Raw genomic sequence first — 115343 nt, forward strand, 5'->3', positions numbered from 1 at the left:
CGAACTCTTCCGGGGTGGTCACTATCACATTCTTTGGCGCTGTTATGTTATGCAAGGCTCTTCTTATTTCCAATTGTTTGGTCCGTTTTGAGCCAACCACATTCATGACAACCATAATGTCCACATCGCTGTCCGGGCCAGCCTCACCTCTGGCATGAGAACCAAAAAGGATAATCTTGTCCGGGTGGAAGCGGGAAGCTATCCGCCTGGCCATCTTTTCTATGGTTTTAATGTAGCTCATATTAAAAATTTAGAAGCCACAATTAAGCGCCCTGTATCCAATAAGCATTCACGACATTCATCAGCGGCATGATCGCGGAGAGCCGCAAAGCTCGATATCATGACGACCATTGTCATCCCAATTGATCTTAATATCCACATTTTGTGGTTTCTCGTCCTTTTGGTAAAGACTAATGTGCAACACGGTGTCGCCACCCTCGTTTTTCAACAAGGAATATTCAGGGATGTCTCTGCCCACCGAAGCGCAAAGCCACAAAGTATTGTTGAGGCACGGGGAGGCGATATCCAAATACGCCGTATGATTGGTGAATATATTTCTGCCTGATATTCCAGGTCTTTCTTCAAATGGCGAATGTGTCCATTTTAAGGGGACTGGCATGAAATTTTGTCTTAACGAATTATTTTCGCAAATACTCTCCACAATGGCATAAACATCCAGCGCATATGCGCTCCCCTCGTTTTTTACTGGAAGGCGAAAGACCAGTTCACGCTGGAAGTTCATTTGCCTTCCGTGCGACTGACCATGTTTAACTATACTTTTTGGTATTAATTTAGGCTTATTTATTAATTTATTAACTTCCTCCTTTAATCCTACCCAAAGCGCAACAATGGTGGCGTCAAACGTGGCAATAGCGGAAAATTTGTTGGTGTCCTCTAGGAACATGTAAAAAAAACAATCCGTCAGAATAAGGGCCACACCAACCAATAAATTCCACATATTTTTCCCCAATATGCATCAATAGTCCATTTTAGGGTTTGCTGACGAAGGAGGCATCAAGAAGGGCTGGCGGTTTCCGCGCCTCACCTACTCCACGTCCCGGTACTTGTACCCGCCCACGATGGCGGCGATATGGCCGTCGCGCCAGATAATGGTTTTGGCCACCTGGATATACACGTGGAATATCACGCCGGAGACGGTTATCCACATCATGACATGATGCACCCAGCGCACGGCCTGGTCGCCACCAAGCACAAACGTTATCCAGTCGGTACTGAGATGTATCAGGGATGTCCACCAGTAATCGGCGGGAAGGGCGTGGACGTACAGCTGGAACCCGGTGAGAAGCTGTAACACCATGGTGAGGTGCAGGGCAAGGAACAGTAGCCCGTCAAACGGGTCCACATGCCGGTAGAACGGGGGTTTCGAAAAGGTCATATAGCTCTTCACTATTTTTATGGCCCCTTTCACGCGTGAGGGAAGCGGAAGAAGCTCGTACCAGTCCCGGTGGTAAAGGCTCATGAACGCCAGGTAGAACCGGACGATTATGGCCACGTCCAGCGCCATGGCGGCGAAGAAATGGTACAGCCGGATGTCGGCCATGACGGTGGCCTGGTACGCTTCTCCCTCACCCACCAGTCCCGTGGGATTGCCCATGTAATAACCGGTGGGAAGCAGTACCAGCACCGAGAAGAAGATAATCCAGTGCAATAGCCGGTTTGAAAAATTGCGCACGTAAACCAGCTTCTTCTTCTGCGGCGATATGTGCCTGGCGATCATGGCCCGATCCCTCTTTCCTTAAACCACCCTTGTTTCGTAAACCTCGTTGCTGACGGGGTCTATAACGTGCACGGAGCAGGCCAGGCACGGGTCGAACGAATGGACGGTGCGCAATATTTCCAGCGGCCTCTTGGGATCCGCCACGGGAGTGCCGATAAGCGACGCCTCGAACGAGGAGCGTTGCCCCGTATGGTCCCGGGGGGAGCCGTTCCACGTGGTGGGAACCACCAGCTGGTAATTCTTTATCTTGCCGTTGCCTATCTCTATCCAGTGGCCAAGGGCGCCGCGCGGAGCCTCCACCGTGCCGTACCCCTGGGCGGACATGGGCATGCTGTAATCGGCCACGGTTTCCAGATCCCCTTTCTTCACATTGGCGATAAGCTCGTTCACCCAGCTTTCCATCTGGTTCACCATTATCTGGGTCTCAATGGCCCGGGCGGCTGTCCTGCCCAACGTGGAGAATAAAATCTCCGGCCCCACATTGAGATGTTTCAGCGCGCCGTTCACAGCGTCCACCGTGGCCTGGTGGCCGGAGGCGTAGTTCACCAGCATACGGGACAACGGGCCCACTTCCATGGCAGTCCCGTCGTACCTGGGCGTTTTGAGCCATGAGTATTTGCCGTCGGCTTTATCTGTCTCCACGCCGGTGTACCAGGGGCTCGTCTGCCCCACGGAAGGATGCAATGGACTGCCCGTGTCGTACTTGTACCATGAGTGGGTCACGTCTTCGGTAATCTTGGCCACATCCACCGGCTGGGCCTTGGAAATGTCCCGCTCGCGCACCGTGCCGCGCGGGTACCACTGGTTTTCGGGCCCGCCGCCCACCTTGGTGGGGTAATCGCCATACGCCAGGTAATTTTTCAGCCCGCCGCCGATACCGGCCCATTCCAGATAAAACGGCGCTATGGCAAGAACGTCCGGCACATAAACGTTATCTATGAATTCCTTCATGTCCTTAAGCAGGTATAGGAACTCCGCTATCCTGCTGGGCGTAAAGTCCGCCACGCAGGTAACGCCCCCCACCACCAGGGTCTGGATATGAGGGTTCTTGGCGCCGAAAATGGCCATCATCTGCCGCGCCTTGTTCTGCAGTTTCAGCGCGTAAAGGTAATGGGACACCGCCAGCAGGTTCACCTCCGGCGGCAGTTTCATAGCCGGATGGCCCCAGTAACCGTTGGTGAACGGCCCCAACTGGCCGCCTTCCACAAATTTTTTCAGCTTGTCCTGCGTGGCCTTGAAATCCCCAGCGCCGCTGGCCGGGGAGTGGGGGTTTATGGCCGAAGCCAGGTCCGCCGTCTTCTTGGGATCCGCCCCCAGCGCCGAAACCACGTCCACCCAGTCCAGCGCATGCAGATGATAGAAATGAACAGGGTGGTCGTGGATCATCTGGGTGCCTAAAATAAGGTTCCTTATGATCCTGGCGTTGTCCGGGATGGTAACGCCTATGGCGTTCTCCACCGCCCGCACCGACGCCACGGCGTGCACGGCCGTGCAAACGCCGCACACCCGCTGGGTGATATACCACGCGTCCCTCGGGTCGCGGTCTTTTAAAAACACCTCGAACCCGCGCCACATGGTGCCGGAACTCCAGGCGTCTTTAACCCGGCCGCCTTCAATTTCCACCTCAATGCGGAGATGGCCCTCAATCCTGGTTATCGGGTCAATTACATGACGCTCACCCATGGCTTATTCGTGCCCCCCCTCTTCTTTCTTTTGTGTTTCGTCGAACTTGCCCCGGTTGGCGAAGGTGTACACCGCATGCGCCCCGGCGCCCGCCAGCGCCGCGCCCACGAGGGTAAGGCCCACCTTGTCCGCCGAAGCCTCCACGCCGGGCACTTTGATGTTCGGCAACCTTTCGTAGAAGGGTTGCATCGTGTCCCAGAAATCCGGCTCGGAGCATCCTACGCATCCATGACCGGCTTTCACCGGCCACGAAGTGCTGTCGTTATACTCCACAGTGGGGCAGTTGTTATATGTCTGCGGGCCTTTGCACCCCACCTTGTAAAGGCACCATCTCTGCTTGGCGCCGTCGTCCCCGAATTTCTCCACGAACTGGCCCGCGTCGAAATGGGCCCGGCGCAAACAATGGTCGTGCACCCTTTTGCCGTAAGCGAAAAGGGGGCGGCCGTAACGGTCGGTCTTGGGCAGGGACCCCAGCAAGAGATAATTGACTATCGTTCCCACGAGGTTGACGGGATTGTGCGGGCACCCGGGTATGTTGATGGTCGGGATGCCCAGAGCATCCCCCACGGATTTCGCGCCGGTGGGGTTGGGCCTTTGCGCCTGGACACCGCCGTAGGAGGCGCAGGTGCCAACGCACACCACCGCCGCGGAGTCTTTAATCACTTCCGTGGCCAGGTCCAGGGCCGTCTTGCCGCCTATGGCGCAATAAGCCCCCTTGGCCCCGCCGGGGCCCGGCGGCGTGCCGGTGGGGATGGCCCCTTCACACACCACAAGGTATTTGCCCTTGTTGTCGGCCATGGCTTTTTTAAGCGCCTCTTCGGCCTGGAAGCCGTTGGCGGCCATTATCGTCTCGTGATAGTCCACCGAAAGAATGTTCAGCACCAGCTCTTCCACCGATGGATAGCTCAGGGACAAAAACGCCTCGGAGTCCGCCGTGCATTCCTGGAAATGCAACCATATAACCGAAGGCTTCCTGGCGGCCCCTTCCACGGCCTCCGCCACCTGCGGGATGAACGAGGGCGCAAGCCCTATGGTGGCCGCTATCTTGGCGCAGAAGGACATGAACTCACGCCTGTCAATGCTCTCTATGGCGGAGTTCCGCTCCTCAGGCGTCAAGGGTTGCGGCGGTTGCGAAAATGCTCTGCACATATTACCCTCTCCAATCCCGTCGTTAAGATTCCTGTTTCTCAGCCGGAGTTTCACCGGATTGATGATGATGTTTGCCTCGCGGGGTTTCCAGCCCTTCCCACTGGCCTGGCCCTTCCTCCATGGGAACGGAAGCTTTCGCCATCTCTTCCACGGTGGGCGGTTGCTCCTCCCGCCGCAGGCCGTAAATGTCCGCGAAATGGCCGATGTCTTTCTGGTTGAACACCTTGTACCCGCCGATGATGGAGACTATGTCCCCCTCGGCGAACATGCTGGTTTTCCAGATTTGCATGTAAACGTGGATCATCACGAAAAAGATAAGGATGTACATGGCTACATGGTGGATCATCCGTATGTTCTGCGTTCCGCCCAGAAGGCTTTCAACCCAGCTCCGGGACAGCCAGCCCCAGGGCAACGCATCCGCCCCGTGGGAATAAAGCGTAAGGCCGGTAACTATCTGGATAACGAAGATGGTGGCCATGGAGAAAATGCCGATACCGCCCAGGGGGTTTACAAACCTGTAATGGGCGTGCTGGCCCCGGAGGGTAATAAAATAAATGGCAAGCTTCACCGCCGCCACGATGTTTTTGCGGGTGGGCATGAACTGCATGATGTCGCGGTTGCAAGACTCCGTAAAGGCCAGGTAGAACCTGCCCGCCACGGCGGCGATCATGAACATTGCCGCCAGGAAATGGTAATAGCGGGCGTCCGCCATGGAGAAGGCCTGATACGCCTCGCCCCTGCCGTAGAAAAATTGTGGGGCTCCAACATAAAGGCCGGAGAGGACAAGAGTAACCACGGAAAGGAATAGAACCCAATGGAGAATACAGGCGAGGATGGATCTGGTTCGAACTACCAGATATACGCCGCCAACGTCATTTGCGCCTGAGGAAACCGTGGACATCGCGCGCCCCCTGCTTTTCCAGCCGCCGCGGCATATTTCATACGCTACGGCGCCAAGATACGCTTTATACGGTCCTGGCCGCCCGGGCCACCTGAAGCCTATCTCTTTTCAGGGGTTTTTGGGCAACCTGCAAAATTATTACTCCCATTTAGAACATGTTGTCAACACAAAACGGGTTAATTCGCGTTCACCGCATAGCGGCAATCCCGTGTGGTTACTTTTAGAATGTTTCACGGGGCCGCCCGGCCCCGGATTTCCTTCCATAGCGGGACAACTGTGACAGCCCTGACGAAACGATAAAGCTCAACGCTTCAATTTGCGGTAGAAGTTTTCGTGCGCCCCTGCCATCAATAACAAGCGGGTGGCGGGGTTGTATTCGTAGGCAAGAAGGAACGGCTTTCCTACACAAGCGAATTTGTAAACGTGCCCCCCGCCAAATCGCCCTTTTTCGCATCTCCCAGAGCGGGATCCGCCACTATGGCGCCTACGGCGTCATCAACATCGGCCTTTTGAAGGATTTCGGCATCCGGTTCTTGGCCGCCATAAGGTGGCGGGATGAAACGATGGTGTCTAATCCCTTCATACCCGCTGGCTTGGCTACTTCACTATCCGCCACACGTCTTTAAAATAGGGCGATTCAGCGCTGGCCAGCAGATCGAACAGGGCCATTTCCACGCTGGTGATGGAGGCTCCCAGGTCTTTCATTTTTTCTATGCCCACCCGTTTGTTCTCCGGGTCGCGGCTGGAGACTGCGTCCACCATTATCTCCACGTTATACCCTTGGGCCAGCATGTCGCGGACGGTTTGATACACGCAAACGTGGGCCTCTATGCCGCTTATCAGGAAGTTGCGCCTGCCGGTGGCGTTAAGGGCGTTTACGAATTTATCGTCCCCCATGCACGAGAAACAATTCTTGGCCACGGGCGAAAGGCCGCCGAGCAGGCCGCTGATTTGAGGGATGGTATGCCCCAGCTTGTGGGGAACCTGTTCCGCCCAAAGGATGGGCATGTCCATTGCCTTGGCGCCGTTTATGGCCTTGGCTATGTTTTCGAAAAGCGCCTCTTTGGCGCTCATGGTATGGGCAAGGTTGCCCTGCACGTCCACCACCACCAGAGCTGTCTCGTCAATCTTCAAAGTGATCTCCTTGCAGGCTCTAAAGAGACCGCCCGGGGGGGTGGGCAAGGCCGGAAACGGGGGAAAGCCCGGGCGTTAGCCCAGCGAGAGGCCCCGGCGGCGCTTGGTCTCTTCGTTATAATGCTTGTGGTAAAGGATGTCCCACTCGTTGGAGCCTTCGCGGATGTCCCGGGAGTAGGTGGAGATGACTTTGCGCACGGCGTCGTCTATCTGCTCCTCTATCTCTATTTCCTCCCGCAGTATGTCCACTATGTCCAGACGCAGGTCGTTCTCCTCGCAGAAAAACTCCACCCTGTCGTCTTCGAGCAGGCCTTTTAATATCAGTTTGGAGAGATGGTTTATCTTTTCCCTTGAAAGTTTCACTTTGCCCTCTCCGCCTTTAAAGAATTATCCCCCGTTCCCGGGCCAGCTTCTGCTTGACCATCTGGAACATTTTGCGATAGTCCACCTGGGAGCGATCCAGCTCATCCCCCATTTTCTCCAGCATGGCCTTCACCTCGTCATTGAGGTCGTCCTCTTTGTGCAGGTCGGCGAAGATCACGCCGCTTATGCTTTCGCATACGCCCTCGGTGTCCTCACCCGGGTCTATATGCCCTTTTTCAATGAGAACGGTGACGATCCGCTGGGCCAGGTAGTCTATCATCTCCTTTTTCAGCCTCATCCCTGCTCCTCCCTATATATGCCTTGCGGCTGTGGCCGATAACGCCGCCCGCTCTTTTAATTTTTCCACCCGCCCATAAGACAGCCTCACCGAGCCCATGCTCCTGCCATGGCGGCCGTGGCCATGGCTGTCGGACCCTCCGGTGACCAGGAGGTTGAACTCTTCAGCCATCGCAAGATATTTTTCTACGGTCCTGTTGTCGTGCTGTGGGCTGTAAGCCTCTATCCCGTCCAGCCCTTCCGCCGCCAGATGGCCTATGTCGTCATCCATGCCGGTATGCCCCGGATGGGCCAGGGACGAAACACCCCCCGCGGATTTTATTATCGCAATCGCCTCTTCAGGGGTAAATTTCGGCACCGGTTCATAAACCGACCCCCCATCGCCCAGGAGTTTCTCGAACACTTCCTCGACGGTTTTAAAATACCCAAGTTTTACCAGATACCGGGCCAACTGGGCCCGGCCCACCGTGGCCTCGCCGGTAAAACCTAAAATATCGTCCAGCGTCACTTTATATCCAAGCGCAACCAGCTTTTCCACCATCCGGGCCATCCGGGAAACGCGGCCTTCCGCATTCAAGCTCACAAGCTTTTTAAAATCATCGCTTTCCATGTCCATAAAATACCCCAGGACATGAACGCTTTTTTCACCCGAGTGGGCGGACACTTCAATGCCCGGAATAATCTCCACCCCGTATTTTTCCCCGGCCTCGAACATCTCCGGGTATCCCGCGCAGGTGTCATGATCGGTAAGGGATAGGCACGACATGCCCATTTCCGCCGCGACCCGGACTATTTCGGCGGGGTTTTCCACCCCGTCGGAATGGCGGCTGTGCGTGTGCAAATCGGCCCATTTTCCGGACATTTTCGTTTCCATCAATCTATATAAAGCTATCTTGCTATAATAGCGCATGCTTTGCAGGACTGTAAACCGGTTTCGCCGATATTTCGCCATCTTTATGGCGATGAAGTCCTTCAACTTATTCAATGAATGAGGATTATTTGTAAAAATGCCGGCATCTACCCCATACCAGCCCGCTGAAAGCTCCCGTATCCGGGCGGAGTTCCCCATGCTGGAAAACTATATATATTTCAACAGCGCCGGGCTGGCCCCCATTCCCGTTAAAACCCGGGACGCCATAATGGGCATGGCCCGGGAAGTGTCTGTTACGGCATACCTGAACATGGATGAGTGGAAGGCCAAGGTCGCCGAAACCCGCCAACTGGCCGCCAGGATAACCGGCGGGACGGTGGAAGAAACGGCTTTTATAAGAAACACGTCGGACGGGGTGTCTTTAGTGGCCTCCGGTTACCCGTTCCGGGAGGGGGACGAGGTGATAATCAACGACCTGGAGTTCCCGTCCAACGTTTATCCCTGGCTGAACTTGCAACGTAAAGGCGTGAACGTAAAGATCGTAAAGAGCCGGGAGGGCAGGGTTACCGTGGACGACATAGCCCGGGAGGTAACGTCCAAAACCCGTTTTGTGGCCATATCAACGACGCAATATTCCACCGGGTTCCGGGCGGACCTGGCCGGGCTGGGCCAACTGGCCCGGGAGAAAGGGTTTTTGTTTTTTGTGGACGCTATCCAGTCGCTAGGGGTTCTCCCCATGGACGTGAAGGGATTCGGGATAGATTTTCTGGCTTGTGGCGGCCACAAATGGCTTTGCGCGCCGGAGGGTATCGGCATATTCCACTGCAACCGGGAGCGGCTGGACACTCTGGAATTGACCCGGACGGGCTGGCATACGGTGAAAGACTGTTATAACTTCGCCCATATAGACTTCACCCCACACCCTACCGCCGAACGGTTCGAGGAGGGCACCATGAACATAATGGGCATATACGGGCTGGCGGAATCATTGAAAACGGTGATGATGTTCGGCATACAGCGCAACGAGGCCCAGGCGCTCCACCTAACCGGGCTCATCGCCGAAGGCGCCCGTTCAAAGGGATATAATGTCCTTTCCCCCATGGAGGACAGGGAGCGCTCTTCCATACTGATAATTTCCCACGCGGATCCGTCGCAAAACGCCCGTATAGTAAAACGGCTGAACGCCAACCGGGTTTTGTTGATGGAACGTGGCGGCGGTATCCGAGTGGCGGCCCATTTCTTCAACACCGAAGAGGACGTGGAAAAGCTGGTGGAACTGTTGTAACCTGCCATCCTGAAACTTTTTTACGGAATATGAAATCCTGTTTGCGCCCACTATCTGTACTCGCCCCAGCCTGCGCTTTGTTGTTACAGCTATCCTGTGGGGGCGGCCAGCCAAAGGCTTTGGAGCCACCCGCGCCCGTGAGTTTCGCCATGGCCTTCGGCGGCGGGGAGGATGACATGGCCTACGCCGTCCGGCAAACCTCGGACGGGGGTTATATAGCGGGCGGCGGCCAATGGTCTTTCGGCGCGGGGGAAAAGGACTGGATGATCCTGAAGCTCAACGCCGATGGCTCATTACAGTGGCGAAAAATAATCGGCGGGCCGGACATTGACAATATCCAGTCCATCCTGCAAACCGAAGACGGCGGCTACATGGTGGCCGGGTACACCCTCTCTTTCGGGCAGGGGGAGTATGACATGCTGGTGGCTAAACTTTCCGCCGATGGAGCCGTGAAGTGGTCAAAAACCTACGGCGGGCCGAAAATTGAATACGCCAAGTCCATAAAATCCACACCTGATGGCGGATATGTCGTGGCAGGCACCACCGGCTCTTTCGGCTCCGGGGCGCACGACGTATGGATACTCAAGATTGCCGAAGACGGTTCCATTGACTGGCAAAAAACCTACGGCGGGGCGAACGTGGAGAATACCTATTCCATATCGGTAACGCAGGACGGGGGTTATTTTATCGCCGGTCAAACCAACACCCTGGACAACGCCGGGGTGAACATATGGGTCATGCGGCTGGATAGTGGAGGCAATGTTATTTGGGATGGCGTTTATGGCGGGTCAAAAAGCGATGGAACCCATTCCGCCGCGACAACCAGCGACGGCGGTTTCATTGTGGCGGGGGACACAAACTCGTACGGCGCGGGCGGGCACGATTTTTGGGTAATAAAACTTTCGGGCGCCGGAACGGTGGAATGGGCCAAGGCTTATGGCGGCTCCGGGGATGAGTACCCTTACGCCGTAATCCAGGCGGAAGATGGCGGGTTTGTGATATCCGGCGAGACCACTTCGTTTGGCGCCGGAGCCAAAGACGCATGGGTGATAAAACTTGGGGCCGATGGCGCCATCCTGTGGCAATGGGCTTTCGGCGGCGCCGGTGACGATCTGGCGCACGGATATTCCATTGAACAGACTTCTGATAACGGTTATGTGTTGGCCGCCCAAACCGCATCTTTTGGCGCCGGAGCGTCCGACATATGGATTTTAAAATTGTTTGAGGATGGCTCCATCCCCTCCATGGGAGCTCAAACCAGCGCATCAGCTGTGGATACCGACATCGCAGGCTCACCAGGCGGTATCACCGTGGTGGATACATTCGCGGAGCCTTACGATGTGTCACTGACAGGTACCGAAGGGGAGGTTGTCTCCACACGACAGGCCCCAGAGTAAAGAAGCTTCAAAAATTCTGGTCAACCAAGCCGCATGGATGTATCATTTCGTAATGTATTTAAAGCGTAATGATAGATTTTTGAGGCCACACGGCATGCTCCCGGGCGTTAGGGCCAGCCGTTTATTTGGCGTCATGGGCCTTTCATTACTCTTAACCGCCTCAATTTTCCTGTCCGGTTGCAAGCTTCAGTACGCCAGCGAAGATTTCAACATGGCCGTTACGCCCGAAGGGGCCGGTAAACTTACGGTGTACTACCAGTATATCGGCACTGAAGAAACCTTGAACTATCTGAAGGGCAAGGATCTGGACACCTTAAAGGACCTGGCTAACAACCCGGAGCATATCAAAGACGCCTCGGAGAAAAACGTTAAACTCATCAGCCGCAGGCTGGATTTTGTGGATTTCTCCGTTCACGCCAATGTGGAGGCGGAGGCCGGGGATTACAAGAAGCTTTTTGATGTCTTCACCAATTACAAGCTTGAGGTCGCCGACAAGATCTACATAACCCCATTAAACGGCACCGTCAGCAAAGCCACCTTGAGCGATGGTGGCAAAATCATTATCCGGAACAACAAGTACACCTTCGCATGGCCGCTGGAGACTGCGGACATATCTTTTAAAGCCTCATACCGGGTAACCGGTACCCGCTTCATTTTAGACTTTGGCGGCGCGCCAAAGAAGAACTGACAGCTGTAACAGTCAATCGAGGAGACACACATGCGATGTCCGGCTACGCTAAAAGGCCCACGAGGGTTTACCATAATCGAAGTGCTTATGGTGGTTGCCGTTATCGGGATTCTGGCCGCCATCGCCATTCCCCAGTTCAACTCGTACAAGGAAAAATCGTACTGCGCCGCGATAAAGTCCGACCTGGCCAACATAGCCCGCTACCAGGAAGACTATTTCGAACAGAACAAGACCTACGTGGCCGTCACCTTGAACGCCGACAGAAGCAGTAACCTTTCGAATTTCCATTGGTCACCCGGGGTGACCCTCGTTTCCTCCGCAGGAGACTTGTCTTCATGGTCCGCCGTGGCTGGCCACCCCAACTGTTCATCCGGTCCCTTCACCTGGGACAGCGCCGCCGGAGGAATGAGGTAAACACGCGGCCATTCGAACCTGGCCGGGCATGTCCAAACGTTCAGCGCAGTTTTCCCTTGAAATGCCGGTTTCATCATAGAAGACGCCCTCCCGCCCGGCCTTGACCCGGCTTTCACCAAGTGACTACACTAAAGAGTGTATAAGGATGCGGGAATATTCATCCTTTAAAAACCATAAGGCGGAGCGCCCAATGAAAGACGAAATTTCCCTTTCCCCGGAGCTTGTTGAGGGGGTTTACACCCGGCTGGAACAGACGCTGGCTGTGGTTCGGGCAAGGCTCTCAAGGCCTATGACGCTGGCTGAAAAAGTCCTGCTGGGAAGGCTGGATAAGCCGGAGACCCAGAGTTTGGCTCCGGGCAAAAGTTATCTGAAACTCAGGCCCGACAGGGTGATAATGCAGGACGCCACCGCGCAGATGGCCCTGCTTCAATTTATGAGCGCGGGCATACCCAAAACCGCCGCGCCGGCCACGGTGCATTGCGACCATCTTATCCGCGCCTACAAGGGGTGGGATAGCGACCTTGCGGCGGCCAACACCGAGAACGCCGAAGTGTACGAGTTTCTGCGTACCACCTGCGCCAGGTATGGCATAGGGTTCTGGAAGCCAGGCTCGGGCATCATCCACCAGGTGGCGCTGGAGCGTTACGCGTTCCCGGGCCAGATGATAATCGGGACAGACTCCCACACCCCAAACGCCGGGGGGCTGGGGGCCCTGGCCATAGGCGTTGGCGGGGCCGACGCGGTGGATGTGATGGTTGGGATGCCCTGGGAGGTGCTGTACCCGAAACTTATAGGCGTGAAACTCACCGGCAAGCTCCACGGCTGGACATCGCCCAAGGATGTCATTTTGAAGCTTGCCGGGATACTAACCACCCAGGGCGGCACCAACAGCATCATTGAATATTTCGGACCCGGTTGCGTTTCCATATCCTGTACGGGCAAAGCCACTATCACCAACATGGGGGCGGAGATAGGCGCCACCACTTCCATCTTCCCGTATGACAAGCGGATGAAAACCTATCTTCAAGCCACCGGCAGGGGATTTTGCGCCGAGGCGGCGGACCAGATAAGGAACCTGCTAAAGGCCGACCCGGATGTGGAGGCCAACCCCGAGAGGTTCTTCGACCGGGTGATTGAAATTGACCTCACGGAACTGGAGCCCCACGTGGTGGGCCCGCACACGCCGGACCTGGCGCGGCCCGTGTCGCGCATGGCCGAAGACGTGGTGGCGGGCGGCTACCCGGAAAATATCTCGGTGGCGCTCATTGGCTCCTGCACCAACTCCTCTTACGAAGACCTTACCCGCGCGGCGGACATCGCCGGTCAAGCGGCGGCCAAAGGGGTGAAGGTGGCCTCGCCATTGCTGGTGACGCCGGGGTCGAGCCTGATAAAATCCACGGTGGACAGGGATGGGCAGACGGCCGCCATAGCCAGCATTGGCGCGGTGACGCTGGCCAACGCCTGCGGCCCGTGCATCGGCCAGTGGAAACGGGAGGATGTGGGCAAGGAAGAGCCCAACTCCATAATCACCTCGTTCAACCGCAACTTCCCGAAGCGAAACGACGGTAGCGCCGCCACCAACGCGTTCATAGCCAGCCCGGAGGTGGTGGTGGCCTATGCGCTGGCCGGAACGCTGAAGTTTAATCCGGTGGACGACAATATAAACTCCCCCTCTGGCCCGTTTAAGCTGGAACCGCCCAAGGAGGCGCCGGAAATTCCGCCGGGAGGGTTTGTGATGGACAATGAAGGTTACGAGCCTCCGGCCGAAAAGCCCGAGGGGGTGACCGTGGCTGTGAAACCGGGAAGCGGCCGGTTGCAGTTGCTTAGCCCTTTCGAGCCGTGGGACGGTAACGATTTTGTAAAACTGCCGGTGCTTATGAAAGCCAAAGGCAAATGCACCACGGACCATATCTCCCCGGCGGGGCCATGGCTTAAATACCGGGGGCATCTGGACAATATTTCGGACAACCTTTTCAGCGGCGCGGTGAACGCTTTCACCGGCGAGGCGGGCAAGGGAATGAATCTCGGCACCGGAGCCAATGGGGAGCCTTATCCGGTCATCGCCAGAAGCTACAAGGCGGCGGGATTAAAATGGGTGGCCGTGGGTGACGAGAATTACGGCGAGGGCTCTTCGCGGGAGCACGCGGCCATGTCGCCCCGTTGGCTCAACTGCGCGGCGGTTATCGCCAGGTCTTTCGCGCGGATCCATGAAAGCAACCTGAAGAAGCAGGGCGTGTTGCCCCTCACTTTCGCGGATCCCGGGGATTATGAGAAAGTACGGGAGACCGACCGCATATCCATAGAGGGACTCAGGGGGATAACCCCGGGCCGCCCGCTGGTGGCGCGGTTGCATCATGAAGACGGGTCGGTGGAGACACTGGAGGCGCGCCATACTTTAAACGAGGAGCAGATCGGGTGGTTTTCGGCTGGTTCCGCGTTGAACCTGATAAGCGCCCGGTTGAAGAAACGCGGTGGTTAACCTTTACTGGATAACGGGCCACAGGGTGGAGACACAACCGAATCATCCAGACCCTGCCTTGCGCTCCCGGTTTTACCCGCTGGAGCCGGGCAAAATGCTGGAAGTGGCGGCGGAGGCTTGCCGGATGGGGCCCGGTTGGGCGGTGGTGTCCCAAAACGGTCTGGAGCTTGTGGCCACGCGCACCACGGGGCTTTTCAAATTCGTGGACGACATCGTTATAAAAGTGTCGGCCCACAAGGCCGGAGCCGTGGTGGATTTAACCAGCGGCTCCCGGGTGGGTATCAGCGACCTGGGACAGAACCGGCGGAACGTTTCCGAGTTTTTCTCGTATGTTGGGCTGGCGCTGGCGGGTGAGAAACCGCAGGACGGTTATTCCACGGCGCGGTTCTACCATTTCGCCGAGGCCCCGCTTGCCTCCATCGCCAGGCTTTTTTTCGACCCGCCGTTCCTTGAAGTAATATCACCGAAAGAATTCAGGCTTACCATAGATAAAGCGCCAGAGGCGCCCGGCGCCGGAACGCGCATGACCTTCAAGGTTGTGGGGGGTGTGAGATGGGAACTGGAATTTACCGAATGGAACCCGCCTTATTCGTTCAGCGACAAAATGATAAGCGGCCCTTTCGAGGAGTTTATCCACCGCCACACCTTCGAGGAAAAAGCGGGCGGATGCGTGATAGCGGACATTGTGCGGTTCAAGCACAAAGGGGGCTTTATAGGGGAGAAACTGGGTTCCATCCTGACCGGCGTCATGATGGACGCGGCGCTGGCGGAGCGGTCTGAAAATCTGGACCGGTACCTTAAGGAACATGCCCTGTGAGCTGGCTGGACCTGGCGGTTCTGGCTGTTTATTTCGCGGGCATCACGCTATTCGGCGCGTTTTTCTATGGCCGTTCCAAGACCGCCGAGGGGTTCACCGCCGCCGGTGGAAGACTTTCCGGGCTGGTGGTGGGCGTCTCCATATTCGGCACATACCTGTCGTCTATTACATTTCTTGCGCTACCGGGGAAGGCATACACAAAAGATTGGGGCGCGCTGGCGTTTTCGCTGTCGCTACCTGTGGCCGCATATATCGCCGTCAAATGGTTCGTGCCGCTATACCGCAAGCTGGACGACGTATCAGCATACGCGTATCTGGAGCGGCGGTTCGGCCTGTGGGCCAGGCTGTACGCCGCCACCTGTTACCTGCTAACCCAGCAGGCGAGGATGGGAACCATCCTTTTTCTCGTCGCGCTGGCGCTGGAAAGCCTTACCGGATGGGACATCATCCCGGTGATAATCCTCACCGGCGTATCGGTGATGGCGTATGCGGCGCTGGGCGGCATAGAAGCGGTGATATGGACAGACGTGGCCCAAAGCGTGATACTCACCCTTGGCGCCCTGGTGAGCGCCGGGGCGCTACTGTTAAAAATGCCGGAAGGGCCGGGCCAGCTTTTTTCCATCACGGCTGATAGCGGCAAATTCTCGATGGGATCATTTGAGCCTTCGTTTTACTCCGCCACGTTCTGGACGGTGCTGATCTACGGGCTTTTCATAAACCTGCAAAACTTCGGCATAGACCAGTCTTACATCCAGCGCTATAAGACGGCCAGTTCACTGGACGCGGCGCGCCGCTCCGTATGGATTGGGGCGCTAACATACATCCCCGTGAGCGCCCTGTTCCTGTTCATTGGCGCCGGGCTGTTCGCGTTTTATTCGGCATCGCCGGAGCTTCTGCCGCCGGAGTTGGCCGCCCAGGGCATGGGGGACAAGGTTTATCCCCACTTCATCGTTACCCAACTTCCTCCGGGCATGGTTGGCCTTGTGATAGCGGCGCTGATGGCGGCGGCCATGAGCACCATAGCCACCTCGCTGAATTCATCGGCCACGGTTTTGCTTACAGACATGCGGGAACGGCTTTCGGCGAAACCCATGACCGACCGGGAAAAGGTGGCGTTCCTGCGGGTGTCCACGTTATTGCTGGGCCTTCTGGGCACGGGAATCGCGTTGCTGATGATCTCCATAAAAACCGCGCTGGACGCGTGGTGGAACCTTGCCGGGATTTTTTCGGGCGGCATGCTGGGGCTGTTCCTGCTGGGCGCATTGTCCCGCAGGACAGGCTCCGTCCAGGCGCTTGCGGGCGTGGCCGTGGGTGTGGTTGTGATTGCCTGGGCCACCTTCGCACGGGAACCCGGCGCGTGGTTCTCCAATCCGCTGGATTCGCTGATGACCGTGGTTATAGGAACATTGGCGATTTTCATAACAGGGGGTATTCTGTCTCGCGGGCAAAAACGGATGGAAAAACTGGAGACTGTGTTCGACCTGAATGTTGACCGGTAATCAAACCCTGCCCATCTTTAACGTAACCGGCCAGCGGACAATTCTTGTTTCCTCCGCGCCCCAGGCTTTTTTCAACGCGGCGTTTATCAACGCCACAGGGTCGGCGCCTTTGGCTTCCTTGTACCGTTGCGTGGCGGACCAGGTGTGGAGCATGTCCATAAGTTTATGCTGGCTCCACCGCTTCTCCATCAGCAGGGCGCAGGTTTCAACGCGGTCGAAATCGAACGGGAGCGTGGCGTAGTTTTCCTCGATAAGTCGCCGTTCCGGCGGCCAATAGGGGCCAACGATGTTCTTGTAAAAACCGTCCACCACCGCGTCCACCTCCGGCGATATGGTCATAATGTTGTATATCCACGCCGCCAGCAGGCCGCCGGGTTTTAGTATGCGGCGAACCTCGGCGTAAAACTCCGGCAGATGGAACCAGTGCAGAGCCTGCGCCACGGTAATAACGTCCGCCAGATGATTCTTGACAGGGAGCGCTTCCACCCGCGCCACGCCATAATGAACGTTTTCGCACGGGATGGCGTTTTGGATTTGTTTGGCCGACGGGTCGAACGCTATCACCGTGTTGAATAGTTCCGACAACCCCATGGCCGCCTGGCCCGAGCCACACCCCACATCCACCGCCATGCTTTGGCCAGGGGCCTTTGAGGCGATGATTTCAAACAGCGATCCTGGATAATCGGGGCGGATCCTTGCGTATTCACCGGACTGGCTGGAGAAGTAGTCTTTGAAACCCATGGGCTATTCCGGAGGTGTGGGGGCAGGCAAATTCACTTGCCGCCCGTTTTCCTCTTCAGCTCCGCAATCTTGTTGAGCGCTTCGATGGGGGTGAGCTGGTTAACGTCAAGTTTCTTCAACTCCTCCTCCACCTCGCTAACCGATGGGGCGAAAAGGCTTAGCTGGTACAACGGCTGGCCCCCGGCCCCGGCGGCCTTTAGTTTTGGATGGCCCGTGGTGTCCAGCTCGTTGGCTTCCAGTTGCGTGAGAATCTCACCCGCCCGCGTGATCACCTCCCGGGGCAGGCCAGCCAGCCGCGCCACCTGTATTCCATAACTTTTGTCCGCTCCGCCGGCGATTATCTTGTGGAGGAATATTATCTCGTCGTTCCACTCCCGCACGGACACGCTCAAATTCCTCACCCCGGCCAGCGAATCCGAAAGCTCCGTAAGCTCGTGGTAATGGGTGGCGAACAGCGTGCGGGCTCCAATCCTGTGGATATGCTCCACCACCGCCCAGGCTATGGAAATTCCGTCGAAAGTGGATGTGCCACGCCCTATTTCATCGAGCACTATCAGGCTTTTGGCCGTGGCGTTGTTAAGTATCAGCGCTGTTTCGTTCATCTCCACCATGAAGGTGGAGCGCCCTTTTTGCAGATGGTCCTGCGCGCCCACCCTTGTGAAAATCCTGTCGCACACGCCGATGCTGGCCGAATCCGCCGGGACGTACGACCCCATCTGAGCCATGAGCGTGATTATCGCCACCTGCCGGATAAATGTGGATTTGCCCGCCATGTTGGGCCCGGTGATGATGGATATCATGTTCCCCTCCCGGTCCAGCGACGCGTCGTTCACCACGAACCGCTCGGCCAGCAAGACCCTTTCAAGGACCGGATGCCTGCCACCCGTTATTTCCATGATGTCCCCTCCGTCCACCACCGGCTGGCAATAACCGTTGCTTCTGGCCACATAGGCCAGCGCCGTGAATACGTCCAGCTCAGCTGATATGGAGGCCATGGTCTGCGCGCGGCCCACGCCCTGGGCGGCCCGGACTTTAACTTCGTCGTAAAGCGCAAGCTCCAGGGTCAGCGCCCGGTCCTCGGCGTTCAATATGGATTCTTCCAGTTCCTTCAGTTTCGGCGAAACGAACCGCTCCGCGTTCACCAGCGACTGTTTCCGCATCCACTCCGCCGGGACCGACTCCGCCTGTTTGCGCGACACTTCGAAGAAATAGCCGAACACCTTGTTGTACTTTACCTTCAGGTTGGATATGCCGGACTTGCGCCTTTCCTCCTCCTCCAGATGGATGATGTGCCTGCGCGAGTCTGTCTGTACGCTCTTCAAGCGGTCCAGCTCCTCGTTGTATCCCTGACGGATGGAGCCGCCGTCCCTGGCGTGGGATGGGGCTTCGGGCGATATGGCGTTCTCCAGAAGCTCCCTCAAATCCGCCACGTCGTCCCATAACGATTTCCAGGCCATGGATATGGAGGTATCGACGGATTCTATCGAGGCCCTGAGGGCGGGCAGGCGCTCCAACCCGTTTTTTAGCGCCAGCAGGTCGCGGGGGGAACAATTAACTTGCGATACACGGCCCGCTATCCGCTCAATATCGCCCATGCCGTCCAGCAGACCCCTGACGCTCTCCATGGCGGCCCTGCTTTCGTAAAAAGCGCGGACGGTATCCAGCCTCTCCTGGATTTTCTCCACGGACAGAAGCGGTTGCAGGATAAACTCTTTCATCAACCTGGCGCCCATGGGCGTGTGCGTCTCGTCCAACAGGCCCAGCAGGGAGCCTTTCTTGTCGCCGTCGATGAGGTTTTTTACAAGCTCCAGGTTCCTTCGCGTGGCGGAGTCCAGCGCCATATAGTCGCCGCCCCGCAGAATGACCACGCGGGTGAGATGCTGGACGGCGCCTTTCTGGGTGTCTCTGAGGTAATGAACCGCCGCTCCGGCGGCTGATGTGGCAAGGGCAAGCTCCTCCAGCCCGAAGCCCTCCAGGTTTGCCACGTTAAACTGCTCCAGCAATGTCCTGCGGGCGGTTTCGCGGTCGAAAACCCAATCCTCCACCTTGTCCAGAGTCACGTTCAATCCCGCAAGCGACTTATAAACTCCGGGGTGATACTCCTCCAGCGACGCGGGGATGATTATCTGTCTCGGATCCAGCCTGTCCAGCTCGTTTACCATATCCTCCAGCGCCGTGTCGCCCGCAAACTCCCGGGCGCGCAGGAGTCCGGTGGAAAGGTCCGCCGCCGAAAGCCCTATCCCCATCCTTCCGGCCATCACCGCGGCTAGATAATTGTTGGACTTCTCGTCCAGCAACGTAGGCTCCATCACCGCCCCGGGCGTTATCACGCGGGTCACGTCCCTTTTTACTATCCCCCTGGCCAGGCGCGGGTCTTCCATCTGCTCGCAGATGGCCACCTTGTGACCCTGCCGGATCATCCGCGCAAGATAGTTTTGAACGGCGTGATGGGGAACGCCGCACATGGGGGTCTGGTTCTCCGATCCCTTGTCGCGGCTGGTGAGGGCGATGTTAAGCGCCTTGGAGGCCACTATGGCGTCCTCCCCGAACATCTCATAGAAATCACCCATGCGGAAGAAGAGGATGGCGTCCGGGTGGGTCCGCTTCATCTCCATATATTGCCGCATCATCGGCGTGATGTTTTGGGACATGGTGAGGCTCGTCAGGAGGTCATCTAAAAAACCGAGCGTATGGTTTCATACGCTTCGTCCAGGCTTTGGGGCATCACTTTAACGCCAGCCACGGCCGGCATGAAATTGATGTCCCCGTTCCAGCGGGGCACAATATGGAAATGCAAATGCTCATGGATACCCGCCCCGGCAACCTGCCCCTGGTTTAAGCCGATGTTGAACCCGCCAGGCCGCATGGATTTTTTAACCGCCTGCACTGCGCGTTTTGTTATCTGCGCCATTTCGGCCAGCTCTTCGGTTGTCAGGTCGTCATATTCAGACGTGTGGCGGTATGGCGCTACCAGCATGTGCCCGTTGGTGTAAGGGTACAGGTTAAGCAGGAGGTAACAGGTCACCCCCCTGTGAATGATGTGGTGTTTTTCATCATCATTGTCACCGGGCATACTGCACAACACGCACTCTTTGGGTTTTTCGGACAGCACATAACCCAGCCGCCAGGGAGCCCAGAGGTTTTTATTATTGTCCATCACTTAGAGAGTTATTTGATGCTACCCATACAGAGGCCCGGCGTTTATTTTACCGGGCCTTTTTCCAATTATACATGGCGCTTGCCGGTCATGCCCGCCAAACAAAAAAAGGGGTGGTGTCTCAGTTTGAATCTCAAATAACAGACAGATCCTTCACTTCGCTTGCGCTTCGCTCAGGATGACAATGTTATCAACGGCTTTTATATTGTCATCCTGAGCGTAAGTGAAGAATCTCCCCTGTACTTTCAAACTGGGAACTACCAAAAAAGGCGGCCGTCAAATGACAGCCGCCCCAAGTAACATCAGTCTAGCGGTGGTGCTCGTGGCCCTCAACGGCTGTGGATGTCAGCTTGCCCTGGTCGGGATGCTCGCCGAGCCAGTCCACTGTCCCTTTCTCAAGATCGTACACCGCGCCCACCACTTTCAACTTGCCGCTCCTCACCAGTTCCCTGGTCTCCCCGCTCCTTTTGAACAGGTCCTCAATAGACTGGAAGACGTTCATCTTGATGGCCTCATGGATGAGAACGTCGCCCACAATTTTTTTGGCCCTGGCCCTGGCGACGGCGGGGACAATGTTGTCCACCAGTTCAGGAATGGAGCCATGGACCTTTTCCTCTTTAACCACGGCGGTAACCGCGCCGCATTTGGTGTGGCCCAGCACCACCAGCAGGGGCGCGTTAAGATGCCCCGCTCCATACTCTATTGAGCCTATCTCGTCGGTGTCGGACACGTTACCTGCCACACGCACCACAAAAAGGTCGCCTATGCCCTGGTCGAATATCAACTCCACGGCCTCCCGGGAATCCGAGCAGGCAAGTACTACAGCAAATGGATGCTGGCCACCCTCCACCGTCTCTTTTCTCCTTTTGGAGTCGGCCCGGGGATGTTCGCTTTTCCCCGCCACAAACCTGGCGTTGCCGTCTTTAAGCGTCTTGAGCGCCGAATCCGGCGACATGGTGGACGCCGCCTCTCCCGATGCCATGGCCTGGCCCGTCAAACTAACAGACGCGGTGAAAATAAACGCAATAGCCATACGCAGGGTAAACGAAACTTTCCCCTTTCCGTTTTTCCTCATAACACCCAATCCCCCAACAATGTTTATTTATGAAAGCGCCTGCCCGATGGTTTTATGATATACCCGGAATGGCGGGAAAATGACAAGTAATAAGAGTGAGGGGGGTATGGGTCAATAACCCAAACTCTTTAAAACTTCCCTCTCTTTTTTATGCATGGCGCGCGCGTCTTTTGGCCCCCGCTCATGGTCGAATCCCAACAGGTGTAAAAAACCGTGGACCAGCAGGATGTCCATCTCCTTCTCCAGCGAGTGGCCTTTTTCAACCGCCTGCCGTCCGGCGGTATCCACGGAAATCACCACATCCCCCAGCATGCCGGGTTTTGAGTAATCTATCTCCCCCTCCGCTTGAGGAAATGAAAGCACGTCGGTGGGCTTGTCCTTGCAACGGTATTGGCGGTTGAGCTGATGCATTTCCCTGTCGCCGGTGACGAGCAGGCTTATCTCCCCCTCGCCGAGCCCCAGGATGTCCGCAATACGCTTCGCCTTCTGGCGAAGCTTACTGGTTGCGGGCCCCTTGCCTGTCCTGCGCCTTAATACCTGAACCTGAACCATGCCGTCTTTCTTTATCACCGCCCTGGTCCGGATACTGGATGCGGTGATGATGGATAGCCGTTAGAACGTGGGTGAAACTATGGGCGATATGGGCCAGGTCTTTGAGCGTCAAATGGCTGTTGTCCAGCTGGCCTTGCACGAACTTGTCGTTTATCACGTCGGTGACGATGGTTTTCAATTTGCCCGGCGTGGGCTCAGAGCAGGCGCGTGCCGACGCCTCTATGCTGTCGGCCAGGGCCACGCAGGCCGATTCCTTGGATGATGGTATGGGCCCGGGATACTGGAAGTCCACCTCCATCACCTGGGCGCGGGCGGCCTCCTCGGCCTCTTTGGCCTTGGCGTAGAAATACCGGGCCAGCTGGGTGCCGTGATGCTCCGGGATCATCGCCGTGATCTGCGGCAGGAGCTTGCTTTGCCTCGCCATCTCCACCCCCTCCTTGATGTGGTTTATCAGGATTCGCGCGCTCATGTGGGGGGTAAGCTTGTCGTGCGGATTCGCCATGGAAGCCTGGTTCTCCACGAAATACTCGGGCATCTTCATCTTGCCGATGTCGTGGAAAAGCGCGCCGGCCCTGGCCAGCAGGGCGTTGGCCCCAATGGACTTGCATGCCTCTTCGGCCAGGTTGCCAACCATCATGGAATGGTGATAAGTGCCCGGAGCCTCTAATATCATCCGCCGAAGAAGCGGATGGTTTAAATTTGACAGCTCCAGCAGTTTGATGTCGGACACCACAGGGAAAAGGCTTTCCAGCACCGGTAGGGCGCCAGAAACCAGCAACGCCGCCACACAGCCGCCCGCCAGGGCGGATATGACGTTAAAAAACTGGTCTTCGGAAAAGAAATTGGGCCCGGTCATGCCGAAGGCCAGCGTGATGATGAGGTTCACCATCGAAACGCTGAGGCCCACTTTTATCACCGACGACCGGCGGTTGTACGCTCGCACATGGTGGGCGCATACCAGCCCCGCGGTAATGGTAAGAAGCGGTAGGGCGGGCAGGTCCCCGGCCATCAGCACCGTGAGCGCCGCCGCCACCACGGAGAAAAGCACCGTAAGCTCCGCCGTGAAGAATATGGAAACTATCATCGGGCCGAAAGCCATCGGGGCCGCCAGCATGTAAGTTGGCAGGTCTATCCTCGGCGTTTGCGTCAGGAATACCGTGAACACCTGCATGGAAGCCCACACCAGCCCCATGTGGGTTACTATGAGCGCCGCCAGCATGCCCTGGAGCTTAGGGTACTCCACGATCTCGTCATGGAACTTGCGGAGAAAGAACGCCGCCATGCTCATAAGAAGAAGGTTTATGAGGAACAGCCCCATAAACACCGTGAACCGGCCGCGGCTCTCCAGGCTCCCGGCTATCTGTGAAAGCCTCTCGGCCTGGGCCTGGGTGACAAGCTCCCCCTCCCGCACTATCATCTCGCCCCGCTGGACGCGGAAGAACACCGGTTTGGCGTCGCTTGAGGCCAGCTCCCTTCTCAGCTCGGTCTCCTTGCGGTTGAACGTTACGTTGGCCTGCAGGAGTTTTTGGGAAAGGGACGCCACCAGTTTCCTCAGGGCCGGACGGCGCTCCGGCATCCTTGAGGCCGCCTCGTCGCGGATCTTCTTGCGGGCTTCGGGCATGTCGTAAAGTTCGGCCAGATCCTTCGACGCCCGCTCTGCGCCGCTGGCGATGTTTCTTAAAATCATCCCCCGGTTGGCGGAAGCGGCGGTCTCGCCTTTGCGTTCGGCCACACCCTTGGCGTACACCGGGGCCAGCGAGGCGCCCACCATGTCCCAGATCCTGGGCCAGTAATGATACTGGCGGAGCACCTCCCGCTCCCTGGCGTCCAGCGTTATGTTGAGCCGGGTTTCAAACTCTTGCGCAAGCCGCTGGAACCCTTCGCTCCGCTCAACTTTGGTAAGCGCCCTGCGGGACTCGGCCAGCCTCTTTTCCGGAACCACCCCATCCTTGGGGATGGCGGCGGAGGGTATCCTGTGGCCGGATTCGTCTTTATATTCCAGCGCGGCGATAACATCCAGGTACGCAGGCCTCGACTGGGTGAGATATTCGTTAACCAGCGGCTCCTGGGCGTCCTTAATCCTGGCCAGAAGGTTTGTTTCCGCCTTGGAGTCAAAATCGTATATGTCCGGCGCCGACTCGGCGGCGAGCCGCCGGTTCTTTGCGGTGGACTCCCTGTCCTCCACCAGCATCTCTTCCGGCGCCTTTATGTTGTACTCGGCCACGGAGCCAACCGGCGGAACGGTGACGGACGCCTTGCGCGACGGGGTCATTATCATCGCCAGAGCCAAGGCCGCGGCCACCACCAGCGCGCCAACGTATAGCAGTTCCCTGTCGAGCCTATCGAACAAGTTCGCCGGTTGTTGCTGACGGCCCGGGGGCTTAATGCCGCTTTCTTTCTTTTTAAAAGCGTCCAGGTTGATTATCTTGGCCGCTTTCATCCGCAAACCCGCTCCGCCATGTTTCCCCTTTTAGCCATTACAGCGACTGCCCCCTTACACGAGGGTCGTTTTCCTCATAGGCTTTAAGTATCCGTTTAACCAGTTCGTGGCGCACCACGTCTTTCTCAGTGAAATGGATGAACCGGATGCCCGGCACGTCTTTTAAAACCATTTTGGCGTGAATAAGGCCCGACTCCACCGAGGGTGGCAAGTCCACCTGGGTGATGTCCCCGGTAATCACCGCCTTGGAGTTTAGCCCAAGCCGGGTAAGGAACATTTTCATCTGGTCCGGCGTGGAGTTTTGCGCCTCGTCCAAAATTATGAACGCGTCGTTCAAGGTTCTGCCCCTCATGTAGGCCAGGGGAGCTATCTCAATCATCCCCTGCTCTATCATCCTGCCCACCCGCTCCGGCTCTATCATGTCGTACAGGGCGTCGTGCAACGGCCTCAGGTAGGGGTTTATCTTCTCGTAAAGGTCGCCTGGCAGGAAGCCCAGCCGCTCGCCAGCCTCCACCGCCGGCCGGGTGAGGACTATCCGGCTCACCCTTTTCCTTAAAAGTTCAGACACCGCCGCGGCCATGGCAAGATACGTCTTGCCGGTGCCAGCGGGGCCTATGCTTATCACTATGTCGAACCTGCCCATGGCGAACAGGTATTCCTTCTGGATCACGGAACGGGGGGTTATTTCTTTCCTTCCGGTCTGAAGCCGGGTTTTTTCGGAGAAAACGTCTTTTATCCGGATGGAGGGGTCGTCATGAAAGGCGGGGATTATGAATTTTAGCGCCCCTTCGCTTATCTCCTGGCCGGTGTCGTAAATTTCCATCAGCTGGGTGATCAGGCTCTCCACCAGACCGGCGGCGGCCTTCTCCCCCTTTATACGCACCTTGTCGCCCCTGGCGGAAACCTGCACGTTGAACCGTTTCTCTATCCTGCGCAGGTTTACGTCGTTTGCCCCTGCCAGCTCATGGAACCGGGGCGAACAGTCCAGCGTCAGTTCATCCATCAGGCAATATGGCGGCCAGACCGCGGCAACTTGTGGGGTTCCACGGAATAATGGCGCACTTCGCCCCTCGCGCTTTTATGGGAACCGTTACGCAAAAACCACCAACCGTACTGATGTGGAAAATTTCCAGCATATTTATTGAATTGTCGGGCACAAACGGCCCTTCTGTCAAGGGCGCCCATCGGCTTGTTATATACTTGCCCCATGGACCTTTTTGAAAACAGCTCCGCCGGGAAGCAGGGCGGCCCGCCAAAACCGCTGGCGGAACGGATGCGGCCCAAGGCTCTTGAGGAGTTTGTGGGTCAGGAAGCCCTGCTGGGCCCGGGCAAACCGCTACGCGCCCTCATAGAGGGCGGAGCCCTGCCATCCATCATTTTCTGGGGTCCGCCAGGCTCCGGGAAGACCACCTTGGCCAGAATAATAGCCCAGGCTATTGAGCGGCATTTCATTGAAATTTCAGCCGTGGCCGCCGGAGTGGCGGAGCTTAGGGACGCTGTTAACTCGGCGCGGCGGGAATGGGACCGCCGCAAACGGCGCACAATCCTGTTCATAGATGAAGTCCACAGGTTCAACAAAACCCAGCAGGACGCCATCCTTCCCCATGTGGAGGCGGGCGAAATAACCATAATCGGCTCTACCACCGAAAATCCCGCTTTCGAGGTTATCCCGGCCCTCCGGTCGCGGCTGAGGATATTCCGGCTGGAACGTCTGACCTTTGATGAAGTTGCGGGAATCGTGCGCCGGGCGCTGGATGAGCAGGAATTGGACATAAAGGGCCGTGGAACCATTTTGGCCGATGGAGCGGCAGAAAGGATTGCCGAGCTTTCCGGGGGAGATGCCCGTGCGGCGCTAAACCTGCTTGAATCAGCTGTTTACGCCTCCACCACCGTGGATGTGGCCTTGATAGACGAGCTTTCCAAAGACACTTCCATCATGTACGACAAGCAGGGGCAGGAGCATTTCGACCACGCATCGGCCTTTCAGAAATCCTTGCGCGGCTCCGACCCGGATGCGGCCATATACTGGCTGGCAAAAATGATCGCCGGGGGGGAGGATCCTCGTTTCATCGCCCGCAGGTTGATGGTGACGGCATCGGAGGATGTGGGGCTGGCCGACCCCACGGCCCTTATCCTGGCCGTGGCCGCCGCCGAGGCCGTTGAGAGGCTGGGCATGCCCGAGGGGAGGATCCCCCTTGCCCACGCGGTTTTGCATGTGGCCACGGCGCCAAAAAGCAATTCCGCTATCACAGCCATAGACTCGGCCCTGGCAGACATCCGCAAGGAAGGCAAAAGCCTGCCCACCCCCGATCATCTCAAAGACACCCATTACAGCGCCGCGAAAGGTTATGGGTTTGGCAAAGGTTACCAGTATCCCCACAATTTCCCCGGCCATTACGTGAAACAGGACTATATGCCCGGGGAGTTGAAAGGCCGGGTTTATTACGAGCCAACCGGCGAAGGGCGGGAGGCGGCCATAGCCGAAAGGATGCGCCGGTTAAAACATGGCGGGCAAGAGTGGAATGACAAATCCGGCGGGCCAAAGTAGAATATGTCAGGTATGTTATTACCTATTTTGTGACAATTTTTAAACGGCGCTGGCTGTAAAGATGGGACGCAAAGTGGTTGGCGGCATAATGGAGATGGCGGGCATGGGGCCAGGCGTTGGCAAAGCTTGGAGGCGTAATAGCTGATGGCTACCCTTGCCCGCACGAAAATGCTGATCATCGAAGGCTCGTCCCCACTTAGGGCGCGGTTAAAAAGCCTTTTTTCGGAGCGGGGTTTTAAGGTCACGGCGCTGGCCTCCCCGGAGAAGGGCATCCATGAGCTAACCGTCCATCATTTCGACATAGCTCTAACCCGGTGCGTGGCCACCGGCACCAAGGGGCTGAAAATATTGCTGGATGGCAAACTTCTACGGCCCGACTCCATTTTCATCCTCATGGCCAGCCATGTGACCAGCGAGGGGGCCATAATGGCCCTGCGCGCCGGCGCGGCGGACCTATTAAGAGAGCCTTTCACCGACACCAATGTTTTAGAGGCCGTAGAAACGGCGCTCATTCCTAAACGGGACGCCATCAACGCCCGCCGGATGTTCTGTTGCCTGAAACGGGAGGAGCGTGAGTTCATGTTCCCCTCCGACGAGGCGGCCATAGGCCCGGCGGTGGACCTTCTGGTGGAGAACCTCTATCGCGCCGGGGTATGCACCCAGATGGAGACAAGGCTTGTGGCCATGGCTCTCACCGAGGCTATAGCCAACGCCGTGTACCACGGGAACCTGACCATAAGCCCACACCTGAAAATCCACCTTTCCAATGAAGAGTTCTCGAAGGAAATAAGCCGCAGGATGGCCTGCGAAAAAACCAAGAGCAGGAAAATCCACATTAAATACGCCATCACCCCAAACGAGGCGCGTTATGTGATAAGCGACGACGGCAAGGGGTTCGATTACAAGGGGGCTTTGGCGGTGGCGGCGCCTTCAGACAGGGACAGGAGCGGCGGCCGGGGCCTTTTCCTGCTCAAGAAGATTATGGACGAGGTGACCTACAACGAAAAAGGCAACGAAGTAACACTTATAAAACGCGCCCGGCGAAAACAGGCCGGGGCCTAAGCGCCACCCTCTACCCCTCCCCCATGGGGCTTGTTATGGCGTGGATGAGCGCGCCGGACAGGGCCGTCTTGGCCGATTCCTCTTCAATCTTCCCCCCCTCCGCCGATGTGACATAAAACACGTTGATCGCCGTGGGGCCTTCGGTGCTTATCTTGGCCGAGGTGATGTCGTAATTGAGCCGGGCGAAGGTGCGCGTTATGTCGTACAGCAGGCCTATGCGGTCTGGCGCCCATATCTCCACCACGGAGTTCGTCTCCGACAGGTGGTTTAGCACTATTATCTGCGGCTCCTGCAGGGCGGGGCCCGCCACCGGCTCCTGCTTCAAATACTTCGTGCGCCGGGCCACCATCTCGGTGAGGTCTTTTTTCCCCTCCAGAAGGTCGGCAAGCTCCACCTCGAACCGGGCCAGCGAATTGGGTTCGGCAATGAGGCTAAGGTTGCCGGACACCGTAAGGGTGTCCAGAGCGGTGTGACCTGCAAGGGTGTGTATCTGCGCCTCCACTATGCTTATGTTCTTGGCGGCGAAGGCCCCGGATATGACCGAGAAAAACCCTATGCGCTCTTGGGCGGCCAGGGTCACTTTGCCGGTCTGGTCTCCCGGATTCGGAGCGAACCTTAACGCCACCCTGGCGCTCCTGAGCCGTTCCACCTGGCGGATGTCCAGGGCCACGGTTTCAGGCTCGGTTTGCCTTATGTACCTCTCTGGCGCCCGGGCCAGGAAAGCGGCCGCATCGGGCTCGAAGGTTTTGGAGCCCATGGCCAGGGCGGACTGGATGGTGAGCGCTTTCAACTGCTCAGCGCTGGACAGGAACATGGTTTCGCCTTCGATGAAATACTGGAGGGCGCTTTCGTACAGCTCGCAGAGAAGCCTGTCTTTCCAGTCGTTCCACACGTCGGGGCCCACGGCGGCTATGTCCGCGTAAGTCAGAAGGTAGAGTTTCCGCAGGTTCACCCTGTCCTTCACGGTTTCCACAAAATGGCGGAGCGTGCCCGGCACCGAAAAGTCGCGCCGCTGGGCGGTGGTGCTCATGAGCAGATGGTTCTGCACAAGAAAACCCACGGCCTCCACCTCGGCCTGTAAACCCAACCGCTCCAGAATGGGCCGGGAGCGGGTGTCTTCCTCCACGGCGTGGCGGTCTTCCGCCCTTTTGCCCAAATCGTGAAGCAGAAGAGCCAGTTTTATTATTTCGGGATCCTTCTTGGCCCTGTAAATATCTTTCATCTGGGGGCATACCGGGGCCGAGTGCGGGATATCCTCCAGCTTGCGCAGGGCGGTAAGCGTATGCTCATCGGTGGAATACCGGTGGAACATGTCGAACTGGGAAAGGCCGGTAATATCGGAAAACTCCGGTATTAGCCGCTGTAAAATCCCCGCGTCGTGGAACAGCGAAACCGCCCGGAAGCTGTGGCGCAATTTTAAAATCCCCATCAGCAGGACGCCGCCGTTCTCCCCCGCAAACCACGAGTCAGGCCCGCCGGAGGCGATCTTTTTAAGACCCCGGAACAGATGGGGTGAGGGCTCCAGCCCCTCCTCCGCCAACCGGGCGCCTATTTTCAACAATATGTCCGGCTCCGGGCCATACTGCGCCGGAGGGAACCCGTTGGCGTAAAGCTTCCCCTCGCTGGCGAACAACCCGTCGGCGTCTATTTTTATCCTTGGCGCCCAGAACCTTCTGCGCTTATAGTCCGTGGCCATCTGGATCATTTCCGTCGCGAACCTGTCCACGGTAAGCGCGGAGTTATAATACTTGCGCATGAGCATGGCCGCGGCCTCGTTGTCGGAGCCTTGGGTGAAACCTTCGGCCCGGGCCACGTCCGGTTGGATGGCGTGAACCAGCCTGTCCGCGGCCTTCCCGGCGCGGAAATGGACGCCGTTTCTTATCCTCAACAGGGTGGAATGGGCGTTCTCCACCGGCTCCACCTCATCTAGCGCCATAAGGCCCCGGGCGGCCATTTCCTGCAGGCTTGGCACGTCCAGCTTGGATTTGATGACCCAAAGGGCCGTGTGGAAATCCCGCAAGCCACCCCGGCTTTCCTTCAAGTCCGGCTCGGTGAGCCGCACGGCGGAGCCGAAAGCCAGGTGACGTTTTTCCATTTCGGCCATTTTGGCGCGGATGAAGTTGTCGGGCTTGTAATGGATCACTTTCCTGGCGTACTGTTTCCGGAACTCGTCGTAAAGCTCCGCGTTGCCGGCCAGGAAACGGCACTCTATCATGGCGGTGCGGGCGGTAATGTCCCCCAGCCCCATGGTGACGGTGTCGGACACCGACCGGGCGCTGTGCCCCACTTTCATCCCCAAATCCCATAACCTGGCCAGCATCTCCGGCGGGGGCATGGATTTCTTGTGATTGTCCCGGAGCAGGAAAAGCAGGTCCACGTCTGAATATGGATTGAGCAGGCCGCGCCCATAGCCACCCAGGGCCACCACCGCGCCCTCAAACTTGCCGGACACGGCGCGGAACAGGCCGGTGATCACATGGTCCACCACATCACAAAGGGCCCGGCACACTTCTATGCCGCCAGCGCCCCGGTCGTGCATGGCCCTTATGGCGGCCCGTCGCTGGTCCATGTACTGCTTAACGGCGGCGGTATCGCTGAATTCCATGGTTTCCGCCGGGCCTGTTTCACTTAACGCCAAGGGGTCACATTCCTCCCACAACCACTGAAAAGGTTACAGGAACTCCGTCCCTGATTATCCCTATTTCCACGTCGCTTCCCGGCGAGGTGGAAAGCACGAAACTTCTCAACCTCCCCGGCCCGTCCACCCGCCGCCCGTCGAAGGATACCACAATATCCCCGGCCTTCAACCCGGCCCTTTCCGCTGGAGAGCGGCGCTCTATCCCGGTCACCAGCGCCCCGGTTTCCCGGTTAAACCGTAACGACCTGGCCAAGTCCTCCGTGAGCGGCTGTAGCTTCACCCCGATCCTGCCCCGGCTAATGGAGCCTTTGGATAAAAGCTCCCTGGCCACGGCCACCGCCACAGGGGCCGGTATGGCGAAACCAATGCCGGAGCCAGGCCCGTAGATGGCAGTGTTTATGCCTACCACGCGTCCGGACATGTCGCAAAGGGGGCCGCCGCTGTCGCCGGGATTAATACTCGCGTCGGTCTGTATAAAATCCTCTATCCCCGCAAGGCCCAGTCCGGAACGGCCCAAGGCGCTTACCACGCCAAGGGATACGCTCCCCTCAAACTCGAATGGGTTGCCCACCAACGCCACAAACTGGCCCGGCAAAACCGCCGCCGGACCGGCGAAAACCGCGGGCGGGGCCTTGGTTGCCCCCTTGGCCCGTAGCACCGCGATGTCGCTTAAGGGGTCTTTACCCAGCAGGGTGGCGTCCTCCTCGATGGGTGAGCCGTAAATTTTCACCGTTATTTTTTTCGCGTTGGCCACCAGGTGATGATTGGTGATGATCCTTCCCTCCCGGTCCATAACCACCCCGGAGCCCACCGACTCCACCTGGTATTTGGTCTCCGCGAAGAGGGTTTGGAGCCTTTCGGCGAAGCTTCCGGGCGATTCATCCCCGGAGCCGGGCTCCTGCTCGACATAAGCGGTGACCCTGGCCACCGAGGGGCGCACTTTTTGCGCCATCAATACCCAATCGCTTTTAGCGCTCGAGTGTTGCCCGTCAACCCGGGCCGGGGCCACGGGGATGATCGAAGGCTGGGGTTTGAAAACGTTGAGGGCTATTGCAAGGCCCAGCGAAGCGCCCGCCAGAAGAGAGACGAACCTTCCAAAAGTCACACCCGGACTCCAGAGTGTATTCCGCATATACCCAACGTAAGCGGCGTGAACCGCACATCAGTGAATCCGGCTTTTTCTATCCGGCTGGAAAATTCCGCGGGGGCCGGAAACTTGTAAACCGAGTCCGGAAGATATTCGTAGGCCGATTTCATGCCTGAGAAAATGCCGCCTACCAGGGGAAGGATCCTCGTGAAGTAAAGCCGGTAGACTTCCGCGAATAAAGGATTGGACGGCGTGGTGAACTCCAGGATAACCAGCCTGCCGCCGGGCTTTACCACCCGCGCCATTTCATTCAGGCCCCGGTCCAGGTCGGCGAAATTCCGCGCGCCGAAAGCGCAGGTGGCCCCGTCGAACTGGGCGTCGGAATATGGAAGGTTGAGGGCGTCGGCGAACTCCACGGTTATTTTCCCGTCCAGCCCGTTCTTTTTCACTTTTTCGCGGCCGATGGTAATCATGTTGTCCGAAAAATCGCCACCGGTCACTTTCCCGGCGCCGGCCATCGCTATTTCGATGGACAGGTCCCCGGTGCCGCAGGCAACGTCCAGAAAACTGCGCCCGTCCAGGGAGCCAAGCTGGGCCACCGCCTGTTTGCGCCAGACGATGTCCACCCCCATGGAGAGCAGATGATTCAAAAAGTCGTACCGGTGGGCGATGGATGAGAACATCCTTCTAACCGCCTCGGATTTTTCCGTAACGCTGTTTTCCATCGTTTAATTATCTCACAAGGCGCAGGGTGGCATAAATCTGGTTTGGCGCTGGCTGGTAAATTATAATGGATGGGGATAATTCGAAAAAAGTCGCCCAATTTTTTTAACAACTCAATTCGTATCAAGGTTTATGAGCGGTAAACAGACCTGTGAAGGATGCCCGGTTTTATGTTGCAGTTGGGTGGGAAGCCGCATCCCCGCGCCCAAAACCAAACGGGAGGAAGAAGCCATGGTCTGGCAACTGGGTTTCCACAACGTGAAGTTTGTCTGGGATGGGGAAATCTGGCACCGCTTTTTTATCACCCGGTGCAAACACTTAAACGACAATAACCTCTGCTCCATTTATCCAAAACGGAGCCATTTTTGCCGGGATCATAACCCGCCCCATTGCGAATATTACACCAAGTGGGAAAGCAAGATTTTCGACTCGCAGGAGGAGTTGAAGCTTTATTTCCAGAAGAACGGGGCAGGCAAGAAGGAACCTCCCCCGCCTGAGGGTAAGGAAGCGGGTTAAGTCCTGACAGCGCCCTTAAACCCGGGAATTTGGTTTGCGAGCCTTCCTGGAATATAATTGCTCCCTGTCTGGCGGAATCCGGCCTGCCGATGGTCCGCCGTTAATTCAATTTAAAGGATGCTATGAGCGAGAAAGCGACTTGCGAAGGGTGCACGGCTATGTGTTGCAAGGGGCTGGAGAGCCATATCCCGCCGCCCAGGACAAAACACGACAAGGAATCGCTGGTGTGGCAACTCCATTTCCACAACACCCGGTTTTTTATTCGAAGCAAACGGTGGTACAGGCTTTCCATGGGGGATTGCAGGTACCTGGACGAAAACAACCGGTGCACAATATACGCCAGAAGGCCCGATATCTGCCGGGAGCATAACCCGCCAAGCTGTGAGTACCATGGCGAGATATTTGACATAATGTTCGAAACGCCGGAAAAACTTAACCGTTATTTCCAGCGGCAGGAGCGGAAAAAGGCACAGGCCAAACCCGGTAAAAACCCGGCCAAGGGTAACGCTTAAACGGCCGGGCTTGAACTGTCCAAAGGCCATCATTCATTGAAAGGGAGTTATTAAATAATGGTTCGAAACTATGCCTCGGCCATGCTGGCCGCCATCATATCGGTCACAATGTTGATGGGCCCGGCGCTGGCTAAAGACAGCCCCACAACCGAAACCAAAAAAACAGAAGCCAAGAGTCAGAAAAAATCAGGAAAGGACGTGAAAATGCAGGAAGTGGGCGTTATTGAAACCAAACACGGGAAGATTGTCATAAAATTCCTGGACGATGTGGCCCCGAAACATGTGGAGAATTTCAAAAAGCTGGCCAAGGCCCACTTTTATGATGGAACCACGTTCCACCGGGTCATCCCAGGCTTCATGATCCAGGGCGGTTGCCCCAACACCAAGGACGCCAAGGCCCGTCACACCCATGGCATGGGCGGCCCGGGTTACACCATCAACGCCGAGTTCAACGCCACTGCCCACAAGCGCGGCATCGTATCCATGGCCAGGGCGCAGGATCCAGACAGCGCTGGCTCACAATTTTTCGTATGCGTGGCCGACGCCAGGTTTTTGGACCGGCAATATTCCGCCTTCGGCGAAGTTATCGAGGGAATGGACGTGGCCGACAAGATAGTCGGTGAACCGCGTGACATGCGGGACAACCCCACGGCGCGCATCGAGATGAAAGTGACGGTCGAGGAGCGGCCGGCCAACTGACCGCTGTGCCAGTTTTGAACGGGGGGCGCGTGATGAACGCGCCCCTTTTTATTTGCCGATCAGCCTGGCCAGGAAACCTTTAGACTCGGCGCAGGATGGTTTCTTAAGGTCCTCTATCTCGCCGGGGCCCGGGGCCACCACCGAAAATACCCACCATGGTGATGGGGAGCTTGTGGAGCATCCGGAGCCGCAATCCGCCGGGTTATATAGCTTTATCATTTTAGGGGAGCCTAAGGTGTGGACATAAGTGAACGGGAACCTGACGCTTAATGCCTTCCGGCCGCAAACGTCCTGCTTAAGCATGTTCATAGTGTCCCCCACCTGGTTTCCCATCATCCGGGCGACATGGTTTTCCTTCCAGTCCACGGCGTAAAAACAGCCCTCCAGCGAGCAGGCCAGAGTGTCGTAATCCTCTTCCAGCAATATTCCGCTCAGCGTGCCTGTAAACAGCCCGCCAAAAGTATATTCATGGCCGCTCACTTCTTTTTCCCTTTCGGAAATTTTCTGGCCGTTCTTTCCGCCGTGGCGGGCCTTTTGGGGCTGTTTTTCCGTTCGTACCCCACCAGTTTATTCCCTCCGTATCCTATCAAATCCTCCCGTCCGGCCATCTTGAGGGCGGCGCGCACGTCATCGGCGTTCTCCGGTTTGAAGTATTGCAGTAGCGCCCGCTGGAACCTCCGCTCCCTGTCCCCCCGGGCGGCATAAACCTTTTTCCCCGTGAGAGGGTCCACCCCTGAATAATAAATGTCCCCCGCCAGTGTCAAAGGCGCCGGAATAAAATCCTGCACCTGCCGGGGCCGGATACTTTTTTCTTTCAGGTATATGGCCAAACCTACCTGCTCTTCTATCCCGCAACCCGGATGGGCCGATATGAAATAGGGGACTATGTACTGCTCCAGCCCGGCTTTTTTTGAGGCGTCCAGGAACAGTTTGGAGAATCTTTCGAACTCCTCTATCCCAGGCTTTCGCATCACCGCCAGGGTCTCGGGGTTTGAATGTTCCGGCGCCACTTTCAGCTGGCCGGAAACATGGTGGGCCGCCAGTTCCTTTATGTATTCCGGGCTCAGGTTCGCCAGGTCGTACCTTACGCCCGACGCCACGAATACTTTTTTAACACCCTTGACGCTACGGGCCTTCTTTAGCATCTCAAGCTGGGGCTTGTGGCTTGTCACCAGATTCTTGCAAACATTCGGATGGACGCACGACTCCCGCCGGCAAACCGCTTCGGCCTTCTGGTCGCCGCATTTCATGCCGTACATGTTGGCGGTTGGTCCGCCTATGTCGGATATATACCCGGCGAAATCCTTCATCTTTTTGACGGAGTCCACCTCGCGCAGGATGGATTCCTCCGACCGGCTCTGGATGGTCTTCCCCTGGTGAACGGTCAAGGCGCAGAAAGCGCATCCGCCAAAACAGCCCCGGATGGCGGTAATGGAGTGCCTTATCATCTCGTAGGCCGGTATTTTCTCCTTGTGCGACGGATGGGGAACGCGGGTGAAAGGCAAATCGTACACCGCGTCCAGCTCTTTCGTGGAAAAAGGCCCGGCGGGCGGGTTCACCTTAAGAAACCTTTCGCCATGTTTCTGGACGAGGGTTTTGGCGCTCCATGGGTTTTGGTTCATATGTATAACCCTCGACGCCCTGGAATATTCAAGCTTGTCGGCATGGGCGGACTCAAACGAAGGTAGCTCTATCACGTCCCGGCCAGAAATGCCTTCGGCCCCGGCCCCGGCCATCACCGCCGTGCCCCGGATGCTTGTCATCTCTTTTAGGGTCTTGCCGGACATCAGTCCTTCAACTATCTCTCCTAACGGCCGCTCGGCCATGCCGTACACGAGCATGTCCGCCTTGGAGTCCGGCAGGATGGACCTTCGCACCTTGTCGCTCCAGTAGTCGTAATGGGCGAAGCGGCGCAGGGAGGCTTCCAGCCCGCCGATGATTATTTTGGCGCCGGGGAAAAGCTCCCGCACCCTGTTGCAATAGGCGATAGTGGCCCGGGGCGGGCGTTTGCCGGATAAGCCGCCTTCGGCGTAAGCGTCGTCGGACCGGGGTTTTTTCTGCGCCGTGTGACGCATGATCATCGAATCCAGGTTGCCTGAAGTGACACCGAAAAACATGGACGGCGCGCCCAGCTTTAAAAAATCGGCGGGATTGCCCAGGTCCGGCGCGGCTATTACGCCTACGCGAAGCCCTAGCGATTCCAGGAATCTGGCCACCACCGCCACGCCGAACGAGGGGTGGTCCACATAAGCGTCGCCGGTGACCAGGATTACATCCAGCGCCTCCCACCCACGGCGTTTGGCTTCTTCCAGTGTGGTGGGGATGAGATTTACATGCATACTAATCAATATTGTACGCCAATAACCGCTTTTTACAAGCGGAGCGTTCTGTAGGTGGTGTCTCAGTTTGAATCTCAAATAGTAGACAGATCCTTCACTTCGCTGGCGCTTCGTTCAGGATGGCAATGTTATCAACGGCTTTTATATTGTCATCCTGGGCGTAAGTGAAGAATCTCCCCTGTACTTTCAAACTGAGACACTGCCGTTATGTAATGAAGCTTGACGCTCCTCTGGAAATAAAGCTACCATTTTAAAGGTTTTTGCCTTTGGTGGAAAATTGCAACCTACAAGAGAATCGGAAAAGGTCGGCAAACTTGTCGACCTGATCGTGGAACGCTATCACGAGATTGAGTCCACCCTGCCGCTATTGAGCAGGGAGTTGACCCATTCCGAGCGCAAAGCGCTCAAAGTGGTGGCGGCAAAAAAACGGGTTACCATAGGCGGTATCGGCTCGGCGCTGGGCGCGCCGCCATCCACAACCACATGGCTTGTTGGGGGACTGGTTGACCGGATGATATTCAAACGGGAGCAGGACGGCAAAGACCGGCGCAAGGTTTGGATAGAGCTGGCCGAGAAAGGCGAGAGCCTGGCCAGGCTGATGGAGCGCATCCCGGACAGGATAGCCGCCGACATACTGTACAAGCTGGAGCCGGGGCAGAGGGAGGCTTTCACTGCGCTCGTGGATACGGCTCTTTCAAGAATTACGGGGCAGGGGGATGTAAAATGAACAACAGGGCAGTTTCCAATTAGAGAGGACCAGGGGGCTGATGAAATCCGAGTACATTAATCCGTTTTTACAGGCTACGCTTAACGTGCTTTCCACCATGGCCAACATACAGGCCGACCCGGGGAAGCCGTACCTTAAGACCGACAAGAAATCCGTGGGCGACATATCGGGGGTCATAGGCCTTACCGGAGCGTCCCGCGGGGCCATAGTTATATCTTTCACCACCGACGCGGTGTGCAAGGTGGTGGGTAGCATGCTTGGAGAGACCTATACAGACCTTTCGCCCGACGTGCGCGACGCCGTCGGTGAGCTTACCAACATGATATCCGGCGACGCGCGCAGGCGGCTTGCTGAACTTGGCATAGTTTTCGAGGCGGGCATACCCACCATAGTGGCCGGGAAAGGGCACGAGATAGAAAGCATCACCAAGGGGCCTGTGGTGGCCATACCCTTCACGGTGGACGGCCACATGTTCGTTGTGGAAGCCTCTTTCGAAGGTTAGGCGCAAAGGCTCCACAACGCCATGCCCTCTGTTGTATCATCGTTCTGATGACGCGAAATCTTGTGGCTGTGCCGGTCTATAACGAGATAGACACGGTTAGAAGCGTGATGGAGAGGATAAGGGCCTTTCACGCGGGGGACGTGCTGGCGGTGGATGATGGCTCCACTGACGGCTCGGCGGAAGCCCTCAAAAACCTCGGCTGGCTCAAAATACTCTCCCACACCCGCAACCTGGGGTATGGGCAAAGCCTTATCGACGGCTTAAAGTACGCCATGGACGAAGGGTACGACTTGGTGGTAACCATGGATTGCGACGAACAGCACGAACCGGCCCTGATACCCCAGATGTTCTCATCCATCGGCGGCTATGACGTGTTGTCCGGCTCGCGTTACCTGACCGAGAGGCTGGAGAACGACCCCGCCCCCGGCGACAGGCTTTCCATAAACCGCAGGATCACCGACATCATAAACCGAGTCACCGGGTTCAACCTGACGGACTCTTTTTGCGGATTCAAATGTTACCGGGTTTCAGCCCTTCGCGCCCTTGCGCTTGACGAACCCGGATACGCCCAGCCCCTGCAATTCTGGATACAGGCTTTCAAGTTTGGCCTGTCGGTAAAAGAGGCTCCAATCCCGAGAATATATAAAAATTTAAACCGCTCCTTCGGAGCCGTTTTGGACGACCCTGAAAAACGGTTCGAATATTACAGGCAGGTAATCGAAAAGGAGATTCAGCGATGGTCCATATCCTCGCCGTTGGGGCGCACCCGGACGACATCGAGCTAGGTTTCGGCGGCTCCATAGCCCGGTTTGTGGAAGAGGGGTTTTCTGTGGCCCTGCTGGACCTTACAAATGGCGAACCCACCCCGAAAGGGGACCCAGTGACCCGTGCGAAGGAATGCGCCCAAGCCACAGAGATCCTGGGGGTGAAAACCCGCATAACCCTGGACCTGCCCAACCGGACGCTCACCGACACGGTGGAGGCCCGTGTGAAAGTGGCGGAGGTTTACAGGGAACTGCGGCCGGAAATGATTTTCCTCCACGGCGAGACCGACGCCCACCCGGACCACATGGCCGCGTGGCAAATAGCCCACAAGGCCCGGTTCCACGCCAAGCTCACAAAGACCGATATGAAAGGTGAGCCGTGGTACCCCAAAAAAGAGTTTCTGTTCCTGGCGTCGCATCTGAACCTCCAGGTTGATCCGGCGTTCATTCTGGACGTTTCTTCCACGTTCGAAAAAAAGCTGGAAGCCGCCCGCGCCTACAAATCCCAGTTCGCCGCCAACGGCAGGGAAGAGTTCCTGATAGAGAAACTCACCGCCCACGCCTCCCATTATGGAAGCCTCATCGGCGTTAAATACGGCGAGCCTGTCATGCTCAAAGAGCCGCTGGGCCTTGCCTCCGTGCGGGACATAATTCTTTGAGCCATTTTTCATTCGCCGTCCCCACGGAAAACGGAGCCCTGTTCGCCCTGCCTCCGCAAAAAGAATACGGCAGACTGCTTCAGGAAAACGTGTCGGCGCCCATGGACGCTCCGGTGGAGGGCGAAAAACTATCAAAGCTGGCTGAAGAAGCCCGGCGGGAAACGCTAAAATTGGCCGTGGATTATACCCGCAGACTTGGCGTGGAGACGCCTGGACCGGGCGGAAGCGTAAAAATAATTGCGTCAGGACATCAGCCCGGCTTTTATCATCCCGGCGTGGCGGTGAAAGGTTTTGCGCTGTCAAGGATGGCAAGAGAGACCGGCTCCGCCGCCCTTTTCGTTTCGGTGGATTCCGACGAGTTCGATAACGGCGAGGCGCTTTTCCCCTTGGTGGACAACGGGCTGGTGGCAAAAAAAACCGTGGCGCTATACCCGGCCGGAGGAGCCAACCTTTTCGAAACCGTTCCCCATCAGCCATGGCTCCGGTTCATGGAAAAACTTTTAGAGTCCGGGAAATCACTAGACCACCCGCTTCTTGGAAGCCACAAGGAAGCTATGGGGAGTTTTTTGAGCCGCGTCAGCGGCGGGACTCCATGCGACGGGTTTGATTACACCTCCAGGGCCATATTGCTACGGCGCGCGTGGCAGAGGCCCGCCGGTTGCGATTGTCTGGAGATACCCGTTTCATTAATGGTACAAACCCGGGCTTTCCGGGTGTTCGCCAGCGACATGCTCCGCAGAGCCGCGGAGCTGGCCGCTATTTATAACGATGAATTGGCCCGGTACCGTAAAGAACGAAAACTCCGATACCCCGCAAATCCGTTTCCGGACTTGACGGCCCGGGGGGATAGTGTGGAAACCCCATTCTGGCTTGTGAACGGGAAAAAACGGGAAAGGCTTTTCGTTTCATCGCGCCCGGGGGGGATATTTATTTCCGGTGAAACCCCGGGTGAAATCCCGTTGGAGCGCCTGTTTGAAGGAACACTGGCCATCAGGCCCAAAGCCATGATCCTTTCAATGTACATGCGCCTTTTCGTGTGCGGTTTTTTCATCCACGGCGTGGGGGGCGCAAAATACGATTTGATAACCGACGCCATAATCAGGAGGTTTTATCCCGGCGTAATACCACCGGCTTATGGCTGTCTTTCAGCCACCATGGCGTTGGATGCGCAAGTGGAAGACCCAGCCCCGCGAATCGCGCAGATAACCTTTACCATGAGGGACATGGAACAGCATCCCGAAAAATATGGGGCCGGGCAAGCGGCGAAAGCAATGGCGAAAGAGAAGGCCCGCCTTGTGGGGGCCATCCTGAAAACCGGCGCTGACAAAAAAACCTTGGGGCTGAAAATAAAAGAGCTGAATGCCAGCATGACGGCGGCTTTGGCGCAGGAGAGGGGAAGCCTGACCAATCAACTGGCCGCCCTGGCGTCGTTGGTGGATCAAATAGAGGCGGTGGCTGAACGCCGGTACCCTTATTTCCTTTTCCAGCCCCAGCGCGTAGCTACGCTTGTTAAATAAGGGTGGCGGGGTTTATGTACTCCCCGCAGTCCGGGCAATAGATATTTCCGGGCCGCTTCTGGCTTTCCACGCAGTCCATATGGATCTCCCCTGTATCGGAGATGTGCATCCCGGAAAACATGAACACCTCCCCGGCGATGGTGAAGGGGGATGATTTCTCGGAGGTTATCACGAACGGCGTTAATTCCTTGGTGAACTGTTCGAACGACTCGAAGGCGTAAACCTCCACACCGTCCTTTTCTTCCGGATGGCTGGAGCCCATCTCCGGTTGCAGTTCAATTATTTTCGCGATGTGCGTTTTTATGGGATCCTCCAACGGATCAAACTCTATCCCTATCGTTTTCCCGCCGGAGCCCGGCAGAACGTGGGCTATTTGGCCTGAAACGGTAAAATTGTCCATCACATAACTGATTACCTGCATTTGGGCCGCCAGACCGTTCAGGTTTAGCCCCCGCTCCATGACTATGGCGAACCGCTCCGACGAATCTGCGCTCAATGAGATCCCAGCGCCGGACATGGAAAGGTTTCGCACCTCGCCAGAAAATGGAAACACCCTGCCGCCATCCAGGAAAACGAACCCCCTGGCCTGGATTATCATGTTGGCCCTGGCGTGGCGCCTGCGTTCCATCGGGTTAAAATTCCGCCTGTTTTGTCAAATACATCGCTAATAAGTTAACATGGTGTTAAAATACAGTAAAATTTGGCGTAAATGTCTTAAAACGGCGTGATGAGCAAAATCCTCGTAGTCGATGACGACCCGAACATAGCGCTTCTTGTGCAGATGACCCTGTCCAAAAGGCCGGACTTCCATGTGAGGGTGGCCAACAACGGCCGGGAGGCGCTGGAAATAGTAACCGACTACTCGCCGGACCTTATTCTGCTGGATATCATGATGCCCGACATAGACGGGTTCGAGGTTTGCCGGAGGATAAAGGAAAACGACGCCACCAAGTTCATCCCCATCATAATGATCTCCGCCAAGAGCGAGATCGGCGACAAGCTCCACGGGATGGACATAGGGGCCAACGATTACATCACCAAACCGTTCAATCCCGAAGAGCTACTGGCGCGGGTGGCGGCTCATTTGCGGATAAAATCGCTGGAAGACGAGCTTGCGGCCAAGAAGGAACTGGAGGCGGCGCTGAAAATGTCCATCACCCTCCAGCATGAAATAAACAACCCTCTCACCGGCATCATAGGAAACGTGGAGCTATTGCGCGACTGGCGCAAGCTGAAACCCAACGAGCTGGACGAGGCGCTGGACGATGTGCTGAGCCTTTCCATGCGGGTGAAAGAAATTGTCCACCAGCTCTCGCGGCTGTCGAAAGTGGTGCCCACCACCTACGTGCGCGGGAGCGAAATGATAGACATAGAGAAATCGGCATAGAAGGGCTGATAAACAAGCCGGAGACTTTATCGTGCCCTATCTTGATCCGCCGCACAGCCTTACCACAAGCCCCGCCTCAAAGTGGCGTGCGTCCGGCGCCATGACGCTTGTCGTTGTTGCCATATGCGTGCTAGTGGGAATCGGCCTGCTGGGCCGGATTTTGACCCGCCCTGCGTTGCATGTACGCGGCGACATGGATTATATCGCCCTTGCCATAGGGGGCATATGCCTGATCACCGGCTTGTTACAAGGATCTGTCTGGCTCTATCACTGGGCCGTTGCCCGGTCCATCCGTCATGCTCCAGCCGCATGGATGAGGGATTATCATTGGCCCCGCGCCGGAATAAACGATGGGGCGGCCCTGGCATTGCTCAAGAATTGCGCTGGGATGCTGGTTAACGGTATCTGGCTTGCGCCGTTTCATTGGTTGGCTTACAACACTCCCGAGGCGAGGCTCGCTTTTTTGCCCTTGGGGATTCTTGATATTATCTGGCTGGTACTGCTCTTTTTTGTCTTGCGCCAAGCCTCGCGGTTTTTCCGGTTTGGCGCAGGCAGGCTGATATATGGAGCGGTTCCTTACTTGTTGGGTGAACGTTTGGAAGCGGTCTTTGTCGGGAGCCAGGTTCTGGCGGGGACCAAGGCGGAGGCCGAATTGCGGCAGGTCAGGGAAAAATGGGAGACACGGCGATCCTTTAACAGGAACGAAACCATGCTCTATACCACCAAGCATTACTCGGATACCCGGCCGCTCACCATTTCACCCTCCGGCCGGGCCACGTTGGCGTTTGATCTTCCGCCGGAAGGACCCTCCACATACCTTGGCGGAGCCCCCCAGGATATCCTTTACTGGGAGGTCGTTGTCCGCGTGAACCGCCCCGGGCTGGATTATGAAGGGATATTCCTGGTTCCCGTATATGGCGCGGCGGATGGGCCGCTAGCGGCGTAAGACAGCGCAGTTATAACTGTCCGTAAGCGATTGAAATAATCCCGGGCGAAAGCGCCTTTTATAAACCCGTTTCCGCGAGCTTTTCCGCCAGTTTCTTTTGTTCCTCGGTGGGATGGGCGGGGGCGTAAACTTTCAGCTTCACGTACAGGTCGCCATGCCCCCCTTTCATTTTGGACGCGCCCTGCCCTTTTATCCGGATAAGCTTTTCAGGATCGGCCCCCGCGGTAATTTTTAAATGCCGCTCGCCGGACAATGTGGGCGCGGCCACCGTACCCCCTAACACCAGCGTGGAGTAGCGCACCGGGGCGTCCACATACAGGTCAGCGCCCTCCCGTTTGAAAACCGGGTCTTCGGCCACGTTAACCACAATGTAAACGTCTCCCGGCTGGCCGCCGCGCGTAGCCTTGCCCCCTTTGCCCCTGGCGCGGAGCTTGGCCCCGGTCTCTACCCCGGCGGGGATTTTTATCGCCACCGAAAGGACCCCTTCCGGCGTTTGGAGGGTAATTTTACGTTCACACCCGGAAATTGCCTCATGCAAGGTGATGGTTATGGACGTTTCGTAATCCTGCCCGCGCGAGGATCCGCCGCCAAACTGGTCGAACCCGAATCCGCCCCCCCTGCCGCCGCCGGAAGTGTAAGTTTCGAACCGGGTCCCTCCGCCGCCGGGTCCTCCGAAAATAAAGCTGAACATATCACCGCCCATTCCCATTTCCCGCAGGATGTCCTGGATGGAGCCGCCGCTGAAAATGTCTTCCCGGCTGAAGGTCTGGCGGAACCTGTCATGCCCGAACCGGTCATACTGGGCGCGTTTATCCTTGTCGGAAAGCACGGCATAGGCTTCGCTGATTTCCTTGAATTTAGCCTCGGCCTGATCCTTATTATCCAGGTTCTTGTCTGGATGCCATCGTTTTGCCAGCTTCCGGTAGGCTTTCTTGAGTTCCTCATCCGACACCCCCCTGGGAACGCCTAGTATCTCGTAATAGTCCTTTGCCATACCTTCATTTCGTTAAAGGGTCACCTGGCGAAAACCGCCTTTCAAACGTTGTCATCAAACCCCTAAGGCCCAAGTCAAGGCATGCCCCGCCCCATCGGCACTACGGAATATACACGGCCACCTTGGTGTCGCCAACCATAATGTTGTCGTTGTTCTTGAGCAGGGCTGGATCGTGGGGGTTCAAAGGTTTGCCATTTAATGACGAGCCGTTGGTGCTACCCATGTCCACGTAGAACCAGCTTTCGGTCACGTTGTCGTAAACTATTTTCGCGTGACGGCGGGACACCTGGGTGTCGTAAAGGCAAATGTCGTTTTCCGGGTTCCGCACGTTGCCAATGTTCAGGTCCCGGTTCTTTTTCAGCGGATACCTTTCCCACGAGTCCCCCTTTTGCACTCTTAAGGCCGGCTCAAGCAACCGTTGCGGATCGGAACCCACCATTTCCTCGGGGATGGACATGGTTTTGTCGCCGTCAAAATCTTTCGCCCCGTTTTGAGGGGGCGTGGAAGGCACGGGAGTAGGCGGCGTTTTTAACGCGGGCTCAGATGCCCTTTCAGGCGCCTTCTTAGCCTCGGGCTGGCCGAACTTCACTTCATCATGGCCGAATTCCTTTTCCACAAGGGCCTCCGCGGACAGTTTCTGGGTTCTTACTATCTTTTCCTTGCCGGACTTTTCCCCGGCCACCCTCAGCTCGTCCCCTCCCTGCCTGTTGACTACCCTGCGCAGGAACGCCAGCCCGTCCTGTATCCAGCTTTCATTGGCCGACTCGGAGGAAAGCGCCCGGCACATCTCGTCCCGCTGGGCCACGTAACTGGCGTTGTCGTACTCGCCGGACTGGCTCCGCATCCGGTTAATCATTATTTCCTTTTTCAGCGACCGCACATTCTCGGAAACCTCCCGGAGGCTGGACTTAAGGTCTTCTATAAGCTCCTCAGCCTCCTTGGCCGACGGGCTTATGCTCCGCTCCATTTCGTCCACTGTCCTCGCCACTTCGTCCATTTGCGCCCTGTACCGGGCTTCCAGTTCCGCATACAGGTTCTTTTTCCTCTCCACGGCCAGTGTAAGGGAATAAAGCTTCTTCTGTTTTTCTTTCAGGGAGCGATAGTCCTGGTTGTTGAACAGCTCGTCGAATTTTGAAATTCCCATTTTCGTTTCCGATCAAAAATAGAAAATAACCGCCATAACGATGGCCAGCGCCGCCAAAACCGCCATAATCGCAAACTTCCCCTTTTTCCTGGCCACCTGTTGACGGATGGATGAGGAACTTATGCCCATATCCATCATTGTCATATCCGCATCCTTGAACGAGGCGGGGGCAGGTGGTTTAACCGTCTGGCTTTTCCTCCCGGCGGCGGCGGAAACCGGCGTGGCGTTCTGTTTGAGTTTGGATATAAGCGCCACGCGCCAAAGCTCGTTGCGGTCCATAACCCTGTCCAGCGCCTCGTCCAGCGCCTGGTTCAAGGCGGCCCCTCCTAACCCGAGCCCGGCCACGCGGCCCAGCACGTCCTCCTCCCTCACTTTGCGCAGGTCGCCCCGCTCAAGGAAAAGTTTTAAGGCCGGAAGGTCTGTAACTTCCGGGAGAGTCAACGGGCTCGTGATGGAGGATGTGTATTTCACGTCGAACCTCAGCACGCCCATCTTAACCACATCACCTTCACGCAATGTGACGGGGGTTGTGATGCGGGAGTCGTTCACATACACCCCATTGCTGGAGCGTTTGCCGTCCACCCCGTCCTCAATGAGCGTCCGCCCGTTATCCACCAGCACACGGGCGTGTTTTTTCGATATGGATGTGTCTGGAAGGCAGATTTCGCAAGCGGGGTCTCGCCCTATCAACAAACCGTTCTTGTTGAGGGGATACACCTTCTCCTCCCCCTTTTGGCCGCTCACGTAAAGGCATAGCGACGCGTCATGTTCGCTCATCCAACCACCTGCCAGTTTGACCAAAACATAGGGTGGATTTTAGCACACGCGGGGCATTGGCGGCTCACCGGAAGCGTTTAACCCCCAGCCTGGGGCATTCACCGGCAAGTGGGCATTTTGAGCACCAGGGGGATACTGGCGCACAAAGGTTCTGCCCAAAAGTCACCAGCAGGTCGTTGAACTCTATCCAGTAGCGTTTGGGAAGTTTCTCCCGCAAGGCGAACTCGGTTTCCTCCGGGGTTTTTGTTTTAACGTAGCCCCAAATGTTGCTGATGCGGTGCACATGGGTATCCACGCAAATTCCCGGTTTGCCATAACCCAATGTGACCACCAGGTTGGCGGTTTTGCGCCCCACCCCTTTCAGCTTTAACAGCTCGTCAATTTCGTCCGGTGTTTTCCCGCCGTATTGCTCCACGATAACCCTGCTGGCCTCAATCACCGCGACAGCTTTGTTCCGGTAAAACCCCACGGGATATATGAGTTTTTCAACCCGCGCAGGGGCGAGTTCCATAAGTTTTTCCGGCGTGTCCGCCACGGCGAAAAGCCGCGCCGACGCCTGGGCGGTCTGTGTGTCTTTTGTGCGGAGCGACAGGATACAGCTTATCAGCACATGGAACGCCGGGCGCGCGCTTCCCCGCGAATAGGTGGTGACCACCGGGGTTTTCCATTGTTTTACGATGCGGCGAAGGGTTTTTACCGCCGCGCCGATGTCAATTTCCGCGCCGGGCGGCATCTTGCCTTTTTATCAGTTTGCGCCGGACCTTGAAAATGAGAGATATGTTTTTCTTCTCCCATTCCCTTGCCACGGGATGGTTTTCGTCCAGCCGCTCCATTCTTCGGAACTCCGCCCCATGGGGCCGCCGTCTGCCCTCTTCGTCCCGCGCCACACCAAGCTTTTTATGAAGCAGTTCGTGATAAATGACGTGCTCCACGAAAAACCTGGGCGCGTCCGTATTGTCCAGCGCGGGATGTATCCTTATGAGGTCCAAATCCTTGTCGTAAGACCCCAACATGATGGAACCACCACGCCTGCGGGTCTTCCGGGATGGTATGTCCCCCCAGGCGATTTTGCATGAAAGTTCGCCGTTAAAAAGTCTCCGGTTTACGCTCTCGGCCAGGTCTTTTAGATCGTAAACCTCACCGGCGGTCCTTAATCCCTTTAGCGCCTTTTTCCGCGCCTCCTGCGGAAGCGATTGGGTGTCTATGAATTTTCTAACGGTCAGCGGCAGTTTTTTCGTCTCACCACGCAAAAACTGGGCCAGGCTGTGGATGGTAGTCTGGTCGGCCATGGAAAAAAGGCGGGAAATCCGCGCGTGAACGCCGGATTTCCCCCGGACAATAGATAGGAATGTGCGCCGGTTGTCAGTGAGCGTCACCTGTGCGGATGGGCCCAAGGCTTCTTTCAGCGTGTTGACCAGCGCGTGCTCGAAAAGATTGTTCACTTCCAAAACAATGGAGATGTGGCGTTATTCACTTGATCCGCGCCGGTAAAACGCCAGCGCCAGCCGATGATACACCAACCGGGCTATGGGCGCCATATTATGACCCGTTAAAACCTTTATCCTGCCTCTTCCCCGTGGTTGCTCACCACGGTACTCTTTTTGCTTTTTGAAAAAGCGGGGCCGGGCGACCCGGTGAAGCAGGAAAATATCACCATGAGCGAAGCCGAAGGGCGCCAACAACATGTGCGTCATGGTTTGGCCGGGCCCACCATGGCATCGTTTTTGCCCATTATTTAGACCGTTTTTTTCCGGCGGCCCATCTCTTCCCGCAGGAACCTGCCCGTATGGGAGCCGGGGGTTTTGGCCACCTGTTCAGGCGTTCCGCAGGCCACTATCTGGCCGCCGCCATCGCCCCCTTCGGGGCCCAGGTCTATTATGTGATCAGCGGTCTTTATCACATCCAGGTTGTGTTCAATAACTATCAGGGTGTTGCCGGTTTCGGTGAGGCGGTTTAGAACTTCCAGCAGTTTCTTGATGTCCTCGAAATGGAGCCCGGTGGTGGGTTCGTCCAGAATGTAAAGGGTGCTCTCGCCTGGGCGCTTGGACAGTTCCTTGGAAAGTTTCACCCGCTGGGCTTCGCCGCCGGACAATGTGGTGGCCGACTGGCCCAGCCTGATATACTCCAACCCCACGTCGTTGAGGGTCTCCAGAATGTTCTCTACGGACGGGTGGTTTTTGAAAAACTCGTAAGCCTCCTCGATGGTCATGTCCAGCACGTCGGCGATGGATTTGCTTTTGTACTCTATCTCCAGCGTTTCCCGGTTGAACCGCCGCCCGCCGCACACCTCGCAGGTGACGTAAACGTCCGGCAGGAAGTGCATCTCGATTTTTATTACGCCGTCCCCCTGGCACGCCTCGCACCGGCCGCCTTTCACGTTGAACGAGAACCGCCCCGGCTCGTAACCACGTTTGCGCGCCTCGGGAAGCTTGCTGTAAAGGTCTCGAATGAAATTGAACACCCCGGTGTAAGTGGCCGGGTTGGACCGGGGCGTGCGCCCGATGGGGCTCTGGTCTATGTCTATCACCTTGTCGATAAACTCCAGCCCCCGGATGGCCTTGTGGACTCCGGGCCTCTCGTGGCTTCCCCAGAACTGGCGGGCCAGCGCCTTATAGAGGATATCGAAAAGAAGCGTACTCTTGCCCGAACCGGAAACGCCGGTGATGCAAGTGAACACTCCCAGCGGGATGGTCACATCGAACCCTTGCAGGTTGTGTTCGGCGGCCCCTTCTATTACAAGCTGTTTGCCATTGCCTTTCCGGCGGACTTTTGGCGCCTCTATGCTTCTGGAGCCGGAAAGGTAAGCGCCAGTGAGGGACTTTGGATTATTGATTATCCCCTGCGGTGTCCCCTCGGCCACCACCTCGCCCCCGTGCACTCCGGCGCCCGGCCCCAGGTCCACTATGTAATCGGCGGTCATGATAGTGTCGCGGTCGTGCTCCACCACCACCACGGTGTTGCCCAGGTCGCGGAGTCTTATGAGGGTGTCTATCAGCCTGCGGTTGTCCCGCTGATGGAGCCCGATGGATGGTTCATCCAGAATGTACAGCACCCCCACCAGCGAAGAGCCTATCTGTGTGGCCAGCCGGATGCGCTGGCCCTCGCCGCCGGAAAGGCTGGCGGCTGGCCTGTCCAGCGTGAGGTATTCCAGCCCCACGTCCTTTAAAAATCCCAGCCGCTCCCGCACTTCTTTTAATATCCGCTGGCCGATAAAAAGGCTCTGCTTGTCCAGGCTTAGCCCGTCGAAAAACGCCACCGCCTCCTTCACCGACATGCCCGACACGTCCATTATGGATTTTTCGCCCACGGTAATTGACAGAGCCTCCGGCCGCAACCTTTTCCCATTGCACCGGGCGCACTCCTCCAGCCGCATGTACTGTTCAATCTCTTCCCGGATGGCCTCGGAGTCGGTCTCCTTGTAACGGCGCTCCAGGTTGCCCATCACCCCTTCAAAAGCGCCCATGTAATAGTGACGGCGGTTGTCTTTCTCGAAGAAGAACTTAATCTCCTCCTCCCCTGTGCCGCGCAAAATGGCCTGCCGGTTCTTTTTGGAAAGCTTGTTGAACGGGGTGGACATGGAGAAATTGAAATGGGTGGCCACCGCCTCCAGCATCTGGGTGTAATAAAGGGCGGTCTTCCGGCTCCAGGGTTTTACGGCGCCTTGCCGCAGGGAAAGGCTTTCGTCGGGCGCCACCAGGTCTTCGCTTATGTAGCGTTTCTGGCCCAGGCCGGAACATTCCTGGCACGCGCCGTGGGGATTGTTGAACGAAAACATCCGGGGGTTTATTTCCGGATAGCTTATGTTGCAATGGACGCAGGCGAATTTTTCGCTGAACAGCAACTCCCGCTCGGAGTTGACGTCCACAAGCGTTATCCCTTCCCCCATTTTCAGGGCCACCTCCAGCGAGTCGGCCAGCCTGCGTTCCAGGCCGGTTTTTATCACCAGCCGGTCCACTATAAGCTCTATGGTGTGTTTCTTTTTCTTGTCGAGGGTTATGTCTTCCCCCAAGTCCACCATTTTCCCGTCCACCCGGGCGCGGATGAACCCCTTGGCGCGAAACGCTTCCAGCTCTTTTTTGTATTCCCCCTTGCGGTCTTTCACCACCGGCGAAAGAATCTGTACCTTGGAGCCTTCGGGAAGCTCCATTATCCGGTCCACCATCTGCTGGACTGTCTGGCTGGCTATCTCCCGGCCACAGTTGTGGCAGTGGGCTTTCCCCACCCGGGCGAAGAGAAGACGCAGGTAATCGTATATTTCCGTTACCGTGCCCACCGTGGAACGGGGATTTTTGCTGGTGGTTTTTTGCTCGATGGAGATGGCCGGGGAAAGACCCTCGATATAATCCACGTCCGGCTTTTGCATCTGTTCGAGGAACTGCCGCGCGTAGGCGGACAGGGATTCCACATACCGCCGCTGGCCCTCGGCGTATATGGTGTCAAACGCCAGCGAGGACTTGCCGGAGCCGGAAAGTCCTGTAATCACAATAAGTTTGTCCCGGGGAAGGGCCAGGTCTATATTCTTCAGGTTATGTTCCCTGGCGCCTTTTATCAGAATCTGGTCTTTCACCTATCTGCTCCCGTTTATCGCGAAAACCTAAATTATACCACCTGGAACGGGTACAAAGACCTTCCAGTTGTGACTTCGGTTTGGATTCTGTTATCCTGTGGGAGTAGTTCAAAAGAGAAAATCCAGATAATAAAATGTCCGGTCAAATGGAAACTCCGGGTGGTTCCTCATCCGGCGGCGCGCGTCACGACATTCACGAGGCTGTGGAAAAACTCCCCAGGATAGGTTGGGGGGAAAGCTTCCGGTTCCGGTGCCATAGCGGCCTTTCGTGCTGGACGTCGTGCTGTAAAAACCCGAACCTGTTCCTTACCCCCTACGATGTGCTGAGGTTAAAAAACCGGCTGGGCGTAAAATCTTTCGAGTTCCTGGCTTCCCACACAGTAACCGGGCTGGACGAATATATCGGCCTGCCGGTGGTTCTAATGAAAATGGGAGCCGACGGCTCATGCCCATACGTATCGGCCGGGGGTTGTAGCGTTTATTCCGACCGCCCCACCGCTTGCAGGATTTACCCGCTGGGCCAAGGGGCCTCGTCCGGAGCCAACGGGAAACCGGGAGAGCGGATGTTCTTTAAAGTTGAGGAGGAGCATTGCCTCGGCTGGAAGGAAGACAAACAGTGGCGGCTGGAGGAATGGGTTTTGGACCAGGGCGCCAACGAATATAACGCCCACAACGAGATTATGGCCAGGCTGGCGTTCCACCCCAGCTTGGGCGAACCCGGCGCGCTGGATGAACGCAAGGCCGGAATGATCCATCTGGCCTTTTATGATCTGGACCGGTTCAGGCAATTCGTTTTTGACACTTCGTTTCTGCAGAAGTTCGCAATCGAGCCTGAAACGGTGGAGAACATCCGGAACAATGACGGGGATTTGCTGAAATTCGCCGTGAGGTGGGTGGAATTCTCGGTGTTGGGGATTCCGGTGATAGAGCCGGTCTCCTGAAAACCCATAGTAGTATTCAGTCTCGGAAAGGTTGATTTATAGATGCAAGGCGGAACCAGCGGATACGACATAGTGAGCGCGGTGGCGGTTAAACATGTGCCGGTCACGGTAGGGATAATCGCCATGTTTCTTGTTATGCTGGCGCCCTACGCCTATGAGCTTTATAAAAGATATTACGGCGCGCCCAAAAGGAATACGGAGCCAAACATTGAGGACCGCCCGGCGTTCGCCCGAAAAGGCTGGGAGACCGAAGAGGAAGCCCGGATAAGGACGGCGGACGATGCCCGGCTGGGCGAACTGGAAGCCATATTGGCTTCCGCCAACTCCAACGGCGATGTTTTAAGAATCGCCGGGGAGATGGAAGCGCCGTTAGCCAAGGCGCGGGCGTACAGGCTGGCCGGGGAGCGGTTCGCCGCCGGTGGAGAGCGCCAAAAGGCCGAGGAATGTTTCACAAAATCCATCGCCCACGCCAAAAGCCCTGTGGCCGATGGGGCCGAGAGCGCCTTGGGCCTTTCAAGATTATATGAATCGGAGGGAGACGGCGCCAGGGCACTCCAGTTCGCCAGGCAGGCCCTTTTGCTTTTCGATCAGGCCGGGCTGGCGGATGGCGCCGCGGCGGTAACGGCCCGGATAAAAGCGCTTAAATCTGGCAAATAACCAGAACCTCCCGCAAACCGGGAGGAGGATTTCCACATTTCTCCATTAACCTGTTCAGGGGATTGTCAATATGGAAACTGTAAGCATCGTACTAGGGGTGGTGGGGTTCATCGTGGCCGCGGCTTTCCTGCTTAAAAAGGCCATAGGCAAATAACCTGCCCCGGGCGCCGGTCAGCCAACGAATTTCATCAGCACGGCTTTCTGCACGTGTAGCCTGTTCTCGGCTTCATCCCAAACGGCGGAATTGGGGCCGTCCATCACCTCGGCGGACACCTCCTCGCCCCGATGGGCTGGCAGGCAGTGCATGAATATCGCGCCTGGCCCGGCGGCGGCCATCAAGGCCGAATCCACCATGTAACCGTCAAAAGCCTTCCGGCGGATTTCCGCCTCATCGTCCTGCCCCATGCTTATCCACGTGTCTGTATAAACCACGTCTGCGCCTTTAACGGCCTCCCTGGGGTCATGGGTAAGCCCTATCACCGCGCCGGAGCTGGCGGCCAGTTTCCTGGCCTCGGCCACCACGTCTTCGGCGGGTTCGTAACCTTTTGGCGTGGCGACGGAAAGCTTTATCCCCATGACGGCGGAACCCAACAGCCACGAATGGGAAACGTTGTTGCCGTCCCCCACATAAGCTACTTTTACCCCGTCCAGACTCCCTCGTCTTTCGATGATGGTGAACATGTCCGCCAATATCTGGCACGGGTGGTATTTGTCGGTCAAAGCGTTTATCACCGGCATGGTGGAGGCGCGGGCGATAACCTCGGCCTCCTCGTGGGCGAAGGTGCGGATGACAAGCGCGTCCAGATAGCGGGAAAACACCCGGGCCGTGTCCTCCGGCGTTTCACCCCGGCCCATCTGTATCCTGTCGCCGGACAGCACCACCGCCTGCCCCCCGAGCTGGTATATCCCCACCTCGAAGGATATGCGCGTGCGGGTGGAGGACTTGTTGAACAGCATCCCCACGGATTTGCCAGCCAGCGCCGGATGGGCCACGCCCCGTTTGCGCTCGCTTTTAAGCCTGGCGGTAATATCAAAAATCTCCAGCATCTCCGCCCGGGTAAGGTCCGACAGCTTCAACAGATCCCGTTTCATGCGTTATTTCCCAAAACTTTCTCCAGTATGGAGAGCGCCCTGTCCACCTCGGCCTTTTTCACCGTAAGCGGCGGCAAGAGCCTTATAACGTTTCCGTTGGCGCAGTTTACAAGTAGCCCCTTTTCCGCGCAGGCTTTGACATGCCGCTCACAAGGGTGGTCCAGCACAATCCCTATCATAAGCCCCATGCCGCGGACTTCCTTGATGAAGGGGAACTTCTTCTTTATAGCGGCAAGGCGCTTTTTGGCGTACTCCCCCAGCGACCGGACATTCTCCAGAAACCCCGGCCTGGTCAGCTCCGCCAGCGCCGCCACAGCCCCGGCGCAGGCTAGGGGATTGCCGCCGAAGGTTGCCGCGTGGGTGCCGGGAACCAGGCTTTTAGCCACGTCTTCCCTGGCGAACATGGCGCCCATGGGGAACCCGTTGGCTATGCCCTTGGCCAGGGTGATTATGTCCGGTTTCACGCCGTAGTTCTGCCACGCGAAGAGTTTGCCCGTCCTCCCGAAACCAGTCTGCACCTCGTCGAAAATGAGCAGGAGGTTTTTGGACTGGCAGAAAGCCGCTAGTTCTTTCATGAACTTTTTACCGTGGACGCGGACGCCTATTTCCCCCTGCACAGGCTCGATAATCACGGCGCAGGTCTTGTCCGTGGCGGCGTTTTTCACCCCCGCAAGGTCGCCAAAGGGAACGTGGCTTACGCCCGGCAACATCTGGCCGAACCCGGCGTGATACTTGGGCTGACCCGTGAGCGAAAGCGCCCCCATGGTGCGCCCGTGGAACGAGCCTTCGAAGGAGATAACGTGGGTCCTGTCCGGGCCGTAATTGTCGGTGGAATGGCGCCGGGCCAGTTTCAACGCCGCCTCGTTGGCCTCCGTGCCGCTGTTGCACAGGAACACCCGGCCCTTGTACAGCCGTTTTACCAGGTCCCGTGCGAATATGGCCTGGGGCTCCGTCCAGTATATGTTGGAGATGTGCCACAGGCGGTCTATCTGCTTTTTTACGGCCCTGCCCACCGCCGGATGGCAATGGCCCAGGTTTACGGTGGCAAGCCCCGTCATGAAATCCAGGTATTTTTTCCCGTCGGCGTCCCACACATGGCAGTTCTTCCCCCGCACTATGGCCAGAGGCTGTCTGCCGTAATTGAGGGTCAAATTCGCCGAACCCATTTTTATTATCTCTTCGTTGCCCATCTTACTCCCTGAACTAAAGGCTGTATTTTAACGAATGCCGGGTTCTATTTGAATAACAAACCTGCCCATCGTGGTTTATTGGAGTGTTTGGAGGTGGTAGAATTTGATTTTAAACGCGGGCTGGCAAAATTAAAACTGCGGTAAAAAAAAATGCTCGATCCCAATCAGGCCTCGAAATTGGCCGAGGACATAAACAAGACCATCTCGCTGGAGGGTGGGCCGGAAGTCATTCCGGAGCCCGCAGGCTCCGCTGGTGACAGCGTCGTGATGACCACCCTTAAAGGGCGTTACACCATTTCCGCAAAGCTGGGCGAGGGGGGCATGGGCGCCGTTTACGCCGGGTTCGACAATCAGCTCCAGCAAAAAGTGGCCATCAAGCTTCTCAAAAAGGCCATGAGCAGGAACGAGAGGGCCATTGAACAGCTAAAGAGCGAGGCGCAGGTGGCCATGCGGCTTACGCATCCGCTCATAATGCGCCTTATAAACTTCGAGCGGGATGGCGAGATGGCCTTCCTGCTTATGGAAATGGTAAACGGGCGTACGCTGGAGAGCATTGTTAAAGCCCAGAAAGACGGGCGGCTGGCCTCCAAACCCGCGGCGCAAGTGGCCTACAAGGTTTGCGAGGCGCTGGAATACGCCCATCAGAACGGCGTCATCCACCGGGACATAAAACCGGCGAACATCATGATAGAAACCGGCAAGAACACGGTGAAACTCATGGATTTTGGTATCGCCCGGGTCATCTGCGGCCCCTCGGGCCAGCGGCCCGTCATTGCCGGAACCCTTCCCTATATCGCCCCGGAGATTTTCGAGGGTAGCCCGCCGGAACCCAGGGCGGACTTATACGCCCTGGGGTTGACGCTTTATGAAATCCTGGCGGGGGCTAACCCAATGCGTGGCAAATCCACCGAAGAGGTTATCCAGAACCACGCCACGCTGACACCGCCCGCCATTGACGGGGTGGACCGGGGGTTGATGAACATCGTTCTCCAATGCGTGGAGAAAAAGCCTAACGCGCGGTTTCAGTCGGCTTCCGAGATGAAAGCGGCGCTGGCCAAATACCTGGATTTGGGCGAAGCCCGGGTGTCCCGCGAAAAGAAGGTGGTGGAGAGCGAGAAGAAACGCATTGAGGGGGAGTTCGCCCGGTTAAAAAGGGAGCAGGAAAAACTGCGCGCCATGGAGGAAAACCGGGATCAGGACACAATTTCATCCAGGCCGGTTTATGTGCATACATCCACCAAGTCTCCGGCCTTCATAACGCCGCGGGAAATAAAGACCATAGCGGCCGTGGTGGGCGCCGGCGCATTGGGCGCCCTGCTGGATTCTTCCATGAAAACCGGGGAGATGGGGCTTTTCGCCACCGCCTCGGCCTACGAAACATCTTCGGCCATCTTCGTGCCGATGCTTGTGGTGTCGCTCCCGGCATATTTTCTTCTGGGCGGCCGGGCGGCCGTAACGGGGATTGTGGCGGGGCTGGTGTTCGGCCTGGCATCTTTCAGGATGGGCACGTATTACATCGACACATCGCTGGAGAATGAAGGATGGGCCCCTTTCAAGCTGGTGGCCTACCTGACGCTGTCGGCCCCGGTGGCGCTGGGCATCGCTTTGTCCGTCATGACCCATTCCAGCTGGCGCGGCTCATTGGCCGCGGGGGGGCTGATAGCGCTGACCGCCGTTGGCGGGCTGGCGCTGGTGGAAGGCGGATTCGCCGAGGGGCTGTTCGGATTGACCGAGGAGAACCTGGGAATGTTCGAGATTCCATTCCTTTCGGTGGCCGGATGGGGCGCCGCGGCTTTTTCGATTAATAAATGGCAATGATCTCCCAACATTTCCCACTCTCACATTTCTGAAGTGATCCGGCATCCATAATGAACCCTGCCGACAAACAATCATTGCGATCAACGCTCAATCCATGGCCCCGAGCCCAGGCTATGGCTTTTTTCCTGCTGGTGACGCTCACGGTAACTGGCGTAATTCTTTTTCTCTACTATTCGGTGGACATAAAAGAGGCCTACTCTTCTTTATCCACGGATGACAGGTTCTCGATTAAATCCGTTCTCCGGGGCGTCCACAGGCATGGCGGGGACCTGCTGGTAATTCTGGTGGCGGCGCACATGGCCAGGGCCGTTATTAGCGGCAGGGCCATGAGGGGTGGCGGAGCGCCCTGGGCATTTGGGATGGGGCTTATGGCGTTTACCCTGTGGCAGGGTGTTACGGGGTATGCGCTACCCATGGATGATAGGAGCGTGGGGGTAATTTCCCATGCCCTGCCGTGTCTTGAGACGCTTATCGGCCATCAGGGACCGTCGGCTTTCATGGTGACGGAGGAGATAACGTCCCGTACCATGATTTTGCTGTTGGCGGCCCATCTGGCCCCTCCCATTATCGCGGTGGTTTTGCTGGCAGGTCATTTCAAAAGGCTAGCGACGCCCAGACTTTGGCCGGGCAGGGGCATGATGGCCGCATGTGTGGCTGGCCTTGCGCTGGCCGCGCTTATAGCGCCCGCCACAAGTTTTTCAAAAGGGGATTTCCAGCGTTTGCCCGGAGCCATGGAATTCGATTGGCTCCTGATGGCTCCGTTGGCGTGGATTCCACAAACCCCATCGGCGCTGTTCATGTGGTTGACGGCGCTGGGCGCGATAGCCATATGCTCAGCCCCGGCGGTTATGGTCTGGCGCGTCAAACGAAAACCCGTGCTGGTAATTGGAAACCGGTGTGTAGGTTGCGGCCTTTGCGCCAAAGATTGCCCGTATGAGGCCATACTCATGGAGCCGCGCCCGGCGGACGATAAATGGCCGTGGCTGGCCACCGTTACAGAATCAAAATGTGAAGCCTGCGGGGTATGCGTGGGTTCTTGCGGTTTCTGGGCGATGGACCTGCCTTCCAACCCCACCGAAACTATCCGTTCCGCCACCGAGGGTTTCAAGAATACAGACGCCGGAGCCTTGGCTTATGTGTGCAATAAACTTTACGGCGGTCAGGAATGGTTAGAAGTGGATGGGCTAAAAGTGAAGCTGATCCCGGTGGCATGCGCGGGGCAGGTATATCCGGGCCTTGTTGAGCTGGCGCTGAAAGAAAACGCCCGGTTCGCCATGGTGGCCCGGTGCGCCTCATTTACGTGCGACGGCAGGCTGGGGAGCGATTATGCCCACGACCGTTTGTTCCATGCGAGAAAACCGTTTTTGAAAAAACGTGTGGACAGGGGCCGGGTGGCGCTGATTGCATTGGAGCCGGGGGAGAAAGATAAACTGCCAGCCGCAATCGCGGACACCGCGCGGGAGATGATGACAGGAGTCAAACCCTATGGGGCCGGAGTGAAGCGCCAGATAGTGGTTACTTTAACGGCTATCATGCTTGCGGCGGCGCTGGTGGGACTGGACAGGTTGTGGGCCGCTCTTCCCATGGAGCTTGAGACCGGTTCCACAACCAGGCTTATTCTCCATTACGAGACAATGGACGGCGGCACTATACGGGTTTTCCAGGGCGCTAAACCCCTAGCCCTTCTGGAAATACCTCCAGCCGCAGGATTTGAGCCTTCCGGCATTTACAAGGTTTTCGATTTGCCGTCCGGAGACAAGTCCGCACGGGTAACAGTCACGTCCGGCGGAAAGACCAGCGAAGTTGTCACTAAAAGCGGGCTAGTCCGGGGTGAGTCGGCGATTATCAGGCGGAACCCAGTCACCGGCAAACTGGAAGCCGTACTCCCCTTACGTTAGAATGAATTTATATAGAGTTATTTAACGGAAGCTCTCAATACTGGCTGGGCCTGTTGTTTACAACCGCAATGGATTTCTTAATCGAAGTTTTGCTAGCCACCTGGGATATATTGCGGGAATCGGCCATGTATGTGCTGGCCGGGTTCTTCATAGCCGGAATATTAAAAGCCTTCATGCCTTTCGAGGCGGTTAAAGCGCGCATGGGCGGCCCCGGCCTTATGCCGGTGTTCCGGGCGGCGGTGTATGGAGTGCCTCTCCCTCTTTGTTCCTGCGGCGTACTCCCTGCGGCGTTCGCCTTGAAAAAAATGGGGGCCAGCAAAGGCGCCACCACCGCATTCCTCATATCCACCCCCGAGACTGGGGTGGACTCCATAGCCATCTCCCTGGCCCTGCTGGACCCGGTGATCGCCATTTTCCGGCCCATCGCGGCTTTCATAACGGCATTCTCCGCTGGCGCGCTGGAAAACTATTTCGGCGATGGAGAGCCGGAACATTCCCATGCCCATGAAAACGGGGCTTCCTGTTGCTCGTCCGCGTCTTGCGAATTGAGCGCAACCCGCGCCAAAGGGGCTGGCATCATCCATGGGTTGAGAGATGGCGTAAGGTTCGCCTTCGTGGAGCTGATGGACGACCTGGCGTTGTGGCTTACCGCCGGGCTTGTACTGGCTGGCATTGTGAACGTTATTACGCCGCCGGACTTTTTCGAGAGGGCCTTCGGCGGAGGCGTTACGCCCATGCTGGTAATGCTGGTGGCCGGGATACCCATGTATATATGCGCCTCGGCCTCCACCCCGCTGGCGGCGGCCATGATATTAAAAGGCCTTTCACCGGGCGCGGCGCTGGTTTTCATGCTCTCCGGCCCGGCCACAAACATCGTCTCCATCGCCACGGTCCGGCGGGTATTAGGCCTGAAATCCACCGTCATCTACCTTGCCGCCATAGCCGTATGCGCCGTGGCCATGGGGATAACGCTGGATATGATATATGCGGCTATCAACATAGACCCGCTGGCGGCCATGGGCCAGGCCGCGCACTGGACGCCCGCATGGCTGGAAACCATCGCCGCCATAACGTTCCTTGCGCTGACAATGCGGAGTGTGGCCGTAAAAGCCATGGCCAGGTTAAAGAACAACTCTTTGTGACAACCAGGCGGGTGTAAACTTCCAACCGGGTTTTTTGGTTTGACTTGCCTTTTCCCGCCCGATAACCTTGAACAATGCAAATTGATACGGAAGTTATGGGAAATAATTTTTGGCGCACGGTGGACGCTTACGTGTTCCGCCTGTTCGGGGTGGTTGTGGGTTTCTTCGGCTGTTACTCGCTAGTCCAAAACAACGACGCCTCAGAACTTTTTGTAAACTCTTACGGCGTTTCTTTTTTAATCATATTCGCCCTGCTGGGGTTTTATTCCACCTTCTCGATAGTTAAAGATATCATCCGGCCCGGCCGCCAATAAAAAACCCGTGGAAGAGAGGGGGTTCTTCCACGGGTATTAATTACAAGGCCCCAAGATGTTAGGGGGGCGGGTCTCAAGGCCCTGTTTCAAACTTTCACCATATCGTGCCGTTAAGCATCGATAGACAACCTAATTAGTAGCAGTATTGGCGCCAAAACATATCCTCTTGATTTAACAGCCATTTCTAATTTGGAAAACTGGCCAAGAGCGACAATACTGTCGCATCTTGTGATTATTCTGTCGCGAAGATCGTAGTGGCGGATTTGGGTGTATCAGGCTGAAAAAACGGGATTCTGGTTTGGAGCGAAAACCATTTCCAGGAAAATGGAGGCCAGGACTATCGCCACCCCGGTGATGATAACCTTAGCCGGGCCGTCCCATACCACGGGGCGGCTTTCCAGTTTCATGTAAAAAACCGTGGACAATCCCATGCCCGCCATAAGATGCCCGGCCCCTCTGGCGAGGGCCAACAGCCGCGCCGGGGATAAAAGAACGGACATATCTTTGCCCTCGTTAAGGAAGGAACCTGCCGTTTGGGCCGCATGTGAGACCACCATAGCCGTCCGGAAAAGAAATAAAACGCCACCGGAAACCACTGAAAGCATGCAGGAATATATTAACGCGGCGATACTTCGCGCGGGATCAAACGCCTCGAAACCGGAACGGATGAAATAAACCCAATCCTGCTCCATGGGCGGGCCGGATGGCGCTGTAGCGATGGCGCTTGCCCCCATCACCAGCGTGAAGTGGATGAAAATCCAAAACACGCTGAGGCTGAAAAGTTTGCCGTATGCTTCCCGCCGCGTGTAATAGAAAAAAACCGGGAAAAAAAAGAAGGCGGATAGCGCGGGCGCAAACGGTGGGGGCAGAATAAAACCGGCCATAAGAGCCACCGGCGTGGCCGCCATCACATAAAGGGGGGCCCTGCCGCTGTCGAACTCCCTTTTTAGCGCGCGTTTTATCATCGCTGGCTCCTTTCCCATATCTTCGCGTATTTGCTGAATACGTGATAAGCCGAAAGGAGACTTATGATCAATCCGGGTATGCCGTCCAAAAACCCCAGCTTGAGAAAATACATTTTCACGAACATGCCAGGCGGCCTGAGCAACATGGACCAGAATCCCGCCGTCAATCCTTTATCGATCCGCTCTTTTGCGGCGATATCCGTAAAGCTCTGGATGGTGGTCAGATGCTCGGAAATATTGTCGAAAGAGAGGTGATAGATGTGGCCTTTCAGGTTTGCCACCCGGCCTTCCATGAACACCCTGTCGTGAGGGTTCTCCCCGCCCCAGCGGCCCGCGCCCCGTTTGAACAGGCGTACCTTCCGCGCGGGATACCAGCCGCAATGGCAGATCCATCTGTTGATGTAATAAACCAGCCGGGGGATGGCGTATCCTTCGGCCCGGAGGGGGTCAAGGGTTTTTATTATCTCGTCCCGGAGTTGAGCCGAAACGCGCTCGTCGGCGTCCAGGCTCAATATCCAATCCCCGGTGGTCTGGTCTATGGCGAAGTTCTTTTGCTGGATGTGGCCGGGCCAGTCGTTATGAATAACCTTCGCGCCCATGCTCCGGGCGATTTCCACGGTCCGGTCGGTGGAGCCGGAATCCACCACCACTATCTCGTCGGCGAAATAAAGGCTTTGGAGGCAGTCGGCTATCTTGTCCTCCTCGTTCTTGGTGATTACCGCCGCCGATAGTTTAGGCCGCCTCATCCGGCAACTTGTCCAGCTTCCTGGCCTCGTCGATGAGCATTATGGGTATGTCGTCTTTTATCTCGTACTTGAGCATGCATTGCCTGCATATAAGCCCATCCCCTTTTTTTGTGAGGACAAGGTCGCCTTTGCATTTGGGGCAGGCCAGTATCTCCAGAAGCTCCTTGCTGATAGCCATAACGGGACCTCTCCTTCATGGGCGGATATTTCATCTATAAATGCTGATTATATGCGGCGGGGGCGGGGTTAGCAATGGGGTGCGTAGGTCGCCCTTCAATTTATGAAATGTCTCCAGCGCGGGGTTATAGCCAGCCTGGTTGTTCTTCTACCCCAAAGACCATGCGACAGCGAAGACGAAGTATTCAATATGACCTACCCCCCCCCAGACGAAGTCAAGATGATTATCGCCATTCGTTGCATTTTTTCAGTTCAAATCTCTTATGTCTCTGGGGTTGAAAACATCTCCGACAGCAATATGCGGCAAGGGCCGTCATGGCAACGGGGTTCCGGCAGGAAGGGTTCAAATAATATTCCACTGTTGGGGTATAATGCCGAAAACATTGGCGCAATCCCATGGACATAGAAAAACACATCCAGTACTGGTCAAATAGCGCGGATGAGGATTTCCAGGTTGGGAAGGAAAATCTCGGGAATGGCAGAATCCGCCATGGGCTGTTTTTTATCCATCTTGCGGTGGAGAAAATTCTAAAAGCCCATTTTTGCCGCAACAATCGTGACATGGCGCCCAAAAGCCATAATTTGACGAGACTCGCCGAACTGGGGAAAATTGAAATCAACGACGAAACTTTGAACGTTCTGGCGGATATAAATGCGTTTAACCTTGAGGGGCGGTACCCGGATAGTTATGCGGCTCCGCCAACATTAGAGGACGCCATGATTATCCTCGATAAAGTGGAAAAGGTTTTTTTATGGTTGAAGAATCAATTATAAAATCCGTCAAAGGGTATCTGCGGGACCTTACAATCCACGGCGTTGAAGTGGAATTCGGGGTGGTGTTCGGGTCATGGGCGGCCGGGACCGCTACCGGCATGAGCGATATAGACGTTATCGTGGTATCCCCCCGTTTCGACAAGGCCAGAGCCCGCCAAGACATCAACCTGCTGTGGCGGGTAGCGGCGCGAAGCGACAATAGAATTGAACCCATACCTTGTGGGAAAAAGCAGTGGTTCGAAGACGACGCCAGTGTGATTATCGAGATCGCCAGACGTGGAGGGGAATTGGTGTATATACATTAGGTGGCGCATTTAATATTCCCCGCTTTCACGGCTAATCCAGTTTAGCGCTCCTTGCCGCCTCGTACACTTCCGCAAAGGGCGCGCCGCTCCGCTCAGCTACTTCTTTCACCGATTCGTATTCCGGCGCAATTTTCCTGCCCCCATCGGGCAAATAGGCTATTTTCACTTTTACAGGGCCATAGGGTGTATCCGCCTCCACAATATTGCGTTCAAGGCTCACCCGCTCCACAGGCCGTTTCCTCAACCCCAGCGTAGTGGTGTGGACGAAAAACACCTTTTCCACATCACCCGCCAAAGCTGTGGGGCACAGTGCGGTAAACACCACTCCCGGCCTTCCTTTTTTCATGAACACGGGGGTATAAGTCACATCCAGCGCCCCGGCCTCGAACAGCTTTTCCATCACCACGGGGTATTGCTGGGGATTCATGTCGTCTATTGTGGTCTCGATCTCCACCAGGGTTTCGTGAATATAGCCGGAGCTCTCCGACTCGCCAAATAGCATTCGCAACACGTTGGGCCTGTCCGCAAAATCGTGTCCCCCGGCTCCGTTTGCCACTTTGCCCACCGTCATCAATGGCCGGTTCCCGAAATTGGCCGAAAGCGCCTTGGCGATGGCCGCGCCTGTGGGGGTGGTAAGCTCTTTCTCCGGCCCCTCGGCGTAGGTGGGAACGCCGCGCAAAATAAGCGCCGTGGCGGGCGCGGGAACTGGCAACAGGCCGTGTTCCGTCATCACCATGCCGGAGCCGGTATTGATAGCCGAACATACAACGCCGGTGACACCCAGTTCATGGAACCCGACAGCCGCGCCCACGATATCCACAATGGAGTCCACCGCTCCGACCTCGTGGAAGTGCACTTTCTCCTTGTCCACCCCGTGAACTTCACCTTCCGCCACCGCAACGATGTCAAATATCCTTAGCGCCGTTTCTTTCACTTCCAACGCAAGTTGGGCAGACTCGATGAGTTTCACGATATCCTTGTAATGGCGATGCCCCTTTTGTCTGGACATGTCCACGTCCACGCCGAACTTTATGGCGGACACGCCGCATCTTTTGACCCTGGCGGAGGATATTTCGTATCCTTCAACCGGCAGGGATGCGAGACGTTCTTTTAAAAGTTCCAGTGGCAATCCCGCGTCCAGCAGGGCGCCCACCACCATGTCGCCGCTGATTCCAGAAAAGCAGTCCAGATAAACTTTGGTCATCGTCCCCCTGCGACATTTTCAGGCAAAGTGTTTATCCTGTGTGCCAGCGCCCCGGCGCCAAATCCGTTGTCTATATTCATCACTCCCACTCCGGCGGAACATGAATTGAGCATGGCAAGCAAAGCGGAAACGCCACCAAAAGAGGCCCCATACCCCACCGAAGTGGGCGCCGCCACCACGGGCCGGGAGGTAAGCCCCCCAACCACCGAGGCAAGCGCGCCGTCCATTCCCGCCGCCACCACTATCACCCGGGCTTTATGCAACTCGTCCATATGGTTGAACAACCGGTGTATTCCAGCCACCCCCACGTCGTAAATGGTTGTGACTTTCGAACCCATGATTCCAGCCGTCACCGCCGCCTCTTCCGCCACGGGGATGTCCGACGTGCCAGCGGAAAGAACCAGCACGTTACCGGTTTTTTCCCCACCTTTCGGCTCGATGGTGATACAGCGGGACCGCTCGTGATACACGGCGGCTTTGGCGAATTTTTTCGTCTTGAGATATATCCCCCGCGAGGCCCGGGTGGCCAGGGTGGGATGCCCTTTGGCGGTGAGCCTTTTTATTATTTCCACCGCCTCTTTTTCACTCTTCCCCTCGCAATACACAACTTCGGGGAAACCCTGGCGCGCCGCCCGGTGATGGTCTATTTGCGCGAACTTCAAACGTTCCACCGGGGAATGGCTTTTTAGGAGCCGCATCGCCTCTGCGGCGGTTATGCGCTTGCTTTGAAGCCTGTCCAATATTTCTTTAATGGTTTTCTCGTCCATCCGCTAAAACTCCGATTTCAACCCACGCGCCATAAGGTCCAGCACCGCCTGTCGCGGATCCTTCCCTTCGTACAGGGCGGAATATACCTCCCCGGCTATGGGCATCTCCACGTTGTGCCGCTGGGCAAGCCCTTTAACCGATATTGCGGTGGCCACCCCCTCCGCTACAGACCGGGTGGACTCCAGAATGTTCTTGAGCGTCTCCCCCTGTCCAAGCCTCAATCCAACCGTGCGGTTGCGGGAAAGGTCTCCAGTGCATGTAAGCACAAGGTCTCCCAACCCGGAGAGGCCCATGAATGTACGCGGGTCGCCCCCCATGGCCACACCTAACCGCGACATTTCCATAAGCCCCCGGGTGATAAGCGCCGCCCTGGTGTTATGGCCGAACCCCAGGCCATCGGCTATCCCGGCGGCGATGGCCATCACGTTTTTGACGGCTCCGCCCAGTTCCACGCCGATGATGTCGTTATGGACATATAGACGAAAAAAAGAGGAGGACAACGCCGATTGCGCCACTTTGGCCGATTCCAGGTCTGTGGAGGCGATAGTGGCCGCCGTGGGGCTTTTTCGGCAAAGCTCCTTTGCGAAAGTGGGACCTGAAAGAAAGCATGACCGGTCCGCCACCGGCCCCGGCAGGGTTTGCCTTATCATTTCCGATGGGAGCGACAGCGATTCGTTCTCCACCCCTTTGGCGGCCGAAACCACTATAGCGTCTTCCCGCGCATGTTTCCCAAAGGTTTTAAGCGCGGCGCGCATGAACTGGGAGGGCACGGCGAAGAACACCAGCCTGGCCCCATCCACAGCCTCGTCCATGTCCGCCGTTGCCAGGAGATTGTCCGGCAAAATAGCCCCGGGCAGATAAACGCTGTTTTCGCGGCTGGTGTTAATGCCGTTGGCGATTTCCGCCCGGCGGGCGTACAACCGCACTATGTGGCCGTTCATGGCCAGCGCCCAGGCAATGGCCGTACCCCACGCCCCGGCGCCTATCACCGCCACCGCCTCGCCAGTAAACAAGCAATTTTCCTGTTTCATGATCTCCCGGATATTCAGCCAATTACCCATTATAAAACCTGCGCCGGGCCTGGCGTGATAAAATCACCGTTATATTGGTGACATAAGCCATCAAAGGCGAGGAGCGGATATTATGGACGGGGCCCCGAACTTAAAGAAGCTTTTCGAATATAACGCCGCCGCTAACCGGCGGACGCTGGGCTCTCTCCCCATCAACGGCTCTGAACATGAGCGGGCATATAAAGTTATCGGCCATGCTGTCAACGTGGAGCGGCTATGGCTGAACCGGCTGGAGCATGGCGAAAAAGCCAAAGCTCCGGAGATGTTCCCCATACTCACAAAAAACGAGTTGGAGGAAACTATCGACGAAAACTCCATGGATTTCTCTAGAATCCTCGCTGGAATGGGGTCGGACGGCCTTTCCAGGATTGTGGACTATGTAACCACCGAAGGGGATCAAAAACAGTCCGCCGCCGGGGACATCCTTTTCCACGTGATAAACCATTCCACATACCACCGGGGCCAGGTTGCCCTGCTATTAGGAAGCGGTGGAGGCCATGCCGCGGTGACCGATTATATAGCTTTCGCCCGTGGAGATTTTTAGTGTGGCCCGTTAAGGGAAAAGCTTGCCTGCCTGTTTCCGGCGGGATTATTTGTGGTTTAACAGCTCCACGAACCGCATCCGCAGGTCGTAAAGCGTGTGGGAAAGAAGCCTTTGCTCATCCGGCGCAAGGTTGCCCCGCGTTTTTTCTTCCATCATGGCCAATATGTCTATGCTCTGCTTGGCCAAATCCAGGTTGATGGATGTTTTCCCGGAATACGGGTCCTGAAACCCGCCCATGTGATACACCGCGCTAGATGACAACGACAGTATGAAGGTGGAGAAATCTATGGGTGGAGGGGCCGCGCCCTCGGCGTCCTCCTGCGGGGCTTGGGACTCCACCGGTTCTTTGGGGGCGGGCGACGGCTCGGGCTTTACGGTCTCATCTTCGGAGCCGCGCTTGCGCTTGTCCACAAAGGTGAAGTGCTTTTCCCCTTCGCCGGTTTTATCGCCCATGACCGCCCTTTCAGTACGGCTGTTAACCGAACAGTTCGTCGCCCGAGGTTTTCTCCGGCTTGCGGGGCTCTATAAGCCCTTCGGAAATCTCTTTCAATGCGATGTCTATCGGCTCCATGTCCAGCGGATCCACCAGGGAGGGCTCCCCCTTGGTCAACTGCCGCATCCTCATGGAAACCAGGTTGGCCAGCAGGTATTTATGCTCCACCTTATTCAGCGCCTTGGTGAAAAGGTCGGCGTTGAACATTTTCATCCGTTCAATCAAGGGTCACCTCATCTTAATGAAAGGGTTCTAGCCAAAAGAATTAACTGGCCACTTTCTTTTCCATCTTCTCCTGACACTGCACACAGTGTATCGAGAAGGGCTGAACCTCCAGCCGCTTTTTAGGGATTTCCGCCCCGCATTCCGCGCAAACGCCATATTCGCCGTTCTCTATGCGGTCCAATGCGTCGTCTATCTGCCGCAGTTCGTCCTGCCCGCGGGTCTTAAGATAAAAAGACATCTCCTGCTCATAGCTGGACTCGGCCATATCCGCGTCGTCCCCATGGCGGGTGTCGGTCTCTTTCTTTAAATCCTGTTCCAGGCTTTTGTCCGCTTCAAGAAGCATGGCTCGCTTGCGTTTCAGAAGCTTCTTAAAATCGCTGTATTCATTGGTCTTCATGGCCAATCCTTTTCAGGTATCCTAGGCTTTAACTAGTAAATCCGCGCAATAAAAATTCCATATCCTAGCACAAATAACCACTTTCATACCAACTATTTTAACTAATTAATCCGTTTTTTCCATGGAAACCGCCATTTAAAAGGCGTTACATCATCAAAGGCTCTATTTGTAATTTCTTTATTAATAATGAGATGTACATATCTTAGAATGGGTTTAATATTTCTACCCAAGTCCAGGTTTCACATCCTGCTAATGTCTATTTGAGCGAATCCACAAATCTCCACCAATACGCTTAAAAAATAGGCTCACGCCAAATCCCTTGCCATCAAACTAGGCGACCAGATTTTATCCATATTGGTAATCCATTGAATATCTTCACGATATTTATGGGTATGGCTTTTGCTCTGAGAGTCAATGAACCAAAGCGCTCCTGCCTGGCTGATACGGGCAGGCTTTGAAATTTTGTGGGATTAACCCCGTTGGTCTTAAAGCGGGCACTGGAATTGGTAGATGCGAAACAAGACAAATCCAGCGGGGGTTGAAAGGTTTTCTTCATGCTATTTGGAGGAGAGAAGATGAAAAGGATCGTTTATCTGGTTTTCGCATTGATGATTGCGGCGTGGTTACCCGCGTACGCGCAGGAGTCCGCGTCTCCTCCTGCCCAACAGGAATCCACTGGCGCTGAATCGCCTGAGGCAGTCGCGGCCCCCGCGGCTGAAGCCGCGCCTGCTCCGGCGGCGGAAGAGGCCCCGGCCGCCCCTGCTTTGCCGGCGATAAACTCCGGCTCGGTGGCGTGGCTCCTTACGTCCACCGCTATGGTGATGCTCATGACCCTGCCGGGTCTTGCGCTGTTTTACGGCGGGTTGAGCCGGGCCAAGAACGTGCTTTCCACGATAATGTATTCCTTCGCCAGCCTGGCGGTGGTTAGCGTGATATGGGTGCTGTGGGGTTACACCATGGCTTTCGGGCCCGACGTGGGCGGAATAGTCGGCGGGTTTGACAATTTCGGCCTGGCTGGTATCCCATTACCTGGCGACGCGTCCACTCCCGCCAACGCCAACATGAAGCTGGAGATACCCGACCTTCTTTTCGTGATATTCCAGGGGGTGTTCGCCATAATAACCGTAGGTCTTATCTCCGGCGCTTACGCGGAGCGCACCCGGTTCTCGGCGTTCCTCCTGTTCTCCACGCTGTGGGTTACTTTCATATACGCTCCCCTGGCCCATTGGGTATGGGGCGGCGGCTGGCTGTTCCAGCTTGGCGCTCTGGATTTCGCCGGGGGCACGGTGGTGCACATCGCCTCGGGCATCTCTGGCTTGGCGGCGGCCATTTTCATAGGCAAACGCAAAGGCTACGGCACTGAGAAGATAATGCCCCACAACGTGCCCATGGTGGTGCTAGGGGCAGGCCTGCTGTGGTTCGGCTGGTTCGGGTTCAACGCCGGGTCCGCCGTCGCGGCCAACCATGTGGCCGTAAGCGCCTTCCTGGTCACCAACACCGCCGCCGCCGCCGCGGCCCTGGGCTGGCTGTTCGCTGAATGGGGCCATGGTGGAAGCCCCACCACGGTGGGCTTATCCTCTGGCGCGGTGGCCGGCCTTGTGGCCATCACGCCCGCCGCCGGATTTGTGACCCCCATGGGTAGCATCGTAATCGGCGCTTTGGCTGGTGTAATCTGCTACTTTGCGGTGGTGTACAAGCACAAGCTTGGTTACGACGACGCGCTGGACGCTTTCGGCATCCATTGCGTGGGCGGCACCTGGGGCGCCCTGGCCACCGGCATCTTCGCCTCCAAGGCCATCACCGGCGCTTCCGGCGCCTCGGGCCTGCTGGAAGGTAACGCCGGCCAGCTGGTGACCCAGGCCATCGCCGTAGGGGCCAGCCTGGTGTTCTGCTTCGTGGGCACGTTTATCATCCTGTTCATCGTGAACGCGGTGGTGAAATTCCGCCCGGAGCAGGATCAGGAGATAATGGGCCTCAACCATTCAGAGCATGGCGAGAGCGCTTACAACTAACTGGCGCGCTCACCGGCTTTCCATTTAATTTACGCCGCGGCGGTCCGGACATACCCGGCCGCCGCGGCTTTTTTGCCCCGCCAGCGCCACACGTAGCCATGCTAGAATCCCCCATCGTTAAAATACTCTCCACTTTTTAGAACAATGGAAGAATATATTTTCACTGCGCCCGGTTCGGGGCAAAGCATTATCGTAAAAACCCTGGAGGGGTTGTTTCGCCCTTTCACCGGCTCCGTGGCGGAGGCTTTCTACCAAAAAAGCGGGCTGGTGTTTGAGACTATGCAGTCCCTGGCCACAACCGATTCCAGGGATTCCGCGGAACTGAACCCTGAAACCATGTTAAAAGAGCTGGAAATACTTATTGGGCTTTTGGAGGGGGACGAGTCCATGACTCCGCCCCATTACGGGTTCCTGCCACCTTCCGGTGACGGGGCGGGATGGCTGGATTACGCTCGCGTCACACTGAAGGGTAAACCAGCGGAACTTCGCGGCGGGTTTGATAAAGCCCTTCTCACCGTTACCGTATGGCCCAACGCGCACAGGAACTATGACCTGCGGGAACTTTTAAACATAGTCTTCGACGATGGCGTATACGCCGTTATGCGTAAACCTTCCTTAACCGTTTGGCGGGATGAATTAGGCGCGCTGACAGGATTTTTGGCCGGAGCGGTGGAGCGTAATGAGACGGTTACGTTCTCTATATCCAAAACGGGATAAGGCCGGGGTCAGAGCTTTTTCCTGGCGTAGGCTGGTTGTTCGCCGCCCAGGATGTCCCCGATACCCAGAAGAGTTATGGTAAACATTATCCTCCTTTCGTCCTCGGTGTAGGAAGAGCCGTCGGCGGCGGTCTTGGTAAGCTGGCGCTGGTCCAGGTTGATGGCCAGCCCCCAGCAATCTTCCCGGAACCGGGCGCGCACAAGGCTGTTGGTGGTCTTGGCGTTGGCCTCGTCGTACACCCAGGAGAAATCCAGCGACAGATTCCATGGAAGTTTTACCTCCAGATAAGCGGTGTCCCAGGTGGAGTCCTGCCCATCCTTGCCGCCCCATTTGTAAATCCTGTCAAGAGCGATATTGGCCACGTCCCAAAGCTTCAATCCAGCTTCAAGCGTGGAAGTTTCCCAGAACTTGTCATAATGGTTGTAGGTTGTGCTGTAATTGAAAAGAAGCCAATCCGCCGGGCGTGAGCGGAACTCCAGCTGTAATGGGGCCAGCGGCCTTTTTTCGGTTTCCGGGCTTTCCGTCCTGTTGCTTTCGATAATGTCGAACGGCTGGGTGGCCACGAACCGGGCCAGGCTTACAGTTCTGCTGGATTCAGGCGATAAAACATCTTTTGCCAAAAGGTCGTTGGCTATTTGCAGGGCTACCGCGTTTGTGGGCGGGGCGCTGTCCACAGTGTCTATCACATACACATTCTGCCGGTTTTCGCCGTCCATCTCATAACCGGGGATATAGTTCCACACCAGCTTCGGTGTGATGACGTGCTTTAATGCCGGGCGTTCGGGGGTTCCCGTTTCGAATATCCTGAAAAACTTCGGGCCGGTGACGGTGAAGGACGTCTGGTAATACTGGCGGGTGAAGCTTTCGTCCACCGGGTTTCCGGATGTGTCCTGCCCCCGGGAATACCATGTGGCCCGATACCATGCCGCCGCCTCCAGTGACAAAAACGGCGATATGGAAATCGGCATGCTTATGGACGGGTAGAAATCGGCCCTCTCCACGTCAAAGGTGGTCCTGTATTCATCCAGCCCGTTCTCCGTGCGAAACCCGGTGTAGCTGGATTCCAGCGACCAGTATAACGGCGTCCCCTTTATGCTTTCTTTCTGGTTTATCAACCGCAACTCCGGGGTTTTTCTCAAGGTCTGGGCGTTGGAAGGGTCTAACGCTATCTGCTCCCTGGCCATGAGCGTCACCGTGCGGGTGGGCCATGACCTGGAGAATGTCACGTAACTGTCGTTATAGTTTCTGGAGCGGTCGGTGAGACTTTCGGAATACTGCCTGCTTATGCTCTCCTCGCTCTCCTTGTTTATATGGAACACGTTCCTGATATTCCAGGGAAGGTTGTGGCGGTGGTCAAAAAGGACTCTCCACAGGTTCCTGTCGGTGGGCTGGTCCGGATCCGTCTCCTGAATGTATTCCCCGTTGAACTGCCCGGAAAAATCCCTGAAGATGTACCTGTATTCCGCCCCGTACTTGTTCCCCGCCTCACCCAGGTAATGATGGGTCAAAGTGGCGTCCATGTTGTCGGCGATGGCCCAGAAGAATTTGTTCTCCACCTGGAAACCCAGATTGTCCGAATAAGCCGGAGCGGGCATTAAAAATCCCGTCGCGCGCTTGTTTTTCACCGGAACCGGCAAGTAGGGCAAATAAAATACAGGGACACCGGCGGCATGGAACACCGGGTTGGTCAAATGGGCGTATCCGTCCACGGTGACATCCGCGTAGCTGGACTCTATCTCCCACTGTGGATCCTCACATTTGCAGGTTGTAAGCCCCGCTTCCCTGGCCACGTACCTGTCTTCCTCCACGCGCTGTATCTTCGCCCCGCGCAGGTTGTAGAGGTTGTCGAACTTTCCGCTGGCGCGATAGAGCGTGCCAAGCCCTGTTATGGTGTTAAAATCCGCCCGCTCCGCCTCCAGCCGGCTTTTCGGGTCCTGATACACCGCGGAGCCTTCCACCCTGCCGTCGCCGGTGTCCGGATTGTAAAAAATCACGTCACCGCTCAAGGTCTTGTCGCCATAAGACACCTGGGCGTTATCGTAGGCGGCCGTCTCGCCGGATTGGCTGTCTTTGTAAATCTGACCCGCGGTTATGGAGACAGGCGGCGCCGAAGGCGCGGACGCGGCTGGCGCCCCGGCGGGCGGCGCCGGTTGGGCGTATGCAATTCCGGCTACGGATATGGCCAGCATGGCCGCTATTTGGCCGAAGCGGATTAATTTGAGAATAGTACTGTTCACGCCCAAAGAATATAAAAAGCCGGGCGGCTTGGGGCGGCCCGAGAAAACCAATGAGAACCCTTACACGCTGGGGCCGATTCTATAGGCCCGGCGCCATTAAGTCAACGGCGCGGGAATCCTCATCCCGCGCGGGATCCACCACCTGAAACTTTGCGGCCTTGCCCGCATGACGGCCCTGTGATAAGAATTTTGGTAAACAACCACGGTTTTTTCAAATGGCCACCTCCGGTAATAGCGGCGACAAAAAACCATTCGAAGTCCCGCCACCCAGTATAACCTTCGCGGGAATTATCGAATCCGCCCCGGATTTCGTTATCGCCTACATCCTGCTGGTGTTCTGGATTACCCCCATGGCGGTGTCGCCTCATCTGTCGCCTGTCCGGGTGGAGGCCATAATCACGCTGGAGTTTTTCGCCATCCTCTCCGGCTGGTTCATGAGTTTCGCATTCATGCTTTTCAATTCTCCGGTTCTTCGATATATCGTCACCGGAATGCTGGCTTACGTTTTTGTTATCGGATTCGGCTCGGATTTCGCGCGGTTGAGCGGCGAGGCGTGGCCCATCCTTTCATTGCTTGGGCTGATGATAAACAGGGCCACCGCCGCCCTGGCCACAAGGGAGGAGGCCCGGGGAGCGTTCCTGTTCGCCTGGTCGATCCTTCATTTTTTAATGATGATGGGCGCGTTCATGATACAGGCGCCGTTTCCAATCCCCGATTTGGGGCTGACACCGGAGGCGGTGAAGGAAATGGCGCTGGTAAATCCGCCGCTGACGGCCCATGCGGCCGAGAGCATGGCCCATCCGGATAAATACATGGCATGGACGTTCTTATATTTCGCCATATCCGGCGCCGTAACCCTGTTTTACCTTGGCGGATTGAAGGAGCGAGTAGAGACTCACATGGGCGATCCCGCCAGGAACGTCTCCACGGACGGGGAAAAGCTGTGGACTTTCGGCCAGCAACTGGCGGCGGTGGTGATATTGACGATAGCCTTGATCTGGATGTTCGATCCGTTAAGCCAGCCTCGAAAAGCATCCAGGTCCGAAGAGGCTCCATGGCGCGCAGAGGAAGCCTTAAAGCTTCATCAAGACAACCTGGAAAGGATCGGGAAGGAATCCGCCACACGTGAACGACGCGCCTTGGAAAAAGCCCAACGCAATAGACAGAGACTTGGTTATTAAAAACCGGCAGTGTCCCGGTTTGATAACATGGGATAGATTCTTCGCTTGCGCTCAGAGTGACAACATAAAAAACCTTTGATACATTCTTATCCTGAACATAGCGTAAGCGAAGTGGATGTCTGTCCATTAATCGGGATTAAAACCGGGACACTACCCTAAAATCGTTCTGTTGACAAAACCAGGTGTCATGATAAAGTAGTTAATTCGCTGGTGCGGGGTGGAGCAGTCCGGTAGCTCGTCGGGCTCATAACCCGAAGGTCAGAGGTTCAAATCCTCTCCCCGCTACCAAAAATCCAACCTCATCTTTTGAAACTCCCTAAAAGCTTTTCTAGGCCTCCCTTCCTCCATTTATCATCTCTTGTCTTGAACAACTCGCGAAGCTAAATATACTTGGCGCATTTTTCATTTCGCCGCCCTGTTTATGGAGGCAGTCTAAATCCGCGCCAATAAATTTTTTATCTGCCATCCGTTGTGGTTTGAACAATTACATGCACAGTCCGCATGGCGCAGAATACGCTGTATTTCTTTGTTTATTTAGACATTACCTTCCGTTGCTGATAGGAGCGCAAATCCATTTCCACACTGGAGGGTTGTCGCGTTTTTACTGCATCTAAACAGGCAGTAAATATACATCTTATTGACCAAAGTCATAGTTTGGATTCTCGTGACGGTGTTAATCTCGGGCCCTCGCGGCTGGTTTTAGTTGTACAAAAGCGTGAATCCCCAATCGGCATTTAAAAAGGCATTAGCGCTCACGCCGAAGTTTAAGGGGACGGCCGCGGTGATTCGGGCTGTTTTTCGCCGTGTTTGTCAATTCAAGAACAGGAGCATTTTCGATGAGAAATTTTCGCTTTGCGGCGGTATTGATCGCTCTTCTCACGGTAGCCTTGGTTCCCGGCGCAAGCCGCGCCGAGAAACGCGCCTTTGACATGACCATAGAGGATACGAAAATAACCCTGGTGGAACAGCAGGGGTTCCACACCTTTGCGTTCAATGGACAGGTGCCCGGCCCGCTTTTCCATCTGAAGGAGGGGGACGATGTGTCCGTGAACGTGCACAACCTCACAGCCCTTCCGCACACCATCCATTGGCACGGCTTGATCATGAAGAACAACTGGAAGAACGACGGCGTGCCGGGAGTGTCCCAGAACGCCATCGAGCCGGGTAAATCCTTCACGTACAAGTTCGTGGCGGAGCCGTCCGGCACCATGTGGTATCACTGCCACGTCAACGTTAACGAGCATGTGGTGATGCGCGGCATGTGGGGCCCCTTCATCATAGATCCCAAGAAGCCCACCGAGTTGGAGAAGAAAGTCACCAAGGATTACATCCTGATGCTTTCCGACTGGGATTCCAAATACGCCTTCAAGCCCGGCTATGGCGGCGTGCCGGGGGATGTATACGATTACTTCACCATCAACGGCCGGTCATTCCCCGACACTCAGCCCATCCGCGTTAAAAAAGGGGATGTCGTAAGGATACGCCTAGTGGGCGCCGGGGAATTCATACACGCAATCCATCCTCATGGACATACATTCAAGGTGGCTTTCAAGGATGGCAGGCCGTTGCCCGCGCCATATGAGGCCGACACCCTGATTGTAGGCCCCGGGGAGCGCTACGACATCATAATGGAAGCGAACAATCCCGGCCTCTTCCCTGTGCACGATCACGTGGATTCCCACACCCTCAACGGCGCAAAACCGATGGGCGGGCTCATGACAGTCATCGAGTATGAGGGAGTATCGGCCAGCGCCGACCCGGTCTATGCCTGGAAAGACAAGATCTTCACGCCGGACTTCTATTATGAGGAGTCGCTGAAAAAAGGGCATGGCATGTTCGGCAATTCCTCGATGAAAGGCCAGGCCATCCAGTGAAAACAGGGGGAATGATGGGATTCGCCAAAGTGGCGGCGATCGCCGCTACCACTGTCCTGCTAGGCGGTGTCGCCCATGCGGAAAGCGGCGAAGATATCCTCAAGAAGGACTGCTCGGGCTGTCACGCCCTTTCAAAGCCCGCCAGCTTCACAGTGGAGAGGGTCGTCAACCGAAAAGGGCCGGACCTTTATTACGCAGGGGACAAGTTCAACAAGCCGTGGCTTGTTAAATGGCTCCAGAATCCCGGGCGGATTCGCCCGGCCGGAGAATTCTATTTCAATCATGTGAAGGCCACGTCCGAAGTGGACACCGTGGATGAAAAGTCCATTCCGTCTCATCCCGGCATGGGGAATGCGGAGGCCGTGGCCGTGGCGGACGCGCTTTCCGCTCTTTCGGAGCCCGGGCTTGTTGAAAAGGGGGGCTTCCTCAACGAAGAAGTCAACATGACCCTGGCCGGAATGTTTTTCGGAAAGCTTAGGGGCTGTTCGGCCTGCCACATGGGCAAGCCCGGCGCCGGAGGCAAATCGGGCCCCGAGTTATACACCGCCGCCGACCGGCTTAAGCCGGATTACATATTGGCTTACATAAAGGACCCGCAGAAAATTGACCGCTATGTATGGATGCCAAAGCAGGAAATGAGCCCGGCGGACACGCAGAAGCTGGCGGGCTACATTCTCAGGCTTTCCGCCGGGGAGGCGAAATGACGCAGGGCAGAAAAGGGGTTTGGGGGATGTCCTGCGTAGCGGCTGTGTTCACCGCGGCCCTTGTGGCTCTGGCCTGGCCGGCTTCCGCGGCGACCAAGAGCGAAACGCTGTACAACGTCTATTGCGTCCAATGCCACGGGGTGACGCGCAACGGCAAAGGGATAAACAGCCCCGCCATGGCTATCCAGCCGAGGGATCACACCGACGCCAAGGGAATGAGCGATATCCCTGACAGTCAACTGTTCAAGGCTATCAAGGAAGGAGGGATGGCGGTGAATAAATCGTCACTCATGCCCGCATGGGGAGACGTGATGACAGACGAGGAAGTGAATGGGCTTGTCGCGTATCTGCGGCAGGTATGCAAATGTGGACCAACTAAATAAGGGGAGTATTTTAATGTCTTCGACCAAGTATCTAGGGGTTTTTCTGGGAGGGTTGATTGCGGCCTCCGTGGCGCTTTTCGCGCCGCAGGCTCAGGCCAAGGTGGTGAAAGTTACCTTCCACGCCACAGAAGTGGACTTGCCTATTGACAACAAGGGCACGCTGTACAAAACATGGACCTTCGACGGAAAGGTTCCAGGCCCGGTCGTCCGCGTGACCGAGGGGGACACTGTGGAGTTCACCCTGGTCAACGACAAGGCTAACAAGGTGTCCCACTCCATGGATTTCCACGCCGCCCGCACTAACGTGGTGACTGATTTCGCCTCCATAAAGCCCGGCGAATCCAAAAGCTACACTTTCACCGCTGATTACCCCGGCGTATTCTTCTATCATTGCGGATCCGACCCGATGATCCAGCATGTGGCCCGCGGCATGTTCGGCGTGATCATCGTCGATCCCAAGGACGCCAAGGCGTTGCCCAAGGCCGACAGGGAGTATGTGCTGGTACAGTCGGAACTGTACAACAACCCCGAGGACGTGAACACCATGATGCAGGGAAAGTGGAACAACGTGGTGTTCAACGGCGGCATATTTAAGTACGACCCCGTGCATGACCCCAACGCCACCAGGTTCCTGGCCGCCAAGCCCGGCGAAAGGGTTCGCATATATTTTGTTAACGCCGGTCCCAACGAGTTCTCCGCGTTCCACCCCATCGCCGGAATATGGGACAAGGTGTACGCCGGCGGCAACCCCAAAAACGTATCCACCGGCATGCAGACTTTCGTTGTCGGGCCGGGGGACGGCGCGATCTTCGACCTGATATCTCCGGTTGAGGGCGGCAACGCCATAGTCACCCACTCGCTTAAATCGGCTCTTACCGGCTCAATAGCGGTGGTGCTGTTTTCTAAGGACGCCGACCCGAAGGCCGGCAAGGGTGAGCAGATTTTGGTCCGCTAGCAATTCCCCGTTGTGGCGCGGCTCCGGCTTTAACAGGAGCCGCGCCGCTCATTTATTCGATATCTCTTTAGTGAGATAAACTTGGCGTTATGTACGGAATCAAAATGTCGGAGGATTTGAGTATGGCAAGCCAAACCGTAATGCGTGTTGTAATGATCGCTATGGCCGCCACCATGGTTGTTACCCACTTCGGGTCTCGCGCCCAGGCCGATGATGGTCACAAACACGCCGGAGCCACGGCCGTGGCAAAGAAAAAATATTATTGCACGATGGATCCGCAGGTCGTCTCGGACAAGCCGGGTAACTGCCCTGTTTGCGGCATGTATCTTGTGGAGATGAAAGAACCGGGGGCGCAAGAGGATAAAAAAAAAGTCCGGCCGCAGTAAGCTCCGTGGCCAGGAGCCTATGGGTATGCCCCATGCATCCGAACGTGAAGCAGGAGGGCAAGGGTAGTTGCCCCATTTGCGGGATGAACCTTGTTGAGAAGAAACCGGCGTCCGCTGGCAAGACGCCCGGCGCCACTGTGGACGCGGGCGCCCTTCAGCGCCTGGGGGTGAGGCTGGCCACGGCGCAGATGACCCGTCTTGAAAGAAAGATCAAGACCTACGGAATAGCCACCATGGACGAAACATCCATCGTCACGGTAAATCCTAAAGTGGACGGCTGGATAAAAAGGCTCAACGCCAACACCGTGGGCAAGAAAATAAGGTCAGGGGATGTACTTTACGAGATATATTCGCCGGACCTTGTCCAGCGCCAGCGTGAATATATCGAGTTGATGCTCCGGCGCGACCAGCTCTCCGAAAGCATGAAGGATAACATCACGGGTCAAAACGCCGAGGTGCTGGCAAGCCTGGCGCGGGAACGCTGGCGCGCCAGGGAAAAACTGCTCCTTGCGGATATGGATGAGGAGACGTTAAAGCGGATCGAAGAGAAAAAGCGCCCCGTGGAGTTCACTCCCGTCCGCGCCCGCCGGGGCGGGGTGGTTACCGCCGTCACGGCGCGGGAGGGCGCCTACGTCACCCCCATGAGCCCGATAGTCACAATCGTGGATCTGTCCAGCGTATGGGTGGAGGTGCTTCTTTATCGCGACCAGCTCGAATGGGCGCGGGACGGGGCCGAGGCCACGGCCAGCCTGCCCGGCTCTGGAAAGCCGGTGGCCCAGGGCAAGCTTAGGTTCGTAAATCCCCTGATGGATCCCGCAAGCCAAACCCTGCGCGCAAGGCTGGAAGTTAACGGCGCCGCAACCGGCTTTACGCCAGGGATGAATGTGGATGTGCGCATAACGGCCGAATCGCGAGTGGCGCTTTGCGTTCCCAGGCCGGCGGTGATCCGGGACGGGCGCGGAGCGCGGGTTATGGTATCGAGAGGTAATGGGCTGTTCGCGCCGGTGCAAGTCAGAACGGGGGCCACCGACGGGGAAAACATGGAGATACTGGAGGGCTTGGCCGACGGGGATAGAGTGGCCGTCAACGGCCAGTTTCTGCTGGACTCCGCCGCCTCAATGAACGAGGCCGCCGAGAGGATGGGGCATCCGCACAACTGAAGTATGCGGAAAAAGCGTCCTGTAGTTTTCCGCCGTTTTAACCTCCACCGGTAAAATACGATGATCGAAAAAGTAATAGCCTGGTCGCTGAGGAACAGGCCGCTGGTCCTTCTGGGATCGCTTCTGCTGGCGGCGTGGGGCTGGCATTCTTCCCGCCACATGGCGTTGGACGCCATACCTGACCTTTCCGACACACAGGTGATCGTCAAAACCAGCTTCCCCGGCCAAGCCCCCCAGATAGTGGAGGATCAGGTCACCTATCCCCTGGCCACCGCCCTGCTTTCGGCGCCAAGGTCGGTGGCGGTCCGGGGTTTTTCCATGTTCGGCGAGTCGAACATCTACATAATCTTCGAGGATGGCGTCGACCCCTATTGGGCCAGGGCAAGGGTGAGCGAATATCTTGGCCAGCTTGCCGGCAGGCTACCGGCCGGGGTGACGCCCTCCTTGGGGCCGGACGCCTCAGGCGTGGGATGGATACTGGAATACGCCATCGTGGACAGGAACGGCTCCCACAACCCCGATGAGCTTCGGGCCATCCAGGATTTTTATCTGAAGTTCGAGTTGCAAAGTCTTCCGGGGGTGGCGGAGGTGGCCACTGTTGGAGGCATGGCGCGGCAGTTCCAGGTTGAAATGGACCCGGACAGGATGACCGCCGCAGGGGTGACGTTGGAAAGCGTGGAAATGGCCATACGGAACGCCAACGTTTCAGGCGGCGGCTCTGTCACCGAAATGAGCGGGGCCGAATACATGATCCGCTCCCACGGCCACCTTAAAACATTGGATGATTTCGGGCTTATATCACTGGGCATAAGCGACTCCGGCTCCCCTATCCTTTTAAAGGACATAGCCAATATACAGACCGGCCCTGAAACGAGGCGTGGCGTGGCGGACCTTGACGGCGAGGGAGAGGCTACCGGAGGTATAGTGATAATGCGGCCTGGCCAGAACGCCCTGGATATCATCAGCCGTGTCAAGGCTCGGCTTGAGGAGTTGAAATCCGGCCTGCCGCCGGGGGTGGAGATCGTGATCACCTACGACCGCTCCGGCCTGATCAACAGGGCCATTGACAACCTCACCGGCAAACTGCTGGAAGAGTCACTGGCGGTGGCGGCCGTGTGCCTGCTGTTTCTTTTCCATCTGCGCTCGTCTCTCGTGGCGGTGGTTACCCTTCCCCTGGGAATTCTTGCCGCCATCGGCGTGATGCGCCAGCAAGGGGCCCCGGCGGACATCATGTCCCTCGGCGGGATAGCCATCGCCATCGGCGCCATGGTGGACGCCGCAGTGGTGATGATAGAGAACATGCACAAGAGCATGGAGAAGGCCGCGCCCGGAGAGGACCGATGGGAGATAGTTTACAGAAGCTCGGTTGAAGTGGGGCCAGCGCTTTTTTTCTCCCTGCTCGTGATAACGGTTTCCTTCCTGCCCGTGTTCACGCTTACGGGCCAGGAGGGAAAGCTGTTCACTCCGCTGGCTTTCACCAAGACTTACGCCATGGCCGCCAGCGCCGCGCTGGCGATAACGCTCACGCCGGTCCTTATGGGCTATTTTGTCCGGGGCAGGATAGCGCCTGAGTCCGCCAATCCTCTAAACCGCTTTTTCCAGGCGCTGTACAGGCCAGCTTTGCTTACGTCCCTGAGGCATAAGGGGCGCACCATGGCGCTGGCAATGGCGCTCACCATATCGGCCTTGTGGCCGGCGGCCAGACTCGGTAGCGAGTTTATGCCTTCGTTGTACGAAGGGGATCTGCTCTACATGCCCACAACCCTTCCGGGCGTGTCGGTGGACGAGGCGGCCAGGATCACACAAATCACCGACAGGATCATCAAGACCATGCCGGAGGTGGAGCGGGTGTTCGGCAAGGCGGGCAGGGCGGAAACCGCCACGGATCCCGCGCCTCTTTCCATGCTGGAAACCACCATACTCTTAAAGCCCCAGAGCCAATGGCCCGCGGGCGAAAGCATAGACGACCTTGTGCGCAAGCTGGACGCGGCCGTTTCCCTCCCCGGCCTTATAAACTCCTGGGGATATCCCATTCGCACGAGGATTGACATGCTCTCCACGGGGATTAAGACTCCCCTGGGGGTGAAAATAACCGGGCCGGACTCCCAAGGAGTGGCGGATTTGGCCAGCGAGATCGAAATGGTCATCAAGAATGTGAGGGGAACGCGGAACGTGTTCGCCGACCGCGCCGCCAGCGGCAGGTACATAGACGTGGTTATGGACCGGGCCGAGTCGGCCAGATACGGTGTCAGCGCCGCGGACATTAAGAGGCTTATGGAAAACGCCATAGGCGGGGAGACCATAGGCTATGTGATAGACGGGCGGCAACGGTTCTCCATCGCCATGAGGGTTCCGCGCTCGTTCCGCGAATCCCCGGAGGCAATAGGCGCCACGCGCATCTCTACGCCGATGGGAGCGCAGATCCCTCTGAGCCACGTGGCCAGGGTTGAAATCTCCAACGGCCCGTCAGAGATCAAAAGCGAGAACGGCAGGCTGGCGGGCTATGTGTACATAGACATGGCGGGAAGGGATTTGGGCGGTTACGCCGGGGAGGCCAGGCTGGCCGTGACCTCGAAGATAAAACTCAAGCCCGGTTACGCTATCACGTGGTCAGGCCAATACGAGAGCATGGAGCGGGCGCGGGAGCGGCTCTATCTGGCGGTCCCTCTGACGCTGGCGCTGGTGTTCATCCTCCTTTACATGTATTTCCGAAGCGCCGGGAAGGTGGCGCTTGTGCTGTTAAGTCTTCCCTTCGCGCTGTCCGGCGGGCTGTGGCTGGTGTACCTGCTGGGATACAACCTTTCCGTGGCAGTGGCAGTGGGCTTTATCGCGCTGGCGGGGGTTGCGGCGGAGTTCGGCGTGGTGATGATTCTTTATATAGACAACGCGTTCAGGGAAGGAAGCGGTGGCGATGTAACTTCGGCGGTGATCCAGGGTGCGCTGGCCAGGATACGGCCCAAGATGATGACCGTTACGGTGATAGTGGCAGGCCTTCTTCCCGTAATGTTCTCGAGCGGGGCAGGGTCCGACGTGATGAAGCGGGTGGCGGCTCCGCTGGTGGGGGGCATGCTCACCGCGCCGCTACTGTCGTTGTTCGTCATTCCTGCGCTCTACGCCATATTCATCCGGGGAAAGGGCGATAAGTAGCGTGAAGGGGCCGGCTTGAGAGCCCCAAACTCGCCACTGGCGGCTTCCCGTGGAGCGGTGACACAGGAATACTGTTCATACTTTCAACTCTTGCCCTTATCACCTTCTCTTCCGGTGGGGTGATAAATCCCTCCGCAGGCTATGGCGGAGTTTGGCTTGCGCGGAATGATCTCTTGTTTCCCGGCCATTGGAGATTCTTAGGAGGGTGAGAACCACAGACGGCCCGGGAAAATTCCTTACAAAGAACAACATGGAAACCAGTACCGGAACCCAAGCCATGAACCAGCGCCTTCCCCGCGACGATGAGCATGGTTAGAGTATCTTTGCCCGGATGCTAAATGCCGTCTGACCATTTTGCGGGCGGTAAATGTCACGCATGCCCCTCCTGGCCGTTTCCAATCTTGTACGGCAACCCGTTTTTGACGCCATTCTTCACGCCGTTTTTCTGTCCGTTCACCGTTTGGGCGCCAGATGAGCCGTTTATGGGCAACGTTACGGTAAATGCGCTTCCCTTCCCCTGTTCGCTTGATGACAATGTAACATCGCCTCCGTGGACGTTGGCTATCATCTTGGCCAGCGCCAGGCCGTGCCCCATGCCGCTGTATTTTCTCGCCAGGTTCTCCTCTATCTGCCGGAACCTGTCGAATATCCATTCCTTAACATGGTCTGGGATGCCGATCCCCTCGTCAATCACGTCCACAATCACAAACCCGGCCGGGTTATCAACCCTGGCCCTTACGATGATTCTCGATCCTGGTGGGGAGAACTTCATGGCGTTAGCCACCAGATGGAAGAAGAGAACTTCCAGTTTCTGATGATCCCCTACTATCTTCGGCTCCGGTTCCGGCAGAACCACATCCCACTTCCGGTTGTGTTCCGGAAACTCCATCTGCGCCTTCTTAACAGCCTCGCTGATGAGGTCGTTAAGCCAAACGTAGTGGCTATACAATTTTGCGTTACCGGTGGCCAGTTTGGACATAAGCAGTATCTCCTCCACCATCCTCAATAGTGAGGAGCCGGCTTTCTGAATGAGTCCAGCCAGTTCCGGGGCTTTTTCCGCCGGAGCGGTGCCGTTGGCGATAAGCCTGGAAAAACCCAGAACCACCGTCAGCGGCGTGCGAAGCTCGTGGCTTATGTTGCTGAGGAACTGCTCTTTTAACCTGGCCGAGGCTTCCGACCGCGCCTTTTCCTCCTTTAACTGGTCAATCGCGCTCTCCAGTTCCCGCATCTGTTCCTGAATCTTGCTGGCGGTCAGGTCCTGGTAAAGTTCCGCGAAATGGTTTTTCGCGTAATTGACAGCTTCGAAAACAAGGTTGAGCATCTTCGGTTGGTCGGAATGGGGGGCCAGGCTGAATATCCTTTGCGCCGCAACGCCCCGGAAAACCTCCAGCCCGTATTGCACCGCGCTAAGCGGAAAACCGTGAGCCAGCCGTTTGGCGGCTATGAATCCGATGAAATCGTCCAGATGGGCGCGGTCGCCGTCTCTGATGAAACGCAGGTAGCCGTTGAAGGCGGAGGATACGGTGCCTAGAAGCTCGTCGTGGCTCCTGTCGGCGTACACCTGGTGCTTCCTGACATGCGCTATCCACTCGCCGATTATGCTTTCTTTCCCGCTGGAAAGGATGTGGCCTATATTTTCCCTGGCTTTTTGCATCCCATATTGGCGTTACTTCATGCCCCCCTGCTTTCCACTATCCAGCGCGCTTTAGTAGAATCCAATATGGAGCGCTGGCATACCCTCACAACCTCCTCAAGGTCGTCTGTGATGGTAAGCGCGTCCATGTCCTCCTGCTTTATGTAACGGCGGTCCATGGGGCTGTTCCTGAGCCAGTCCAGCAGACCTTGCCAGAAATCCCGCCCCACCAGGATAACCGGAAAAGGAAGCGTCCGCTTGGTGCGGATGAGGGTTAGCGCCTCGAACAGCTCGTCCAATGTGCCGAACCCGCCGGGAAAAATGACGAAGGCCTGGGAATATTTCACCAGCATCACCTTCCGCACAAAGAAATGGCGCACCTTTATTTTGGGGTCGGTATAAGGGTTGCCCTCCTGCTCCAAAGGCAGGTCTATCTCCACACCGATGGACTTGCCGCCACTCTCCATGGCGCCCTTGTTGGCTCCTTCCATGATGCCCGGCCCGCCGCCGGTTATCACGGCTATGCCAGCCTCGGAAAGCTTCTTTCCCAACTGGTCGGCCATCGTGTAATAAACGTCGTCCTCCGCGGCTTTGGCCGAGCCGAACACCGACACCATGGGCTCCTGGCGGGAGAGCAGGTCGAACCCCTCCACAAACTCGGACATGATGCGGAAGAGACGCCACGAGTCCCCAACCTTCATCTCGTCGAGGACGTACTGGTAATTCCGGACGAAATCGTCTCTATCTTTCATCATATCCAGAACCGGTAATAAAGTGTCTTGCGCGATTTTAAATTTAAGCCGCCACGCCGGCCCAAAATGCAATTTTGCCCCTCGCGGGCGCGGTTTGCAAATGGAATCGCATGCGCGCCGGGCGGAACTCAGCCTTGGGCGTGATCCTTCCCGTCGTGGGTAAGCGACACCCCGTAAAACCGGGACATCCACGAGTCCAGCAGGGAATAAAGCGCGGGCACCACCACCAACGTAAGTATAGTGGCGAAACCCATCCCGAACACTATGGCGTCGGCCATGGGACCCCAGAACTCCGTGGAGTCCGACCCCATGGCGAACTTCATCTTGTTAAAATCGAAGCTTATCCCCAGTGACATGGGAACCACGCCAAGGATGGTGGTTATTGCGGTAAGCAGGACGGGCCGGAGCCTGGTGAGCCCGGCGGTGACGATGGCGTCGAACTTGGGCATCCCACGCTCACGGAGCTTTATGGTGTAGTCCAGCAACACTATGGCGTTGCACACCACCACCCCCGCCAGGCTCACTATGCCTATGCCGGTCATGATGATGCCGAAGGGGCTCATGGTTACCAGAAGCCCGATGAGCACGCCGATTATGGACAGCACGACCGAGGTGAGGATTATAGAAGGGGTGACTATGGAGTTAAACTCCAGTATCAGCACCAGGGCGATGAGGAACACTGCGGTGAAAAAGGCGTTGGTCAGGAAGGTTTCCGCCTCCTTTTGCTCCTTCTCCTCGCCTGTATAGGATATCTGCACGCCCTCGGGCAGTTTCACCTTTTCGGCTACGGTTTTTTTCACCGTCTCCAACGTGGCGGCGCTGTTATACCCGGCCGCCACCTGTGCCCCCACGGAAATAACCCGCTTCTGGTCCAAGTGCATGATGTCCGAATATCCCGATGACGTGTCTATCTTCGTAACGGCGCTCAAGGGTATTTCCTTGCCCTCGTGGCGGATGAAATAACTTTTCAGCTTTTCAAACCCGTCGCGCCTGTCCTCGGTGTAACGGACGCGGATGTCGTACTCGTCTTTCCCTTCCCTGTATATGGATGCCTTGGAGCCGTAGATTGCGGCGCGCACTCCCCCGGCCACATCGGTGGTGTTCAACCCATAGCTTGCGGCCTTCTCCCGGTCTATCTCTATCCTCAGCTCCGGCATGCCCGCCGAGTAATTGTTCTCCGCGTCCACCACGCCAGGAACCTTGGAGATGACATCCTCCAGCGTATGGCTCACGTCGGCAAGAACGGTGTAATCGTCCCCAAACACCTCTATGTTGATGGGGGCCCCCACCGGCGGGCCCATCTGCTCGGCGCTCACCCGCACCCTGGCCCCTACAATCTCCCCGGTGGCGGCGGCGCGGATCTCGTCTTGTATGAGTTTGGTGGAATGTTCCCGTTCTTCCCGGGGTATGAAATCCACTATCACCCGGGCCTTGTTCCCCGGCCCGGATTCGCCCATCCCGGAAAAATCGAACACCCCGGCGGATACGCCCACGTTGGCCACGTATGTCTGCGTCTCTTTATACTTTTTTACTATCGCTTCTATTTTCCGTGTAAGCGCGTCCGTGGCGTCCACCGTAAAGCCTGTGGGGGCCTCCAGCTCCACAAACGTTTTTCTTGGGTCCGCCGATGGGAAAAACTCCACCCCGTGTCCAGCCACGGAATAAACGGCGATGATCATCACCAACGCCCCAAACGACGCCGCCAGGGTCTTGCCACGGTGGTTTAACGCCCATATAAGCGCACGCCGGTATTGGCGCATCAGCGGCCCCATTTCCTCCTCGGAGCGCTGGGCGTAACTTTTGCTCCTGCTTTTAACGCTAAGCATCGTGGCGCACATGGTGGGATTTATCACCAGCGCCACGAAAAGCGACGCCAGCAGGGCGATGATAACTGTGTACGGGATGTACACCATGAACTCGCCCATTATCCCCGGCCAGAAAATGATGGGCAGGAACCCGCATATGGTTGTCATGGTGGAGGTGATGACGGGCACTATCACCTCCCTGGTCCCTTCCAGCGCGGCGGTCTTCGCGTCCGCCCCCTCTTCGGCGTGGCGGAATATGTTCTCCACCACCACTATGGCGTCGTCCACCAGCCTGCCCAGCGCGAGGATTATGGAGAAGAGCACCACCATGTTCAGCGTTATGCCGGCCGCTGACAACACTCCGAACATGATCAATAGGGAAAACGGGATCGCCAGCGACACGAATACCGCCGCCCGCAGGCCAAGCGAGAAGAAAAGGGTGATAACCACCAGCGTCACGCCGGTCACCACGTGGTTGCCCAAGTCGCTTAAGAACGTCTTTGTGTCCTGGCTTTGGTCGGCGGTGTAAACCACCTTGGTAGAGCGGGGAAACGAGCGCTCCTCCTGAGCCACCAGGGCCTTCACCGCATCGGCCACTTCTATTATGTTCTCGCCGCTCCTCTTCACAACGGATATGCTGATGCACTCCTGCCCGTTAAGCCGGGCCATTGTGCTTGTTTCCTTGAACCCGAACTTCACCTCCGCCAGGTCCCGCACATATACCGGCTTGTTGTCCACGGACCGGATAACGATATCCCGTATGATCCGGAAATCCTCAAACTCCCCCGGCAGGCGCACCAGGTACTTGTAGTCACCCAGGGTTATGGATCCGCCGGGGATGGTCACGTTCTCCCTGGCGATGGCGTCTTCCACGTCTTGCATGGCCAGCCCGTAATAGCGTAGCCGCGCCGGATCCACGTTAACCTGCACCTCGCGCTCCAGCCCCCCGGCCACCCGCGCCTCCAGCACACCGGGTATCTGCTCTATCTTGTCCTTTAGGTCATCCGCCACTTTCTTGAGCCGGGGCAGGCCATACCCTCCGGACATGTTCACGTACAGTATCGGGATGTTGGAGAAACTTATCTCCGTCACCACCGGCTCCTCGGCTTCGGAAGGGATCTCCGAACGGGCCGAGCTCGTCTTATCGCGCACTTTTTGCAAGGCGGTGTCTATATCCACCGACGGCTCAAACTCCACCGTTATCGCAGAGATGCTCTCCTTGGATGAGGAGCGCATCTCTTTTATGTTCTCTATGCTCTTCAGCTCTTTTTCGATTTTCCGGGTCACCAGCGATTCCATGTCCGCCGGGGAAACGCCCGGATACACCGTGGTGACGATAACGAAGGGTATGGTGATGTCCGGCGAAGATTCCCTGGGCAGGGTGAAAAACGAATTTGTTCCAATGACGGCGATAATAAGAACCATGGCGTAAACCGCCATGTAGTTCTTGATGGAAAACTCTGTGATTCTGGTCACGGTTTATTTCCCGGAAATCTCCACGCGGTCGCCGTCCACCAAACTCCGCTGGCCAGATATAACCAGCTCATCCCCGGCCGCAAGACCGGAGCGCACCAGCGCCAACTCGCCGGAGACATCCTCAATCACAACCCGCCTCTGCCGGGCCGTAACCCCCTTCTCCACCACATACACCGCATGGCCGTCGGCCAGTTCCACCACGGCGTTCTGCGGGATGATTATGGAATCCGGCCCCAGGCTACGCCCGAAAGTTACCTTGGCGCTCATGTCCGGCAATATCTTCATATCACCGTTATCCACGGTGACCTCGCAATCGAACACCCGCGTAACAGGGTTCACCGCCGGGGCGATGAAACTTATTTTCCCTTCAAACTCCTTGTCCGGGAAAGCGTCGAAAGTGACCTTCGCCTTTTTCCCTTCGGAAAAATCCACCATGGATTTTTCCGGCAACCCTACGGAGATTTTTATCGGGTTCACCGCCACAAGCCTGGCCAAGGGCTGGCCCGGGGCCACTATGGCGCCCACCTCCACCTCGCGGTTGACCATGGCCCCGGACAGGGGAGCCTTGATGACATGTTTGGCGAGGTACGCGCTGGCCCCGGCAAGCCGGGCCTCCGCCGCGTCCTGGTTCAGCCTGGCCTGCTCCATCTGAAACTCGGAGACGCCCGCTTTGCGCTCTTCGAGCGCCTTAAGCTTCCTGTGCTCCAGCGCCGCAAGGTCCCTCGCCGCCTGGGCGGCGGCCACGTCCGCGGCGGCGGTGGAACCGTCCAGCCATAAAAGCGGCTGGCCCGCTTTCACTCTGGCGCCTTTCTCAAAACCCAGGCGCGCCACCCTTCCCCCGGCCTCGAACGCCAACACCACTTCTTTCCACGCCTTGGCCACCCCATTGAGGGTGAGGTCCTGCCTGAACTCGCCCGGCTCGATCTTCGACACTTTGACTTTCACCGTTTTCTTCTCGGCGGCGTTCTGCTGTGGCGGCGCGGCGGAGCCGGAGCAGGAAACGGCCATGGCCGCCACAGTGAACAGGACAAGGCTAGTTTTGTTTTTTCGCATCAATCTTCTCCCCGGCGGCGGAAAGGCCCATGGCGCGGATCAGCCGCGCCCTGGCCACGGCGTGTCCATATAACGTCCGGCCATGGCTTACCTGCGCCATTGTCAAAGCCCCGTGCGCGTCCAACAGCTCCAGATGCGTCGCCATGCCCACGCGGCGCCTCTCGCTGACTATCCTGTAAGTCTCCCGGGCGTGCTCCACGTTTAGCGACTGGCTCTCCACAAGCTCTTTGGCCCGCGTAAATTCGTCGAAGGCGGATTTGGCTTCCATAACCGTAAGCCGCTCCGCCCGTTCCATCTCAAGCCTGGCTATCTCCCGCTCGGACAGCCTCTGGTTCACCCGCGAGGCGCGCTCGGCCCCGTCGAACAGGTTGAGTTCCACTTTCGCGCCCACGTTCCATTCGTTTCGCCAGCCGAAACTGCCGTCGCCACGGAAATCGCTATTGGAGCTACGATAGGCCCCGAAAAGCTTGGCGGTGGGATATAGCTCGCTTTTGGCGGCCCGCGCTATATTCTCGGCGGCTTCGTGGCCGGCACGGGCCGCAAGCAACTCCGGGCGGAAGGCTCGGGCGCTTTCCAGAGCCTCTTCAAGGCTAGTCTCCAGCGGTTCGTAAACCAACTCTCCGTCAACTTCCACCGGCTCCAGCGGATCCATGGACACGCTCTCCAAAAGGGCCGACAATGCCCTTGAATAATCGTTCTTCGCGCCTATCAGCGCCGCCCGCGCTTCCGCCAGGCTTGTGGCGAACCGCATGACATCGTAGCTTGTGGCCAGCCCAAGCGCCTCCCTGTCCCTTGCGTCGGCGTGATGCGCCCCGGCCCGCTCCACCGTATCCTCATAGGCGCTTATAACCTGTCTGGCCAGAAGAACGGCGAACGCTTTGCTTTTCACGTCCGCCACGGCGTTGTTGAGCGCGGCTGTAACGCCGTTCTCCGCCATAGCCTCCAGCCGCTTGGCCGCGTCATACCCGGCGCCCACGGCCCCGGAGTAAATCCACTGGTTCAGCGACGCGTCCAGCGAATAGTTTTCGTCCGGCTGGAAACTCAGGCTCTGGCCCGGCGATATCTCATACTTGGGCACATTCCCCTCATGGCGATAGGTGGCCGAAAAATCGACATCCGGCAGTACCAGCCCGAAAGCCTCGCTCCGGCGGCTTGTGGCGTGGGCCAGCCGCGCTTTTGCTATTTGCGTGTCCACGCTCCGCTCCCCGGCCATGGACACAAAATCGTCCACCGTAAGTTTTTTAACGGCCGTCTCCCCGGCGGTGGCCATGGGCGCGCCCGCCATAAAAAATATTGCCGTTACTAAAAAGGTTGCTCTGGTCACCTCGCCTCCGCCTGATTGAAAAACGACCCCACCATGGCCTTTATCTGTTTGAGGTATTCTTTCATGTCCACCCTGGCGCCCATGCTCATAAGCTGGAGAAGCCCTACATATAAATTGATCAGCGCAATAGACAAAGTCTTCGCGTCCACCCCGGGCGAAAGTTCGCCGCTATTCTGCGCCTGCCGGATAATCTTTGCGAAGGCGTTTATATGGCTGTCGGTGTTCGACTTGCACGCCTTGAGGATGGCCGGGTTCCGCAACGCCTCGGCCCAAAGCTCCACCTCCAGCCGCACGTCCTGTTTCGGCATGGAACTAAGCTTTTCAAAAAATATGTCGGCAAGATTGGTAAGCGCCCCGTATGCGCCGCCATCGGAGTTTTCCGACACGTTTTTTATGATGGCGAGGTTTTCGACCCTTTCCCGTTCCGGCATTGCGGCGATTATCGCCTGTTTGCCGGGGAAATAACGGTACACCGCGCCGGGGCTCATGCCAGCCCGGGCGCAGATGTCCTGCATGGTGGTTTTGTGGAATCCGTTACGGGAGAAGCAGGTGCAGGCGGCGTCCACAATCTGCCGTTTTCTGGCTTCCATGTGTTCCACATTCATCCTGGGGGCCATTGGATTCTCCAAACAGGCTATAAAAACGAACGTTCGTTCACTATATTGCGAAAAAGCCGTTTACCTGTCAAATATTTTCATGACCGCACGGCTCCCGGCAGGCGGGGTTTATAGTAAAATCTGGGTTGGAGTTTAAATTTCGAATTGGAGGAGCTATGTCTGAATGGTTTTACGCCCAGGGCTCGGCCAGCCAGGGCCCCGTTTCAGAGGATCAGATAAGGGAGCTTTACAAGCTTGGGACGTTGAACGGTGACACCCTGCTGTACGGGCCCGGCATGATGAGTTGGACGAAGCTTAAACATCTGCCGCAGTTTACGACGGGTACCGCGTCTGGCGCCTCTATGGCTCCACCGCCGCTGGCCGCCTCCACTCAGGTAGCCCACGAGATAGACTACCAGATCGTTGGCGAGGAGATGCAGTTTGTGGAGATCGAACTGGATCCGGAGGAAAGCGCCGTGGCCGAGGCCGGGGCAATGATGTATATGACCCAGGAAATAAAAATGTCCACCGTGTTCGGCGACGGGTCCGGCCAGGAGCAGGGAGGGCTGATGGGCAAACTGCTGGGCGCTGGCAAAAGGCTTATCACCGGCGAGTCTCTCTTCACCACCGTGTTCACCCATGGCGGCCGGGCTGGCAAACAAAGGGTGGCTTTCGCCGCGCCATACCCGGGGAAAATCATCCCGGTGGACTTAAGGGACATGGGCGGTAAGCTCATCTGCCAGAAAGACGCGTTCCTGGCGGCGGCCAAGGGCGTTTCCATCGGCATTCATTTCCAGAAGAAGATCGGCGTGGGCCTTTTTGGCGGCGAAGGTTTCATTATGCAAAAGCTGGAGGGGGACGGATATGTCTTCATCCACGCGGGCGGAACCATCGTGAAAAGAGACCTCATGGCGGGCGAAACCCTGAGGGTGGACACCGGTTGCCTTGTGGCCCTGCAACCCTCGGTGAATTTCGACATCGAGTTCGTGGGCAACATAAAATCCGCCCTGTTCGGCGGGGAAGGCTTCTTCTTCGCAAACCTGCGCGGGCCCGGTACCGTATGGTTGCAATCGCTCCCTTTCTCACGGCTGGCTGGCAGGATACACGCCGCCGCGCTTCCCGGGCGGGGGAAAGATGAAGGCTCCCTGTTAGGCGGGCTTGCGGGTATCGGCGGAATTCTGGAAGGCGACTGATGAGCGATAACGCCGTGGCTGTAAGTGGCGCGCCGGTGGTGATAGGCATCACCGGCGCCTCCGGCGTAATCTACGGAATCCGCCTTATGGAATCCCTCCGCAAGTGCGCGCCGGAGGCTCCCATACATCTGGTAATTACGCCCGCGGGCGAAAAGAACATCGGTATCGAGACAGGCTGGGCCCTAGAAAAAGTCCGGGCCCTGGCCCACGTTGTCCATGACTATCACAATCTGGCGGCGCCTGTCTCAAGCGGCACGTTCAAAACCCGAGGGATGGTTGTGGCGCCTTGCTCGATGCGCACATTGTCCGACATAGCTTTCTCCCGGGCGGACAATCTTCTGTCGCGGGCGGCGGACGTTACGTTAAAAGAGGGACGCAAACTTATCCTGGTACCCAGGGAAACGCCCCTTCACCGGGGCCATTTGGAGCTGTTATTGAAGGCGTCAACTCTAGGCGCCGTGATTTTGCCACCCATGCCCGGATTTTATTCGAACCCTCAAACGGTGGACGACATAGTAAACCACACGGTGGGTAAAATCATGGACCAACTGGGGGTGGAGCATGAGCTGTTCAAACGGTGGGGGCAATAAAGTTAAAACAGCTGTTCTTCATTATGGGAAGGGAAACCGTCACCTCACCAGTACTTCTCCACATGCACCTGGCCTTTGCCCCCCTCTTTAGCCACTTCAAATCCATCCAGTTCCAGTAGCTTCACTGTGCTATCGGTCATGTCCGGTGAGCCGCAGACGAAAATATGGGTATCCTCCGGTTTCGGCTGGAACCCGGTTATTGACTTGATGATCTTCCGCGTCCAAACATTCTGCACATAGCCGCTCATGCCCACCCAGCCGGCGCGCTCATCTTCCGGGCGGCTGACCACGGGGATGTACGTGAGGTTCCGCTGATGGTAAGACAGCGTGGAAAGCTCCGCCCTGTAGCCCAAGTCCCATGAGTGGCGCGCGCCATGGATTATGATGAACCTGCGTCCCGCGTCCATGATCATGTTGGAGCGGATCATGCTCATAAACGGGGCAAGGCCCGTGCCGGTGGCGATCATTATGATGTTGGCTTCGGGCGGGGCCATGTCTATGGTGAACAGGCCCCGGAACTTCGGCGACATGTAAAACCTGTCCCCCTCCAGCAGGTTAAAAAGCCTTGGCGTCAGCTGGCCGGACCGTATCATGGTGATGTAGAACTCCAGGTACTCCTTGTTCTTCGATGAAGTGGTGATGGAGTAGGGGCGTTTTATCATCCTGGAGCCTTCAGCTATATCTTGCCCCTCCGGATCAGACAGCCAGTATCTCTTCGCGGAGGAAGGCAAACCCAAAATGGCGAACTGGCCGGGGGTAAAATCCGGAAGCTCCCATCCGTCCGGCCGCGCCTGCAGGATAATAAGCCCGGGGGCAACCTCCACCCGTTTCGTTACCACCGCGTTAAGCCTGTCGTCTTCCATATCCGTCCAGCGTCACATTATTTACCGGCAAGGATAGTTGTTTAATCCCCGTCTGTAAATGAAAACCCCGGGACTCTGTTGGAATCCCGGGGCTGGTTTGCGGTTTAAGCCGTAGCGGTTACGCCGGTGTCACACTTACCGTAGCCACCGTCGGCTGGCAACCGGAGCCAGATCCGCCAGAGTAGGAGAAAGTGTACGGGAGCGTGCTTCCGTCACCAACCAATGTGATGCTACCCTCGTAGATGCCGGGCCCGCCCCACTGCGTCAGGGTCATGGTGCTTGACGTGGAGCCGCTGACAATCACCTCAACAGTATCGGCGGACTGGTTTGAATCCACCACCACGATGGACACAACCGTGCTTGCGCCTAGCCCTTTGCTGACCGAAGTCGGATTTGCGGTTATAGTGGCCGCCGTGCAGGCAGTAGCGCCGCCCAACGTAACGTTTATCTGGGCGGTTTGCCCCTCTTTGTCAATTGCATCGAGGGTATATACCGTACCTGTAAAGGCCGCGGCGTCCACCACGTACAATTCAATGGTGGTATCATTCACCACGTTGAACGCCAGCACCCTCGGGTCGGAAACAAACCACTCGATAGGCGGCAATCCGCCCCTGGCATAAACGTAAACCCCCGGAGCGCTAACGTCTGTTATGGTTATGGAGGCGGGCAGGATGGTTAGTGTGGCGAAATCGAATGAAAGGGGCACTGTAGCCTCCACGTCCAGCGACCGCGCCACCATGTCTATCCTGCCGGTGGATGTGGTGCCCTGTGCGCCAGCCACAAAGGTGGCCCGGGCCTTGCCGCTCCTGTCGGCCATGTAATAGGTGAACCCGTCGAGGGTGTTCACCGTGCCGCCGGTAAATGTCCCGTACCCGGATGGAACATAGAAGCCCACCAGCGAAGACAGCCCGCTCACCGTGGCCGTCACCTCGATGGAGTCGCGGGCGTTCGCCCGGATGGAGTACCTGCCCTCGGAGTCCTTGGAAGCTCCGGTCACGTCCAGCGTAAGGCTGGGGGCGGAGGATGGTATTGTTTCGGAGTTTGTCTTACCGCAACCGGTCAACGTGGCCGTAGCAAAGGCCATGACAGCCGCGATGACCATTCCCGTTTTGGCCCAACGCCGGTTCCTGTTCATCTTAGCATCCCACCTTCCAAAGGTTTTTGTCGTCATAAACGCCACGGAGCGTCAGCCGCCCCGCCTGCGTTCCCTTAATGCCTCTAACACCTCGCCGCGGGTAACATCTCCGCGAACCGAGCATTTGCCTATTCCGTCCAGAAGGGCGAACCGCACAACGCCGGCTTTCGCCTTCTTGTCCCGCTCCATGGCCGCAAGCAGGGCTCCTGGTTCAATGTCCCGCGGAATTTCCGCCGGAAGCCCCGCCCGCCTGATCAGCGAGATTACCCTTTCAGCCTCGGCGGCGCCAAGCCCGCCTTTCATTCTTGAAAGACTGGCCGCCACCGCCATTCCCATGGCCACCGCGTGGCCGTGGGTGAACCTTTTGTACCGGGTCACCGCCTCCACCGCGTGCCCCGCGGTGTGGCCGAAATTCAGTATGGCCCTAAGGCCCGATTCCCGCTCATCAGCCCCAACTATCTCCGCCTTCATCCGGCAAGAGACCTCAACGCAGTATGCGGTCACGCCCGGCTGAAGGGCCACCAGTTCTTCAACGTGTTTCTCAAGATACCTAAAGAAGCCCGCCGAACCTATGCATCCGTATTTTATAACTTCCGCCACCCCGCCCAAAACTTCCTTTTCGGGCAATGTGGCCAGCGCTCCAACATCCGAGATAACCAGGCTCGGCTGGTGAAACGCCCCGATAAGGTTCTTGCCTTTCGGGTGGTTCACCCCGGTTTTCCCGCCCACCGAGCTGTCCACCTGGGCCAGCAACGTGGTGGGCGCCTGCGCGAACCGCACGCCGCGCATATATGTCGCCGCGGCGAACCCGGTTATGTCGCCTATCACTCCACCGCCCAGCGCCAGCGCCAGGCAGTCCCTGTCGTACTTCCCTTCCACCAGCCGGTCATGTATCCGGCCTGCGGTTTCCATGGTCTTGAACTCCTCACCATCGGGAAGCAGGAGCTTTTCCCACTTCACGCCGGCCTTCGTGAGCCCTTCGCCAAGCCTGCGTCCGTACAGCCCGAATACCTTGCGGTTCGAAACCATAAGGACCCGGCCGCCAAGCCCGGCTACAAGCCGCCCGGCCTTATCGCCCAGCAGGCTTTCGCCAATAATTATATCGTAGGAGCGGGAGCCTAAAGGCACCCGCGCCCTTCGGGTCTTTACCACTAAACCGCCAACCGATCTTTAGGCGCCAGTAGTGCCGCCGGTGCTTCCACCGCCGCTGGTGGACGGTATCACCTGCACCGGTATGGTCAGGGACATATCCTCCACCGTACCGGTAACGTAAATTATGCTACCAGCCGTCCCCTTAACCTCCAAAACACCAAAGAAGAACCCGTTGCTGTCCGTAACCCCCGAGGTGGATGTGTCCGGCCCGGCAAGGATCACCGAAACCCCGCCCGCCACGTTGCCGCGGGAATCGTGGACCTGCACGGTGAAAGTGACGGTGCCGTTGCTCTGTACGATTATAGGGGCTACCGACAAGTCAAAGTAATATCTGCTGGGATAAGTGGGGCCCACCGGGCCCACCTTCTCCTCCGCGGAGTTCTGTTCACCGGCGGAACCGCACTGAGTGAGCGCCAGAGGCGCCAGCAGAAGCGCGCCGATTACCAGTATCTTCTTCCAGTTAATCGCGTTATCCATTGTCTTTGCCACCTTCAGTTTTCAGTCCACGATTTTCGGCGTTATGAAAATCAGCAGTTCCTGGTTGTTCTTTGTCGTGCCGTCGTTCTTGAACAGCCATCCCAACAGCGGTATCCTGCCCAGCCCGGGAACCATGGCCTGGGACGTGTTGGTGCTATCCTCGAAAAGACCGCCCAGGACCGCCGTCTCCCCATCTGCCACCAGCACTTCCGTCTTGGCCATCCTGGTCTCTATCGGGGGCGGACTGCCGGCCAGCGGCCTGTCCTTGTTAACCTGCAGGGTAAGCCTCATGTGCTTGTCCGGAGTCACATGGGGGGTGACTTTCAGCGAAAGCACCGCTTTCTTAAACTCGGTCTTGGTGCCTTCGGCCGAAGTGGTCTGGTAAGGAACTTCCTGGCCCGACTCTATCACCGCCTCTTTGTTGTTCATGGTGGTGATCTTCGGGTTGGAGATTATAACCGCCTCGCTGTTCTGCTCCAGGGCCATAAGCCTGGCGTCCAAAAGCGCCGTGCCGTTTACGGAACCAAGCGTAAGCCCGATGCCTGAAAGCGCCCCGCCGGCCCCGGCCGTTATCGGGAAGTTCACCGCCGAGCCGCCGCCGCCGGACGTAATGTTCGGCGAAGACACGCCAGTGCCGCCGGTTACCCCTATGGTGTTGGGGAACAGCGCTCCGGTGGTGTTGTTATAATAGCCGCCCCACACTATGCCCAGGTTCTTCACCTTGTCGTGGGTGGCGGAAACAATCTTGGCCTCTATGAGAACCTGGGTTTCCTTCTTGTCCAGCTTCTCTATAAGGCTGGCCATCTCGGCCAGTTTCTCCTTGGTGTCCTTTACGATGATGCTGTTGGTGCGCTCGTTTATCTCCACCGAGCCCCGCTCGCTCTTCATCGAGTCCAGGTTCTTCTTGAGCTTGTCAGCGGCCTCGTAGTTCACCTCGAAAACCCGGGTGTACAGGGGCACAATCTTGGCCTCCGACTCCTTGGTCTTCACGGCGGTCTCCTTCTCCTTGGAGATCTCCTCGGTGGTGGCCACCCGGATTATGTTGCCCTCCTGGATCTTGTCCAGCCCGTTATTCTTGAGTATCACGTCCAGCGCCTGGTCCCACGGAACGTTCTTCAGCTTCATGGTCACCTGGCCCTTCACCTTCTCGGAGGTGATTATGTTGAGCCCCGCCACGTCGGCAATGATCCGCAGGATGTTATGGATGTCGGCCTTCTGGAAATCCAGCGAGATGCGCGCCCCGGCGTAAATGGCATCCTGCGCGCCTATCATTTCTTTCTCGGCCTCGGCGGCGGCTTTAGCCTTGGTGTCGGATACCTCCGTAGCCATGGCCAGCACCGTTTCCTCACCCATGTCCAAAAGGATCCTGTTGCCCTGGGTGGCTATGTTGTAAAGGGTCATCTCCTCCAGGTTAACCACAACCTTGGCTATGGGCGACTTGCCAGAGCGGAACTGGAACGCCGCGACGTTCTTGATTATGGAGCCTTCCGCGCTCACGCTTATCAACCGCTCGTCTTTTGCGTCTATTATCGTGTTGGGCAGGTCCACCGTAAGCCTGTTCATGTTGGCCCTGCTCAAAAGCTCATAGGCTGGCTCCGGCCTGGCCATGGTGATCTCCACCCGGCCCAGCTTTTTGTCCAGCTGGATGAACTTTACGTCCACGACCCGGTTTTGCCCTTCTTTAAGGGGAGTTTCAGCGACCAGCATGGTAGCGGGCGCCGCCTGTTCAGCGGCCATTACAGGCGCGGGCTCCACCACGGCGGGCTTAGCCTCTGGCTCGGCGGCAGGCGCTACCGCCGGCTCCGGGGCCGCCACTGGCTCTGCCTGCGCGGCCATCACCGGCGCAGGGGACTCCGGGGCTGGCACAGGGGCCTGTTCGGCCTCCATGGCTCCGGCCTTGGTTATAAGTATCCTCAAAGCGCCGGGATCGGAGCTGTCCACCGAGAAACTCACGTCATTGTTAAGCTCTATCTCCAGCCGCGAGTCGTTGGACTTGGCGAAGTAATAGGGCTTCACGTTCTTTACAAGCTCATGATTCACCGGCACGGTCGCCTGGAACATGGACATATCCACGTTGGACATGTCCACGATCAGCCTGGGCGGATCCGCAAGCTTGAACGCGGTGTGGGTTATGGGTCCGTCGGCCTCGAGCCTCACCTCCACCCGGTCCTCAGCCCCGGTTGTGGACAGGTCCTTAACAGAGGTTGACCCGGCCACGGCCGTTTGGCTTTCCGTGGACTTGGTTAACGCCTTCTCACTGGCGCATGCCGCGACAGCCAGTGGCAAGGCTAGGAAGATATACACCAACCTCCTGGGGAACGTAATCACGGATCAACCCTCCTCTCGTCTGAGTTGCAATGGGGTGTCTATGGTCGTGAATTTGCCGGGAGCCGCCCCCGGCTTGCGGATCTTCTCCTTCAACAGGATGAAATCGGGTTGCATCTCAACAACCTTTCCGCATCTCTTGCCCACGTACATGTTCTTGTACACTGTGTAACCCTTGCCGTCCGGCGTTTCAATCAGGGCCACCGGGCCTTTATCAGTCTCGATTATGCCAGCCAGTTTCAGGGAATCCAGGTCAAATCCTTCCAAAAGCTCTCTGGGCCTGTCCGGCTCACAAAGATCCTCTGCAATCACTTCAGCCTCCACCCCGCTTATGGCCACCAGCGCCCGGAATGGATCTCTCCGGCCGACTGGATTGTAGCGCTCTTCGGGTTTCATGGAAGTGGGCCTCGCCTCCCCTTTCTCCAATGCGCCCAGGACGCTCTGGCTGGTTTCCGCCTGAGCCAGCTGGGTGGCCTTTTTGGGGATTTCCATGGAGCGGGACCACGTGTCCCCCTCCGCCAGTTTGCCCAGTTTCCAGACACCGGGCTTTTTCTTGTCCCTCAACCAGGTTTCTCCAACCACCTTGGAGTTGATCGGCTCGCCATCCTCACCGCGCACCTCGGTCCTTGTGTAAGAGACCGAGGCCAGATCCCCCTGCATGGTGACGGAGGTGATCCTGGCGTTATAAACCTTGCGCCTGATGGCCAGTACTTTCAGGAAGTCTTCCTTGCTTATCTTCGCGTCGGTAAAATCCGGCGCCAGAAAGCTTTGGGCCATCTGCATGTTCCCGGAGGCTATGCCCAGGCTCAGCGAGTTGAACGAAGCCCGGACGTTGGCGGACTCATCCTCCGCGGCGCCCCTGAAGAAATAGGTGTACGCGACGTAACCGGCTATGGCCGCCACGCAAACCGCTATCGTTATCTTGCCCTTCATAATCTATAAGCCCGCGTTTGAAATAAACTGGCTTTGCGCCTGGGTTATAACCATCATTTCTTGCCCCCCTCAGCGCTTGCCGGAGCGGCCGGTGGCGCTGGCGGAGCGCCAGGCGCGGGAACCGCGCCGGGAGCTGTTCCTGGAGCCGCCTTGCCCTTATCCCCATCCTTGGCGCCGACGGCGCCCTCGAGGAACCGGTAAGTGGTGGCCATACACGAAAGCTGGATCTTGGTGCCCTGTTGCTGGGCCTGTTGTTTGGCCGCCGGGGCCGCCTGCTTGGCGCCCGTGGCCACCGTCTGCATCTTCATGTCCCCGATGGTGACTATCCTGGGCAGATGCGCTATCTCGTCGAAGAACATGAGGATGTTATGGAACTTGCCGGTAACCTCTATGCTCACCGGCACCTCGGCGTAAAACTCCCTCATCTGCTCAGGCTGGGGTTTGAAAGTAAGGAACTCCAGCTGGCTCTGGGTGCCGAGGTTTGAAACCTGCTCCAGAAGCTCGGGGATTTCTTTTTCAGAGGGAAGCTGTTTTGCGGCCTCCGCCCGGTCGGCCTCCAGCTTGGTGATCTTTTCTTTGAGTTTGTTGAGCTTGCTGGCGTGGGCGCGGTTGTCCTCCACTTCCTTCTGGACCTTCGCCAGGTCCTGCTCCAGCTGGACTATGGTTTCGTCCTGACCGCGGATAACGAGGAAATAGAAGATGACCAGCAGAAGGACGGCCACGCCGCCCACCGCCGCGAACCTTTGCCAGTTGGGCAAAGGATATAGCTTCTCGTAGGGGATTTTCTCAAAAACCTTGTCGAGATCCACCGTCTTCCTCCAGGTTACGCCTATATGGCAAGGAACCGCCCGTCCGGGCTATTCCTTCTTCTCCTTCTTGGCCCCGTTCTTGGCCGAGGGCTTAGAGGCCGCCTTGGCCGCTTCCTCAGCCTCCTTCCGCTTTCTCTCCTCCTCCTGAATCTTCAACCCGATGGCGGTCATCGCCTGCACGGTGAATTTCATGAGGGTCTCATTACCGATCTTGGCCTGCGTGATCTCCTTGAGCTCCACGTTGGCGAACTGGTCCGACTCCTCCATGCCCTTCATGAGCCTGGCCACGGCCGTGTTCGCGAACGAATAACCCTGGACGGTCACCTGGCCCCGCAGGTCGTTGAGATTTGTCAGCCATATCTCCGGAGGGAGTATGACGTTGAGGTTGTCCAGGTAAGGCGTGGGGCCGCGCTTGAACTCCACCAGCATGTTGATGGCCCCCAGGATGGACGATAACTGCTTCTCCTGGACCTCCATCTTCCTGACTTCTTCTCTTATCTTCTTCTGGGTCTCCAGCTCCTTCTTGGAGCTTTCGATCTTCTCGGAGGTGTCGGTTATCTGGCTGGCCTTGGCCTGCCACCAGAACCCGCACAGCACGAAAGCGCCCGCGATGATCATCAGCCCCATCACAAGCTGTTGCTGTATTAACAGACGGTCTTTAGCGTGGCGGTCCGCGAGAAGGTTGATCCTGATCATTTGTCGCCCAGCCTTCTGATGGCAAGCCCAACGGCCACAACGGCCATCGGCGCGATTTTCTCGATGTATTCCGGATCGAAGACCTTGGTGTTCACCTTTATGTTCCGGAAGGGGTTTATCAGCTCGCAGGAAAGCCCCAGCTCCTGGCCCATAATGGTCTCCACCCCTTCGATCATGGCGGTGCCGCCGCAAACGCGCACCCGCCTTACACGGCTCTCCGAGGTGCGGTGGTACATGTCGAAAGTTTTCTTCAGCTCGTCGCAGATCGCGGCCAAACCGGCCTTTAAGTGGGGTATCACCTGCTCACGGCGGAGGCCCCCCTCAAACACGCCCAGCTTGTACTTTTCCGCTTCCTTAAAGGGCACGTTCATGTTCTTCTGGATCGTCTCGGATATCTTGTTGCCCCCCATGGGAATGTCCCTGGTGTAGGCGGTTATGCCGTTCTCTATTATGTTCACGTTGGTGATTGAGGCGCCTATGTTCACCAGCGCCACGGTGTCGTCGGCGTCCAGCCCATACGCCGCCTCGTAACCGTTCTCCAGGGCGAACACGTCCAGGTCCGCCACCGACGGCTTGAGCCCAGCGTTCTTTAAAATTTCCGCCTGCTCGCCCAGCACATCCTTTTTCACGGCCACAAGAAGCACGTCCATCTGCCGGTCTTCATTCTCCGGCAGTTTCTGCCCCTTCTTGGGGATGGGACCCTCGTGCTTGACTATCTGGAAATCTACATTGACCTCGTCTATGTCGAAAGGAATGTATTGCTCGGCCTCCTGCTGGATGGATTCGGCCAGGTCGTCTTCGCTCATAAGTGGCACGGTGATCTTCTTTATGATCACCGACTGGCCGGAAACGGAGAAAGCGCAGTTCTTGATGGAAGAAGGCACCTTCTCGGCGGCCATGAGGTTTTTCAGGGTGTCGGATACGGCTCCGGGGTTCTCCACCTCCCGCTCCACGATCGCATCGGGAGGCAAGGGGATCATGCCGAAATTAGCGAGTTCGTAACCGCGCTTGGTCTTTTTGACTAGCGCAAGCTTTATGGAGTAGGAACCTATGTCCACCCCAAGACAGGGCCTGTTGGTCAATGCGAATAACACGGCCTACCTCTTCTTTTTATGGAATCAGTCAGTCGTCGCCAAAAACCCCGACGCGGTCGTCCAGATCCAGCCCCAGGGCGATTAGAATCTTCCGCTTGGTGTCCAACCTGCAAAAGTACCCTTTCTCCACCCGATCGATGGTCTGAACCGAAAGCCCGGTTTTCCGCGCCAGCTCAGCTTTACTCATCATCTTGGACTCACGGATCTCCCTAACCCTGTTCGGCTTCAGCTCTTCTCGCCCACCGCCAGCTTGCGACATCCGTGACCCCTCCAGAAATATAGTCTCTAATTACTATAAAAAACCATTTCCGGAGAACTTATCACGAAAGAAACTTAATTGTCAATAATTATTTAAAATTTGGGGTTAATTAATTGTATATTACATTATATTAATATTCTATTTTAAATTATATGAAATAAAATCAACTAATTTAAACCCATAAATAGATAATTACCAATTAATACACATGCCATTATATGATAATTAGCGTCAATTTTATGACACTACCTCCTATAAGCGCTCTATCCGGGCGGACATACTTGTCAAATCCACCAACGCCACAGTGGAATCCTTTTTTATCCATCCGCAACATTCTCCCGGGTTGACTAGAAGTGATCCGTTTTTCTTTTGAACCACAGCCTCATGGGTATGGCCAAAAACGATGAGGTCCGCATTACCTTCTGAAAGGTCATGCGGAATTCGCGCAGGCTCGTGAAACATGGATACCCGTTTGCCTGAAAGCTCCAGACTATGGGGCCTGTCGTTCAGCGTCCAGCCGTCCGCGCCGAACATTCTGGAGAGCCCGTCTTTCTCACCATCGTTGTTGCCGAATACGGCGTGAAGCGGGGATTTTAGATTTTTGAAGGGGATAAGGGCGAATGGAGCCACAAAATCGCCACAATGGAGGACAGCGCCAACTCCCGCTTCATTGAAAAAGCTCACGGCCTTTTCGATTTGCGGAATCCGGTCATGCGTATCTGAAACCACACCAATAAGCATGCGCTCTCCCTTTGTAACATCCAGGGACGTATGTGTCCAAAAACCACCAACCTTTAACGAATATAACCTTAAATCAGGCGAAATTCAAACCTGTTTCTTCCAAAGGGTTTGAAAATCCGCAAATTTCATTTTTGCGGCGGCGTGATTTTTTTTAGCCCAATAAGCGGCATACGCAATTGCCAGCCGGGGTTTCCCCGGAAAGTTAATATGATTTTGAGTGGGATATTGTCAAACGCGGTGTTCTTCTATAATATGGACAATCTGTCTCGGGGCGTAGCGCAGCCTGGTAGCGTACCTGAATGGGGTTCAGGTGGTCGGAGGTTCAAATCCTCTCGCCCCGACCAGTTCATCCTGGCCGAGCGCAGAAAACCTGTTCATCCCCTCTCAACCAGCCTCTCGCACGGGCCAGCGTGAACAATCTACGCCGGTGGCCGGATCAAACATATATAATCCATTTCATCTTCCATTTTTCCCGATGGGGGTATGTTGTGCGAAGGATACTGGCTCTGGCGGCGCTAACGGTTTTTTCCATAATCGCCATCACGTGCGGTGGCGGCTCATCAACAAGCGGCTCATCCGCGGGAAACGAATTGGCTGAAAGCTGTTCGTCAACCGCAACCTCCCGCGCATATCTCATGGCGTTCCATGTTTGCGACACTTCAACAGCCGTCTGTTCAAACCCGGCAAACCATTCAATAAGGCTAGCCGGTTCCGATGACGGATTGAACTGGACGTTGCTACAGGATTTCGCCCCCCTCGCCGGTTCCGTGCCGGACATTGTTGAATATGACGGGGCCCTTTACATCTACCACACCGGCTTGGAGCATTACGCCAGCGTGAACGCCTGCTTGCAGGTGACTGAAAGCGGCTCGGTGGCCATAAGCGGGGAAAGCGGCGGATTTGTGGATACTTCACTGATTTTGGTGGACGGCGCGTTGACCATGTTCTATCTGCCAGGAATTATCGGGATGGATCCAGCCGGTTGCCAGGACTATCCATGCGTGAAAGAGATACATTCAGCCCGCAGTGTGAACGGTTCGGCATCTTCTTTCGCCCAGATCCCCGGGTCCAGGGCTTCTGCCAATCTGACGGGCGGGGTTTTTTCCGACCCTGATATTGTCAGTAGATCCAATGGCAGTTACCTGCTTTATGTCTCCAGCGGCCAGAGCGTTCTGGGCTATTCATCCACCGATATTGACGGATCGTTCACCGGAGGCGTGACCATCAGCAACGGCGCGGGAGGCGTTCCCTCTGCCATCGAAGCGCCGGACGGCGCAATCTGGCTGTATGTCACCACAACGGTTGGCGGAGTGGAGGTTATCCGGCGCGCTTTACTGGCGGACGACCTTACTCCCGCTTCATGGGTGGATTTTGTAACTGTAATGAATGGCTCCGCCCTTGGCCTCGGCGCCAGCGTGAGCGTGTCCAGCCCTTCAATCATTCCCTGGCCATCAAGCTGGAAATAACGGGGCATTTAATCCCCCGACCAGCCCCAAAATGCGCCATCCGTCCTTTCCAGCCGCTGTTCATCGCCTTTAAGTTGCAACCTCGCGCCCGGCGGTTAATCATGCGCCCATGGCCGGCGATTTGGAGATTGAATGATGATTGAGCGGAATTTGGCCCTCTGGTTCGTGCTGGCGGCCTTGGCGATCCCGTTCCCGGCCCTGGGGCTGGAGGAGGATCCGGAGTTCAAGGAAGCCCGGAAGATTTTCCTTCAGGCCCGGGACCATAAAGAAGGCGCGCTGGAAAAAGCGGACAATCTATGTGCTACAAAACCGGGCATTTCTATTTGTTGCTAACACCACTCAACTGCTTGCCTCTACCTCTCTATCAACACGTCCAGCGCCTGGTCCACGGTCTCCACATGCTCCACGGTTATCCCCGGCGGGATGTTGAATGCCGCGCGGGACTTGGGTATAACCGCCCGGGTAAAGCCGAGTTTGGCGGCCTCCATCACGCGGGACTCAAGCTGGGGCACCATGCGTATCTCGCCGCCCAGCCCCACTTCGCCCACCACCACCGTCCGCGCGTCCACCGCCGCGTCGCGGAAGCTGGAAACTATGGAAACAATAACCCCCAGGTCTATGGCGGGTTCGTCTATGCGCACGCCCCCGGCGGCGTTCACAAACACGTCTTCGCCCATAATGTGGTACCCGGCCCGTTTTTCTATAATTGCGATTAAAATGGCTACCCGGTTCGGGTCCACCCCCACGGTGGTCCTTCTTGGCGACGGGTAATTGGTGGATGTCACCAGCGCCTGTATCTCCACCAGCAATGGTCTTGTGCCGTTCACGCAGGCCACCACAACACTGCCGGACACGGCTCCCGGTTTTTCCGACAGAAATATCTCCGAAGGATTGGCTATCTCCGTCAACCCCTCGCTTTTCATCTCGAATACCCCGATCTCGTTGGTGGAGCCAAACCGGTTCTTCACCCCGCGCAGGATGCGGAACGGGCTTCCCTTCTCCCCCTCGAAATACAGCACCGTGTCCACCATATGCTCCAGCAGACGCGGGCCAGCGATGGCGCCCTCTTTGGTGACGTGGCCGATGAGAAATATGGGGATGCCGGTTTTTTTGCATAACGTAAGCAAGCGCCCAGCCGCCTCCCGCACCTGCCCCACAGTGCCGGGGGCCGACGGCAGTTCGTCGGTATATATGGTCTGGATGGAGTCTATTATCACCATGCACGGACGGACGTGGGAGATGTGACGGCCTATCTCCTCCACGTTTGTTTCGGGCAAGATAAGCAGGTTGCCCGCCATGCAGTCCAGCCGCTCCCCCCGCATCCTTATCTGCGCGGGGGACTCCTCGCCGGACACATAAAGCGTGGGGGCTATACGGGCGAACCGGCCCGCCACCTGTAACAGCAACGTGGATTTACCGATACCAGGGTCGCCGCCTACAAGGGTCATGGATCCAGCCACCACGCCGCCTCCCAGCACCCGGTCCAGCTCGCCGATGCCGGTGGGAACCCTGTCTTCCGTGTCGGAAGTGACTTCGGTGATGGCCACCGGTTCTTCCTTGCCATGTTTTTCCAGCCAGGCTCGCCTGCTACCGGCGGGGGCCGGGGCGGCCTGGCGCTCTTCGGCGAAAGTGTCCCACTGGTTGCAGGAGGGGCATTTGCCCAACCATTTTGGGCTTTGATGCCCGCATGACTGGCAAATATAAAGGGTGGTGGCTTTGGCCATGGAGGGTTATTGGGCCGGTTGGGATTCGGCGGCTTTTTTCGCGGCCTCCTCCATCTTTTTCTTTTCGGCCTGGATCTCCCGCCGGGATCCGCGTTTTCTTTCCACTTTTTCTTCTTCGGCTTTCACCGGTTGGGCTGGAGCGGTTCCAGGAGCTATCGCCTGCCCCGGAGCCCCGGCCTGTTTGCGCGGCCTGGGGACAACCTTGTGGTAAATACCCTCTTCCGGCGTTTCGTCTTCACCAGGGGCTGGAACCCGCTCGTTATACGCCCAAACGATGCGATAGTTATAACCGGCTATTTCTTCCGGATGCAGGTTTATCTCATATTCAACTACGGCGGTTTCACCCGCCTCCAGCCGGTCCGGTTTTTTCTTCCCGCCGTCAAATTCGATGGCCAGGTCCGCCGCCCTTCGGGCTTCCACATGGAAAAGTATAAGGTCCAGCCGCAAACCATCCACGGGATATTTGAAGTTGTTCTTCAGGGTGGCCCGGAGCAGGGCAAGGCCGGTCATGGTGTTTTCTATTTCCAGTTCCCCCACCATCTCCACGCCCTTGTCTTTTTCAGGCGCTTTTTCTTCGGCCTGCCCGTTCTCCCCATTGGCCACCCCCTCGCCGTTTTGAGCGGAGCCATTTGCAGGCGCTTCATTAACCGGGGCTTCCTCCTCCAGCGGAGGGCGCACATATTTCTCTGGAGCTACTACTTCTTTTTTTTCTTTAACCTTGGGTGGGGCGGAGTATTGGCTGTCGCCGTAATGGGCCTGGCCTTTCTCATCCACCCACTTGTAGATACCCTGGGCGAGGGCCGGAGTGGGAAAACTAAGCGCGGCCGCCAACCCGGCGGCGATAACCTTTTGTTTCATGAAGCGAAATTATATCGTATCGGCGCTTTTTAATAAATGGCATTCGGGCTTGCGAACCTCTTAGTGGAAATCGCCTAAGGTAAATGCTCCCACTGAACCACCACGGTAGAAACATTCGGTTTCATTCTTAAAAAATGGGGTGGTGTCTCAGTTTGAATCTCAAATAATAGACAGATCCTTCACTTCGCTTGCGCTTCGCTCAGGATGACAATGTTATCAACGGCTGTTATATTGTCATTCTGGGCGTAAGTGAAGAATCTCCCCTGTACTTTCAAACTGAGACACTACCAAAAACGGCCACACATGTTACTAAAACCGGTTTTAGTGATAGAATGCCCTGATATTCAGAAGGTTGTGGTGGTTAATAGTGGCGCATCCAGCGCCTGCGAGATTTACTTAAATTCCTGGAGGAGCCATGTCCGATTTTAGCACCCTTCTTGCCGTCAAAGACCTTATGAAACCGGAGATAGTGACGGCTTCCCATAACACAAGCGTTGAAGAAGCCGCAAAAACCCTGACGGAGAAGGCCATTTCCAGCATAGTCATCACCGACGATAACGGACACATAGCCGGCATCCTCACCGAAACGGAAATAGTGCGCAACGTGGTAGCGAAAAGTTTAAACCCCGCCGCCACCAAGGTAAGCCAGGCCATGAACCCCGATGTCCAGCGAATCAATGGCGACACTTCCATTTTCGACGCGCGCCACAAAATGGTGGAGCTGAACGTGAAGCATCTGGTGGTGGAGATTGGGGGCAAACCAGTGGGGCTTATTTCCTCTACCGCCCTGCTGGGTTCATAGCCCAGACAAATTTTACCCGGCCTGGCTTATCAGTTCATGCAGGGCCTTGCCGGGGTTTTCCTGTTTCATGAAATGGGATCCTATCAGGAAACCGTCCACCCCGGCTTCCATGGCGCGCCGTATCTGCTCCGGCGAGGAAATGCCGCTCTCGCTCACCACGGCCACGTCGTCCGGCAATAACGGCGCTATCCGCAACGCCGTGCCGGAATCCACCGCCAGCGTTGGCGACATGAAATCGCGGTTATTCACCCCGACCAGCCTGGGTTTCAGATGGGATATGCGTTCCCACTCTTTTTCGGAATGTATCTCCACCAATGGCTCAAGGTTGAGCTCCAGCGCCCGGTGATATAACGACTCGAAAGCCGACACATCCTGGAAATTCGCCACCATAAGCAGAACCGCGTCCGCTCCCAGGGCGGCTGTTTCCGCCAACTGCCACCGGTCCAGGATAAAATCCTTCCGCAATACCGGAAGGCTAACCGCCTCCCGCGCCATGGGCACATAAACAGGAGCGCCGCAGAAAAACCGGGCATCCGTAAGCACCGAAATGGCGCACGCGCCCGCTGTCTCATACGCCTGGGCAATCCGCGCCGGGTCGAAGCCCGTGGGTTTTATCATGGCCGAAGGAGAGCTACGTTTTATCTCGGCTATTATCCTTACCTTACCGCCTGGCGCTGTTAACACGGAGTAAAGCGAACGCGGCTTTTGCCCCTTCCGCTCCGCCGCGAAAAGCAGTTCTTCTTCAGACACCATGGCTTTTCCAAACCGCAATTCCTCCCGTTTGTGGGCAAGGATGGAATTTAAAATGGGATGAACGCCCGTCATTTCTTCCTCTTGTATGGCAGATACACCGGTTTCCATATCCTGCCCTTGATTATTTCCCTGGGGGTTTTACCGGGCGGCGGCGCCGGGGCCACTCCCTGGCTTACCGCCGTATCGAACACCGCCTCGGCCACTTCAACGCTTACCTTGGGCAGGTCCACAACCCTTGGAAACACGCAATGGGTCTGCGCGGCGTCGGGCGGCATAAACTCCGACAGCCTGTGGGATGCGGCGGTGAACATTTCATCTGTTATGGATTTCGCCCCGCAGGCGATGGCGCCAAGCCCCACCCCTGGGAAGATAAACGCGTTGTTCCCCTGCCCCACCCTGTATGTTTGGCCTTCAAATGTTACAGGCGGGAACGGGCTCCCGGTGGCTACTATGGCCCGGCCATGGCTCCACTCGTAAATATTCTTGGGCAAAGCCTCGGTCTGGCTGGTGGGGTTGCTCAATGGGAATATCACCGGCATCGGAGTATTCACGGCCATTGCCTCCACCACCGGTTTTGTGAATGTTCCCGGCTGGCCGGAAAAACCCAGCAGGACGGTGATCCTGGCGTTGGCCACAACCTCTTCCAGCGTTATCTTTTCCGGGTTGGCCACGTTCCACTCCACCACCATGCCGCCATGCTTGGCGAACTCCATTTTGTAGCTTTCAGGGTCGGCCCTGTCTTGCGTTACAAGCCCGCGGCTGTCCACCACGTATATCCTGTTACACGCCTCATGCCTTGAAAGCCCTTTGCCTATCAACTCGTTCCTTATCTGCCGGGCCACGCCCATCCCCCCGGCCCCGGCGCCATACACCAGGAACTTTTGATCCGTAATGTCGGCGTCGGATATCTTCATGGCCCCGGTGATGCCCGCCAGCACCACGGCGCCGGTACCCTGGATGTCGTCGTTGAAGGAAAGCAGGGAACCCCGGTAAGAGTCCAGGTTGGTAAAGGCGTTGCTCTTGGAGAAATCTTCCCACTGCAGAAGCGCCTTGGGGAAATTGGTTTTCACCCCGTCCACGAACTTGCCTATGAACTCATCGTACTCGGCTCCGGTGAGCCGTGGCTTTCTTACCCCAAGGTATAAAGGATCGTTGAGAAGAGCCTTATTGTTGGTGCCCACGTCCAGCGAAATGGGAAGACATACCCATGGGGGAATGCCCGCGCCAAGCGTGTAAAGCGAAAGCTTTCCTATGGGTATGTTCATGCCCCCGGCCCCCTGGTCGCCAATACCCAAAATCCCCTGGTTGTCTGTGACCACGATTATCTCTATCTTCTCCGCCGGGAATGGGATGTTGCGGGCCATCCTGCCCATGTCTTCCACGTTGTCGGGGGTGATATAAAGCCCCCGGGCGTGCCGGAAAATGTGGCTCCCTTTCTGGCAGGCTTCCCCCACGGTAGGGGTGTAGATAATTGGCGCCATCTCTTCCAGATGGGCCGCCACCAGGGCATAAAAAAGGGTTTCGTTCCTGTCTTGTAGGGAACGCAGGTGGATGTATTTTTCAATGTTGGTGGGCTTGGAAAGATAATTTTCGTAAACCCTTATGCTCTGCTCCTCCAGGGTGGCCACGTGGGCCGGAAGAAGGCCCGCCAGCTCGAACTCGCGCCGCTCCTCTTCCGTAAACGCCGTCCCCTTGTTGAGCAGATGGTGGTACAGGATGTCAGACCCTACTTCATCTATCTCCATGTACGGTTCGCCGTTTTTATCGCTGGCTATACGGAAGTGGCTCATTTTTTTAATCTCCCGTTTGAATGAACACCCCTGGATTTATCCATCATCATTGCGCCGGGCGCAAAAACTCTCAAGGGTTTTTTGAGCCACGCCGATAAACAACGTAATAGGGCCGGAAATCCCCCGCGAAGGAATGTGGGGCGGCAAGATTACCAAGGAGGGTAACATCATGGATACTGTGAATATTTTTGGGAGCGACCACAAGGGGGCCATCTTAAGGGCCTATCCGATGAAGAAACGATTGCCACAGCTGGGCGCGGGAATGAATCTTTTTGATAAACCAGCGACAGCCGCCGGAAATTCCCGCCTCCGGGTACAGCCGGGTGGAGGTTTTGTGGCTTTAACAGCCTGATTTAACGTCGCATATCGTTCTTCAGGCCCGCCAGTTCCATTGGGGCGGGCCTGTATTCTTATTTAACGGGGGAACAACTCGCCACTAAATGTATAAATCATGTTATTACAATATGTTATCACCTATTTAGGCTGTCCGCTTATTTTTGGAAGGCAGTTTTAACTTGTTCCAAATGTCTCGTTTCACGCATATCTGGCATTTGACTGGCGCTTGTTTATTAGTTTAAAATATGCATTTTTAAATAGTGGAGGTACGGCGATGAAGAAGAAAATCGGTAAGGCGCCAACCTGTAAACATTGCGGTGGGGCCATGATAGACAGGTTCGATGAGCTAACCTGCGTCATGTGCGGCAGGATTTCTAGCCACTCGTGTGAAAACTGTTTGAAATTAGAGGAGGAAAGGCCGGCATCCGCAAAGCGGGGCGGTAAGAGGGCCAGCGCGGCCTAATTTGTATCTCATTGAATTTTATACGGCGGGGGGTTACACAAAACCTTCCGCCGTATTTTTTTAGCCGCGATAATTCCCCCTTCACATTACAATGAAAAACAAAGTGTTCATGGTTTCCCTGGGTTGCCCGAAAAACCAGGTGGATTCGGAGAAAACCCTTTACGCCCTCCAGCAAGCCGGAATGGAGATAGTGGCGGACGAAACCCAGGCGGACATCATAATCACCAACACCTGCGGTTTTGTGAACGACGCCAAGCAGGAGTCCATAGACACCATTCTGGAGCTTTCCCGGCTGAAAAAAACAAATCCCGATGTGAAACTCGCTGTAATGGGTTGTCTTTCTGAGCGGTACAGGGATGACCTCAAGAAAAGCATCCCGGAGATTGACCATATCTTCGGAACCGCGGAACTTTCGCATATCGTTAGCGATCTGGCGCCAAAGAAAATCGAGGCTCCCCATGACCCGGACGATTCGGCGCGCATCCTTACCACCGCCCCTCACTGGGCTTATCTTAAAATAGCCGAAGGGTGTTCCAACAAATGCGCGTTCTGCATAATCCCGGCAATCCGGGGGCCATATAAAAGCGTTCCCGCAGATATGGCGCTAAAGGAGGCCAAAGCGCTGGCGGCCCGGGGAGTCAAAGAGCTTATCCTGGTGGCGCAGGACACCACGTTGTACGGCGCCGACATCCATATGAAAAACGGTCTGGCGGAGCTTTTGAGGGGGTTGGTTAAAATACCGGGGCTTGAATGGATACGGGTGATGTACATGTACCCTACACTGGTGAATGACGAGCTGTTGTCGGTTATGGCCGGGGAAGAAAAAGTGGCGCCTTATTTCGACATGCCCCTGCAACACGCCGCCGACAGCGTGTTGAAAAACATGTTGCGGCCGGAGACCAACGGCTCCATCCGCGCCCTGCTGGAAAAAATAAAAAGACGGCTTCCCCATGCCGCGCTCCGCACCGCTTTTATCACCGGTTTTCCGGGTGAGACGGAAGCGGATTTCAAGGTTCTCCTAAACCTTGTGAAAGACGAAGAGTTCGACCACATGGGGGCTTTCGTATATTCCCCGGAAGAGGGGACCTCGGCGTATGGAATGCCAGGCTCCGTGCCCCGGAAAAAAGCCGAGGAACGGTACGCGCGGCTGATGGAGACCCAAAAAAGCATTTCCTCAAGAAAACTGGAACGCAAAGTGGGCATGACCGGCAGGGTATTGGTGGACGGAATGGCGGGGGAAGAGATGTTAAATACCGGCAGGCTCATCACCCAGTCCCCGGGAATAGACGGATGCGTTATATTGGATGGGGTGGAGGCGGAGCCCGGCGATTTTATCCAGGTGGCTATAACCGGCCACACCGAATACGACCTGATAGGGTCAGGCGCGGAAAATGTTTAATGTTTTCTTCTTCTACATCGGCCGGGCCTTGCAAATATTAGGAATGATCACGGCGGCCATGGCCCTGCTCACCTATTTCAACCAGCAGGAAAACATGGGCACGATGATGAAAATAGCCGGGGCGGGCCTGGTGGAATTTTATGTGGGTTACGGCATCACAATGCTCACCGGGAGAAAAGGATGAAAGCCGGGGACAATATCGTTGTCCTGATTACAGCCGGGGGTGAGGACGAGGCGGAGCGGATAGCCAAAACCCTGGTGGAGGAGAATCTGGCCGCCTGCGTGAACATAATAAGTGGCCTCCGCTCCATATACCGGTGGGAAGGCAAGACCTGTGACGAGGGGGAGGTTCTGCTGGTGGTAAAATCCAGCGGGGCGCTGTTTGACGCGCTGGAAGAGCGGGCGCGGGCCCTGCATTCATACTCCACGCCGGAGATAGTAGCTTTACCCATCACCCATGGGTCAGCAAAATACATGGACTGGCTGAACGGAAGCCTGAGGAAATGAAACACAGCACTCGAATAAAGATATTCCGGGACGAGCATCATTTCGCCGCCGCTCATTTCCTGGTGGAAATGGGCAAGTGCGAGAGGCTCCACGGCCACAACTACGGCGTTACAGTGGAGATCTGCGCCGACCCGGCCATGAACCACACCGTAACCGATTTCAACCGGATCAATCCATTGATCAAACGGGTTTGCGACACGCTGGACCACAAGATACTCATAGCCGGGGAAGACCCGCGACAGACGCTCACCATCACCGGCGAGGAATTGGAGGCCCGGTTCGGCCCCAAACGGTTCGTGTTCCCCAAGTCCGACTGCGAGGTGTTGCCCGTCAAGGCCACCACGGTGGAGCTTCTTTCGGCCTATCTAAGTGAAAAGTTGTTGGAGGCGCTAAGGCCGCTAGGGCTGGAAGGGCTTCAGTGGCTGGAGGTGGGCGTGAAAGAAGGCGGTTCCCAGATGGCGATACACAGGATGGAGTTTTAAAGCGCCTTATATACTGTTGCCAGATAGTTTTCACATCACCAGCGCAAACTACCGCAAGGAGTTCTCTTGAACAAGGAACGCCAGAGATGGTCTTTTTCTGGTGGGGCGCCAATCTTGACGATCTCGATAAATCCCTTTGCCTGACCTTTTTTTGCGTTTTCAGTTATAGGCCCTGCATAGAAAGTTGAATCCTCAAGCTTGGTTATTGGTTCGGCCTTCCGGCCATCAATATCCCCGTATCCAAATGCAAGAATATTTACTTCATTCGGGCGTTTTGCGATGTAGCGAGACAGTTCAAGGGCTGTGGTGCTCGATATATAATTGGCGAGAACATCTTGGAGCAACCAGAATGTTTTACCGTTCCATGCAATGCCCACCTGAGATTTTACGATAAGTTGGCTTACCATCCGCGCCCATACCTGACGGTAGTTGATGCCTGGTCCATTATGGCTTGAAGGATCAATTATTGCGTCCTCGCAAGCCATCGGGATTTGGGTCCTTTTCTTCTTGTCGCCACCAGAGGTGCTTGAGGTCATAATCTCGACAATGGTTATTGGATCCGTGGGGAAATCTTCAATCCAATGCTCGCCATTTCGAATGGCTATCGTATAACCGTTTGCCTCTGCAAGTGGCAGTGTAGCTCGTTCTCCTTTCCCAATCAGTCCTGCTACCTCGGAAAGCCTCTTCCGGCCTGACCCCGCAATAATATAGTCAAACGAATAATCAAATGACTTTGCTTCATCATCGTCATTTCTCGTCTCAATCTTCATCTTCACTTCTGACCATGCGCGATATGTTCTGCCTGAGTCAAGTTGAGCATACTTTGCGAGTTGTGTCCGCACATGCGTTTGGTAGTCGGTCTGTGTTTGCGCGCGAAGTGATAAAAGCCGACGCGGGCAAACTATCCAAGGCTGTTCTCCATCACGAAGTCTAAGTGAACAAACACCGGATTGCACAATAACCTTACCGGGGAAAAATTTCCGCAAATTACGGCTTTTGCGCAAATCTAATGCTGAAAGGTAACGGTTTCCACCACCATCACACTCAGCATCCATAAAAGGACACCATGCTTTCGCTCGGTTTTCTGCGGCTTCCTCGTTCCAGCAATCAAGCCGGTATCCGTACAATTCAAATATCTTGCTCATCCAAGAACCTCATTATCTGTTGCCCAAGAATGCGAGCCAATGGAGGGGGAACGGAATTTGCCACCTGTCTATGTTGATCGAGATTTCGCACAGAACCCGTTCTGGATCTTATAGGACCTTTAAGAATATAGTCGTCAGGATAACCATGTATCCTCATGTATTCGCGTGGAGTTAGATATCGGTTTTCAGTAGGATGATAGAATATCTCTCCGCATCGAAGAGTGTTTGCGGGTCGCTTGCGATGGAGGCGAAGATATTTCGTTGTGTCCTTAGGGGACAAACCGCACCGAAGTTCTTCACCTAGATGTGTTTGTGCGGAAAGATAAGATCCTTCTGGAACTTGAGCGATTCGTTCTCGATCTCTTGGTGGAGTCACATCAACATGACTATCAAGCCTTTCATAAACAGTTTTCCCCTGTATTTTGGAATCTGGTTTCCCAAGACCTTT

General features: G+C 56.6%; 111 protein-coding genes, 2 tRNA genes and 1 pseudogene (2 of these 114 cut by a window edge). 49 read left to right on the forward strand and 65 right to left on the reverse strand.

Translation table 11 applies throughout. The annotated features are described in order from the left end of the window. From HY751_06535 to HY751_06585, 11 genes and pseudogenes are all read right to left on the reverse strand, one after another. Positions 1 to 241: the 5' portion of a nucleotidyltransferase domain-containing protein gene (locus HY751_06535; protein MBI4666046.1), read on the reverse strand. Its footprint begins 77 nt before the window's first position; 241 of the gene's 318 nt are visible here — the first part of the coding sequence; it begins with the start codon at positions 239 to 241; the stop codon falls past the left edge of the window. 60 nt (positions 242 to 301) lie between these two features. Continuing rightward, the gene (locus HY751_06540; protein ID MBI4666047.1) at positions 302 to 958 is read right to left on the reverse strand and encodes a hypothetical protein; all 657 of its coding nucleotides are present in this window, start codon (positions 956 to 958) and stop codon (positions 302 to 304) included. Positions 959 to 1045: 87 nt separating this feature from the next. After that, positions 1046 to 1738, reverse strand: a complete 693-nt coding sequence (locus HY751_06545; GenBank protein MBI4666048.1) for a cytochrome b/b6 domain-containing protein — start codon at positions 1736 to 1738, stop codon at positions 1046 to 1048. Positions 1739 to 1756: 18 nt separating this feature from the next. Continuing rightward, on the reverse strand, positions 1757 to 3421 hold the full coding sequence (locus HY751_06550) for a nickel-dependent hydrogenase large subunit (protein MBI4666049.1): 1665 nt from the start codon (positions 3419 to 3421) through the stop codon (positions 1757 to 1759). Positions 3422 to 3424: 3 nt separating this feature from the next. Beyond that, the gene (locus HY751_06555; protein MBI4666050.1) at positions 3425 to 4570 is read right to left on the reverse strand and encodes a hydrogenase small subunit; all 1146 of its coding nucleotides are present in this window, start codon (positions 4568 to 4570) and stop codon (positions 3425 to 3427) included. Positions 4571 to 4592: 22 nt separating this feature from the next. Continuing rightward, positions 4593 to 5471 carry a Ni/Fe-hydrogenase, b-type cytochrome subunit gene (gene cybH / locus HY751_06560; protein MBI4666051.1) on the reverse strand — a complete coding sequence of 293 codons (879 nt, stop codon included), beginning with the start codon at positions 5469 to 5471 and terminating at the stop codon, positions 4593 to 4595. Positions 5472 to 5774: 303 nt separating this feature from the next. Next, a pseudogene (locus tag HY751_06565) lies at positions 5775 to 6046 on the reverse strand (type II toxin-antitoxin system RelE/ParE family toxin). A gap of 22 nt (positions 6047 to 6068) precedes the next feature. Beyond that, positions 6069 to 6545: an isochorismatase family protein gene (locus tag HY751_06570; protein ID MBI4666052.1), complete on the reverse strand. Its 477-nt coding sequence runs from the start codon at positions 6543 to 6545 to the stop codon at positions 6069 to 6071. Between the two features lie 135 nt (positions 6546 to 6680). Beyond that, positions 6681 to 6968, reverse strand: coding sequence for a DUF507 family protein (locus HY751_06575; GenBank protein MBI4666053.1), 288 nt, complete (start codon positions 6966 to 6968; stop codon positions 6681 to 6683). A gap of 16 nt (positions 6969 to 6984) precedes the next feature. Beyond that, the gene (locus HY751_06580) at positions 6985 to 7266 is read right to left on the reverse strand and encodes a DUF507 family protein (protein MBI4666054.1); all 282 of its coding nucleotides are present in this window, start codon (positions 7264 to 7266) and stop codon (positions 6985 to 6987) included. A gap of 12 nt (positions 7267 to 7278) precedes the next feature. After that, entirely contained in the window at positions 7279 to 8127 is an 849-nt protein-coding gene (locus HY751_06585) for a PHP domain-containing protein (GenBank protein MBI4666055.1), read from the reverse strand. A 145-nt stretch (positions 8128 to 8272) separates the two neighbouring features. On the opposite strand from HY751_06585, the gene HY751_06590 reads away from it, so the two are divergent. The 7 genes from HY751_06590 to HY751_06620 all read left to right on the forward strand — a co-directional run bounded on the left by HY751_06590 (position 8273) and on the right by HY751_06620 (position 16715). After that, positions 8273 to 9421, forward strand: coding sequence for an aminotransferase class V-fold PLP-dependent enzyme (locus HY751_06590; GenBank protein MBI4666056.1), 1149 nt, complete (start codon positions 8273 to 8275; stop codon positions 9419 to 9421). Positions 9422 to 9558: 137 nt separating this feature from the next. Beyond that, entirely contained in the window at positions 9559 to 10818 is a 1260-nt protein-coding gene (locus tag HY751_06595) for a hypothetical protein (protein MBI4666057.1), read from the forward strand. Positions 10819 to 10951: 133 nt separating this feature from the next. After that, positions 10952 to 11506 carry a hypothetical protein gene (locus tag HY751_06600; protein MBI4666058.1) on the forward strand — a complete coding sequence of 185 codons (555 nt, stop codon included), beginning with the start codon at positions 10952 to 10954 and terminating at the stop codon, positions 11504 to 11506. 30 nt (positions 11507 to 11536) lie between these two features. Then, positions 11537 to 11920: a prepilin-type N-terminal cleavage/methylation domain-containing protein gene (locus HY751_06605; GenBank protein MBI4666059.1), complete on the forward strand. Its 384-nt coding sequence runs from the start codon at positions 11537 to 11539 to the stop codon at positions 11918 to 11920. A 190-nt stretch (positions 11921 to 12110) separates the two neighbouring features. Continuing rightward, complete coding sequence (locus tag HY751_06610; GenBank protein MBI4666060.1) at positions 12111 to 14399, forward strand: aconitate hydratase; 2289 nt, start codon at positions 12111 to 12113, stop codon at positions 14397 to 14399. After that, a complete protein-coding gene (locus tag HY751_06615) occupies positions 14392 to 15216 on the forward strand; it encodes a DUF1499 domain-containing protein (protein ID MBI4666061.1) in 825 nt (274 codons plus the stop codon). Before HY751_06610 ends, HY751_06615 begins: the two co-directional genes overlap by 8 nt. Continuing rightward, positions 15213 to 16715 (forward strand): sodium:solute symporter, encoded by a 1503-nt coding sequence (locus tag HY751_06620; protein ID MBI4666062.1) that lies wholly within the window; start codon positions 15213 to 15215, stop codon positions 16713 to 16715. Before HY751_06615 ends, HY751_06620 begins: the two co-directional genes overlap by 4 nt. Here HY751_06620 and HY751_06625 read toward each other — a convergent pair whose 3' ends face one another. The 7 genes from HY751_06625 to HY751_06655 all read right to left on the reverse strand — a co-directional run bounded on the left by HY751_06625 (position 16716) and on the right by HY751_06655 (position 25683). Next, positions 16716 to 17456 (reverse strand): methyltransferase domain-containing protein, encoded by a 741-nt coding sequence (locus HY751_06625; GenBank protein ID MBI4666063.1) that lies wholly within the window; start codon positions 17454 to 17456, stop codon positions 16716 to 16718. Positions 17457 to 17488: 32 nt separating this feature from the next. Further along, on the reverse strand, positions 17489 to 20107 hold the full coding sequence (gene mutS / locus HY751_06630; protein MBI4666064.1) for a DNA mismatch repair protein MutS: 2619 nt from the start codon (positions 20105 to 20107) through the stop codon (positions 17489 to 17491). Between the two features lie 23 nt (positions 20108 to 20130). Further along, positions 20131 to 20613 (reverse strand): HIT domain-containing protein, encoded by a 483-nt coding sequence (locus HY751_06635; protein ID MBI4666065.1) that lies wholly within the window; start codon positions 20611 to 20613, stop codon positions 20131 to 20133. A gap of 307 nt (positions 20614 to 20920) precedes the next feature. Next, positions 20921 to 21646 (reverse strand): carbonic anhydrase, encoded by a 726-nt coding sequence (locus tag HY751_06640; GenBank protein MBI4666066.1) that lies wholly within the window; start codon positions 21644 to 21646, stop codon positions 20921 to 20923. A 153-nt stretch (positions 21647 to 21799) separates the two neighbouring features. Further along, on the reverse strand, positions 21800 to 22240 hold the full coding sequence (gene ybeY / locus HY751_06645) for an rRNA maturation RNase YbeY (GenBank protein ID MBI4666067.1): 441 nt from the start codon (positions 22238 to 22240) through the stop codon (positions 21800 to 21802). After that, complete coding sequence (locus tag HY751_06650) at positions 22185 to 24680, reverse strand: HDIG domain-containing protein (GenBank protein ID MBI4666068.1); 2496 nt, start codon at positions 24678 to 24680, stop codon at positions 22185 to 22187. The genes ybeY and HY751_06650 overlap by 56 nt, the downstream gene beginning before the upstream one ends. Before the next feature lie 37 nt (positions 24681 to 24717). Then, positions 24718 to 25683, reverse strand: a complete 966-nt coding sequence (locus HY751_06655; protein MBI4666069.1) for a PhoH family protein — start codon at positions 25681 to 25683, stop codon at positions 24718 to 24720. 204 nt (positions 25684 to 25887) lie between these two features. Between HY751_06655 and HY751_06660 the strand changes: the two genes are divergently transcribed. Both HY751_06660 and HY751_06665 read left to right on the forward strand, forming a co-directional pair. After that, positions 25888 to 27228, forward strand: coding sequence for a replication-associated recombination protein A (locus tag HY751_06660; GenBank protein MBI4666070.1), 1341 nt, complete (start codon positions 25888 to 25890; stop codon positions 27226 to 27228). Between the two features lie 144 nt (positions 27229 to 27372). Then, positions 27373 to 28290 carry an ATP-binding protein gene (locus HY751_06665; protein MBI4666071.1) on the forward strand — a complete coding sequence of 306 codons (918 nt, stop codon included), beginning with the start codon at positions 27373 to 27375 and terminating at the stop codon, positions 28288 to 28290. 10 nt (positions 28291 to 28300) lie between these two features. On the opposite strand, the gene glnD is transcribed toward HY751_06665, so the two are convergent. The 3 genes from glnD to ubiE are packed head-to-tail and all read right to left on the reverse strand — an operon-like array spanning position 28301 to position 32740. Next, the gene (glnD, locus tag HY751_06670) at positions 28301 to 30895 is read right to left on the reverse strand and encodes a [protein-PII] uridylyltransferase (protein MBI4666072.1); all 2595 of its coding nucleotides are present in this window, start codon (positions 30893 to 30895) and stop codon (positions 28301 to 28303) included. Positions 30896 to 30932: 37 nt separating this feature from the next. Then, positions 30933 to 32033 carry a trypsin-like peptidase domain-containing protein gene (locus tag HY751_06675; protein MBI4666073.1) on the reverse strand — a complete coding sequence of 367 codons (1101 nt, stop codon included), beginning with the start codon at positions 32031 to 32033 and terminating at the stop codon, positions 30933 to 30935. Continuing rightward, a complete protein-coding gene (gene ubiE / locus HY751_06680) occupies positions 32030 to 32740 on the reverse strand; it encodes a bifunctional demethylmenaquinone methyltransferase/2-methoxy-6-polyprenyl-1,4-benzoquinol methylase UbiE (GenBank protein MBI4666074.1) in 711 nt (236 codons plus the stop codon). Before ubiE ends, HY751_06675 begins: the two co-directional genes overlap by 4 nt. Positions 32741 to 32870: 130 nt before the next feature. On the opposite strand from ubiE, the gene HY751_06685 reads away from it, so the two are divergent. The 3 genes from HY751_06685 (at position 32871) to HY751_06695 (ending at position 34465) form a co-directional block, all read left to right on the forward strand. Next, positions 32871 to 33254 carry a YkgJ family cysteine cluster protein gene (locus HY751_06685; GenBank protein ID MBI4666075.1) on the forward strand — a complete coding sequence of 128 codons (384 nt, stop codon included), beginning with the start codon at positions 32871 to 32873 and terminating at the stop codon, positions 33252 to 33254. A gap of 122 nt (positions 33255 to 33376) precedes the next feature. Further along, on the forward strand, positions 33377 to 33766 hold the full coding sequence (locus HY751_06690) for a YkgJ family cysteine cluster protein (protein MBI4666076.1): 390 nt from the start codon (positions 33377 to 33379) through the stop codon (positions 33764 to 33766). A 204-nt stretch (positions 33767 to 33970) separates the two neighbouring features. Beyond that, positions 33971 to 34465, forward strand: coding sequence for a peptidylprolyl isomerase (locus tag HY751_06695; GenBank protein ID MBI4666077.1), 495 nt, complete (start codon positions 33971 to 33973; stop codon positions 34463 to 34465). A gap of 48 nt (positions 34466 to 34513) precedes the next feature. On the opposite strand, the gene HY751_06700 is transcribed toward HY751_06695, so the two are convergent. Then, positions 34514 to 34945 (reverse strand): hypothetical protein, encoded by a 432-nt coding sequence (locus tag HY751_06700; GenBank protein MBI4666078.1) that lies wholly within the window; start codon positions 34943 to 34945, stop codon positions 34514 to 34516. Continuing rightward, a complete protein-coding gene (locus HY751_06705; GenBank protein MBI4666079.1) occupies positions 34942 to 36804 on the reverse strand; it encodes a YgiQ family radical SAM protein in 1863 nt (620 codons plus the stop codon). Before HY751_06705 ends, HY751_06700 begins: the two co-directional genes overlap by 4 nt. A 277-nt stretch (positions 36805 to 37081) precedes the next feature. Between HY751_06705 and HY751_06710 the strand changes: the two genes are divergently transcribed. From HY751_06710 to HY751_06730, 5 genes are read left to right on the forward strand one after another with little or no spacing between them, the layout of a single operon-like run. Then, positions 37082 to 37531: a hypothetical protein gene (locus HY751_06710; protein MBI4666080.1), complete on the forward strand. Its 450-nt coding sequence runs from the start codon at positions 37082 to 37084 to the stop codon at positions 37529 to 37531. Between the two features lie 40 nt (positions 37532 to 37571). Next, a complete protein-coding gene (locus HY751_06715; GenBank protein ID MBI4666081.1) occupies positions 37572 to 38033 on the forward strand; it encodes a chemotaxis protein CheX in 462 nt (153 codons plus the stop codon). A 47-nt stretch (positions 38034 to 38080) separates the two neighbouring features. Beyond that, a complete protein-coding gene (locus tag HY751_06720; protein MBI4666082.1) occupies positions 38081 to 38818 on the forward strand; it encodes a glycosyltransferase family 2 protein in 738 nt (245 codons plus the stop codon). Beyond that, positions 38770 to 39456 (forward strand): bacillithiol biosynthesis deacetylase BshB1, encoded by a 687-nt coding sequence (gene bshB1, locus HY751_06725; protein ID MBI4666083.1) that lies wholly within the window; start codon positions 38770 to 38772, stop codon positions 39454 to 39456. Before HY751_06720 ends, bshB1 begins: the two co-directional genes overlap by 49 nt. Further along, the gene (locus HY751_06730; protein MBI4666084.1) at positions 39453 to 40973 is read left to right on the forward strand and encodes a hypothetical protein; all 1521 of its coding nucleotides are present in this window, start codon (positions 39453 to 39455) and stop codon (positions 40971 to 40973) included. The genes bshB1 and HY751_06730 overlap by 4 nt, the downstream gene beginning before the upstream one ends. Here HY751_06730 and HY751_06735 read toward each other — a convergent pair. Further along, complete coding sequence (locus tag HY751_06735) at positions 40966 to 41601, reverse strand: PilZ domain-containing protein (GenBank protein MBI4666085.1); 636 nt, start codon at positions 41599 to 41601, stop codon at positions 40966 to 40968. The two genes, HY751_06730 and HY751_06735, sit on opposite strands and share 8 nt — an antisense overlap. A 99-nt stretch (positions 41602 to 41700) precedes the next feature. On the opposite strand from HY751_06735, the gene HY751_06740 reads away from it, so the two are divergent. After that, positions 41701 to 42360 (forward strand): response regulator, encoded by a 660-nt coding sequence (locus HY751_06740; GenBank protein MBI4666086.1) that lies wholly within the window; start codon positions 41701 to 41703, stop codon positions 42358 to 42360. A 100-nt stretch (positions 42361 to 42460) separates the two neighbouring features. After that, positions 42461 to 43306, forward strand: a complete 846-nt coding sequence (locus HY751_06745; protein ID MBI4666087.1) for a hypothetical protein — start codon at positions 42461 to 42463, stop codon at positions 43304 to 43306. A 58-nt stretch (positions 43307 to 43364) separates the two neighbouring features. On the opposite strand, the gene HY751_06750 is transcribed toward HY751_06745, so the two are convergent. The 6 genes from HY751_06750 to uvrA form a co-directional block, all read right to left on the reverse strand. After that, positions 43365 to 44300, reverse strand: coding sequence for a DnaJ domain-containing protein (locus HY751_06750; protein ID MBI4666088.1), 936 nt, complete (start codon positions 44298 to 44300; stop codon positions 43365 to 43367). Positions 44301 to 44400: 100 nt separating this feature from the next. Beyond that, entirely contained in the window at positions 44401 to 45444 is a 1044-nt protein-coding gene (locus tag HY751_06755; GenBank protein ID MBI4666089.1) for an FHA domain-containing protein, read from the reverse strand. A gap of 12 nt (positions 45445 to 45456) precedes the next feature. Beyond that, positions 45457 to 46221, reverse strand: a complete 765-nt coding sequence (locus HY751_06760; GenBank protein ID MBI4666090.1) for an FHA domain-containing protein — start codon at positions 46219 to 46221, stop codon at positions 45457 to 45459. Between the two features lie 64 nt (positions 46222 to 46285). Continuing rightward, positions 46286 to 46954 (reverse strand): endonuclease III, encoded by a 669-nt coding sequence (locus HY751_06765; GenBank protein MBI4666091.1) that lies wholly within the window; start codon positions 46952 to 46954, stop codon positions 46286 to 46288. Further along, positions 46932 to 47663, reverse strand: a complete 732-nt coding sequence (locus tag HY751_06770; protein ID MBI4666092.1) for a hypothetical protein — start codon at positions 47661 to 47663, stop codon at positions 46932 to 46934. Before HY751_06770 ends, HY751_06765 begins: the two co-directional genes overlap by 23 nt. Before the next feature lie 293 nt (positions 47664 to 47956). Then, a complete protein-coding gene (uvrA, locus tag HY751_06775) occupies positions 47957 to 50788 on the reverse strand; it encodes an excinuclease ABC subunit UvrA (GenBank protein MBI4666093.1) in 2832 nt (943 codons plus the stop codon). 134 nt (positions 50789 to 50922) lie between these two features. Here uvrA and HY751_06780 point away from each other — a divergent pair, with 134 nt between their 5' ends. After that, positions 50923 to 51729, forward strand: coding sequence for a YkgJ family cysteine cluster protein (locus HY751_06780; protein ID MBI4666094.1), 807 nt, complete (start codon positions 50923 to 50925; stop codon positions 51727 to 51729). A 42-nt stretch (positions 51730 to 51771) separates the two neighbouring features. Then, positions 51772 to 52386, forward strand: coding sequence for a hypothetical protein (locus HY751_06785; GenBank protein ID MBI4666095.1), 615 nt, complete (start codon positions 51772 to 51774; stop codon positions 52384 to 52386). Between the two features lie 171 nt (positions 52387 to 52557). On the opposite strand, the gene argF is transcribed toward HY751_06785, so the two are convergent. Both argF and HY751_06795 read right to left on the reverse strand, forming a co-directional pair. Then, positions 52558 to 53478, reverse strand: coding sequence for an ornithine carbamoyltransferase (gene argF / locus HY751_06790; GenBank protein MBI4666096.1), 921 nt, complete (start codon positions 53476 to 53478; stop codon positions 52558 to 52560). Further along, positions 53475 to 54668: an aspartate aminotransferase family protein gene (locus HY751_06795; GenBank protein MBI4666097.1), complete on the reverse strand. Its 1194-nt coding sequence runs from the start codon at positions 54666 to 54668 to the stop codon at positions 53475 to 53477. The genes argF and HY751_06795 overlap by 4 nt, the downstream gene beginning before the upstream one ends. 150 nt (positions 54669 to 54818) lie before the next feature. Here HY751_06795 and HY751_06800 point away from each other — a divergent pair, with 150 nt between their 5' ends. The 4 genes from HY751_06800 (at position 54819) to HY751_06815 (ending at position 59840) form a co-directional block, all read left to right on the forward strand. After that, a complete protein-coding gene (locus tag HY751_06800) occupies positions 54819 to 56486 on the forward strand; it encodes a protein kinase (GenBank protein MBI4666098.1) in 1668 nt (555 codons plus the stop codon). Between the two features lie 113 nt (positions 56487 to 56599). Next, on the forward strand, positions 56600 to 58384 hold the full coding sequence (locus HY751_06805) for a hydrogenase iron-sulfur subunit (GenBank protein ID MBI4666099.1): 1785 nt from the start codon (positions 56600 to 56602) through the stop codon (positions 58382 to 58384). 68 nt (positions 58385 to 58452) lie between these two features. Continuing rightward, a complete protein-coding gene (locus HY751_06810; GenBank protein ID MBI4666100.1) occupies positions 58453 to 59526 on the forward strand; it encodes an SO_0444 family Cu/Zn efflux transporter in 1074 nt (357 codons plus the stop codon). A 95-nt stretch (positions 59527 to 59621) separates the two neighbouring features. After that, positions 59622 to 59840, forward strand: coding sequence for a hypothetical protein (locus HY751_06815; protein ID MBI4666101.1), 219 nt, complete (start codon positions 59622 to 59624; stop codon positions 59838 to 59840). A gap of 272 nt (positions 59841 to 60112) precedes the next feature. Here the strand turns inward: HY751_06815 and HY751_06820 are convergent, their stop codons facing one another. Genes HY751_06820 through HY751_06830 form a run of 3 tightly spaced genes read right to left on the reverse strand, consistent with a single transcriptional unit; the run spans position 60113 to position 61729 of the window. Next, positions 60113 to 60805 (reverse strand): hypothetical protein, encoded by a 693-nt coding sequence (locus HY751_06820; GenBank protein MBI4666102.1) that lies wholly within the window; start codon positions 60803 to 60805, stop codon positions 60113 to 60115. Continuing rightward, positions 60802 to 61551: a glycosyltransferase family 2 protein gene (locus HY751_06825; GenBank protein ID MBI4666103.1), complete on the reverse strand. Its 750-nt coding sequence runs from the start codon at positions 61549 to 61551 to the stop codon at positions 60802 to 60804. The genes HY751_06820 and HY751_06825 overlap by 4 nt, the downstream gene beginning before the upstream one ends. After that, entirely contained in the window at positions 61538 to 61729 is a 192-nt protein-coding gene (locus tag HY751_06830; GenBank protein ID MBI4666104.1) for a Trm112 family protein, read from the reverse strand. Before HY751_06830 ends, HY751_06825 begins: the two co-directional genes overlap by 14 nt. 395 nt (positions 61730 to 62124) lie before the next feature. Here HY751_06830 and HY751_06835 point away from each other — a divergent pair, with 395 nt between their 5' ends. Together HY751_06835 and HY751_06840 are read left to right on the forward strand one after the other, a co-directional pair. Further along, entirely contained in the window at positions 62125 to 62502 is a 378-nt protein-coding gene (locus HY751_06835) for a HEPN domain-containing protein (protein ID MBI4666105.1), read from the forward strand. Then, positions 62481 to 62807 (forward strand): nucleotidyltransferase domain-containing protein, encoded by a 327-nt coding sequence (locus HY751_06840; GenBank protein ID MBI4666106.1) that lies wholly within the window; start codon positions 62481 to 62483, stop codon positions 62805 to 62807. Before HY751_06835 ends, HY751_06840 begins: the two co-directional genes overlap by 22 nt. Before the next feature lie 31 nt (positions 62808 to 62838). On the opposite strand, the gene larC is transcribed toward HY751_06840, so the two are convergent. From larC to HY751_06855, 3 genes are read right to left on the reverse strand one after another with little or no spacing between them, the layout of a single operon-like run. Beyond that, positions 62839 to 64011 carry a nickel pincer cofactor biosynthesis protein LarC gene (larC, locus tag HY751_06845; protein MBI4666107.1) on the reverse strand — a complete coding sequence of 391 codons (1173 nt, stop codon included), beginning with the start codon at positions 64009 to 64011 and terminating at the stop codon, positions 62839 to 62841. Next, positions 64008 to 64778: a nickel pincer cofactor biosynthesis protein LarB gene (gene larB, locus HY751_06850; protein MBI4666108.1), complete on the reverse strand. Its 771-nt coding sequence runs from the start codon at positions 64776 to 64778 to the stop codon at positions 64008 to 64010. Before larB ends, larC begins: the two co-directional genes overlap by 4 nt. A gap of 3 nt (positions 64779 to 64781) precedes the next feature. Then, positions 64782 to 65810, reverse strand: a complete 1029-nt coding sequence (locus HY751_06855; GenBank protein ID MBI4666109.1) for an NAD(P)-dependent glycerol-3-phosphate dehydrogenase — start codon at positions 65808 to 65810, stop codon at positions 64782 to 64784. 112 nt (positions 65811 to 65922) lie between these two features. Between HY751_06855 and HY751_06860 the strand changes: the two genes are divergently transcribed. Beyond that, positions 65923 to 66393 carry a DinB family protein gene (locus tag HY751_06860; GenBank protein MBI4666110.1) on the forward strand — a complete coding sequence of 157 codons (471 nt, stop codon included), beginning with the start codon at positions 65923 to 65925 and terminating at the stop codon, positions 66391 to 66393. A gap of 45 nt (positions 66394 to 66438) precedes the next feature. On the opposite strand, the gene HY751_06865 is transcribed toward HY751_06860, so the two are convergent. Genes HY751_06865 through HY751_06875 form a run of 3 tightly spaced genes read right to left on the reverse strand, consistent with a single transcriptional unit; the run spans position 66439 to position 67508 of the window. After that, the gene (locus tag HY751_06865) at positions 66439 to 66846 is read right to left on the reverse strand and encodes a DUF1844 domain-containing protein (protein ID MBI4666111.1); all 408 of its coding nucleotides are present in this window, start codon (positions 66844 to 66846) and stop codon (positions 66439 to 66441) included. Between the two features lie 22 nt (positions 66847 to 66868). Next, entirely contained in the window at positions 66869 to 67093 is a 225-nt protein-coding gene (locus HY751_06870; protein ID MBI4666112.1) for a DNA-directed RNA polymerase subunit omega, read from the reverse strand. A 58-nt stretch (positions 67094 to 67151) separates the two neighbouring features. Then, a complete protein-coding gene (locus HY751_06875; GenBank protein ID MBI4666113.1) occupies positions 67152 to 67508 on the reverse strand; it encodes a TraR/DksA family transcriptional regulator in 357 nt (118 codons plus the stop codon). 608 nt (positions 67509 to 68116) lie between these two features. Here HY751_06875 and HY751_06880 point away from each other — a divergent pair. Both HY751_06880 and HY751_06885 read left to right on the forward strand, forming a co-directional pair. After that, positions 68117 to 69520: an ammonium transporter gene (locus HY751_06880; protein ID MBI4666114.1), complete on the forward strand. Its 1404-nt coding sequence runs from the start codon at positions 68117 to 68119 to the stop codon at positions 69518 to 69520. Between the two features lie 144 nt (positions 69521 to 69664). Next, on the forward strand, positions 69665 to 70237 hold the full coding sequence (locus HY751_06885; protein ID MBI4666115.1) for a hypothetical protein: 573 nt from the start codon (positions 69665 to 69667) through the stop codon (positions 70235 to 70237). 8 nt (positions 70238 to 70245) lie between these two features. Here the strand turns inward: HY751_06885 and HY751_06890 are convergent, their stop codons facing one another. Then, on the reverse strand, positions 70246 to 72474 hold the full coding sequence (locus HY751_06890) for an LPS-assembly protein LptD (GenBank protein ID MBI4666116.1): 2229 nt from the start codon (positions 72472 to 72474) through the stop codon (positions 70246 to 70248). Between the two features lie 215 nt (positions 72475 to 72689). On the opposite strand from HY751_06890, the gene HY751_06895 reads away from it, so the two are divergent. From HY751_06895 to HY751_06935, 9 genes are all read left to right on the forward strand, one after another. Then, the gene (locus tag HY751_06895) at positions 72690 to 73655 is read left to right on the forward strand and encodes a hypothetical protein (GenBank protein ID MBI4666117.1); all 966 of its coding nucleotides are present in this window, start codon (positions 72690 to 72692) and stop codon (positions 73653 to 73655) included. A gap of 211 nt (positions 73656 to 73866) precedes the next feature. Beyond that, a tRNA-Met gene (locus tag HY751_06900) sits at positions 73867 to 73943 on the forward strand. Between the two features lie 548 nt (positions 73944 to 74491). Continuing rightward, positions 74492 to 75529 carry a multicopper oxidase domain-containing protein gene (locus HY751_06905; protein MBI4666118.1) on the forward strand — a complete coding sequence of 346 codons (1038 nt, stop codon included), beginning with the start codon at positions 74492 to 74494 and terminating at the stop codon, positions 75527 to 75529. Positions 75530 to 75543: 14 nt separating this feature from the next. Beyond that, positions 75544 to 76233, forward strand: coding sequence for a c-type cytochrome (locus tag HY751_06910; GenBank protein MBI4666119.1), 690 nt, complete (start codon positions 75544 to 75546; stop codon positions 76231 to 76233). Positions 76234 to 76259: 26 nt separating this feature from the next. Further along, the gene (locus tag HY751_06915; GenBank protein ID MBI4666120.1) at positions 76260 to 76616 is read left to right on the forward strand and encodes a cytochrome c; all 357 of its coding nucleotides are present in this window, start codon (positions 76260 to 76262) and stop codon (positions 76614 to 76616) included. Positions 76617 to 76629: 13 nt separating this feature from the next. Beyond that, positions 76630 to 77571, forward strand: a complete 942-nt coding sequence (locus HY751_06920; GenBank protein ID MBI4666121.1) for a multicopper oxidase domain-containing protein — start codon at positions 76630 to 76632, stop codon at positions 77569 to 77571. A 122-nt stretch (positions 77572 to 77693) separates the two neighbouring features. After that, complete coding sequence (locus HY751_06925; GenBank protein MBI4666122.1) at positions 77694 to 77957, forward strand: hypothetical protein; 264 nt, start codon at positions 77694 to 77696, stop codon at positions 77955 to 77957. 32 nt (positions 77958 to 77989) lie between these two features. Then, a complete protein-coding gene (locus HY751_06930) occupies positions 77990 to 79117 on the forward strand; it encodes an efflux RND transporter periplasmic adaptor subunit (protein ID MBI4666123.1) in 1128 nt (375 codons plus the stop codon). Between the two features lie 60 nt (positions 79118 to 79177). Further along, on the forward strand, positions 79178 to 82264 hold the full coding sequence (locus HY751_06935; protein ID MBI4666124.1) for an efflux RND transporter permease subunit: 3087 nt from the start codon (positions 79178 to 79180) through the stop codon (positions 82262 to 82264). Positions 82265 to 82634: 370 nt separating this feature from the next. On the opposite strand, the gene HY751_06940 is transcribed toward HY751_06935, so the two are convergent. The 6 genes from HY751_06940 to HY751_06965 form a co-directional block, all read right to left on the reverse strand. Next, the gene (locus tag HY751_06940) at positions 82635 to 83918 is read right to left on the reverse strand and encodes a HAMP domain-containing histidine kinase (protein MBI4666125.1); all 1284 of its coding nucleotides are present in this window, start codon (positions 83916 to 83918) and stop codon (positions 82635 to 82637) included. Between the two features lie 17 nt (positions 83919 to 83935). Continuing rightward, positions 83936 to 84652, reverse strand: coding sequence for a TIGR00730 family Rossman fold protein (locus HY751_06945; protein ID MBI4666126.1), 717 nt, complete (start codon positions 84650 to 84652; stop codon positions 83936 to 83938). A gap of 125 nt (positions 84653 to 84777) precedes the next feature. Next, on the reverse strand, positions 84778 to 87930 hold the full coding sequence (locus HY751_06950; protein ID MBI4666127.1) for an efflux RND transporter permease subunit: 3153 nt from the start codon (positions 87928 to 87930) through the stop codon (positions 84778 to 84780). A 3-nt stretch (positions 87931 to 87933) separates the two neighbouring features. Next, complete coding sequence (locus HY751_06955; protein ID MBI4666128.1) at positions 87934 to 88983, reverse strand: efflux RND transporter periplasmic adaptor subunit; 1050 nt, start codon at positions 88981 to 88983, stop codon at positions 87934 to 87936. Beyond that, positions 88964 to 90268 carry a TolC family protein gene (locus HY751_06960; protein ID MBI4666129.1) on the reverse strand — a complete coding sequence of 435 codons (1305 nt, stop codon included), beginning with the start codon at positions 90266 to 90268 and terminating at the stop codon, positions 88964 to 88966. The genes HY751_06955 and HY751_06960 overlap by 20 nt, the downstream gene beginning before the upstream one ends. 35 nt (positions 90269 to 90303) lie before the next feature. Continuing rightward, on the reverse strand, positions 90304 to 90924 hold the full coding sequence (locus tag HY751_06965) for a TetR/AcrR family transcriptional regulator (protein MBI4666130.1): 621 nt from the start codon (positions 90922 to 90924) through the stop codon (positions 90304 to 90306). Between the two features lie 155 nt (positions 90925 to 91079). On the opposite strand from HY751_06965, the gene HY751_06970 reads away from it, so the two are divergent. Beyond that, a complete protein-coding gene (locus HY751_06970) occupies positions 91080 to 92096 on the forward strand; it encodes a TIGR00266 family protein (GenBank protein MBI4666131.1) in 1017 nt (338 codons plus the stop codon). Further along, on the forward strand, positions 92096 to 92686 hold the full coding sequence (locus HY751_06975) for a UbiX family flavin prenyltransferase (GenBank protein MBI4666132.1): 591 nt from the start codon (positions 92096 to 92098) through the stop codon (positions 92684 to 92686). The genes HY751_06970 and HY751_06975 overlap by 1 nt, the downstream gene beginning before the upstream one ends. A 44-nt stretch (positions 92687 to 92730) precedes the next feature. On the opposite strand, the gene HY751_06980 is transcribed toward HY751_06975, so the two are convergent. From HY751_06980 to HY751_07030, 11 genes are all read right to left on the reverse strand, one after another. Next, entirely contained in the window at positions 92731 to 93549 is an 819-nt protein-coding gene (locus tag HY751_06980; GenBank protein ID MBI4666133.1) for a ferredoxin--NADP reductase, read from the reverse strand. Between the two features lie 118 nt (positions 93550 to 93667). Next, positions 93668 to 94684, reverse strand: coding sequence for a hypothetical protein (locus tag HY751_06985; protein ID MBI4666134.1), 1017 nt, complete (start codon positions 94682 to 94684; stop codon positions 93668 to 93670). A gap of 51 nt (positions 94685 to 94735) precedes the next feature. Further along, positions 94736 to 95836, reverse strand: a complete 1101-nt coding sequence (aroB, locus tag HY751_06990) for a 3-dehydroquinate synthase (GenBank protein MBI4666135.1) — start codon at positions 95834 to 95836, stop codon at positions 94736 to 94738. An 18-nt stretch (positions 95837 to 95854) separates the two neighbouring features. After that, positions 95855 to 96313, reverse strand: coding sequence for a hypothetical protein (locus HY751_06995; protein ID MBI4666136.1), 459 nt, complete (start codon positions 96311 to 96313; stop codon positions 95855 to 95857). Between the two features lie 21 nt (positions 96314 to 96334). Continuing rightward, positions 96335 to 98617, reverse strand: coding sequence for a type IV pilus secretin PilQ (pilQ, locus tag HY751_07000; protein MBI4666137.1), 2283 nt, complete (start codon positions 98615 to 98617; stop codon positions 96335 to 96337). A 27-nt stretch (positions 98618 to 98644) separates the two neighbouring features. Beyond that, positions 98645 to 99571 (reverse strand): pilus assembly protein PilP, encoded by a 927-nt coding sequence (locus tag HY751_07005; protein ID MBI4666138.1) that lies wholly within the window; start codon positions 99569 to 99571, stop codon positions 98645 to 98647. A gap of 53 nt (positions 99572 to 99624) precedes the next feature. After that, the gene (locus tag HY751_07010; protein ID MBI4666139.1) at positions 99625 to 100380 is read right to left on the reverse strand and encodes a type 4a pilus biogenesis protein PilO; all 756 of its coding nucleotides are present in this window, start codon (positions 100378 to 100380) and stop codon (positions 99625 to 99627) included. A 48-nt stretch (positions 100381 to 100428) separates the two neighbouring features. Then, positions 100429 to 101076, reverse strand: a complete 648-nt coding sequence (locus HY751_07015; GenBank protein MBI4666140.1) for a PilN domain-containing protein — start codon at positions 101074 to 101076, stop codon at positions 100429 to 100431. After that, positions 101073 to 102170, reverse strand: coding sequence for a type IV pilus assembly protein PilM (gene pilM / locus HY751_07020; protein MBI4666141.1), 1098 nt, complete (start codon positions 102168 to 102170; stop codon positions 101073 to 101075). The genes HY751_07015 and pilM overlap by 4 nt, the downstream gene beginning before the upstream one ends. 28 nt (positions 102171 to 102198) lie before the next feature. Continuing rightward, on the reverse strand, positions 102199 to 102399 hold the full coding sequence (locus HY751_07025; protein ID MBI4666142.1) for a helix-turn-helix transcriptional regulator: 201 nt from the start codon (positions 102397 to 102399) through the stop codon (positions 102199 to 102201). A 282-nt stretch (positions 102400 to 102681) separates the two neighbouring features. Continuing rightward, complete coding sequence (locus HY751_07030) at positions 102682 to 103170, reverse strand: metallophosphoesterase (GenBank protein ID MBI4666143.1); 489 nt, start codon at positions 103168 to 103170, stop codon at positions 102682 to 102684. Between the two features lie 267 nt (positions 103171 to 103437). On the opposite strand from HY751_07030, the gene HY751_07035 reads away from it, so the two are divergent. From HY751_07035 to HY751_07045, 3 genes are all read left to right on the forward strand, one after another. Continuing rightward, positions 103438 to 103514 (forward strand) — tRNA-Pro (locus HY751_07035). Positions 103515 to 103658: 144 nt separating this feature from the next. Further along, positions 103659 to 104636 carry a hypothetical protein gene (locus tag HY751_07040; protein MBI4666144.1) on the forward strand — a complete coding sequence of 326 codons (978 nt, stop codon included), beginning with the start codon at positions 103659 to 103661 and terminating at the stop codon, positions 104634 to 104636. 132 nt (positions 104637 to 104768) lie between these two features. Further along, entirely contained in the window at positions 104769 to 104969 is a 201-nt protein-coding gene (locus HY751_07045) for a hypothetical protein (GenBank protein MBI4666145.1), read from the forward strand. Between the two features lie 20 nt (positions 104970 to 104989). Here HY751_07045 and radA read toward each other — a convergent pair whose 3' ends face one another. Both radA and HY751_07055 read right to left on the reverse strand, forming a co-directional pair. Next, positions 104990 to 106360: a DNA repair protein RadA gene (gene radA / locus HY751_07050; protein ID MBI4666146.1), complete on the reverse strand. Its 1371-nt coding sequence runs from the start codon at positions 106358 to 106360 to the stop codon at positions 104990 to 104992. A 6-nt stretch (positions 106361 to 106366) separates the two neighbouring features. Beyond that, positions 106367 to 107218 carry a DUF4124 domain-containing protein gene (locus HY751_07055; GenBank protein ID MBI4666147.1) on the reverse strand — a complete coding sequence of 284 codons (852 nt, stop codon included), beginning with the start codon at positions 107216 to 107218 and terminating at the stop codon, positions 106367 to 106369. A gap of 415 nt (positions 107219 to 107633) precedes the next feature. On the opposite strand from HY751_07055, the gene HY751_07060 reads away from it, so the two are divergent. Next, complete coding sequence (locus HY751_07060) at positions 107634 to 108020, forward strand: CBS domain-containing protein (GenBank protein MBI4666148.1); 387 nt, start codon at positions 107634 to 107636, stop codon at positions 108018 to 108020. Between the two features lie 12 nt (positions 108021 to 108032). On the opposite strand, the gene HY751_07065 is transcribed toward HY751_07060, so the two are convergent. Then, positions 108033 to 108845 (reverse strand): indole-3-glycerol-phosphate synthase, encoded by an 813-nt coding sequence (locus tag HY751_07065; protein MBI4666149.1) that lies wholly within the window; start codon positions 108843 to 108845, stop codon positions 108033 to 108035. After that, the gene (locus HY751_07070) at positions 108842 to 110563 is read right to left on the reverse strand and encodes an NAD-dependent malic enzyme (protein ID MBI4666150.1); all 1722 of its coding nucleotides are present in this window, start codon (positions 110561 to 110563) and stop codon (positions 108842 to 108844) included. The genes HY751_07065 and HY751_07070 overlap by 4 nt, the downstream gene beginning before the upstream one ends. An 890-nt stretch (positions 110564 to 111453) precedes the next feature. Between HY751_07070 and rimO the strand changes: the two genes are divergently transcribed. The 4 genes from rimO to HY751_07090 are packed head-to-tail and all read left to right on the forward strand — an operon-like array spanning position 111454 to position 113750. After that, positions 111454 to 112761, forward strand: a complete 1308-nt coding sequence (gene rimO, locus HY751_07075; protein MBI4666151.1) for a 30S ribosomal protein S12 methylthiotransferase RimO — start codon at positions 111454 to 111456, stop codon at positions 112759 to 112761. Further along, positions 112754 to 112945: a hypothetical protein gene (locus HY751_07080; protein ID MBI4666152.1), complete on the forward strand. Its 192-nt coding sequence runs from the start codon at positions 112754 to 112756 to the stop codon at positions 112943 to 112945. Before rimO ends, HY751_07080 begins: the two co-directional genes overlap by 8 nt. Beyond that, complete coding sequence (locus HY751_07085) at positions 112942 to 113268, forward strand: divalent-cation tolerance protein CutA (protein MBI4666153.1); 327 nt, start codon at positions 112942 to 112944, stop codon at positions 113266 to 113268. Before HY751_07080 ends, HY751_07085 begins: the two co-directional genes overlap by 4 nt. Next, positions 113265 to 113750 carry a 6-carboxytetrahydropterin synthase gene (locus HY751_07090; GenBank protein MBI4666154.1) on the forward strand — a complete coding sequence of 162 codons (486 nt, stop codon included), beginning with the start codon at positions 113265 to 113267 and terminating at the stop codon, positions 113748 to 113750. The genes HY751_07085 and HY751_07090 overlap by 4 nt, the downstream gene beginning before the upstream one ends. A 35-nt stretch (positions 113751 to 113785) precedes the next feature. Here the strand turns inward: HY751_07090 and HY751_07095 are convergent, their stop codons facing one another. Next, a complete protein-coding gene (locus tag HY751_07095) occupies positions 113786 to 114895 on the reverse strand; it encodes a hypothetical protein (GenBank protein MBI4666155.1) in 1110 nt (369 codons plus the stop codon). Further along, positions 114879 to 115343, reverse strand: partial view of a DNA cytosine methyltransferase gene (locus tag HY751_07100; GenBank protein MBI4666156.1) — the 3' portion only. The gene runs 606 nt beyond the window's last position; the window shows 465 of its 1071 coding nt (coding positions 607–1071); its start codon lies beyond the right edge, outside the window; it ends in the stop codon at positions 114879 to 114881. Before HY751_07100 ends, HY751_07095 begins: the two co-directional genes overlap by 17 nt.

The organism is Nitrospinota bacterium, assembly GCA_016208975.1.
GTDB lineage: Bacteria > Nitrospinota_A > UBA7883 > UBA7883 > JACRLM01 > JACQXA01.

Bases quoted from the DNA above. Each gene is read 5' to 3' on its own strand.
- HY751_06905 (MBI4666118.1), top strand. From the start codon at position 74,492: ATGAGAAATTTTCGCTTTGCGGCGGTATTGATCGCTCTTCTCACGGTA.
- HY751_06995 (MBI4666136.1), bottom strand. From the start codon at position 96,313: ATGGATAACGCGATTAACTGGAAGAAGATACTGGTAATCGGCGCGCTT.
- HY751_06605 (MBI4666059.1), top strand. From the start codon at position 11,537: ATGCGATGTCCGGCTACGCTAAAAGGCCCACGAGGGTTTACCATAATC.
- HY751_06870 (MBI4666112.1), bottom strand. From the start codon at position 67,093: ATGTTCAACGCCGACCTTTTCACCAAGGCGCTGAATAAGGTGGAGCAT.
- HY751_07030 (MBI4666143.1), bottom strand. From the start codon at position 103,170: ATGCTTATTGGTGTGGTTTCAGATACGCATGACCGGATTCCGCAAATC.
- HY751_06655 (MBI4666069.1), bottom strand. From the start codon at position 25,683: ATGGATGAACTGACGCTGGACTGTTCGCCCCGGTTCCATGAGCTGGCA.
- ubiE (MBI4666074.1), bottom strand. From the start codon at position 32,740: ATGGAAAACAGCGTTACGGAAAAATCCGAGGCGGTTAGAAGGATGTTC.
- HY751_06625 (MBI4666063.1), bottom strand. From the start codon at position 17,456: ATGGGTTTCAAAGACTACTTCTCCAGCCAGTCCGGTGAATACGCAAGG.
- HY751_06865 (MBI4666111.1), bottom strand. From the start codon at position 66,846: ATGGGCGATAAAACCGGCGAAGGGGAAAAGCACTTCACCTTTGTGGAC.
- HY751_06980 (MBI4666133.1), bottom strand. From the start codon at position 93,549: ATGGAAGACGACAGGCTTAACGCGGTGGTAACGAAACGGGTGGAGGTT.
- HY751_06695 (MBI4666077.1), top strand. From the start codon at position 33,971: ATGCAGGAAGTGGGCGTTATTGAAACCAAACACGGGAAGATTGTCATA.
- HY751_06825 (MBI4666103.1), bottom strand. From the start codon at position 61,551: ATGAGGCGGCCTAAACTATCGGCGGCGGTAATCACCAAGAACGAGGAG.
- HY751_07015 (MBI4666140.1), bottom strand. From the start codon at position 101,076: ATGATCAGGATCAACCTTCTCGCGGACCGCCACGCTAAAGACCGTCTG.
- HY751_06540 (MBI4666047.1), bottom strand. From the start codon at position 958: ATGTGGAATTTATTGGTTGGTGTGGCCCTTATTCTGACGGATTGTTTT.
- HY751_06985 (MBI4666134.1), bottom strand. From the start codon at position 94,684: ATGAACAGGAACCGGCGTTGGGCCAAAACGGGAATGGTCATCGCGGCT.
- HY751_06835 (MBI4666105.1), top strand. From the start codon at position 62,125: ATGGACATAGAAAAACACATCCAGTACTGGTCAAATAGCGCGGATGAG.
- HY751_07080 (MBI4666152.1), top strand. From the start codon at position 112,754: ATGTTTAATGTTTTCTTCTTCTACATCGGCCGGGCCTTGCAAATATTA.
- HY751_06895 (MBI4666117.1), top strand. From the start codon at position 72,690: ATGGCCACCTCCGGTAATAGCGGCGACAAAAAACCATTCGAAGTCCCG.
- HY751_06580 (MBI4666054.1), bottom strand. From the start codon at position 7,266: ATGAGGCTGAAAAAGGAGATGATAGACTACCTGGCCCAGCGGATCGTC.
- larC (MBI4666107.1), bottom strand. From the start codon at position 64,011: ATGACCAAAGTTTATCTGGACTGCTTTTCTGGAATCAGCGGCGACATG.
- bshB1 (MBI4666083.1), top strand. From the start codon at position 38,770: ATGGTCCATATCCTCGCCGTTGGGGCGCACCCGGACGACATCGAGCTA.
- HY751_06780 (MBI4666094.1), top strand. From the start codon at position 50,923: ATGTCCGGTCAAATGGAAACTCCGGGTGGTTCCTCATCCGGCGGCGCG.
- HY751_07055 (MBI4666147.1), bottom strand. From the start codon at position 107,218: ATGAAACAAAAGGTTATCGCCGCCGGGTTGGCGGCCGCGCTTAGTTTT.
- HY751_06740 (MBI4666086.1), top strand. From the start codon at position 41,701: ATGAGCAAAATCCTCGTAGTCGATGACGACCCGAACATAGCGCTTCTT.
- HY751_06855 (MBI4666109.1), bottom strand. From the start codon at position 65,810: ATGAAACAGGAAAATTGCTTGTTTACTGGCGAGGCGGTGGCGGTGATA.
- larB (MBI4666108.1), bottom strand. From the start codon at position 64,778: ATGGACGAGAAAACCATTAAAGAAATATTGGACAGGCTTCAAAGCAAG.
- HY751_06910 (MBI4666119.1), top strand. From the start codon at position 75,544: ATGGGATTCGCCAAAGTGGCGGCGATCGCCGCTACCACTGTCCTGCTA.
- HY751_06705 (MBI4666079.1), bottom strand. From the start codon at position 36,804: ATGCATGTAAATCTCATCCCCACCACACTGGAAGAAGCCAAACGCCGT.
- HY751_06745 (MBI4666087.1), top strand. From the start codon at position 42,461: ATGACGCTTGTCGTTGTTGCCATATGCGTGCTAGTGGGAATCGGCCTG.
- radA (MBI4666146.1), bottom strand. From the start codon at position 106,360: ATGGCCAAAGCCACCACCCTTTATATTTGCCAGTCATGCGGGCATCAA.
- HY751_06860 (MBI4666110.1), top strand. From the start codon at position 65,923: ATGGACGGGGCCCCGAACTTAAAGAAGCTTTTCGAATATAACGCCGCC.
- HY751_06915 (MBI4666120.1), top strand. From the start codon at position 76,260: ATGTCCTGCGTAGCGGCTGTGTTCACCGCGGCCCTTGTGGCTCTGGCC.
- HY751_06545 (MBI4666048.1), bottom strand. From the start codon at position 1,738: ATGATCGCCAGGCACATATCGCCGCAGAAGAAGAAGCTGGTTTACGTG.
- HY751_06840 (MBI4666106.1), top strand. From the start codon at position 62,481: ATGGTTGAAGAATCAATTATAAAATCCGTCAAAGGGTATCTGCGGGAC.
- HY751_06650 (MBI4666068.1), bottom strand. From the start codon at position 24,680: ATGAAAGCGGCCAAGATAATCAACCTGGACGCTTTTAAAAAGAAAGAA.
- HY751_06720 (MBI4666082.1), top strand. From the start codon at position 38,081: ATGACGCGAAATCTTGTGGCTGTGCCGGTCTATAACGAGATAGACACG.
- HY751_07065 (MBI4666149.1), bottom strand. From the start codon at position 108,845: ATGACGGGCGTTCATCCCATTTTAAATTCCATCCTTGCCCACAAACGG.
- HY751_06785 (MBI4666095.1), top strand. From the start codon at position 51,772: ATGCAAGGCGGAACCAGCGGATACGACATAGTGAGCGCGGTGGCGGTT.
- HY751_06640 (MBI4666066.1), bottom strand. From the start codon at position 21,646: ATGGCTATTGCGTTTATTTTCACCGCGTCTGTTAGTTTGACGGGCCAG.
- HY751_06570 (MBI4666052.1), bottom strand. From the start codon at position 6,545: ATGAGCGCCAAAGAGGCGCTTTTCGAAAACATAGCCAAGGCCATAAAC.
- cybH (MBI4666051.1), bottom strand. From the start codon at position 5,471: ATGTCCACGGTTTCCTCAGGCGCAAATGACGTTGGCGGCGTATATCTG.
- HY751_06750 (MBI4666088.1), bottom strand. From the start codon at position 44,300: ATGGCAAAGGACTATTACGAGATACTAGGCGTTCCCAGGGGGGTGTCG.
- HY751_07045 (MBI4666145.1), top strand. From the start codon at position 104,769: ATGATGATTGAGCGGAATTTGGCCCTCTGGTTCGTGCTGGCGGCCTTG.
- mutS (MBI4666064.1), bottom strand. From the start codon at position 20,107: ATGTCCCAAAACATCACGCCGATGATGCGGCAATATATGGAGATGAAG.
- argF (MBI4666096.1), bottom strand. From the start codon at position 53,478: ATGAAACGGGATCTGTTGAAGCTGTCGGACCTTACCCGGGCGGAGATG.
- HY751_06805 (MBI4666099.1), top strand. From the start codon at position 56,600: ATGGCTTTTTTCCTGCTGGTGACGCTCACGGTAACTGGCGTAATTCTT.
- HY751_06550 (MBI4666049.1), bottom strand. From the start codon at position 3,421: ATGGGTGAGCGTCATGTAATTGACCCGATAACCAGGATTGAGGGCCAT.
- HY751_06920 (MBI4666121.1), top strand. From the start codon at position 76,630: ATGTCTTCGACCAAGTATCTAGGGGTTTTTCTGGGAGGGTTGATTGCG.
- HY751_06875 (MBI4666113.1), bottom strand. From the start codon at position 67,508: ATGAAGACCAATGAATACAGCGATTTTAAGAAGCTTCTGAAACGCAAG.
- glnD (MBI4666072.1), bottom strand. From the start codon at position 30,895: ATGGAATTCAGCGATACCGCCGCCGTTAAGCAGTACATGGACCAGCGA.
- HY751_07060 (MBI4666148.1), top strand. From the start codon at position 107,634: ATGTCCGATTTTAGCACCCTTCTTGCCGTCAAAGACCTTATGAAACCG.
- HY751_07095 (MBI4666155.1), bottom strand. From the start codon at position 114,895: ATGAGCAAGATATTTGAATTGTACGGATACCGGCTTGATTGCTGGAAC.
- HY751_06930 (MBI4666123.1), top strand. From the start codon at position 77,990: ATGCATCCGAACGTGAAGCAGGAGGGCAAGGGTAGTTGCCCCATTTGC.
- HY751_06590 (MBI4666056.1), top strand. From the start codon at position 8,273: ATGCCGGCATCTACCCCATACCAGCCCGCTGAAAGCTCCCGTATCCGG.
- HY751_06830 (MBI4666104.1), bottom strand. From the start codon at position 61,729: ATGGCTATCAGCAAGGAGCTTCTGGAGATACTGGCCTGCCCCAAATGC.
- HY751_07090 (MBI4666154.1), top strand. From the start codon at position 113,265: ATGAAACACAGCACTCGAATAAAGATATTCCGGGACGAGCATCATTTC.
- HY751_06600 (MBI4666058.1), top strand. From the start codon at position 10,952: ATGGGCCTTTCATTACTCTTAACCGCCTCAATTTTCCTGTCCGGTTGC.
- HY751_06820 (MBI4666102.1), bottom strand. From the start codon at position 60,805: ATGATAAAACGCGCGCTAAAAAGGGAGTTCGACAGCGGCAGGGCCCCC.
- HY751_06810 (MBI4666100.1), top strand. From the start codon at position 58,453: ATGGATTTCTTAATCGAAGTTTTGCTAGCCACCTGGGATATATTGCGG.
- HY751_06815 (MBI4666101.1), top strand. From the start codon at position 59,622: ATGGGAAATAATTTTTGGCGCACGGTGGACGCTTACGTGTTCCGCCTG.
- HY751_06765 (MBI4666091.1), bottom strand. From the start codon at position 46,954: ATGCCGCCCGGCGCGGAAATTGACATCGGCGCGGCGGTAAAAACCCTT.
- HY751_06940 (MBI4666125.1), bottom strand. From the start codon at position 83,918: ATGCAAAAAGCCAGGGAAAATATAGGCCACATCCTTTCCAGCGGGAAA.
- HY751_06955 (MBI4666128.1), bottom strand. From the start codon at position 88,983: ATGCGAAAAAACAAAACTAGCCTTGTCCTGTTCACTGTGGCGGCCATG.
- HY751_06555 (MBI4666050.1), bottom strand. From the start codon at position 4,570: ATGTGCAGAGCATTTTCGCAACCGCCGCAACCCTTGACGCCTGAGGAG.
- HY751_06665 (MBI4666071.1), top strand. From the start codon at position 27,373: ATGGCTACCCTTGCCCGCACGAAAATGCTGATCATCGAAGGCTCGTCC.
- HY751_06800 (MBI4666098.1), top strand. From the start codon at position 54,819: ATGCTCGATCCCAATCAGGCCTCGAAATTGGCCGAGGACATAAACAAG.
- HY751_06935 (MBI4666124.1), top strand. From the start codon at position 79,178: ATGATCGAAAAAGTAATAGCCTGGTCGCTGAGGAACAGGCCGCTGGTC.
- HY751_06755 (MBI4666089.1), bottom strand. From the start codon at position 45,444: ATGGGAATTTCAAAATTCGACGAGCTGTTCAACAACCAGGACTATCGC.
- HY751_06690 (MBI4666076.1), top strand. From the start codon at position 33,377: ATGAGCGAGAAAGCGACTTGCGAAGGGTGCACGGCTATGTGTTGCAAG.
- HY751_06585 (MBI4666055.1), bottom strand. From the start codon at position 8,127: ATGTCCGGAAAATGGGCCGATTTGCACACGCACAGCCGCCATTCCGAC.
- rimO (MBI4666151.1), top strand. From the start codon at position 111,454: ATGAAAAACAAAGTGTTCATGGTTTCCCTGGGTTGCCCGAAAAACCAG.
- HY751_06685 (MBI4666075.1), top strand. From the start codon at position 32,871: ATGAGCGGTAAACAGACCTGTGAAGGATGCCCGGTTTTATGTTGCAGT.
- HY751_06925 (MBI4666122.1), top strand. From the start codon at position 77,694: ATGGCAAGCCAAACCGTAATGCGTGTTGTAATGATCGCTATGGCCGCC.
- HY751_06760 (MBI4666090.1), bottom strand. From the start codon at position 46,221: ATGAGCGAACATGACGCGTCGCTATGCCTTTACGTGAGCGGCCAAAAG.
- HY751_06880 (MBI4666114.1), top strand. From the start codon at position 68,117: ATGATTGCGGCGTGGTTACCCGCGTACGCGCAGGAGTCCGCGTCTCCT.
- HY751_06970 (MBI4666131.1), top strand. From the start codon at position 91,080: ATGTCTGAATGGTTTTACGCCCAGGGCTCGGCCAGCCAGGGCCCCGTT.
- HY751_06635 (MBI4666065.1), bottom strand. From the start codon at position 20,613: ATGGACAATAATAAAAACCTCTGGGCTCCCTGGCGGCTGGGTTATGTG.
- HY751_06975 (MBI4666132.1), top strand. From the start codon at position 92,096: ATGAGCGATAACGCCGTGGCTGTAAGTGGCGCGCCGGTGGTGATAGGC.
- HY751_07070 (MBI4666150.1), bottom strand. From the start codon at position 110,563: ATGAGCCACTTCCGTATAGCCAGCGATAAAAACGGCGAACCGTACATG.
- ybeY (MBI4666067.1), bottom strand. From the start codon at position 22,240: ATGGTTCAGGTTCAGGTATTAAGGCGCAGGACAGGCAAGGGGCCCGCA.
- HY751_06715 (MBI4666081.1), top strand. From the start codon at position 37,572: ATGAAATCCGAGTACATTAATCCGTTTTTACAGGCTACGCTTAACGTG.
- HY751_06945 (MBI4666126.1), bottom strand. From the start codon at position 84,652: ATGATGAAAGATAGAGACGATTTCGTCCGGAATTACCAGTACGTCCTC.
- HY751_06610 (MBI4666060.1), top strand. From the start codon at position 12,111: ATGAAAGACGAAATTTCCCTTTCCCCGGAGCTTGTTGAGGGGGTTTAC.
- HY751_06885 (MBI4666115.1), top strand. From the start codon at position 69,665: ATGGAAGAATATATTTTCACTGCGCCCGGTTCGGGGCAAAGCATTATC.
- HY751_06660 (MBI4666070.1), top strand. From the start codon at position 25,888: ATGGACCTTTTTGAAAACAGCTCCGCCGGGAAGCAGGGCGGCCCGCCA.
- HY751_06735 (MBI4666085.1), bottom strand. From the start codon at position 41,601: ATGGAACGCAGGCGCCACGCCAGGGCCAACATGATAATCCAGGCCAGG.
- HY751_07005 (MBI4666138.1), bottom strand. From the start codon at position 99,571: ATGAAGGGCAAGATAACGATAGCGGTTTGCGTGGCGGCCATAGCCGGT.
- HY751_07085 (MBI4666153.1), top strand. From the start codon at position 112,942: ATGAAAGCCGGGGACAATATCGTTGTCCTGATTACAGCCGGGGGTGAG.
- HY751_06795 (MBI4666097.1), bottom strand. From the start codon at position 54,668: ATGGGCAACGAAGAGATAATAAAAATGGGTTCGGCGAATTTGACCCTC.
- HY751_06960 (MBI4666129.1), bottom strand. From the start codon at position 90,268: ATGGCGGGCGCGCCCATGGCCACCGCCGGGGAGACGGCCGTTAAAAAA.
- HY751_06965 (MBI4666130.1), bottom strand. From the start codon at position 90,924: ATGGCCCCCAGGATGAATGTGGAACACATGGAAGCCAGAAAACGGCAG.